96 protein-coding genes (2 of these 96 running past the window's edge) are annotated in these 115,343 nt (G+C 62.1%); 40 read left to right on the forward strand and 56 right to left on the reverse strand.

Translation table 11 applies throughout. The annotated features are described in order from the left end of the window. The 31 genes from RPF88_RS16145 to RPF88_RS16295 form a co-directional block, all read right to left on the reverse strand. Positions 1-1,345 carry the 5' portion of a glycerol-3-phosphate dehydrogenase gene (locus RPF88_RS16145; RefSeq protein WP_063167516.1) on the reverse strand. It extends 173 nt beyond the left edge of the window, so only the first 1,345 of its 1,518 coding nucleotides appear in the window; it begins with the start codon at positions 1,343-1,345; its stop codon lies beyond the left edge, outside the window. Beyond that, on the reverse strand, positions 1,342-2,901 hold the full coding sequence (locus RPF88_RS16150; protein WP_063167515.1) for an FGGY-family carbohydrate kinase: 1,560 nt from the start codon (positions 2,899-2,901) through the stop codon (positions 1,342-1,344). Before RPF88_RS16150 ends, RPF88_RS16145 begins: the two co-directional genes overlap by 4 nt. A 96-nt stretch (positions 2,902-2,997) precedes the next feature. Next, complete coding sequence (locus RPF88_RS16155; protein WP_013533072.1) at positions 2,998-3,939, reverse strand: D-ribose ABC transporter substrate-binding protein; 942 nt, start codon at positions 3,937-3,939, stop codon at positions 2,998-3,000. 38 nt (positions 3,940-3,977) lie between these two features. Then, a complete protein-coding gene (locus tag RPF88_RS16160; RefSeq protein ID WP_013533073.1) occupies positions 3,978-5,108 on the reverse strand; it encodes an ABC transporter permease in 1,131 nt (376 codons plus the stop codon). Positions 5,109-5,134: 26 nt separating this feature from the next. Continuing rightward, complete coding sequence (locus RPF88_RS16165; RefSeq protein WP_063167514.1) at positions 5,135-6,676, reverse strand: sugar ABC transporter ATP-binding protein; 1,542 nt, start codon at positions 6,674-6,676, stop codon at positions 5,135-5,137. Then, positions 6,673-7,329, reverse strand: a complete 657-nt coding sequence (locus RPF88_RS16170) for a DUF2291 domain-containing protein (RefSeq protein WP_063167513.1) — start codon at positions 7,327-7,329, stop codon at positions 6,673-6,675. The genes RPF88_RS16165 and RPF88_RS16170 overlap by 4 nt, the downstream gene beginning before the upstream one ends. A gap of 33 nt (positions 7,330-7,362) precedes the next feature. Next, positions 7,363-8,373, reverse strand: coding sequence for a sugar-binding transcriptional regulator (locus RPF88_RS16175; protein WP_027163951.1), 1,011 nt, complete (start codon positions 8,371-8,373; stop codon positions 7,363-7,365). Between the two features lie 423 nt (positions 8,374-8,796). Beyond that, positions 8,797-10,509: a glycerol-3-phosphate dehydrogenase/oxidase gene (locus tag RPF88_RS16180; protein WP_063167512.1), complete on the reverse strand. Its 1,713-nt coding sequence runs from the start codon at positions 10,507-10,509 to the stop codon at positions 8,797-8,799. Further along, a complete protein-coding gene (locus RPF88_RS16185) occupies positions 10,506-11,282 on the reverse strand; it encodes a DeoR/GlpR family DNA-binding transcription regulator (protein WP_063167511.1) in 777 nt (258 codons plus the stop codon). The genes RPF88_RS16180 and RPF88_RS16185 overlap by 4 nt, the downstream gene beginning before the upstream one ends. Next, positions 11,279-12,814, reverse strand: a complete 1,536-nt coding sequence (locus RPF88_RS16190) for an FGGY-family carbohydrate kinase (protein ID WP_063167510.1) — start codon at positions 12,812-12,814, stop codon at positions 11,279-11,281. Before RPF88_RS16190 ends, RPF88_RS16185 begins: the two co-directional genes overlap by 4 nt. Positions 12,815-13,174: 360 nt before the next feature. Next, positions 13,175-13,723 carry a flavin reductase family protein gene (locus RPF88_RS16195; RefSeq protein ID WP_013533080.1) on the reverse strand — a complete coding sequence of 183 codons (549 nt, stop codon included), beginning with the start codon at positions 13,721-13,723 and terminating at the stop codon, positions 13,175-13,177. A 61-nt stretch (positions 13,724-13,784) separates the two neighbouring features. Next, positions 13,785-15,005, reverse strand: coding sequence for an acyl-CoA dehydrogenase (locus tag RPF88_RS16200; RefSeq protein ID WP_063167509.1), 1,221 nt, complete (start codon positions 15,003-15,005; stop codon positions 13,785-13,787). A 29-nt stretch (positions 15,006-15,034) separates the two neighbouring features. Beyond that, a complete protein-coding gene (locus tag RPF88_RS16205) occupies positions 15,035-15,823 on the reverse strand; it encodes an alpha/beta fold hydrolase (RefSeq protein ID WP_063167508.1) in 789 nt (262 codons plus the stop codon). 12 nt (positions 15,824-15,835) lie between these two features. Beyond that, positions 15,836-16,852: a zinc-dependent alcohol dehydrogenase gene (locus tag RPF88_RS16210; protein ID WP_063167507.1), complete on the reverse strand. Its 1,017-nt coding sequence runs from the start codon at positions 16,850-16,852 to the stop codon at positions 15,836-15,838. Beyond that, a complete protein-coding gene (locus RPF88_RS16215; RefSeq protein WP_063167506.1) occupies positions 16,849-17,895 on the reverse strand; it encodes a branched-chain amino acid ABC transporter permease in 1,047 nt (348 codons plus the stop codon). The genes RPF88_RS16210 and RPF88_RS16215 overlap by 4 nt, the downstream gene beginning before the upstream one ends. Further along, positions 17,892-18,755, reverse strand: a complete 864-nt coding sequence (locus RPF88_RS16220) for a branched-chain amino acid ABC transporter permease (protein WP_013533085.1) — start codon at positions 18,753-18,755, stop codon at positions 17,892-17,894. Before RPF88_RS16220 ends, RPF88_RS16215 begins: the two co-directional genes overlap by 4 nt. After that, positions 18,742-19,470 (reverse strand): ABC transporter ATP-binding protein, encoded by a 729-nt coding sequence (locus tag RPF88_RS16225; protein ID WP_013533086.1) that lies wholly within the window; start codon positions 19,468-19,470, stop codon positions 18,742-18,744. The genes RPF88_RS16220 and RPF88_RS16225 overlap by 14 nt, the downstream gene beginning before the upstream one ends. Continuing rightward, positions 19,467-20,195 (reverse strand): ABC transporter ATP-binding protein, encoded by a 729-nt coding sequence (locus RPF88_RS16230; RefSeq protein WP_063167505.1) that lies wholly within the window; start codon positions 20,193-20,195, stop codon positions 19,467-19,469. The genes RPF88_RS16225 and RPF88_RS16230 overlap by 4 nt, the downstream gene beginning before the upstream one ends. Positions 20,196-20,220: 25 nt before the next feature. After that, positions 20,221-21,528 (reverse strand): ABC transporter substrate-binding protein, encoded by a 1,308-nt coding sequence (locus RPF88_RS16235; protein ID WP_063167504.1) that lies wholly within the window; start codon positions 21,526-21,528, stop codon positions 20,221-20,223. Between the two features lie 63 nt (positions 21,529-21,591). Further along, positions 21,592-22,410, reverse strand: a complete 819-nt coding sequence (locus RPF88_RS16240; RefSeq protein WP_013533089.1) for an SDR family NAD(P)-dependent oxidoreductase — start codon at positions 22,408-22,410, stop codon at positions 21,592-21,594. Continuing rightward, complete coding sequence (locus tag RPF88_RS16245; protein WP_063167503.1) at positions 22,410-23,300, reverse strand: intradiol ring-cleavage dioxygenase; 891 nt, start codon at positions 23,298-23,300, stop codon at positions 22,410-22,412. The genes RPF88_RS16240 and RPF88_RS16245 overlap by 1 nt, the downstream gene beginning before the upstream one ends. 10 nt (positions 23,301-23,310) lie before the next feature. Continuing rightward, positions 23,311-25,065, reverse strand: coding sequence for an FAD-dependent oxidoreductase (locus RPF88_RS16250; protein WP_063167502.1), 1,755 nt, complete (start codon positions 25,063-25,065; stop codon positions 23,311-23,313). Continuing rightward, positions 25,065-26,114 carry a branched-chain amino acid ABC transporter permease gene (locus RPF88_RS16255; RefSeq protein ID WP_063167501.1) on the reverse strand — a complete coding sequence of 350 codons (1,050 nt, stop codon included), beginning with the start codon at positions 26,112-26,114 and terminating at the stop codon, positions 25,065-25,067. Before RPF88_RS16255 ends, RPF88_RS16250 begins: the two co-directional genes overlap by 1 nt. An 8-nt stretch (positions 26,115-26,122) precedes the next feature. Then, positions 26,123-26,986, reverse strand: a complete 864-nt coding sequence (locus RPF88_RS16260; RefSeq protein WP_013533093.1) for a branched-chain amino acid ABC transporter permease — start codon at positions 26,984-26,986, stop codon at positions 26,123-26,125. Positions 26,987-27,053: 67 nt separating this feature from the next. Further along, positions 27,054-27,755, reverse strand: coding sequence for an ABC transporter ATP-binding protein (locus tag RPF88_RS16265; protein WP_063171519.1), 702 nt, complete (start codon positions 27,753-27,755; stop codon positions 27,054-27,056). After that, positions 27,755-28,471 carry an ABC transporter ATP-binding protein gene (locus tag RPF88_RS16270; RefSeq protein ID WP_063170177.1) on the reverse strand — a complete coding sequence of 239 codons (717 nt, stop codon included), beginning with the start codon at positions 28,469-28,471 and terminating at the stop codon, positions 27,755-27,757. The genes RPF88_RS16265 and RPF88_RS16270 overlap by 1 nt, the downstream gene beginning before the upstream one ends. Positions 28,472-28,526: 55 nt before the next feature. Beyond that, positions 28,527-29,801 (reverse strand): ABC transporter substrate-binding protein, encoded by a 1,275-nt coding sequence (locus tag RPF88_RS16275; protein ID WP_063167499.1) that lies wholly within the window; start codon positions 29,799-29,801, stop codon positions 28,527-28,529. 27 nt (positions 29,802-29,828) lie between these two features. Then, the gene (locus RPF88_RS16280) at positions 29,829-30,893 is read right to left on the reverse strand and encodes a maleylacetate reductase (protein WP_013533097.1); all 1,065 of its coding nucleotides are present in this window, start codon (positions 30,891-30,893) and stop codon (positions 29,829-29,831) included. Beyond that, a complete protein-coding gene (locus RPF88_RS16285; RefSeq protein WP_013533098.1) occupies positions 30,890-31,549 on the reverse strand; it encodes an alpha/beta hydrolase in 660 nt (219 codons plus the stop codon). The genes RPF88_RS16280 and RPF88_RS16285 overlap by 4 nt, the downstream gene beginning before the upstream one ends. Then, a complete protein-coding gene (locus RPF88_RS16290) occupies positions 31,546-32,505 on the reverse strand; it encodes a VOC family protein (protein ID WP_013533099.1) in 960 nt (319 codons plus the stop codon). The genes RPF88_RS16285 and RPF88_RS16290 overlap by 4 nt, the downstream gene beginning before the upstream one ends. A 3-nt stretch (positions 32,506-32,508) precedes the next feature. Further along, positions 32,509-33,414, reverse strand: coding sequence for a dioxygenase family protein (locus tag RPF88_RS16295; RefSeq protein WP_063167498.1), 906 nt, complete (start codon positions 33,412-33,414; stop codon positions 32,509-32,511). Between the two features lie 93 nt (positions 33,415-33,507). Between RPF88_RS16295 and RPF88_RS16300 the strand changes: the two genes are divergently transcribed. Further along, positions 33,508-34,458 (forward strand): LysR family transcriptional regulator, encoded by a 951-nt coding sequence (locus RPF88_RS16300; protein ID WP_013533101.1) that lies wholly within the window; start codon positions 33,508-33,510, stop codon positions 34,456-34,458. Between the two features lie 175 nt (positions 34,459-34,633). Here RPF88_RS16300 and RPF88_RS16305 read toward each other — a convergent pair whose 3' ends face one another. Both RPF88_RS16305 and RPF88_RS16310 read right to left on the reverse strand, forming a co-directional pair. After that, positions 34,634-36,010, reverse strand: coding sequence for an HlyD family type I secretion periplasmic adaptor subunit (locus RPF88_RS16305; RefSeq protein ID WP_013533102.1), 1,377 nt, complete (start codon positions 36,008-36,010; stop codon positions 34,634-34,636). Beyond that, positions 36,003-37,754, reverse strand: a complete 1,752-nt coding sequence (locus tag RPF88_RS16310; RefSeq protein ID WP_063167497.1) for a type I secretion system permease/ATPase — start codon at positions 37,752-37,754, stop codon at positions 36,003-36,005. Before RPF88_RS16310 ends, RPF88_RS16305 begins: the two co-directional genes overlap by 8 nt. Positions 37,755-38,467: 713 nt before the next feature. Here RPF88_RS16310 and RPF88_RS16315 point away from each other — a divergent pair. From RPF88_RS16315 to RPF88_RS16350, 8 genes are all read left to right on the forward strand, one after another. Next, positions 38,468-39,451, forward strand: a complete 984-nt coding sequence (locus tag RPF88_RS16315) for an ATP-grasp fold amidoligase family protein (RefSeq protein WP_164745800.1) — start codon at positions 38,468-38,470, stop codon at positions 39,449-39,451. 327 nt (positions 39,452-39,778) lie between these two features. After that, a complete protein-coding gene (locus tag RPF88_RS16320; RefSeq protein ID WP_063167496.1) occupies positions 39,779-41,548 on the forward strand; it encodes a calcium-binding protein in 1,770 nt (589 codons plus the stop codon). 416 nt (positions 41,549-41,964) lie between these two features. Then, positions 41,965-43,173 (forward strand): glycosyltransferase family 4 protein, encoded by a 1,209-nt coding sequence (locus RPF88_RS16325; RefSeq protein WP_063167495.1) that lies wholly within the window; start codon positions 41,965-41,967, stop codon positions 43,171-43,173. Continuing rightward, a complete protein-coding gene (locus RPF88_RS16330) occupies positions 43,170-44,429 on the forward strand; it encodes an O-antigen ligase family protein (protein ID WP_063167494.1) in 1,260 nt (419 codons plus the stop codon). The genes RPF88_RS16325 and RPF88_RS16330 overlap by 4 nt, the downstream gene beginning before the upstream one ends. Further along, positions 44,430-46,427, forward strand: a complete 1,998-nt coding sequence (gene asnB / locus RPF88_RS16335) for an asparagine synthase (glutamine-hydrolyzing) (protein ID WP_063167493.1) — start codon at positions 44,430-44,432, stop codon at positions 46,425-46,427. Continuing rightward, positions 46,402-48,660 carry a GumC family protein gene (locus RPF88_RS16340; RefSeq protein ID WP_244514268.1) on the forward strand — a complete coding sequence of 753 codons (2,259 nt, stop codon included), beginning with the start codon at positions 46,402-46,404 and terminating at the stop codon, positions 48,658-48,660. The genes asnB (RPF88_RS16335) and RPF88_RS16340 overlap by 26 nt, the downstream gene beginning before the upstream one ends. 184 nt (positions 48,661-48,844) lie before the next feature. Further along, on the forward strand, positions 48,845-50,212 hold the full coding sequence (locus RPF88_RS16345; protein ID WP_013533110.1) for an oligosaccharide flippase family protein: 1,368 nt from the start codon (positions 48,845-48,847) through the stop codon (positions 50,210-50,212). Further along, positions 50,209-51,249 carry a glycosyltransferase family 2 protein gene (locus RPF88_RS16350; RefSeq protein ID WP_337122678.1) on the forward strand — a complete coding sequence of 347 codons (1,041 nt, stop codon included), beginning with the start codon at positions 50,209-50,211 and terminating at the stop codon, positions 51,247-51,249. Before RPF88_RS16345 ends, RPF88_RS16350 begins: the two co-directional genes overlap by 4 nt. Before the next feature lie 81 nt (positions 51,250-51,330). Here RPF88_RS16350 and RPF88_RS16355 read toward each other — a convergent pair whose 3' ends face one another. Next, the gene (locus tag RPF88_RS16355; protein WP_024502429.1) at positions 51,331-52,038 is read right to left on the reverse strand and encodes a helix-turn-helix transcriptional regulator; all 708 of its coding nucleotides are present in this window, start codon (positions 52,036-52,038) and stop codon (positions 51,331-51,333) included. A 213-nt stretch (positions 52,039-52,251) separates the two neighbouring features. Here RPF88_RS16355 and RPF88_RS16360 point away from each other — a divergent pair, with 213 nt between their 5' ends. Beyond that, on the forward strand, positions 52,252-53,994 hold the full coding sequence (locus RPF88_RS16360) for a PAS domain-containing protein (RefSeq protein WP_063167491.1): 1,743 nt from the start codon (positions 52,252-52,254) through the stop codon (positions 53,992-53,994). On the opposite strand, the gene RPF88_RS16365 is transcribed toward RPF88_RS16360, so the two are convergent. Beyond that, the gene (locus RPF88_RS16365) at positions 53,987-54,661 is read right to left on the reverse strand and encodes a LuxR C-terminal-related transcriptional regulator (RefSeq protein WP_063170174.1); all 675 of its coding nucleotides are present in this window, start codon (positions 54,659-54,661) and stop codon (positions 53,987-53,989) included. The genes RPF88_RS16360 and RPF88_RS16365 overlap by 8 nt on opposite strands. Positions 54,662-55,141: 480 nt before the next feature. Between RPF88_RS16365 and RPF88_RS16370 the strand changes: the two genes are divergently transcribed. From RPF88_RS16370 to RPF88_RS16400, 7 genes are all read left to right on the forward strand, one after another. Beyond that, the gene (locus RPF88_RS16370; RefSeq protein ID WP_013533115.1) at positions 55,142-55,864 is read left to right on the forward strand and encodes a nucleotidyltransferase family protein; all 723 of its coding nucleotides are present in this window, start codon (positions 55,142-55,144) and stop codon (positions 55,862-55,864) included. A gap of 39 nt (positions 55,865-55,903) precedes the next feature. Next, a complete protein-coding gene (locus tag RPF88_RS16375; RefSeq protein WP_013533116.1) occupies positions 55,904-57,040 on the forward strand; it encodes a DegT/DnrJ/EryC1/StrS family aminotransferase in 1,137 nt (378 codons plus the stop codon). After that, the gene (locus tag RPF88_RS16380; protein ID WP_013533117.1) at positions 57,037-57,711 is read left to right on the forward strand and encodes a sugar transferase; all 675 of its coding nucleotides are present in this window, start codon (positions 57,037-57,039) and stop codon (positions 57,709-57,711) included. Before RPF88_RS16375 ends, RPF88_RS16380 begins: the two co-directional genes overlap by 4 nt. Positions 57,712-57,798: 87 nt before the next feature. Then, positions 57,799-58,803, forward strand: coding sequence for an SDR family NAD(P)-dependent oxidoreductase (locus tag RPF88_RS16385; RefSeq protein WP_063167490.1), 1,005 nt, complete (start codon positions 57,799-57,801; stop codon positions 58,801-58,803). Next, on the forward strand, positions 58,800-60,029 hold the full coding sequence (locus RPF88_RS16390) for a hypothetical protein (protein WP_027163967.1): 1,230 nt from the start codon (positions 58,800-58,802) through the stop codon (positions 60,027-60,029). The genes RPF88_RS16385 and RPF88_RS16390 overlap by 4 nt, the downstream gene beginning before the upstream one ends. A 16-nt stretch (positions 60,030-60,045) precedes the next feature. Next, entirely contained in the window at positions 60,046-61,308 is a 1,263-nt protein-coding gene (locus RPF88_RS16395) for a polysaccharide biosynthesis/export family protein (RefSeq protein WP_063167489.1), read from the forward strand. A 110-nt stretch (positions 61,309-61,418) separates the two neighbouring features. After that, entirely contained in the window at positions 61,419-62,111 is a 693-nt protein-coding gene (locus RPF88_RS16400) for a N5-glutamine methyltransferase family protein (RefSeq protein ID WP_164745784.1), read from the forward strand. 59 nt (positions 62,112-62,170) lie between these two features. On the opposite strand, the gene RPF88_RS16405 is transcribed toward RPF88_RS16400, so the two are convergent. The 10 genes from RPF88_RS16405 to RPF88_RS16450 form a co-directional block, all read right to left on the reverse strand. Further along, a complete protein-coding gene (locus RPF88_RS16405) occupies positions 62,171-62,437 on the reverse strand; it encodes an acyl carrier protein (RefSeq protein ID WP_013533122.1) in 267 nt (88 codons plus the stop codon). Between the two features lie 39 nt (positions 62,438-62,476). Beyond that, entirely contained in the window at positions 62,477-64,030 is a 1,554-nt protein-coding gene (locus RPF88_RS16410) for a class I adenylate-forming enzyme family protein (RefSeq protein ID WP_063167488.1), read from the reverse strand. Next, positions 64,027-66,048 carry an asparagine synthase (glutamine-hydrolyzing) gene (gene asnB / locus RPF88_RS16415; protein WP_063167487.1) on the reverse strand — a complete coding sequence of 674 codons (2,022 nt, stop codon included), beginning with the start codon at positions 66,046-66,048 and terminating at the stop codon, positions 64,027-64,029. Before asnB (RPF88_RS16415) ends, RPF88_RS16410 begins: the two co-directional genes overlap by 4 nt. Positions 66,049-66,051: 3 nt before the next feature. Next, positions 66,052-67,032 carry an NAD(+) synthase gene (gene nadE, locus RPF88_RS16420; protein ID WP_272482884.1) on the reverse strand — a complete coding sequence of 327 codons (981 nt, stop codon included), beginning with the start codon at positions 67,030-67,032 and terminating at the stop codon, positions 66,052-66,054. After that, a complete protein-coding gene (locus tag RPF88_RS16425; RefSeq protein ID WP_337122679.1) occupies positions 67,032-69,626 on the reverse strand; it encodes an AMP-binding protein in 2,595 nt (864 codons plus the stop codon). Before RPF88_RS16425 ends, nadE begins: the two co-directional genes overlap by 1 nt. 1,444 nt (positions 69,627-71,070) lie before the next feature. Further along, on the reverse strand, positions 71,071-71,664 hold the full coding sequence (locus tag RPF88_RS16430; protein ID WP_013533129.1) for a DJ-1/PfpI family protein: 594 nt from the start codon (positions 71,662-71,664) through the stop codon (positions 71,071-71,073). A gap of 72 nt (positions 71,665-71,736) precedes the next feature. Next, positions 71,737-72,687 (reverse strand): substrate-binding domain-containing protein, encoded by a 951-nt coding sequence (locus RPF88_RS16435; protein ID WP_063167484.1) that lies wholly within the window; start codon positions 72,685-72,687, stop codon positions 71,737-71,739. Positions 72,688-72,741: 54 nt separating this feature from the next. Beyond that, positions 72,742-73,740 (reverse strand): ABC transporter permease, encoded by a 999-nt coding sequence (locus tag RPF88_RS16440; protein ID WP_024502420.1) that lies wholly within the window; start codon positions 73,738-73,740, stop codon positions 72,742-72,744. Continuing rightward, positions 73,728-75,320 (reverse strand): sugar ABC transporter ATP-binding protein, encoded by a 1,593-nt coding sequence (locus RPF88_RS16445; protein ID WP_063167483.1) that lies wholly within the window; start codon positions 75,318-75,320, stop codon positions 73,728-73,730. The genes RPF88_RS16440 and RPF88_RS16445 overlap by 13 nt, the downstream gene beginning before the upstream one ends. 11 nt (positions 75,321-75,331) lie before the next feature. Further along, entirely contained in the window at positions 75,332-76,033 is a 702-nt protein-coding gene (locus RPF88_RS16450) for a GntR family transcriptional regulator (protein WP_013533133.1), read from the reverse strand. 176 nt (positions 76,034-76,209) lie between these two features. Here RPF88_RS16450 and RPF88_RS16455 point away from each other — a divergent pair, with 176 nt between their 5' ends. The 9 genes from RPF88_RS16455 to RPF88_RS16495 all read left to right on the forward strand — a co-directional run bounded on the left by RPF88_RS16455 (position 76,210) and on the right by RPF88_RS16495 (position 87,911). Next, entirely contained in the window at positions 76,210-77,436 is a 1,227-nt protein-coding gene (locus tag RPF88_RS16455; RefSeq protein ID WP_024502418.1) for an iron-containing alcohol dehydrogenase, read from the forward strand. Between the two features lie 16 nt (positions 77,437-77,452). Beyond that, the gene (locus RPF88_RS16460; protein ID WP_337122680.1) at positions 77,453-78,934 is read left to right on the forward strand and encodes an NAD-dependent succinate-semialdehyde dehydrogenase; all 1,482 of its coding nucleotides are present in this window, start codon (positions 77,453-77,455) and stop codon (positions 78,932-78,934) included. Between the two features lie 10 nt (positions 78,935-78,944). Next, complete coding sequence (locus RPF88_RS16465; protein ID WP_164753424.1) at positions 78,945-79,769, forward strand: alpha/beta hydrolase; 825 nt, start codon at positions 78,945-78,947, stop codon at positions 79,767-79,769. A gap of 393 nt (positions 79,770-80,162) precedes the next feature. Beyond that, the gene (locus RPF88_RS16470; protein WP_032809776.1) at positions 80,163-81,116 is read left to right on the forward strand and encodes an ABC transporter permease; all 954 of its coding nucleotides are present in this window, start codon (positions 80,163-80,165) and stop codon (positions 81,114-81,116) included. A gap of 33 nt (positions 81,117-81,149) precedes the next feature. Then, positions 81,150-82,166 (forward strand): sugar ABC transporter substrate-binding protein, encoded by a 1,017-nt coding sequence (locus tag RPF88_RS16475; RefSeq protein ID WP_063167480.1) that lies wholly within the window; start codon positions 81,150-81,152, stop codon positions 82,164-82,166. A 12-nt stretch (positions 82,167-82,178) separates the two neighbouring features. Continuing rightward, positions 82,179-84,296, forward strand: a complete 2,118-nt coding sequence (locus tag RPF88_RS16480) for an ABC transporter permease (protein ID WP_337122681.1) — start codon at positions 82,179-82,181, stop codon at positions 84,294-84,296. After that, positions 84,293-85,387: a hypothetical protein gene (locus tag RPF88_RS16485; RefSeq protein ID WP_063167478.1), complete on the forward strand. Its 1,095-nt coding sequence runs from the start codon at positions 84,293-84,295 to the stop codon at positions 85,385-85,387. Before RPF88_RS16480 ends, RPF88_RS16485 begins: the two co-directional genes overlap by 4 nt. A gap of 3 nt (positions 85,388-85,390) precedes the next feature. Further along, complete coding sequence (locus RPF88_RS16490; RefSeq protein WP_063167477.1) at positions 85,391-86,890, forward strand: sugar ABC transporter ATP-binding protein; 1,500 nt, start codon at positions 85,391-85,393, stop codon at positions 86,888-86,890. Between the two features lie 124 nt (positions 86,891-87,014). Continuing rightward, complete coding sequence (locus tag RPF88_RS16495) at positions 87,015-87,911, forward strand: LysR family transcriptional regulator (RefSeq protein WP_063167476.1); 897 nt, start codon at positions 87,015-87,017, stop codon at positions 87,909-87,911. Between the two features lie 100 nt (positions 87,912-88,011). Here RPF88_RS16495 and RPF88_RS16500 read toward each other — a convergent pair whose 3' ends face one another. After that, entirely contained in the window at positions 88,012-89,508 is a 1,497-nt protein-coding gene (locus RPF88_RS16500; RefSeq protein ID WP_064994993.1) for an aldehyde dehydrogenase family protein, read from the reverse strand. A gap of 141 nt (positions 89,509-89,649) precedes the next feature. Between RPF88_RS16500 and RPF88_RS16505 the strand changes: the two genes are divergently transcribed. The 3 genes from RPF88_RS16505 to RPF88_RS16515 all read left to right on the forward strand — a co-directional run bounded on the left by RPF88_RS16505 (position 89,650) and on the right by RPF88_RS16515 (position 92,763). Continuing rightward, positions 89,650-90,393 (forward strand): glucose 1-dehydrogenase, encoded by a 744-nt coding sequence (locus RPF88_RS16505; RefSeq protein WP_013533144.1) that lies wholly within the window; start codon positions 89,650-89,652, stop codon positions 90,391-90,393. Positions 90,394-90,418: 25 nt separating this feature from the next. After that, on the forward strand, positions 90,419-91,519 hold the full coding sequence (locus RPF88_RS16510; protein ID WP_063167474.1) for an isocitrate/isopropylmalate dehydrogenase family protein: 1,101 nt from the start codon (positions 90,419-90,421) through the stop codon (positions 91,517-91,519). Positions 91,520-91,623: 104 nt separating this feature from the next. Then, positions 91,624-92,763, forward strand: coding sequence for an alpha-hydroxy acid oxidase (locus RPF88_RS16515; RefSeq protein ID WP_063167473.1), 1,140 nt, complete (start codon positions 91,624-91,626; stop codon positions 92,761-92,763). 250 nt (positions 92,764-93,013) lie between these two features. Here RPF88_RS16515 and RPF88_RS16520 read toward each other — a convergent pair whose 3' ends face one another. Then, a complete protein-coding gene (locus RPF88_RS16520) occupies positions 93,014-93,613 on the reverse strand; it encodes a TetR/AcrR family transcriptional regulator (protein ID WP_063167472.1) in 600 nt (199 codons plus the stop codon). A gap of 357 nt (positions 93,614-93,970) precedes the next feature. On the opposite strand from RPF88_RS16520, the gene RPF88_RS16525 reads away from it, so the two are divergent. Beyond that, a complete protein-coding gene (locus tag RPF88_RS16525) occupies positions 93,971-94,123 on the forward strand; it encodes a hypothetical protein (RefSeq protein ID WP_244514267.1) in 153 nt (50 codons plus the stop codon). Between the two features lie 204 nt (positions 94,124-94,327). Here the strand turns inward: RPF88_RS16525 and RPF88_RS16530 are convergent, their stop codons facing one another. Beyond that, the gene (locus RPF88_RS16530) at positions 94,328-95,233 is read right to left on the reverse strand and encodes a LysR family transcriptional regulator (RefSeq protein ID WP_337122682.1); all 906 of its coding nucleotides are present in this window, start codon (positions 95,231-95,233) and stop codon (positions 94,328-94,330) included. A 135-nt stretch (positions 95,234-95,368) separates the two neighbouring features. Between RPF88_RS16530 and RPF88_RS16535 the strand changes: the two genes are divergently transcribed. From RPF88_RS16535 to RPF88_RS16580, 10 genes are all read left to right on the forward strand, one after another. After that, complete coding sequence (locus tag RPF88_RS16535; RefSeq protein WP_337123879.1) at positions 95,369-96,091, forward strand: LamB/YcsF family protein; 723 nt, start codon at positions 95,369-95,371, stop codon at positions 96,089-96,091. A gap of 66 nt (positions 96,092-96,157) precedes the next feature. Beyond that, positions 96,158-96,391, forward strand: a complete 234-nt coding sequence (locus RPF88_RS16540) for an acetyl-CoA carboxylase (RefSeq protein WP_013533152.1) — start codon at positions 96,158-96,160, stop codon at positions 96,389-96,391. Continuing rightward, positions 96,391-97,755, forward strand: coding sequence for an acetyl-CoA carboxylase biotin carboxylase subunit (locus tag RPF88_RS16545; RefSeq protein ID WP_013533153.1), 1,365 nt, complete (start codon positions 96,391-96,393; stop codon positions 97,753-97,755). The genes RPF88_RS16540 and RPF88_RS16545 overlap by 1 nt, the downstream gene beginning before the upstream one ends. 9 nt (positions 97,756-97,764) lie before the next feature. After that, on the forward strand, positions 97,765-98,640 hold the full coding sequence (locus RPF88_RS16550) for a 5-oxoprolinase subunit B family protein (protein ID WP_013533154.1): 876 nt from the start codon (positions 97,765-97,767) through the stop codon (positions 98,638-98,640). Further along, positions 98,630-99,601, forward strand: a complete 972-nt coding sequence (locus RPF88_RS16555; RefSeq protein ID WP_063167471.1) for a biotin-dependent carboxyltransferase family protein — start codon at positions 98,630-98,632, stop codon at positions 99,599-99,601. Before RPF88_RS16550 ends, RPF88_RS16555 begins: the two co-directional genes overlap by 11 nt. Then, positions 99,540-100,601: an ABC transporter ATP-binding protein gene (locus RPF88_RS16560; protein ID WP_244514266.1), complete on the forward strand. Its 1,062-nt coding sequence runs from the start codon at positions 99,540-99,542 to the stop codon at positions 100,599-100,601. Before RPF88_RS16555 ends, RPF88_RS16560 begins: the two co-directional genes overlap by 62 nt. Beyond that, positions 100,598-101,332, forward strand: a complete 735-nt coding sequence (locus RPF88_RS16565; protein ID WP_013533157.1) for an ABC transporter ATP-binding protein — start codon at positions 100,598-100,600, stop codon at positions 101,330-101,332. The genes RPF88_RS16560 and RPF88_RS16565 overlap by 4 nt, the downstream gene beginning before the upstream one ends. Before the next feature lies 1 nt (position 101,333). Further along, positions 101,334-102,239: a branched-chain amino acid ABC transporter permease gene (locus tag RPF88_RS16570; protein ID WP_013533158.1), complete on the forward strand. Its 906-nt coding sequence runs from the start codon at positions 101,334-101,336 to the stop codon at positions 102,237-102,239. Positions 102,240-102,243: 4 nt separating this feature from the next. Next, positions 102,244-103,335 (forward strand): branched-chain amino acid ABC transporter permease, encoded by a 1,092-nt coding sequence (locus tag RPF88_RS16575; RefSeq protein ID WP_063167470.1) that lies wholly within the window; start codon positions 102,244-102,246, stop codon positions 103,333-103,335. Between the two features lie 42 nt (positions 103,336-103,377). Beyond that, entirely contained in the window at positions 103,378-104,571 is a 1,194-nt protein-coding gene (locus tag RPF88_RS16580; RefSeq protein WP_013533160.1) for an ABC transporter substrate-binding protein, read from the forward strand. Between the two features lie 109 nt (positions 104,572-104,680). Here the strand turns inward: RPF88_RS16580 and RPF88_RS16585 are convergent, their stop codons facing one another. The 8 genes from RPF88_RS16585 to RPF88_RS16620 form a co-directional block, all read right to left on the reverse strand. Then, positions 104,681-105,349, reverse strand: a complete 669-nt coding sequence (locus RPF88_RS16585; RefSeq protein ID WP_063167469.1) for a nuclear transport factor 2 family protein — start codon at positions 105,347-105,349, stop codon at positions 104,681-104,683. Then, a complete protein-coding gene (locus RPF88_RS16590) occupies positions 105,346-106,728 on the reverse strand; it encodes an aspartate aminotransferase family protein (protein WP_063167468.1) in 1,383 nt (460 codons plus the stop codon). Before RPF88_RS16590 ends, RPF88_RS16585 begins: the two co-directional genes overlap by 4 nt. Before the next feature lie 96 nt (positions 106,729-106,824). Next, on the reverse strand, positions 106,825-107,556 hold the full coding sequence (locus RPF88_RS16595) for a LamB/YcsF family protein (protein WP_063167467.1): 732 nt from the start codon (positions 107,554-107,556) through the stop codon (positions 106,825-106,827). Positions 107,557-107,568: 12 nt separating this feature from the next. Further along, the gene (locus tag RPF88_RS16600; protein ID WP_063167466.1) at positions 107,569-109,917 is read right to left on the reverse strand and encodes a xanthine dehydrogenase family protein molybdopterin-binding subunit; all 2,349 of its coding nucleotides are present in this window, start codon (positions 109,915-109,917) and stop codon (positions 107,569-107,571) included. Then, positions 109,910-110,407, reverse strand: a complete 498-nt coding sequence (locus RPF88_RS16605; RefSeq protein ID WP_063167465.1) for a (2Fe-2S)-binding protein — start codon at positions 110,405-110,407, stop codon at positions 109,910-109,912. Before RPF88_RS16605 ends, RPF88_RS16600 begins: the two co-directional genes overlap by 8 nt. Continuing rightward, positions 110,398-111,255: an FAD binding domain-containing protein gene (locus RPF88_RS16610; RefSeq protein ID WP_063167464.1), complete on the reverse strand. Its 858-nt coding sequence runs from the start codon at positions 111,253-111,255 to the stop codon at positions 110,398-110,400. Before RPF88_RS16610 ends, RPF88_RS16605 begins: the two co-directional genes overlap by 10 nt. A gap of 161 nt (positions 111,256-111,416) precedes the next feature. Further along, a complete protein-coding gene (locus RPF88_RS16615; RefSeq protein WP_063167463.1) occupies positions 111,417-113,384 on the reverse strand; it encodes a hydantoinase B/oxoprolinase family protein in 1,968 nt (655 codons plus the stop codon). Positions 113,385-113,387: 3 nt separating this feature from the next. Continuing rightward, positions 113,388-115,343 carry the 3' portion of a hydantoinase/oxoprolinase family protein gene (locus tag RPF88_RS16620; protein WP_337122683.1) on the reverse strand. Its footprint extends 72 nt past the window's final position, so 1,956 of the gene's 2,028 nt are visible here — the last part of the coding sequence; its start codon lies beyond the right edge, outside the window; its stop codon occupies positions 113,388-113,390.

Below are 115,343 nucleotides of genomic sequence, written 5' to 3' on the forward strand. Positions count from 1 at the left end.
GTCGGCCGAGATCAGCCTCGCTTTGCGCGCCGGCGAGCAATTGCCTGGCGCGGGTGCCGTAGCTTCGAGCGTAGTGCTTCACCAACGACGGGCTGAGCCATGAAAATTCGACATGCAGATCGCTCAGAAACTGCTCGAAGTCCGCATTGGGCAGGTCGCCCCCCGGCAAGGGAATTTTGGCCGTCCAGGCTTTCTTCATCGTCGGAAAGAATGGCTGGATCTTTTCCAGCGCGTGTTCCGACAGCTTGCGGAAGGTGGTGATCTTGCCGCCGAACACCGAAAGCAGCGGTGCGTTGCCGTTGGAGGCGTCGAGTTCGAAAATATAGTCGCGCGTCACCGCGCTTGGATTGTCGGCATTGTCGTCATAGAGCGGACGCACACCGGAGAAGCTGTAGACCACGTCCTGTGGCGTCAGCTGCCGCTTGAAATAGCGATTGACCACCTTGATCAGGTAGTCGACTTCGCTGGCCTCGGCGACCACTTCCTCGGGCCTGCCTTCGTAGGGAATGTCGGTCGTGCCGATCAGCGCCAGATCGTTCTCGTACGGGTTGACGAAGATCACCCGCTTGTCGTTGTTCTGGATGAGATAGGCCTGCCGCCCCTCCCAGAATTTGGGCACGACGATATGGCTGCCTTTTACAAGCCGGACATTGCGCGTCGAATTCTGCCCGGCGACGCGGCTGACAATGTCGTTGACCCAGGGACCTGCTGCGTTGATCAGAGCGCGCGCGCGGACTTTCGTGACGGCGCCCGTGCGACCATCCTGCATGTCGATCGACCACAGTCCGCCTTCACGGCGCGCCGCGACACAGGCGGTGCGCGTGAGCACTCTGGCGCCTCGCTGCCTTGCATCGAGCGCATTGAGCAGCACCAGGCGCGCATCGTCGACCCAGCAGTCGGAATATTCGAAACCGCGCTTGAATTCGTCCTTGATCGGCGCGCCTTCAGGCGAGGTCCTCAGGTTCAGCGTTCTTGTCCCAGGCAGCCGTTTGCGGCCGCCAAGGTGGTCGTAGAGAAACAGCCCGAGCCGGACCAGCCATGCCGGCCTATCCTGCGGGCTGTGCGGTAGAACGAAGCGCATCGGCCAGATGATATGCGGCGCCGCCTCGAGCAGCACCTCGCGTTCGATCAGCGCTTCGCGAACCAGCCTGAATTCATAATATTCGAGGTAGCGCAGGCCGCCATGCACCAGCTTGCCGGAACGCGAACTGGTGCCTTGCGCGAGATCGTCTTTTTCGCACAGGATGACGGACAGGCCACGACCTGCAGCATCACGCGCTATGCCGGCTCCATTGACGCCGCCGCCGATCACGAAGAGATCGACGACATCTGTTGTATTGCTCAAGATCTTGCTCCTGTGCGGTGCGCCATGCCCTTCCACACCGGCCGAAGCGCCTGGCGCGCCGCAACGAAGGAAGGGAAGAGCGCATCGTATGTTTGCGAAAGCGCCTCGTCATAGGCATCGCAGTCGCCGAGAAGCGGCGTCACCCATTCGGCGGCGCAGTCTTCCATGGAGCCGTAGACGCCGAGCCCGACCGCGGCCATCATCGCGGCACCCGCCGCGCCGGCTTCCTGGCGGCTGCTGGTGCGCACCTGCGCCCTTGTCGCCGCCGCGATGATGCGACGTAGAGACGGACTGCGCGCTGCGCCGCCCGACAGGCGGATCTCACTCGGCACGGCGCCCATCGCCTGGTAGCAATCGCGAGCGGCGAAGGCCAACCCCTCGAGCACGCCGCGTGCCAGATCGCCAAAGCCATGCTTGACCGAAAGGCCGATGAAGCCGGCGCGTGCGTCAGGGTCGACGAACGGCCCTCTTTCGCCGGCTAGCGATATGTAAGGCTGGTAGATCAGCGATCCCGGCTCCGATGCTTCCATCCAAGCGTCGAGCGCCTTCAGCAACTCGTCATGAGAAGGTTTGCCGCCAGCCGTGGCGAGCACGTCGCGCGCAAGGCCAAGCACCCAGTCTATGTTGAGCGTCGCCGCCATGTTGGATTGCAATTGTGCAAAGGCGCCCGGAATAGGCATGGCGATCGTGTAGCCGGAGCCATCTGCGTTCAGCACGACATCGTCGGGAGTGGCTGCGAAGCGCGTGTGTATGCCGGTCGAGCCGATGACCGTGCAGCCGACATTGCCCGAGGGATCATAGAGGCCGGCTCCGAGCGCCGTCATGACCATGTCGACGTAGCCCAGCACCACCGGCGTGCCTTCGAGCAGGCCGGTCTCCGCCGCCGCCGATCGCGATAGCGGATGATGGTCGGTGGTGCCTTCGAGCATGGGAGGCAACAGGCGGCGATGCGTCGTCAGATCCAGGATGTCGAGGGCTTCGTCGGAATAGGTGCGCGACCGAAAATCGCCGAAGGTGAAGGTTCCCTCGGAGGGATCGGTGGCGCGTTCGCCCGTCATCTTGAAGTAGAGCCAATCCTTGCAATGCAGTGCGGTGGCCGCCCGCTCCAGCATGTCGGGATGGTTCTTTTTCATGAAGGCAAGCTGGGCGCCTTGCTGGCAGGAATTCAGCCCCGTGCCGGTCAGTTCGAACCGCCTGCGATCCCGGGGATCGGCGCGCATCTCGTCCACCAAACGTCCGGCGCGGGCATCGAGCCACAGCCAGGCGCGCGAGACAGGCATGCCGTCGCTATCGATCAGCCAGGTTCCGTCGCCTTGCCCGGTGATGGCCACCGCCGCGATTCGTTGCGCGAGGTCGGGAATCTTGGCCGCGAGATCGCGAACGGTCCGCGCCATGTCGCGCCAGGTCTGGTCGAGGTCCTGCTCGGCGCCGCCGCCTTCCAGCGTGACGAAGCTATTGGGCACCGACGTCATGGCGAGCTGCCGCCCGGACAGATCGAAAGCGATCGATTTGATCACCGACGTTCCCGCGTCGATGCCGATCAGCAGGTCTTTCATGCCGCAAATTCCGATTGGTTGCGAAGGCAGTTCACGAGGGCAGTCATTTCGTAGAAGAGACAGGGGGTGTCCGCAAGGACACCCCCTGTGCAGGTATTACTCAGACAGCACGAAGGGTGCGGTGTACTTGTCGACATTGTCCTTGGTGATGAGAAGGCAATCGAACAGCTGCTTCTCGGTCGCCGCACCGGTGGCACCCGTCTTGATAAACGAGTCCGCCTGCTGCACGGCCTTGGCCGAGAAGATGGCGACCGGCTGCAGCACGGTGTACTGCAGTTCACCGGACTTGATCGCCGCAACCGCGTCCGGGGAGCCGTCGAAGCCACCGACCTTGATGCCGGCGAGCTTGCCAGCTTCCTTCAGCGCCGCAACCGCGCCGAGAGCCATTTCGTCATTGCCGCTGATCACGGCGATGATGTCGGGATTGGCTTGCAGCATGCTCTGCATCTTGTCGTGGCCCTGGGTACGATCCCAGTTGGCGACCTGCGAAGCAGCCTTTTCGAGATCCGGGTACTGGCTCAGCACAGTCGCGTAACCGTTCGAGCGCGTGGCGGCATTGTTGTCCGACGGGGCGCCGAGCAGTTCGACATATTTGCCCTTTTCACCGACGGCCTGCACCCACTGCTGGGCACCGAGAGCAGCGCCCTGCGCGTTGTTGGAAACGAGCTGCCCCTTGGCGAGGCCTTCCTGGTTGATCTCGGCATTGACAAGGAACACCGGGATGTTGGCTGCAATCGCCTTCTTCACCGCACCGACAGAGCCGTCGGCGTTGGCCGGATCGAGAATGATCGCCACCGACTTGTTGGTGATGGCGGTGTCGATCAAATTGCTTTCGGTATTGGTATCGCCCTTGTGGGCGCCGACATTGGCCGTATAGCCAAGCTTCTCGGCCTCGGCCTTGGCGACGTTGCCCTCGGTCAGCCAGTAGGGATTGGCCGGATCGTTGACGATGATCGAGATCAGGCCCGCGGCTGACGCGGCGGCCGTGAACCCAACGACCATCGCGGCCGCGAGCAGACTTTTCAGCATGGTTTTCATGTACATTCCTCCAATTATTACGCGGTGTTGCTGCCAGTTCACCTGGCAGTCTTCCCTTGGGCAGGATTGGCCGGTTCGGCCTTCCCCCGTTTCTGAGAAGTCGGTTGGCCACCTGTCGCGCTTGGGAGCTTGCTGCGGCGGCGATACTGAACGGCATTGAGGAGCACGGCGAGCACGATGACCGCGCCGGTGAACACTGTCTGCCAGTAGGATGAGATGCCGATGATCACCAGACCGTCGGACAGGAAGCCGATGACGAAGGCCCCGAGCAGGGTTCCGCGGATGTTGCCGCGGCCGCCGGTCAGTGCCGCGCCGCCGATGACGACGGCCGCAATGGCCGTCAGTTCGTAGGTGGTGCCGGCGGTCGGTCCCGCCGATGTAAGCTGCGAGGACAGGATCAGGCCGGCAATGGCGGCGCAGATGCCCGACAGCACATAGACGGAAATCTGCACTGTCTTGACCGGAACGCCGGAGAGTTCGGCCGCGCGTTCATTGCCGCCCGAGGCGTAGAGCCAGCGCCCGAAAGCGGTGCGGTTCAGGACGATGCTGCCAATGAGCGCGATGACCACGAGAACCACGACGCCCGTCGGCACGCCGAACAAGCGGTTGAAGCCAAGCGCATCGAAGCCGGTGTTTCCGAGCTCCGGCTTGCCGCCGAGATTGTTGTAGGTCAGGCCGCTGGTCATCAGCAGCGCCAGGCCGCGCGCCATGTACATGACGCCGAGGGTGGCGACGAAAGCTGGAACCTTGAAGCGCGCGATGAGCACGCCGTTGATCAGCCCGACGACGGCGCCCAGCATGCAGGCCAGCACCGCGACCACCCACACCGGCGGATAGAGAACGACGCCCAGCCAACTCAGCGTCACCCCTTGCATCAGGAAGCCGGCAACGACGCCGGCCAAGCCCAGCGTCGACCCCACCGACAGATCGATGCCGCCATTGAGGATGACAAGCAGCATGCCGATCGCGAGGATTCCGAAGATGGCGACATGCGAGGCCATGGTCAGGAAATTCGCCACCGAGAGGTAGTAGGGCGACAGGATCGAAAAGACGACGATGATGACGATCAGGGCAAAGAAAGCGCGGCCCTCGAGCAGCAGCTTGGCGAGATCGAAGCCTTCGCTCGCGCTTGGACTGGACTGTTTTCTGGCCTGGCTGACATCGGTCATGGTGTGGGCTCCGAAATTCCTGGTGATCAGGCGACCACGGCTTCGCCCGAGGCGGCCATGATCTGCTCTTTGGTGGCATTGGCGCCGAATTCGGCTGAAATCCTGCCGCGGCGCATGACGACGATGCGGTGGGCAATGCTGAGGCATTCGTTGACCTCAGAGGTCGAGAAGACGACGGCAAGGCCCTGCGCAGCGCGTTCGCTCAGCAAGCGGAAGACTTCGGCCTTGGCGCCGACATCGATGCCGCGGCTCGGCTCGTCGAGAAGGATAACCTTGGGATTGGTCGTCAGCATCTTGCCGATGACGACCTTCTGCTGATTGCCGCCCGACAGCGATCCGATCATGGCGTTGCCGCCAGCGGTCTTGACGGTCACCTTGCGGATCGAGTCTTCGACCAGCTCTCGCTCTCTGGAACGAGACAGAAACAGGCCCCTGGCGAACGCTTCGATGCTGGCGAGCGAAAGATTACGACCGACGGTCATCGTCTGCACCAGCCCGTCGCGCTGCCGGTCCTCGGGGACCAGCACAAGCCCTCTGGAGATACGCTGGGCAATGCTCAGCCCCGAGACGTCCTCGCCTTCCAGCAGCGCCCGCCCGCCCGCCATCGGCACTCGTCCGGCGACGGCCTCCAGCAATTCCGTGCGCCCGGCACCCATCAGCCCGTAGATGCAGACGATCTCGCCTGCTCGCACGTCCAGCGACAGGTGATCGACGACGGAATAACCTGAGCCCGAAGTGTCGACGACGCTGACATCCTCGATCGATAGGGCGACTTCGCCGAATTCATGGCCGGTCGGCGGCGAGCCGAGATCGAAATTCTCGCCGACCATGTTGCGCACGATCCATTCGAGATCGATATCCCGGGCTTCGGCCGTCGCGGTAATCGCGCCATCGCGCAGGACAACGGCATAGTCGGTGATCTGCAGCGCCTCTTCGAGGTGATGCGATATGTAGACGATGGAGACGCCGCGGCTGGTCAGATCGCGGATCACCTTGAACAGAACTTCCACCTCGGTTGCGCTGAGCGCGGAGGTCGGCTCGTCCATGATGAGGATGCGCGAATCGACCGACAGTGCCCGGGCGATCTCGACGATCTGCTGTTGGCCGAGGCGCAGATCCTCGACCAGGGTCATCGGATCGATGTCCTCCTCGAGATCAGCCATCAGAGCGCGCGCCTGGCGTTGCTCCTCGGCGAAGTCGAGGCCGGTCCTGGTGCGCAGTTCGCGGCCCATGAAGATGTTGTCGCGAACGCTGAGGTTGGGCGCCAGGCTGAGTTCCTGGTGGATGATCGAGATGCCGCGATCGCGCGCGTCCGAGGACGAAGAAAAGCTGACGAGATTGCCGTCGAGCACGATGTCGCCGGATGTCGGCGTGACCACGCCGGAGAGGATCTTCATCAGCGTCGACTTGCCGGCGCCATTCTCTCCGAACAGCGTGGTGACCTTGCCGCGATGGATGTCGAAATTGACGCCCTTGAGCGCATGGACGCCGCCATACGACATGACGATGTTGCGCGCCGAAAGCACGGCGTCGCCAGTCGCGGGTCCGGTGTCGGCAGTCGGTTTCATTTGACGTCCAGCCTCACGGGGGTGACGAGCCAGCTCTTCGGGTTGACCAGCTTGAATGCGCCGACCACCGATATGGTCTTGCCGGTCAAGGTGCTCGTATCGACCTTGGCCAGGACTTCCTTCTTCATCTCATTGTTCAGCGCCGAACCGGCGTCCTGGTACTCAATCTGGTTGGTGAACTGGCCGAATGTGATCTTGCCCGTGGCGTCACGCAGTTCCGTCCCGTTGATTGCCGGTCCCGTCTGCACGCGGATCATCAACGTATCTGGCACGCCGTCGACGGCGACCTTGTAGATGCCAGATTTTCCTTCGCCGACGACGCCGGTGAACTTGACTGAAATGACCGGTCCGACGCCCGCAGGCACACCGTATTCCTTTTCCGCCGTTGCCCTGTCCTTGGCAATCGCCGTCGCCACCGTCACCGCGTCGGCGGCGCGTGCCTCGACATCGGCCTGCACCTTGGGAAATTCCGACTTGCCGTAGTCAGCGGCGGAAAACACGGCGCTGCGAACGTCGCCTGCCGACCCTATCCTGACCACGTTGGTATCGAGCGCCATGGCGCCGAGCAGGACGACAACCGCGGCGCTGGCAAGTGCCCGACGCAGGGCGGGCGAGGCAGGCCTGGTCGATGCAGTGGCGGCTTTCGCGCTCATGACGCAACCGCCAGCAAGGCTGATCCGCGCTTGTCACGCATTTGGCGATCCTCCGTTCATATGGCGCTTCGCGCCATTGGGTTTGTTCTGTTCGACAAGGGCACGAGCGGTGGATTCGTCGGTGATCAGGCCGCTCAGATAGCGGCTTTCGAGCACCGCTTTGATAGCGCGTATTTTCACTTTGCCGCCGGCGACGGCGACGATCCGGCGGCCCTTCAACTGGTCCCGCGGGAGTGCCAGGATTCTTTCCGACAGCGCCGTTTCCACTGGGCGTCCCTGGTCGTCGAAGAAGTGGGCGAGCAGCTCGCCGACGCCGCCATCGCGTTTGACCTCATCGATTTCGGAATGTTCGATCATGCCGGTGGCGACCAGCGAAGCTTCCCGCTCGGCGGTCCCTATGCCGACGAACATCAGGTCGGACCGGCTTGCGAGGTCGAAGACATCGCTGATGCCGCGCTGCCCAAGCAGCACCTCACGGTCCTCCGCGGTGTTGGCGACAAAAGGCACCGGCATCACATAGGCCTGCGCGCCGGTCCGCTCGGCCAGCCGATGCATGACGTCGTGCGGGTTGGCCGCGAACTTGCGCGTCACACCGCCAAGCAGCGAGACGAAACGGATATGGGCGGCGGCGGTGCGCGTCAGATACTCGACGCTTGCGGCAAGGGTACGGCCGTGGCCGACGCCGATCAGCATGTCCTCGCCGCGATCGATCTCCCGCTTCAGAAACTGAGCGCCGGCGATGCCAAGCGCCTTCAGCGGCAGCTCGTCCTGATCGAGATCCGGAACGACCTCGCAGTAATCGAGCCCGTAAGCATTGATCAGCTGCTGCTCGAGGTCGATGCATTCGCCGACGTCGCCGTCGATGATCACCCTGACCAGGCCATCCTGGGTGGCCCGCGTGATGAGCCGATGCGCCTTGAGGCTGGTCAGGCCGAGCCGCTTGGCCACCTGGGCCTGCGTCAGACCCCCGGCATAGTGAAGCCAGGCCGCGCGGGTGGCGAGGCTGGACTCATGATCGCGGTTAGCGGTTCCGCCGGATTTCAAGCCATCTCCTCCCTGAGATGATATTATTATCTTTGTGTGCAAAAATTTTCACATCCCTGCATCGCTGTCAATCCCCCGCCGGGTTGGGCGCATGCACATGCGGGCAATTCACAGGTCTCGCCCTTCCCGAAACGCCGGTCTGCCGGCATTCGGCGGGCAACATCGACCTATTAGGAGGTGAGCATGTTACTCGATCATACAGTTGTGTTAATTTAACGTCAATCTATGTTACCTCACGCCTAAGCCAGCAGAATTGCATGGCCATCGGCTATCCAGATTTTCTTCTAACTAGCTGTTTTTCAGGGATAATATCTAATATCGGCAAAATCCCAATCCGCCTGTGAGTTGGGCGATTTGCGGATGCGGCGCATCCATGGGCAAACCAACCGGATTGCCTTGTGAAGAGCATCGGTGACGGACTGATCAACCCAGCCGCATCAGGTTCCGGTCCTCGAGTTCCACAATTGCGGCCTCGACTTCCCTTGCAAGGCGCCCGGCGCTCCAGCCCAGCGCCTGTCCGGCAATCGCCGCAATCGCCTGCAGGTCGCGGCCTGTCAGGGAGCCTGATATCGCCAAGGTGCTGCGGCGCATGACGATGTCGGCCAGATGTTCGACGAACTCGTTGCGGACGATGTAGTCGATTTCCGATTTGCTGTAGCTTTCTGAATCCGGCAGCCGACCCTCATCGCCCGACCCATGCGTGGCGATCTGCGTGGCTCTGGTGCCGTATCGCGACAGCAGCGCATCGAGACGCCGTTCCTCAGCGCCCGTCTTCGAGCGAGCCAGAGCCAGCCAACTTGCTCGCGCTGCGGCATTGGTCGGGAAATCCCTGCCGCCGCCGATCGGCATGGCTTGCGTCGTCACCTTGCGGCTGTGCTGCAGGCGGCCGAGCACGGTGTCGGCGACTTCCTCGGCAAAGCCGCGAAAGGTCGTCCACTTGCCGCCGACCAGCGAGATGACCGCGAAAGGTCTGTTCCGATCCGGCTCGGCGACCGGCGCGGAGTGGTCACGGCTGATCAGCCCGGGCAGCGATGCATCGGAGGCCGGCAGCGGCCTGATGCCGCTATAGGCGTAGACGATCTGGTCGCGCTCGAACGCCATTCCCGGCAGCAGAGTCCGCACGCTGTCGAGCAGGTACTCGACTTCGTCGGGCTCGCAGCGCACCGCGTCGGGATTGTCGGCCTTGATGTCGGTGGAGCCGACCAGCGCCAGGCCGAGATAATCGTAGATGAGGCAGATGCGGCCGTCATCGGCTTCGAAATAGAGCATGCGCCCGGCCAGGCTTTTGACCAGTTCGTCATGCTTGAGCAGGACGTGCGAGCCCTTGGTGCCGCCGATCATCTTCGACGGCGCGCCAAGCAATTCGTTGACATCGTCGATCCACGGACCGGCGGCGTTGACCACCAGCTTCGGCCGCACCGAAAAGGCCGCGCCGTTTTCCGGCTGGAAGGTCAGTACCCCATCGGCGGACTTGACCAGCGCCGTATAGTTCGCGCTGGCCGAGGCCGCGTTTGCCTGCCGCCCATCGAGGATCAGTTCAAGCACGAGCCTTTCGGGGTGGCTTATCTTGGCGTCGTAGTAGGTGCCGGTGGCGACGATCGAAGGATTGAGCGCCGGCATCCCGCTGAGCGCCTGGCGCCGCCCGACCATGCGGTGGCGCGGCATGACCTGGTTTCGCGAGCCGTAGAAATCATAGATCATCAGGCCGATCTTGATCAGGATGGCGCCGCGGCTGCGCGGTGCGCTGGTCGAGCCGAACAGCGTCCGCAAGGCCGCCAACATGCCCTTGCTCCAGGAAAAGATCGGGATGACGGTCGGCAGCGGGCTGACATAGTGCGGCGCGTTCTTCAAAAGCAGATTGCGTTCAAGTGTCGACTGTGCGACCAGCCCGAACTCGCCGGTTTCGAGATATTTCAGGCCACCGTGAATGAGCCGCGACGGCGCGGCACTGGTGCCCGAGCCGAAATCCGCCTTGTCGACGATCAGACAGCTGACGCCTTGCGCGCACAGGTCGCGAAACAGCCCTGCCCCGTTAATGCCGGCGCCAAGAATGACGACGTCGACCTCGCCGGTTCCGGCCATGGCGGCCAAACGCCCGGCGGGATTTTCCGTAAATGTTGCTTCGCTTGAGCTCATGACGCTCTCGTCTTGACGATGCGCAGCTTCACGCCGGCCCGTTCGAGAGCTTGCGCCCGCGCATCGCCCAGGCCTTCGGTCGCCAGCACGACATCGAAGCTGGTCAGATCGTCGAAGACATGCAGCGCGATCCTGTCGAACTTGGCATGGTCGATCAGAAGGATACGCTTGGCCGATGCGGCCATCATCGCCTGCTTGACCCGCACGACATTGGGATCCTGGATGAAGGCCGTGGTTCCGGTGATGGCCGAAGCCGAACAGATCAGCACATTGGCGCGCAGCTGCGCCACGGCGTTCTCGCAGACGATACCGATATAGGCGTTGTAGGTGCCGTGGTACTGGCCGCCGAGACAGATGAAGTCGAGTTCGTCGACATTGATCAGCAGTGATGCCGTCGCTACGGAGTTGGTGATGACGGTCAGCGGCTTGACGTCGAGCAGCAGTGCCGCGACGGCGTTTGCCGTCGAGGAATCGTCCAGCATCACCACCTGGCCGGCTTCGACATAATCGAGTGCTGCCCGCGCCAGCGCATCCTTCTCGGCCCGGTTGACCGTCACACGGTAGCGGAAGGCGCTTTCGTAGAGGCCGGAAGGCTGAACCGTCACCGCACCGTGCAGCTTGCGCAGCACGCCCTGCTGCGCCAGCCGGTCGATATGCCGGTGGACGGTCATGCGCGACACGCCGAAATGCTCGACCAGATCGTCGATGCGCACCTGGCCGAGCTTGATCACATAGTCGGCGATCTCTTCGCGTCGTTCGTCGGCCTTGATCATGCGGTTCCCCCAGTGTCTGGCCGGCCCAGCTTCTCGATGTCGGGCCAATGCGGTTCGAGCGCACCGGCTATGCGGCCATAGAGGGAAAAGCGCTCGTTGAACACAGCACTCGAGGCTTGGTCAGGCTCGTATTGGCGCGCCGTCATCCCGACCTGCCTGGCGCCCTGTTGCGGCGTCGCGAAGATGCCAACCGCCGCCCCCGCGCAAAGGGCAGCGCCAAAGGCCGCGGCCTCGTCGGTCGAGGTGACGATGACCGGGGCGTTCAGCACGTCGGCAAACATCTGAACGAAGGCCGGATTGCGCGAACCGCCGCCGGTCAGGCGGATCTCGCTGATGGCAAAGCCGTCGCGCAAGGCTTCGACATGGGTGCGGTGATTGAAGGCAATGCCCTCCAGAACCGCCTTCAGCATATCGCCGCGATTGTGCCAGCCGTGCAGGCCGACAAAGCCGCCGCTGGCAACATCGCCATAAGGAGAGCCGAACAGATAGGGATGAAACAGGATGGTCGAGGGCTTCTTCAGCGCCGCGTCGATCTCTGCTGCCAGAAGCTCGTGGATCGAGTCGCCATCGATCGATGCCTTTTCCTGCTCCGAGCGGCAGAACGTGTCGAGAAACCAGTCGTAGTTCGCGGTCGAGGCCGGCGAGATCGCCATGTTGTTCCAGCGGCCTGCGTCGATGGCGTTGCGACAGAGCCAACGCGGGTCGACGCGTGGTTGCGAAGAGACGACTTCGTTGATGGAATAGGTTCCGGCGACGATGGCGAGCACGCCCTCCTCATGGCCGCCCATGCCAAGTGCGGAGGCAGTCACGTCATGCAGTCCGCACGCGACCGGTGTTCCCTTGGCAAGGCCGGTCATTTCGGCTGCCTCGGCGGTGACATGGCCGACGATCGCGGCGGAGTGCGCCATCGGCGGCAGCGCGTCGAAAACATCGTCCAATCCGAAGATTCGCAACGCTTCCGGCGCGAAGGCTTGCGTGCGGAAATCCGTGAATGAGGTGCTGGCCTCGGTACGGTCGGTGCCGATCTTGCCGGTCAGGCAAAAGCGCAGCCAGTCCTTGCAGGCCAGTATATGCCCGATACGCCCATAGCGGGCCGGTTCGTGCTCCCTGATCCAGGCGAGCAGCGCCGACGGCGCCGAGACGTGGGGCGCCTGGCCTGTTCGCGCTAGCGCCTCTTCGAAGACCCGGTCCGCCGACCATCGCTCGACAATCTTGCCGGCGCGGCTATCGAGCGACAGGATTCCAGGCCCCAGCGGCCGACGATCCTTGTCGAGCAAATAGAGACCGTCGCCATGCGCGGTTGCCGCCACCGCCCTGATGTCGTCCGCCGGGCGGCCACATAGCGCGATCGCCTCCTTGATTGCGTCGGCGGTCGCTTGCCAGAGGCCGGCCATGTCGCGCTCCACCCAGCGCGCATGGGGCATCGATTGCGGAACCCGCCGACGCGCCACCGACAACTGCGTGCCATCGGCATCGAAGATCACCGCCTTGGTGACCGTGAGACCGTTATCGATTCCGAGCAAACTGGGCATGGGCGCCGCCGTTTTCAGCAACTGGTGAAGGGCGCTGCAAGGCAATCCTGCAGGTTGGGATAAGGATGACGGACATGACGACAATCAACGAGCAACGGTGATACCAAAGCGCCGCATCCGATGCGGTAAACAGACCATAGTAGCCTGTTAAATTAACGTCAACATGTGATATATTTTGTAGAAATGTCTAACGTAAGCTGAGACATGCATCCGATGCGGGACGAAGCTCCGACCAGTGCCCAACTGGCTGGATGGCCCTCAACCCTGCACGGCGGGCCAGGGGGACGGTGCGACTGACGCTCGAACGCGTTTGACTGGCTTAGCGAATTCCGTGCGCAGCGGCCGGACAGCCGGCACCGTTCAAAGAAAACGCGACGACTCAAGAAGTTCAGCCACGCCGTCCAGTTCCTTGTGCAGGCGATGCCAGCGACGGTCGAGGTAGACCAGCGAATGCGCCTCAGGGGGGATCTCGTCCGGCTGCACCTCGCCGTCAAGGAGTTCGGCCGCCACCAGTGTCGCGCCCTCGATCGGCAGGACGCCGAGCCGGCGGGCGCGGAACCAGGTCGAGACGCCGGTATAGCGCGGTTCGCCCGTGGGCAGCCGAGCCCAGGCGCCTCCCGGCGGGAAGCGTTCCGCGCCGCTCGACGCGCAGAGCTGCGCCAGGTCGATATCGGTGTAGCGCAGCAGGTGGATCACCATGGTCTGCGCCCGCAGCAAGGGTTCGGACGAGGTCGATTTCATCGACAGCGAGAAGGCGACGACCGGTGGCGCAGCACTTACAGAGATCAGCGAGGACACGGTCATCGCCACCGGTCTGTCGCCGGGATCGGCCGTGATCACGGCAACACCGGCCGGATGGTGGCGAAAGGCTTCGCGGAAGGCGTTGGTCATCGGATGCGGGAAGCTCATCGACGTCTCTCTTCTGCAGCATGAAATGGGGCCGGATGGGTCCGCCGTCCGGCCCTTGCGACTACTTCTTCTCGATCAGATCGTAGAACTGCCAGGTGCGATCGCTCCACACCCCGCCGATGTCGCGGCCGGCCGAGGTGACGATCGATGGCGCGATCGTGAAATGGTTGGCCGCCACCATCATCTCGCGGAAGGTGCGCTGGATCACACCGGCGCGCAGCGACGCACCGCCGCCCGCGCGGTAGGCGAAGTTGCAGATGTCGACGCCAACCTCGTGAATCTCGGATTTGGCCAGATGGACAAGGCTGATCTGACGCGTCGACATGCTGTTGCCGGCTTCGACCGTCATCTCGATGTCGCGCCAGACTTCGAAGATGAAGGCGCGGGCAGCGCGATAGCGGGCTTCGGCGCGGCCATAGTCGTGCCAGAATTTCTCGCTCTCGCCGATCAACCCGGCGCGGCCTGACTTGCTGCGGGCGAACTTGGCGATCTCGTCCAGCATCCGCCGCCCGGTGCCGAGTGCCCAGCCGGTATGACCGATGGCGGCGAGGCCGACGACACCGAGACTGAAGAACTCCTTCTGGCGCAGCGGCGGTGCGGTCAGGATCGGGAAGACGAGATCGTCGGCGATGAAGACGTCCTCGGCCGCATAGTCGATGCTGCCGGTGCCTCCGAGGCCCAGAACGTCCCAATTGCCGAGCTGCTTGTGCTGGGAGATCGGCGCATGGGCGCACATGATGATCACATTGCCCCTATCGTCCTTGGCGGGCTTGCCGGTGCCGTCGTCGACGAAGGCGGCACTGTGGCTATAGGTGGCGTGGCTGAAGCCGCTGCCATAGCTCCACTTGCCGTTCAGCCGGTAGCCACCGTCGACCTTCTTCAGCATGCCGAGCGGCGCCCCCTGTCCCGAGAAACGGTTGTCGGAGCCCGGCGCGAACAGCCGCTCGACCGCGCTGTCCGGCAGAAAGGCAGCCGACATCGCGCCGATGCAGCAATGCACCATGGAAACCCAGCCGGCCGCCCCGGAATGCCAGGTGATCGCCGCCAGCAGTTCGAGACCCTCGGTGGGTCGCAACTGCGCACCGCCGAGGCTCTCCGCGGCAAAGATATGCGACATGCGCAGCGGCTTCAGCAGCTCGAACGTGGCCGCAGTCAGTTCGCCATTCTCCTCATCGGCGGTGGCGTTGGCTTCCAGGGCCGGTCCGATCTCCGCGATCTTCCTGAGCAAGTCGCGATAGTCGGTGGTCGTCCCCCACGAGCTGTGCTTGATGGGTTTGTTCATCGTGTTCTCCTCCTCCTTTTCAAATGCGATCAGCCGGCGAAGAAATCGCCGATCTTCCTGAGCGTTTCGGGTTTCTCCTGCATGACGAAATGGCCGGCGTCCTCGACGAGGATCAGGCGTGCGTCGGGCAGCGCCTCGACGAAGAGCGGAGCCTGTCCCGCCGGCAGCATACGGTCCCTGGTGCCCCAGACGACCAGTGTCGGATTGGCGATGCGCGCCAGAAAGCGCCGCAGGTTCGGATGACCCATGCCGAACGGCGCCAGCAGCCGGCCGAGCGTCTCGCCTTCGCGGGCGCGATCGGCGCCGAAGGCCTCGGCAAAGGCGGCGTCGGAACCATCCGGGAAGTAGCGCAGCGCCACCGAGACGTCTTGCGCCAGATAGGCCGGCAACTCCTGCGGCGCGACCGCGCCGAGATCAGTGGCCGGATATGCGGGGTCGTTGAGCCCTGCCGGCGCGATCAGCACCACCTTGTCGAAACGCTCGCGCGCAAGGCCAGCGAGTTCGGTCGCCATCCAGCCGCCCATGGAAAAGCCGATGAGATGAGGCTTCTCCGGCAGACGGAGAACATCGAGCAGATTCAGATAGTGTAAAACCATGTCGGACATCGTAGCGACATGCGGCGCCGGGCCAGAAAAGCCGAAGCCCGGATGGCTCGGGCAGAGCACGCGGAAACGGTCCGCGAGGCCCTCGGCAAAGTCGAAGCCTTCAAGCGTCGAGGCGCCGTGCAGGAACAGCACGGGCTTGCCTCTACCGATGGCCATCACCACCGTTTTCGTGCCATCGATATCGTATTCGAGCGTTTCGAATTGAACGGCCATTTTTCACTCTCCTCAAACAAGGTCCGGCTGGATCAGCACTTTGCATTGCGTGGTGCGGCGGCGAAGGCTCTCGAATATCTGCGGAACCGGCGAGAGGTCGATCCGGTCGGTGACCAGAGTTTGCGGTGCGAAAGGTCCGCCTCGAAGCGCATCGAGGGCGACGCCGAATTCGTTGCGCTGATGGAAGAAGACCGAAAACAGCAGGTTCACTTCCTTCGTCAGCGCAACGAACGGGTCCCACTGGTCTCCACCAATGCAGAGGCCGACCCCGACCACCGTGCCCTGCAGCCGGACCGCCTCGACCGCCGCGCCGATGAGGCCACGCTTGCCAACGCATTCGAAGACGATGTCGGGCGCTCCGCCGCAGAGATCGGTGAGGTTCTCGCTCAGCTTTTCGCCGGAAAGCGCGAAGCCGGTCGCGCCGAGAGCAAGCGCACGCTCGCGCTGATGGCCGTGGATGTCGGCCACCACGACACGCGATGCCCCCATGCGCCGCGCCCAGAAGGCGACGAGCAGTCCGATCGGCCCGGCACCCAGTATGGCGACCCGATCCCCCGGCTTCATGCCCGAACGGACGATGCAATGCAGGGCGACCGACAGTGGCTCGGCCAACGCACCATCCTCGAGTGCTACATCGTCGGACAGGATGTGACATTGGCGTGCGGCCACGGTCGCGTATTGCGCATAGCCGCCGCCGATCAGCTCCATCTCGTGACAGCGCGCCGGATCGCCGCGCTCGCAGGCCTCGCAGTGTCCGCAACCGCGCATCGGCACGACAGCGACCCGGTCACCGATCCGAAGGCCCTTTGCCTCCGATCCGACCGCGACGATGTCACCGGAGAATTCATGGCCGAGCACAAAGCCTGCCTCGATGCCGAAAGGCACCGGATCCTCGGTGATGTGCAGATCGCTGCCGCAGATGCCGCAAGCGGCGACACGCAAGACGACCTCGTCCGGGGCTGGCGTCGGGTCCGGCACCGTGCCGATCCGCAGTGGGACGCCGACCTTATCGAAGATGGCGGCTTTCATGAAATCCTCCTCGTCAGCGGTTCGGGGTCGACGAGCTTGCGTCGGATCGGGAACCATGGTGCATCCCACCGCTTCGAGATCAGGCCCCAGATGCCCGTCCGGGCGTAGAGCGCCACCAGAAGCGTCATCAGGCCGAGGACGACGAAATAGGTTGCGCCATATTCGCCGAACCAGCGGTCCGCGATGAAGAAGATCAGCGATCCGATCAGAACGCCCTCGATGGACCCGATCCCGCCGACCATGACGATGAAGATCGCGACGTTCGCCCACATCGGATCAAAGGCCGAACCCGGGGTGATGCGCAGCTGCGCCATGAAATAGATCGCGCCCGCGAGGCCGCAGCCGACCGCTGACGCGACATAGATCAGGAAGCGTAGCTTCACGACATTCACGCCCTGGCTGGCAGCCGCAACCGGATTGTCGCGTATGGCGATCAGCGCAAGGCCGAAGCGCGAGCGAAGCAGCCAATAGCTGCCGCCCAGCGTGACGAGCAGCATCCCCGCGCAGAGCAGCGACATAGCGACATTCCGCTCGAAGGCCGAATAGTCCTTCATCACGCGAAGCGACATGCCCGCGCCGGAATTGACGAGCGGCAGGTTCGAGGCGGTCAGCCGGAAGACCTCGGCCACCACCCATGTGCCGATCGAAAAATAGGGGCCATCCAGGCGATGCAGCAGCAGGTAGATCGGCACGGCCAGCGCGGCCGGCACCAGGAGCGACAGGAAGACCGCCACAAACGGATTGATGCCGTAGGTCTGCGCCAGCACGAAAAGCGCATAGCCGGCGGCGCCCATGAAGGCGTGCTGGCCTACGGAGACGAGGCCGGCATAGCCGGCGAGCAGGTTCCACATCTGCGCGACGGCGATATAGCAGCACAGCACCAGAACCGACCGGATCGTGCCGGTCGAAGCCCACCACGGCATGACAGCGACAGCGATCATGGCCAGCACCGCCAGCGTCATCGCGATGCGACCGGACCGGGTCTGGCGCTGGACCACGACCTCGGGCACCTCGGTTGTTGCCACATAGGGAATCGCACTCATGACAATGCCTTTCCGAACAGGCCCTGTGGGCGGGTCGCCAGCACGACCAGGAAGACGATATGTCCGGCAAGCACGCCGAAGCCCGGATCGATGCGGAAGCCGATGGCCTGCGAGATGCCGAGCACCATCGAGCCGACGAAGGCGCCCCATACCGTCCCCATGCCGCCGATGATCACCGCTTCGAACGCGTAGATCAGCTGGGCAGGTCCGTCGGCCGGAGCAACAGTCGACCGCAGCGCCTGGAAGACGGCTGCAAAACCGAGAATGCCGACCGCCGCCGCTGTCGCCATCGCATAGACGGCGCGCGGGTTGATGCCGGTCATCGCCGCCGCCTCGACATCGGCCGACGCGGCGCGGAGCGCGCGACCGAAGCGCGTGCGCTTCAGCGTCAGGTCGAGGCCTCCTGTCAGGCCCGTGGCAACGGCCAGCACGATCAGCGGCAGGAGACCGACATAGATGCCGCCGATCTCGATGGACTGGCTCTCGATCCCATGGCCGGGCAGCGATCGGCTGTTCGCGGACCATATCTGGAGCATCAGGTTCTGCAGCGCGATCGACAGTCCGAAGGTCGCGATCAGCGAGGGCAGCGGATCGCTGCCCACCACGCGGTTCAGCACGGCCTTCTGCAGCACCCAGCCCATCAGCACCGCGAGCGGCACCAGCACGATCAGCACCGGCAGCGGTCCCAGACCCCAAGCCGTGGCGATCGAGATGCCGATCAGCGACAAAAGGATCACCAGATCGCCATGGCTGATGTTGACGATCCGCATGACGCCGAACATCAGCGCCATGCCGAGTGCATACTGGGCATACATGCCGCCCAGCAGGACCCCCTGCACCAAGGCGTCAAACCACTCCATGGCCCGCTCCAAAATAGGCTTTGCCGATCTGCTCGCGCGTGATTTCGGCGGACCTGCCGGTCAGGGTCACGCGGCCCTCCAGCATGCAGTAGAGGCGGTCCGTGGCGGTCCGGGCGAGGCCGACATCCTGCTCGACCACGATCATCGCCGTTCCGGTGGCGCGGATTTCGGGCAAGGCGGCATAGATTTCGCGGATCACCTTGGGCGCGAGACCAAGGCTGATCTCATCGCAGAGCAGCACGCGCGGCTGGCAGAGCAGCGCGCGGCCGATCGCCACCATCTGCTGCTGCCCGCCCGAGAGGCTTTGCACCTGGGTGCGAGCCTTCTCCTTGAGGATCGGGAACAGCTGGTGCAGACGCGGCAGCGTCCATCCGCCCTTGGCGCCCATGCGCGCGGCCTGGTCGATGGCGACGCGCAGATTGTCCTCGACCGACATGCCGGTGAAGAGGCGGCGGCCCTCCGGCACGATGGCGACGCCCTTCTGCACCATGCGGTCGGTGGCGGTGCCGCCGACCGGCTCACCGTGCAGCAGCACCATCTCGCGCCCGACCGGAAGCAGGCCCATGATCGAACGCAGGAGGGTGGATTTTCCGGCCCCGTTGGCGCCGATCAAGGCCACGGCCTCACCCTGGTGCAGCTCGATGTCGACGCCGTAGAGCGCCTGGAAGTCGCCATAGCGGGCCAACAGCCCGTGGGTGGAAAGAACGGCCGTCATCCCTCGATCCCCATGTAGACGCGCTGGACCTCAGGCAGCGCGATCACGTCGGCGGGCACGCCTTCCGCGATCTTCTCGCCGAAATTCAGAACCAAGAGCCGGTCGGCTACCGCCAGCAATGCGTGCAGCACATGCTCGATCCACACGATGGTGATGCCGCGGTCGCGGATGCGGCGCACCAGCGCCACCAGCGCCTTCGATTCATCGTCGGTCAGCCCGCCCGCGATCTCGTCCAGCAGCAGCAGCTTCGGATCCGACGCCAGCGCGCGCGCCAGCTCCAGCCGCTTGCGGTCGAGCAGAGTGAGAGCGCCGGCCGAGACATTGGCCTTGTCGGAGAGTTCGCACTCGCGCAGGACCTGGGCGCAGAAAGCATAGCTCTGCTTCTCGGACCGGCCGCCGCCGAAAGCGGCGGCGACCAGCAGGTTTTCGAAGGTGGTCATGCCGGAATAGGGACGCGGGATCTGATAGGTCCGCCCGATCCCCATCTGGCAGCGCCGGAAGGGCGGCTCGCCGCGGAGTGCGGTGTCGCCGAGCTGGATCTCGCCGCCGGACGTCTTCAAGTCGCCGCTGATCATGTTGAACAGCGTCGTTTTGCCCGCCCCATTCGGGCCGAGGATGCCCAGCACCTCGCCCCGATGCACGTCGAAAGTCACGTCATGCAGGACGCGGACAGCGCCGAAGGACTTCGACACCCCGTGCGCTTTCAGCAGGATTTCCCTACCCATGACTCTGCCCGCGTCCCCGCTCATGTCACCAGGCGATCGGCTGAATAGCCTGTTGCGGCGCGAAGAGCTGATTGACCGTGTTGTCGACGATCTTCAGGTCATAAGGCCATTTCTCGCCCTTCACCCACTGGCCGCCGAAGATCGGCGTCTTGCAGATGTTCTTGTGGGGCGAGCCGTCGAACTTGATATGACCGACCAGCGTCTGCAGATCGGTAGCGACCAGGGCGTCTCGGTTGGCTGTGCGATCGAGCGGATTGGAAGAGCGCTTCAGGATGTCGAGCGCGACCTCGAGCAAGGCATGCGAATAGCCCAGCGGCTGCGTCCACTGCCGCTTCGAATCGACTTCCCATTGGCTGGCGATGTCGCTGCTGACCTGCCCGGTCAGCGACGACTTGAACGGGAACGCCGGTGTCCACCAGACCTCCGAGGACATGCCGTTGCCTAGAGGACCCATGGCCTCGACACCCCCCGGGAACAGGAGTGCCGCCGCCACCGTGACCGCCTTCGGCTTGAAGCCCTGCTGGTTGCACTGGGTGACGAAGGTCTTCAGATCGTCCGGATAGGTAATGCCGCCGATGATCTCGCAGCCCTGCTTCTTGAACTCGGCGATCTGTGCGGAAAAATCATTGGTGCGGGGCTGGAAATAGCCGGGCACCACGACCTCGTAGCCGGCCTTGCGGGTCGGCGCTGGCAAGCCATATTCGTCGTTGCCCCAGGTCTCGCCGTCGATGTTCTGCGGAAACAGCATGCCGACCTTCTTGTTGGTCTCCAGATGGCTCCAGAGTCCGACGAAGGTGTTCAGCGCCTCGTCGAGGCCCCAGAAGAAATGATAGGTCCAGCCGAAGGTCTGCTTGCCGCCGCCGCGCGGCATGATCACCGCTTGCCAGGGAGCACCGGAGGAAATGCAGGGGGTCTCATAAAGCTCGGCCTGCTCGGCCGCGGGCAGGATCGTGTCGGTGGTCGAGGCCGGTACGAGCAGATGCACCTCGTCGTTCAGGATGAGGTTGCCGGCGATTTCCGATGCCTTGTTCGGATTGGACTGGCTGTCGCGATCGAGGATCTCGATCTCGTAAGTATTGCCGTCGGCACATTGCAGCTGGCCGCCGAGCAGGGCGCGGATTTTCTGCAAGGTGTAGCCATCCGTTTCACCAAACAGGGCGAGCGGCCCGGTCGTGGGGCTGAGATAGCCGAGCTTGATCTTCCCCGCCGTCGCGGCGCGCAGATAGGTCGGCATGCCCAGCGTGCTGGCGGCAACGCCGGCTCCAATCCCCTTCAGGACGCTTCGGCGGCTGGGCCGCAAGCCCGATTTCACCAGTTTGTTGTAGTAGGTCATTGTCGGTTCCTCCCTGGGTTAAGTTTCTCCGGCCCACGGGACCGGTCTCAGTTCAAAGCTTGTTCAGGTCATCCTCAGCAGCGAGCCGCCATCGATGACGATCAGCGAGCCCGTCACGTAGGACGCGGCCGGCGACGCCAGATAGAGCGCCAGGCCCTTGATCTCTTCAGGGTCACCGATCCGGCCGATGAGCGACTGGGCCTCGAAGGCCTTGCGGTCCGCCGGATTGCGCAGCCGGCCGCCGGCGATGTTGGTGATGAACGGCCCGGGCAGGATTGCGTTGATGCGGATGTTGTAGGCGCCGAGCTCCATCGCCATGTGGCGAACGAGATGGTTCACCGCGGCCTTGGCGGGCATGTAGGGTGTACCCACGATGCTCTCGTTGATCAGCGAGGCGATGGACGACGTGACGATGATCTGGCCGCCGCCATTCGGCTTCATGTGCCGCACGGCATGCTTGATCGTGGTGTAGACCGAGGTCAGGTTTATCTCGATCACCTTGTCCCAGTGCTCGTCGGGCAGGTTCTCGATGGCGCCCTCGGGGTTCCTTTCGCCCGTCGGGGTGTTGAAGCCCGGCCCGGCGTCGATCCCGGCATTGGCGAACACGACGTCGATCGAGCCGGCCTTCTCGGCCACCTTGTCGAAGGCGGCCGCCATGGCCGCACGGTCGCCGACATCGACGACCTGGCCCCAGACATCGCCACCCGCCGCCCTGATCGCCGCCACGGTCTTCTCCAGCCCGGCAGGGTTCAGGTCGAAGATGCAGACCTTCGCCCCGTGCTCGGCCATGATCTCGGAATAGGCCTGCCCGATGCCGCTGGCGCCGCCGGTGACGATCACCGACTTGCCTCTGACATCGAACATCTTCTCAAGTGCGGCCATCAGTTTCCTCCCTTGCGCGACAGCACGAAATCGAACTCCACGTCGTAGAACGGCGCCGCGACCTCGACCCTGGCCGCGGCTTCGGCGTCCTCGACCTTGCGGAATTCGGCGAGCAGGCTTTTCTTCACGCCGAAGACGGCATCTGAATCGATGTACGGATCGTCCGGATCGAAGATGTGCGTGGTCAGCGCGTCGAAGCCCTCGGCCTCGACGATGTAGTGGAGATGCGCCGGACGATTGGGGTGGCGGCCTAGCGCGCCCAGCAGCCTGCCGACCGGACCGTCATCCGGGATCGGGTAGTATTTGGGCTTCACGCCGCGGAACCAGTAACGTCCGTCCGCACCGGTGCGGAACACCCCGCGCAGATTGAAGTCGGGCTGGATGCCCTTCTGCTGCACGTCGTAGAAACCCTCGTCATTGGCCTGCCAGACGTCGATCTTGGCGCCTGCGATCGGGTTACCCTCGGTATTGAGGATGCGGCCATGCACGAACATCGGCTCGCCCTTCTGGTCGAGGCAGATGTTCGATCCCATTGGCAATTCGGGCGCGTCGGCGACGTGGAAAGGCCCCAGCACCGTGGATTCCGAGGCACCCGACGGCTTGCGGTTGTTGATCGCATCGACCAGCATCGAGACGCCGAGAACATCCGACAGCAGGATGTACTCCTGCCGCCATTCGTTGCAGATCTGGCCCGTCTGCGTCAGGAACATGATCGCGCCGAACCATTCCTCCTGCGTCGGCTCGATCTCCTTCACCGCCTCGTGCAGCTTTCGGGTGATGACCTCCATCACCTCTTTGAGCCGCTCGTCTTTGGCGTTCCTGTTGCGCGCCACGACGACCTCGGCCGAGTTCGCCTCGGTGAAATAGCCGGATTCGTGTTCGTCAATCATGCGATCCTCCTCAGCGCGCCAGAACGGATTTGAAGACCCGGCGCAGTTCGGCCGCCGGATCGGCCGCGAGCGTTTCGGAACGCCAGGCGACGTGGTGGTCGGGACGGACGATCAGGCAGCCGGTGTCGCGGATCTCCCGCGCGCCGGCCCAGTCGCCGGCATGATCCTCGATCGTGCGGCGCGGGCCGATCACATGGCTGCGGATCGGCAGACCGAGCTCCGCGCCCACCGTCTCCGCCGCGGCGACCCACGCCTCGCCGCCAATACCGGTCAAAAGCGTGAACTCGCCATGCCCGCAAAGATCGAGCGTCGAGACCTTCCTGCCCGAGCGCTCGAACACCCAGACATGCGGCAAGCGCGCGCCCGGCCACGTCGTTGGCGCATAGTGCAGCTCGCGATCCTTCTCGAATGCCGGCTCGCGCTGGCCGTCGGTCACCACCGCGCCGGACGCATAGCGCTGGTTCATCTCGACGCCATGGGCGTCGAACTCGTACTTCTTGAAGGCGATAGCCTTGCGGAGCGCCTCGCGCTGCGCTTCGGCCGCGGGCGTCGCGTCGGCGCGGGCCTCCATGTTCCTCTGGATCTTGTCGTGATCGACGCCGCCATCCATGCCGAGCGCCTCGAAGATCGGTCCGAATTCGGCAATGGACTGGTTCGCCCGCGTCACGATCTGGCGCGCGATCGGTGCGCGCTCGGCAGAGTAGCTATCCAGAAGCCCGATGCCCGCCTGCCCCTTGACGACCTTGGCAAGCTTCCAGGCGAGATTGAACCCATCCTGGATCGATGTGTTCGAGCCGAGCCCGTTCGAGGGCGGATGCCGGTGCGCGGCGTCGCCCATGATGAACACCCGCCCCTTCTGCATGTGCGTGGCGAAGCAGTTGTTCACCGTCCAGGTGTTGGCGCCCAGGAGCTCGATCTCGAGCGCGGAATCTCCGACCAATTGACGCGCGACCTCGGTGGCCAGTTCCGGCGTTACCTCCGGCGGCGGCTGGTTGATGTCGTAGCCCCAGACGATCAGCCACTCATCCCACGGCCGCACCATGCGAACCAGACCCATGCCGATGCCGCCGACGTCGGCGCCGGGCTGCATGACCCAGTAGAGGACGCTCGGCCGGTGCGCGACGTATTTCGACAGATCGGCCCTGAACAGGATGTTCATCGAGCCGCCGACGCCCATCTTACCGTCGAGCGGCAGGCCCAGATGCTCGGCCACCAGCGAGTTGCCGCCGTCGGCGCCGACGAGGAACTTCGACCGCACGGTGAAATCCTTACCCGACAGCCGATCGCGGCAGGTCGTGGTCACGCCGTCCGCATCCTGGACATGGCTGACATATTCCGTGCTCATGCGTGCCTGCGTCCCGCGGGTGCAGGCCGACTTGAACAGGATCGGCTCCATGAAGGTCTGGGGCAAATCGTTCATGAAACAGGGAGACGACAGCAGATGTTCGGCCTTGGAGAGCGGCGCTGTACCCCAGCTCTTCATGCGGCCGATCTCCTCGCCGGCCAGGCTTTCGCAGAACACGTTCTCGCCCATCAGTTCCTGCGGCGAGGCGTGCATCATGGCCTCTGCCTCGACATCCGGACCGAGGTCGCGCAGCACTTCCATGGTGCGCTGGTTGGTGATGTGGGCACGCGGCGTGTTCGACAACCAGCGATAGCGATTGACGATCATGTTGGCCACGCCGTAGCTCGACAGCAGCGCGGCGGTGGCCGAGCCGGCCGGGCCAGTGCCGACGATCAGCACGTCGGTTTCGATATCCGCCATCAAATTCCTCCCTCGATCTTCGGACCGGTCAGCCTGCGGCGGACCGGAAACAGGTGCAGGCCATTGCGGGACGCGATCAGGCCCCAGAGCCCCTTTGGCGCAAAAAGCATCACGACAACGGCGATGAGGCCGAGCGTCATCAAGTACCAACTGCCGTAGTCGGCCAGCGCCGAGCGCAGCGCAAAGAAGACCAGCACACCGAGGATCGGCCCCTCGATGGTGCCGATGCCGCCGATGACGACAATAAAGATGACGTTGGCGGTCCAGTCGGTGACGGCAAAGGCCGCGCTCGGCGAGATGCGGGCCGTCTGCAGGAAAATCAGCGCGCCGGTCAGCCCGGTGGCAGCCGCGGCGATCAGAAAGACCGCCCATCTGAGCCGGGCGGTATCGACGCCCACCGATTGCGCCGCGTCGACATTGTCGCGCACGGCCGCCAGCGCCAGCCCGAGGCGGCTGCGCAGCAGCCAGTAGATGCCGCCCGTCACGGCCACGACCAGCGCCAAAGCCAGCCAGTAGGCCATGACATCGCGTGCCGCGGCCTCGCGGACGCCGAACAGCGCCCGGACCGCATCGGTGCCCAGGATGCTGCTCGTCGCCTCGCGCGGCAGCGACGTGCCGGTGCCGCCGCCAAGTGCCTTCCACTGCGCAACCAGCAGGCGCGTCACTTCGGCGATCACCCAGGTGCCGATGGCGAAATACGCGCCCTGCAAGCGGAACGCGAAAAAGGCCGTCGGAACCGCCAGCACCAGTGCCGCAAGGGCGCCCAGCGGGATCGCCAGGACCGGATTCCAGCCGAGCAGGATCACGCCGGCGAACATCGCGTAGGCGCCGATGCCGACGAAAGCCTGCTGGCCCACCGAGACCAGGCCGCCATAGCCCGCCAGCAGGTTCCAGATCTGCGCCAGCGTCAGCATGGTGAGGATGAAGAACAGATCCTGTATGACACCACGCGAGGCCACGGCAGGCAGCGCGAGCGCGGCGACGAGGAAGATCGGCACGATGATCGCGGTCACGGTTCCGGCGCGGGTGCGGGTTGTCAGTCGATACATGCCGGCCCTCAATCCACTGCGCGCGGAAAAAGCCCGCGCGGCCTGAGCAGCATCACGGCCAGGAAGGCGATGTGGCCGGCCAGGATCTGCCATTCCGGATTGAGCGCGGCGCCAAACGTTTGCGCCACCCCGATGATGATCCCGCCGGCAAGCGTCCCCCACAGGCTGCCGAGGCCGCCGATGATCACCGCCTCGAAGGCATAGATCAGCCGCGCCGGTCCGATCGAAGGATCGAAGTTCGCGCGCATGCCGAGATAGAGCGCCGCCAGCGTCACCACGACCATGGCGATCCCGGTGGCGATCGCGAAAATCCGCTTCGGCTCTATCCCCATCAGCCCCGCCGTCACGGCGTCGTCCGAGGTGGCGCGGAAGGCACGGCCGAGGGCGGTGTGGTAAAAGAGCGCGTTGAGCGCAATGATCGTCACGATCGCCGAGGCAAAGGTCATCAACGGCATGATCCCAACCGTGACCAGCCCTAGATCGAGCGATGCCCCTTCCAACGCGCCCACCGGAATGCGGCGGCTGTCGGCGGAGAAGGCCTCGAGCAGGCCGTTCTGCAAGGCGACCGACAGGCCGAACGTGACCAGAAGCGGCGGCAGGATGTCCTTGCCCAGCACGCGGTTCAGGACGGCGGCCTGCAGCAGCCAGCCGAGCCCGAACATCACGGGCATGGCAATCAGGGCAGCGATCCAGGGCGACAAGCCGAGCAGCGTGACGCCCATCAAAACCAGATAAGCGGCAAGAATGATGAGGTCGCCATGGGCTAGGTTCACCAGCCGCATGATGCCGAAGACGAGGCTCAACCCTGCTGCAAACAGGGCATAGAGCCCGCCCAGCAGAATCCCTTGCACGAGGGTGTCCAGCCAGATCATCGCCGCGCCACCTCGATCAGGCCACAAGGGTGCTGTGCGAGCAGACGACCGAGCCTTGGTTCCCGCGTCATGCCGCCACTCCGAAATAGGCAGAGTGGATATCTTCGCGCGTGACCTCGGCCGCCCTGGCGGCCAGCGTGACGCGACCCTCCATCATGCAGTAGACGCGGTCGGCCACTGCCAGCGCCTTGCCGATATCCTGCTCCACCAGCACGATCGCGGCGCCGCCTTGGCGGATCCTGGGAAGTGCTGCGTAGATATCGCGGATGACGACGGGCGCGAGGCCGAGGCTGATCTCGTCGCAAAGCAGCAATTCGGGGTTCGACATCAGCGCCCGGCCGATCGCCACCATCTGCTGCTGGCCACCCGAGAGCGCGGTACCGGGGCTCTTGCGCCGCTCGCCCAGGATCGGGAAAAGGTCATAGACCGCGTCGAGGCTCCACGGCCCCTGCACCTTACGCGCCTGCCCGCCGACCAGCAGATTTTCCTCGACGGTGAGCGAAGGGAACAGCCGGCGCCCCTCCGGCACCATGGCGATGCCGCGCTTCATGATCTCGGCCGAAGACAGCGCGCCGATCGGCTCGCCCCTGTGCAGCACCATGCCGGGCGCGTTGCCGATCACGCCGGTGATCGAGCGCATCAGCGTGGATTTGCCGGCGCCGTTGGCGCCGATGATCGCCACGCATTCGCCCGCGGCCACGGTGATATCCACACCGAACAGTGCCCGGAACTGGCCGTAATTCGCGGTGAGGCCGCGCGTTTCCAGCATCAGACCTCGAGCCCCAGATAGATTTCGCGAACCGCCTTCGAGGCCATGATCTCATCAGGCGCGCCGATCCCGATCACGCGCCCGAAATCCAGCACGAGGAGCCGCTCGACCACCGAATTCAGGGCATGCAGCACATGCTCGATCCAGATGATGGTGGTCCCCCTCGCGTGGATGGCTCTGATCGTCGCGACCAGGGCCTTGCATTCGCCCTCCGTCAGACCGCCCGCGATCTCGTCCAGAAGCAGAAGTTCGGGGCCTGTCGCCAAGGCGCGGGCGAGTTCCAGGCGCTTGCGGTCGAGAAGGCTCAACGAGCCGGCCACGAAATTGGCTTTCCTGAGGAGCTCCGTCGCCTCGAGGATACCAGCGCAATCCTCGACCATCTCGGCCTCGCGTCCGCCGCGGCCGAAGGCGGCGGCGGTCAAGAGATTCTCGAACACGGTCAGCCCCTCGAAAGGCTGCGGAATCTGGAAGCTGCGGCCGACGCCCATGCGCACCCGCTCCATGGCCGGAGCGCGGGTCACGTCGCGGCCGAGGAATTCGATGCGGCCCTCATTTGCAAACAAGTTTCCGGTGATCAGGTTGAAGAGCGTCGATTTTCCCGCGCCGTTCGGGCCTATAATGCCCAGCGCTTCGCCGCGCGGCACGCTGACGGTCACGGAATCCGCAACCTTCAGGGCGCCGAAGGACTTCGAAACGTTTTCCAGCCTGAGTATCATCACAGTCATCCTTGGGTCGCGCCGAACGAGGGCGGCGCAGCCGCCCCCGGCAGCGTCAGGCCAGGGCTTCCATCTTGCCAGCGGTGGGAATCTCGGTAGCGCCGGCGTTCTCGACGGTCACCAGATCGAAGCCGCCACCGGCCTTCTTCCGCCACTGGCCGCCAACGAGCGGCGTCTTGCAGACGTTCTTCGCGGCGAAAGGCGGCAGTCCCGCACCGCTCCATGCCACTTTCCCCACCACCGTCGTCATGTCGGTGGCGGCTATGGCCGCCGCGATCGCCTCGGCATTGGTCGGATCCGAAACGCGCCCCATGACATTGGCCGCCACCTCGAACAGCGAATGGACAAAACCGATCGGCTGCGTCCAGGGGCGCCCGGTCTTGGCGGTGAAATCCGCCGCGATTTCCGCCGAGCTCTCGCCCGTCACGGACGATTTGAACGGATGCGAGGCCGACCACCAGACCTCGGATGAGAGGTTGTGGCCAGCATCGCCCAGCGTCTCGACCGATTGCGGAAAGAGGATCGCTTTGGCCACCGTTATCGCCTTGGGCTTGAAGCCCTGCTGGCGGGCCTGGTTCCAGAAGGTGGTGAAGTCCGGCGGAATGACCACACCGGTGACGATCTCGGCATTGGCCGCCTTGAAGGCGTTGACCTGCGCGGTGAAATCGTCCGACAGGTTCTGATAGCGGCCGGGATCGGCAAGGCTGAAACCGGCGGCATCGAGGCCCGGCTTCAAGCCGTTCTTCGGATCACCCCAGGCATTGCCGTCGGCATCGTTGGGGAACAGCCCTCCCACCTTGCCGTTGGTGGAAAGCTGCTTCCACATGCCGGTGTAGACGGCGATGATGTCCTCGAGACCCCAGAAATAGTGATAGGCGAAGTTGAAAGGCTTCCACGAGGACGGATCGGCCGGATTGCCCTGCTGGCCGATGAACCAGGGCTGCCACGGCGCCATCGTCGAGATCACCGGCACGCCCTCCGCCTCGCAGGTGGTGGCCACCGGATTGGTGTTCTCGGGCGTCGAGCCGACGAGCATCAGGTTGATCTCGTCATCGACGATCAGGCTCTTGGCTACCTCGGCCGCGCGGTTGGGGTTCGACTGGCTGTCCTTGACGATGACCTCGAAGTTCTTGCCCGCCTCGGAAGCGAGGAAGGCCTTGATGTTGTAGGCGTCGCTTTCCGCGAAGCCGGCGAGCGGCCCCGTCTGCGGCGAAACATAGCCCAGGCGGATCTTGGCGCCTTGCGCGATGGCCGGCGTCGCCAGGCGCGAACCGGCGAGCGCCAGGCCTGTCGCCGCCGAGGCTTTCAGTAGGCTGCGTCTTGTGATCATGTTTGGTTCCTCCCTCTTGTTTTGTTCTCAGTCCCCCGGACGGCGTCCCTCCCACGCCGCCTGAAGGAGTTCCCTTATCGATCCCGGATCAATCGGCCTTGGATTCGCATAGGCATTCTTCACCGCGATTGCCGCCGCGCGGTCGAGATCGGCCTCCTCGATGCCGATCGCCTTCAGGCTCAGCGGAGAGCCGACCGACTGTGCGAAATCCCAGAGCCCGCCGCCCGCCGAACCACCACCGAATGCCTCAGCGATCGGGCGCAGCAGATCGGGCACCGCCGCTTCGTTGAAGGCGGTCGTGTAGGGCAGCAGGATGGCGTGGGTTTCGGCGTGCGGCGTGTCGAACGAGCCGCCGAAGACGTGCGCCAGCTTGTGATGCAGCGCCATCGAGACATAGCCGAGTGCGGTCGAGCAGCACCACGCCGCATAGAGCGCCTGCGTCCGCGCCGCGCGATCCTGCGGATTGCCGATCAACCTTGGAATGCCTTCCCGAAAGGCAACCATGGCATCCCTGCACATCAGCACGATGACCGGATTGCGATCGGGGGCATACAAGGCTTCCATCGCATGAGCGATCGCGTTCATCGCCGAGGTTACGGTGAGATTTACCGGCAAGCTCAGTGTCAGATCGACGTCGTAGATCACCGTCTCTGGGCGAATGTCCGGCGAGCGGCGGGTGGTCTTCTCGCCGGCTGCCGTCTCGCCGAGTATGTCGGTCATTTCCGAGCCGGCATAGGTGGTGGGAATGACCACCTGGTCGGCGCCCGTGCGCACGGCAATGGCCTTGCCGAGCCCAGTGGTCGAGCCGCCGCCGAGGCTGACGACCGCCGAAGCGCCACTGCCGCGGAAGGTATCGATGGCCTTTTCCGTGACCTCGACAGGGGTATGCATGACCGCGCCGGCAAAGATCCCGGCGGCGAGGCCACCAAGGCTTGCGGCCAGCCTTTCCGCATCGCCCTTCTGATGCGGCGTCGAAAGCACCATCACCTTTTCATGGCCGAGCCGCCGGACTTCCTCCTCGACGCGAGCCATGGTGCCGGCACCGAAGACCACCCGTGTCGTCAGGCCCGGAAAGGTGAAGCTGTCCATCATCGCGCCGCCTCCATGCGCGGGCCACGCCCGGCCGCGAGGTCGTCGAGGATAGTGCCCAGCATGGCAATCTCGGCGTCCGAGACCTCATGGCCGCGGCCCGGGAACAGATCGGCCCGCAGGCTCGCGCCAATCCGGCCCAGCGATTGCGCGGCATCGGCAAACGCCGAGACCGGTATCCACGGATCGGCATCACCACCGGAAAGATAAATCGGCATTCCGGCCGGCGCCGCCTCGGATCTTTCGTCCGCCGGAACGCCGACACGGCAGCCCGTGAAGGCCGCCAAAGCGTCCGGCGGCGGCAGCCCCGCACAGAGATATTCGATCGAGAGACACGCCCCTTGCGAGAAGCCCGCGAGAAGCAGCGGCAGTCCGGGCAGTTCGGCACGCGCCGCAACCATTGCGGCCGCAAGGTGGTCGAGCGCGTCAGAGAGCTGCGCGCGGGCGACCGACGTCAACGGGTCGACGGCACGCGCCTCCCACCACATGCCGTGCGGCGCGCGCGGCAGGATGAAGGCCACGGCCGACGCGGAAAGCCGCGACAGCACATGGGACTGCATCTCTTCGGGCGATTGGCCGCGGCCGTGGACGAAGACGCAAATCGCCTTAGCCTCCGGGCCTCTTGGCCCAAGCCGGAGCGGACCGCTGCCTGAACTCACGCGAAATCCGCCTGTTCCAGGCCGGCCTGCAATTCGCTCTCGCGGTCCTTGAACCAAGGCGGGAAGACCAGCGTCTTGCCGATCTGGCCCGGAGGCTCGTCCTTGGCCCAGCCTTCCGGCGTGGTCCAGGCAATTTCGAACAGCGCGCCGCCGGGCGAGCGGACATAACAGGACTTGAAGTAGTTGCGGTCCTTCTGCTCCGATATGTCCGTGAAGCCGAGGCCCTCGATATGAGCGCGCAGCTTCAACTGGTTCTCTTCGTCGCCGGTGTTGAGGGCGAGGTGGTGGATCGTGCCTCCCGCCAGAGTCCAGGTGCCCTGCGGGCTGTCGCGGTCGACAATGACCTCCACGCGCTGTGCGACGCCGGCCGCATCCGGCACGCGGAACACGAGCCCCTCGTGGTCGTCGGCCTCTTTCTCCATCGGCAATGCGATGGTCAGGAAGTCGTCCATGGCGGTGCGGTCCATCACCGCCACCACGGCGCCGTAGATTCCCTTGATGCCGTGGGCCTTGCCGATGCCCTGCGCCTCGTTGGTGATGGGCGCGCGGGGATCCCTGTCGCTTTCCACCAGCTCATGCGGGATGCCGCAGGGATGTGCGAAAGCCGCACGGTCGGCGCCAAAACGGGTGATCTTGATGGCCTCGATGCCGCGCGCATTCAACCGGTCGACCCAGAAATCCGCGGCGCCCCTGGGGATCGACTGCATGATGGTGCGCGACTGATTGGACCCGCGGCGGCCATAGACGCCCGGCTTGCGGAACGGGAAGGTGGTGATGATCGTCGACGCATCGCCATTGGGCGAGCCGTAATAGAGGTGGTAGACCGGGATGACGCCGTCGAACAAGACGGTGCGCTTCACCGAATGCAGGCCGAGCGCCTTGGTATAGAAATCAAAATCTTCCTGAGCGCTGTCGGTCGAGAGCGTCAAATGGTGGTAGCCGCTGATACGTGCCATCGGTCATCTCCTCCCAGAGGTTTCGGTATCGCTCCGCCGCTGCGGGCAGAGCACGAGGTTGAGGTCGAGCGCGTGCTTGCGTTTTCCTCCATTGGGCGGCAGCGCGCGGAACTCGGCCATGAGTTCGGGTTTGACCCCGAAGATGGCATCCCGGCCGATCGCAGGGTCCGACCGGTCGAAGATGTGGGTCGTCAGCGTCTCGAAGCCCTCCGCCGAGACGCGAAAATGGATATGGGCCGGCCGCTCGAGGCCAAGGCCCAGCGCTGACATCAATTGACCGACCGGTCCGTCCGACGGCAGCGTGTAGCCCTTCGGCTTCACCGTCGTGAAGCGGAACCGTCCCTGCGGATCGGTACGGAAGCGTCCGCGCAGATTGAATTCCGGCTGGCGGTCGGGTTCCTGGTTCTCGTAGAGACCCTCGGCATTGGCCTGCCAGATCTCGACCGTCGCATCGCCGACCCCCGCGCCGTCGAGCGCGACGATGCGGCCCGCGACCTCCAGCGGCTCGCCCTTGTGATCGCGCGAGATGTTCGCGCCGGGTGGCATCTCCGGCACGTCGGCCCGGTAGAAGGGCCCGGCCAGGGTGTTTGGTGTCGCTCCGGCGGGGCGCGGGCTGTTCTGATCCTCGATCAGCGAAGACACGCCCAGGACGTCGGCGAACAGCACCCATTCCTGGCGCCGCGCATCGGCGTAGTGGCCAACCTCGGTCAGAAAATCGATCGCCTGGCGGAATTCCTCGCCGGAGGGCCGCAACTCCACGATCAGCGCGTGCAAACCATCCACGGCTGCCTGCGCCGCCGCCGCCAGGCGGGACTGGCCCATTGCCGTCAGGCGCCGCGAGAATTCCTCGGCCTGCGTCGATATCGCCTTGGGGGACTCATCCCGCTTCGGGTCGTGCTGGCCGTGCATTCCGCCGGGGCCTCCCTTCCCCTTGCCAAGCGGGATAGCACGGCCCGACGCGATGCTTGATGAGATGTGACGTCCCTTGTATAGCGTTTTGCTATGAAGCTGAACGAGCGCCACCTCATGCAGCTCGCCGCGGTGCTGGATGCCGGCGGCGTGTCGGAAGGAGCCGCCATGCTGGGCTTGACCCAGCCGGCGGTCAGCCGATCACTGGCCATGCTGGAGGCGCGGGTGGGTGAGCCGCTGTTCCTCAAGGGCCGCCGGCCGCTGCAGGCGACGCCGCTCGGCTTCCAGCTGGCGGCGCAGGGCCGCACGATCATCACCGCGTCGCGCAAGGCGTCGGATGCGGTGCAGGGCTTCATGAAAGGCACCAAAGGTGTCGTCCGTGTCGGCGGCGTGCCGTTCTTCATGGACGCGATGATCAGCCGGATGATCGGAGAATTCCAGAAGCTCGAACCCGAGGTCACCGTTCAGCAGAGCTACATGAACCTGCCCGAGATGGTCGCGGCGCTGGACAGCAACCAGATCGACCTCGGCATCGTGCCGATCGGCGTGCTCGACCTTGGTCCCGGCTTCGAATTCACCGAAATCCTGCCCGGACGCAATGTCGTGGCTTGCCGGCCCGATCATCCCCTGCTGCGAAATCGCCGCCTCAGGGCGCATGACCTGACCAGCTTTCCCTGGGTGGCTCCCCTGCCCGGCTCTCCGCTGATGTCGGACCTGCAGATGATCCTGATGAGCATCGGCATGTCGGACCTGAACATCCGCTATTCGGGAGGCTCGCTGATGAGCGTGATCAACTTCCTTGCCGAAACCGATGCGTTGGCCGTGCTGCCATTCTCCGTAGTCTTCGCGCAGCGCAAGGAGAGCCGGGTTACGGTGCTGCCCTATGAAATCCCGCAGCCCAGCCGCTCACTCGGTATCCTTCGCCGGGTCAGCGGACCACGCTCACCGGCGGCAGAGCGCTTCGCCGGCCACGTCACGACCGCCTTCGAAAACCTGAAGCACATCATCAAACGGCATGAGAATGCCGTTGTCTGGGGACGGTAAACCAGCCTCGCTATTCGAATGATGCGGTAGCGTCACACAACGCGCATGTTTCCTCCAGCCGGAGGCGCTTCATCCCCGCGTCGCCGGTTAGGCTCGACGGCCGCCCGCCCCCAAAAGCCGTCGGGCCGCCAGAAATCCCGATATCCTATTGGTCACGCCCTCCTCCACCTCGCCATCACTGCGTAAACGCTTTGGACATCTGATCCGCAAAGGGTTTCAACAGATAAGACCAGACATTGCGTTCGTCGGTGCGGATATGAACCTCGGCGGGCATACCTGGCCTCAGCACCTTCGCTTCGGTCAGGCAGCTCGATTTGCTTTCAACCTTGATACGCGCCGAAAAATAGGAAAGCTGACGTTGCGGGTCTTTAATCAGATCTGCCGAGATGTGTTTCACTGACCCTTGGCAGACCGGAGTGGTTCCCACGTCGAACGCCGGAAAACGGATTGATACCGGCTGCCCAGGCCGGACATCGTCGACCCGCGACGGAGGGATCAGCGCGTCCACCACAAGATCGTCGGTATCAGGTACGATGGTCATAAGCATCTCGCCAGGCGCGATAACGCCGCCGACGGTATGGACAGCCGATTCCTGTATCGTTCCGGACTGTGGCGCGCGGATCGTTGTCTTGGTCAGTTCATCCTGCGCCACAATCCTCCGTTCGTTGAGTTCGGTCTGTTTGGCTTCGGTCTCGCGGAGTTCGGTCGTCACGTCGGTGCGCCTTTGGTCATCCAGCTGCAGCATCTGCAACCCCGTTTCGCTGATGCGCGCCTGGGCTTCAGCTACTGCTGCAGCGAGGCGACCCGATTCTCCCCTGGCCCGGGTGGCATCCAACTTGATGTTGCTTACCCTCTCCTTGGAGACGAGTTTTTTGGCGTAGAGGGAATCAACGTCGGCGAAATCCTTGCTCAGCAGGGCAACCGATTCATCCACCGCGCTCTGTTGCGCTTTAAGACCGTCGATCTGACGTTCAAGTTGCTGGGATTGGCTTCTCAGCTGTGCCTTCTGTCCAGCCAAAGCCGAAGAGCGCGTTTCAAAGAGAGCGCGTTCGCCGTTGACGAGCGCAGCCAGCTCCGGTTGGTTCATTCGCGCTTTCAGGCCGACCGGCAGCTGCATTTCCGCCAAGCCCGTGCGCTCGGCCTCCAGCCGGGCGAGGCGAACGGTCGCGCGATCGAGATCCTCGCTGATGATTTGCAGGTTCGCGCGTGTCAGCGTGTCATCCAGCCTGACCAGCACGTCGCCGGCTCGCACATGATCTCCGTCCTGCGCGAAGATCCCGCCCACTGTTCCTCCGGTTTGATGCTGGACCTTCTTGACGTTGCTTTCTACCACCACGGTGGCCGGTGCAACCACGGCGCCGGCGATCTTGGTCAATCCCAGCCACAGGCCGCCGCCGAGGACCAGCAGACCTGTAATCACCAAGCCGAATATCAGGTTGGCCCGTATACCGTCCGGCAGATCTGGCGAGCTCACGGCAGGTCCTTTGCTGCCACGAAGGGTCCGGGCATAGGACGAGAAGGTGACGAATGTTTCGAGCAGAGCCTCATGCATGCCCGGCAACCCCCGGTATCGGCGCCAAAGAAGATGGCCGAGGTGAAACAGGCGGTGAAGGTCGGAGCACGTTCGCCAAGACCTCCTCGCGCGAGCCAAAGGCATGAACCGTCCCGTTCGACATAACCAGCACCTGATCGATGTTGGCGAGTGCCGAGGGACGATGCGCAACGACAATGACGATGCCCCCGCGCTGACGCACTGCCCGTATGGCGCCGGCCAGGGCAGCGTCTCCATCCACGTCGAGGTTCGAGTTCGGTTCGTCGAGCACGACAAGGAACGGCTCGCCATAAAGGGCTCGGGCGAGACCCACGAGTTGCCTCTGCCCTGCCGACAGGGCTGCTCCCCCCTCCCCGATGCGGGTCTGAAATCCCTGAGGGAGTTGCATGATCATTTTCTCGACGCCGGCGGCTCTTGCCGCCGCAAGGACGCCTTTTGGATCCGTCTTGCCTCGGAACCTCGAAATGTTGTCTGCTACCGTGCCGTCAAACAACTCCACATCCTGCGGCATGTAGCCGATATGGGCGCCGAGATGTTCCGAGTTCCATTGATCGAGAGAGGCGCCGTCCAATCTCACCGAGCCATGGAGCGGCTTCCACACCCCGACCAACGAACGGGCCAGCGTCGTCTTGCCGGAGCCGCTCGGGCCGACGACGGCCATTCCAGCCCCCCTCGACAGGTGGAAACTTACATTTACAACGGTCGGTCTTGTCAGGCCGGGCGGCGCGACTGTCAGTTGCTCGACGGCAAATCGTGCCTGTGGACGAGGCAATTCCATCGGATCGTCCTGACTGCCAAATGCAGCCATGACAGCTGCCAGTTCGCTATAGCTGCGCCGGGTCGATAGAAAACCTCTCCAGTTTGCAATGGCCGCGTCAACTGGGGCCAAGGCCCGGCCGAGCAATATGGAAGATGCGATAATCACCCCAGGAGAAGCTTCACCGCCGATGACCAGGTAGGCACCGAGCCCCAGAACGCCGGATTGCAGACCCATGCGAAGCGCCTTCGAGAAGGAACTGGCGCCACCGACGACATCCGAGAGGCGCTCCTGCTGACCAAGATATGCGCGGCTGACGTCGCTCCAGCGTCGAGCCAGTCGACCAGAAAGCCCCATTGCATGAACAACCTCGGCGTTGCGCCGGGCGGAGTCGGCAAGCGCCCGTTGCGACGACAAGTCTTCGGAGGCGCGCGCGGCCGGACCACGGCTAAAGACTTCCGCAACCGCCGTCAGGAGGACCACGGCGATCGCGCCGACGGTTGCCAACAAGCCGAGCAAAGGATGGAGCAAATAAATGATCACCAGATAAAAAGGGATCCACGGAGCGTCGAAGATGACCGTCGGTCCCGTTCCGGAAAGAAAGCCGCGCAGTCGGTCAAGATCGTGCAAAGGCTGCAAGCGGCCCGCATCACGTCCTGCCTTGAGCGGCAAGGACAGGGAGATGGAGAACACCTTTTGCTGCAAATTTCTATAGAGAAGACTGCCGATGCGGACCAGCACGCGAAGCCGCACGAAATCCAGGAGCCCGTAGACCGCATACAAGCCCAGCATGCCGATCGTGAATCCCACCAGGGTGGGAACGCTCTGCGACGGCAGAACGCGATCGTAGATCTGCAACATATAGACCGAACCGGTCAGGGCGAGAATGTTTATCACTGCCGAAAACAGCGCCACGCCAAGCAGCCCAGGCATGCAGGCGAGAATGGCGGAACGCAGCTCGGGAGAACCGGCCCCCGATGTTTTCATGACCAGCGGTCGTTCGCGCGACACTGCCGCGCCGTTACTTCCGTAAATTGTGATGGCTCAAACCTTTCTTGGTGCGCATAGCAGCCGCTATCCGTCGCCCCCCTTATTACGCTCTGCTTACATACGTCGACTTTGAGGAAAATGCAGCGGATTCGTGGCGCAGGACCAACGAAACGCGACCCGCAGCGTGCACAGGCTGGGGATAACTCCCCCAAAAAACGGCAATTCACGCTAGTAACGCAGTCCAGAATGGAACACGCAAAAGGGGCTTATGTCCTTGCTTCCACACACTTTCAAAGACGCCACGGTCGTTGACACAAAATACCTGATGCGGAGCAACAACTTAGATCAATCAAACCTTTTGTCGTTCTGTATTCTGTATTTGATCTCGCCCCGATACACCAATCACCCGAGCAGACCATCAGTCTCCCAGACTTCCAGAGGCGGCAAATTGACGACCGTCAGGCCGGCACGCCGGATCGTCATTCAAACGGAGGAGGACGGTGATCGAGCCTGACGTATTGTGGTTTAACGCATGCGCAGGGATGGCGACTGGAGGGCTCGTTCACCTCGGGGCGCTGGCCGACGGGTTCGACCGGCCCCATCTGTGACGGCTGCCAACCTGCCCAAGGAGGCGGATCGCGCCTTCGCCATCGTCGTTATCAGAGCGGACGCCGCGTTAGCCGTGCGTTATCCGCGTAGTGGGGTGTTGCGTGGAAAAGAAGTATCGGAAATTAAGAAGAGCTGTCTGGGAAACGATATATAGGGTCAGCTTGATAACCCCGAATTTCTACGTTCTGAACTACCCCATAGCAGCAGCGGGATTCTTTAACGGGAACAACAGGTTCCCAAGACGGGTTTCCAGTCAATCGGCTACGATAAATGATTTTATATTTGACAGAATGATACGAAATAGATGGGGATACCTGGAGAAGATTTGCGTTGATAAGCATTATGCTAAGTACATAGCTAGTGGAATCGCAGGCCTTAAAATCCCAAAGACGATCTCTGTATTCAAGATAGATAGAAATACGACGGCAGATGACATTTTACTTTGGATCCAGCCTTTCCTCGGACGTCATTTCGTGATGAAGCCGACCCATTCCTCTGGAAAAATTATATTCCTCGACAAACCGCTCAATAGGAAAACTCTAGAGGAATTCTTAAATTTCTCTAAGAGGTCGTACTTTAATATCGGACGAGAGACACAATATTATAAAATGGAAAAGAAATTAATTGTCGAAGACAACATTTCTACTGGTGGTGAATTAAGTGACTACAAATTCTTTTGCGTTCGCGGCAAGGCAATTTATCTTCAGGTCGACGTCGGTAGATTTGTTGATCATAAAAGGGCTGTCTTTTCTCTTCCGGATTTTAAGCAGATTGATGTCATGTATGGTTATGACCTACCAGAAAACGTAGAAAGGCCGGAAAATCTCGAAAAAATGATCGAGATCGCGGAAACGATATCTAGGGATGTTGAGTTTGTCAGGGTCGATTTGTACAGCATTAACGGTGACATATATTTTGGAGAGATGACTTTTTCTCCATGCGCTGGGTCGGATCATATTTCAAACGAGAGTTGGGCCATCGATTTTTTAAATAGGATCAAAGCAGAAAGTGCTCCTAAAGCAGCGATAGGTGGCCGCTTCACGCCGCAAGCGGCACGATCTTTCGACCGTCAAGTTGGCGGGTGAGCCGCGAGGGCGTCAGCGCAAGCCTCGGTTCATGTGCCGAGGCACCCCAATTGGCTTTCCCCTAGTTGGGGATAACCCGGTCGGGAAAGGCGGATATTTCCCAATCACGCGGCTCAACAATGAGCCGGATGAGAGGGGCTTATGTTGTTGTTGCGGCACTGTTTTAAAAGACTTCGGTTGACCCGAAGCGGAACATCTCCTGCTGTGCAGCAATCCTGTCGGCGATCAAAGATTCTATCCAGCGGGTGTCGTATTTGATTTGGGCCTAATATGCGCCGTCAACTAAGCAGACGTGGGGCATAACCGAATCAACCAAAGGATTTTTGGATGACACTCCACTACGCGTCCGGTGGATCAGCCGCCGAGATCGCAACCGCCGGATTCAATCTGGCTGATGTTCAGTACGTTTCGCAAGTCAATGCCTTGCCGGATGGCATGAAAGGCTTGGTTTATCTCGGTGAGCACGACGGAGTAACTTCGTCTTTCATTGATAAAGTCACTCCCTTCATAGGTAATCCAAATGTGTTCGGGTTTTACCTTAGCGACGAGCCTGATCCGACAGGCAAGTGGGGCAGCTACGCAACCGCTGCAAATCTAAAGGCGGAATCCGACTGGATTCATTCTCATGTTCCCGGCGCCAAGACCTTCATCACGATGATGAACTTGGGCACGGATGGCTCCCCGAGCTACATGAACCCGAACGACCCGGCCCACGCCGCTTACAATCCGGCGAATACGGGCATCGATTTCTACGGTATCGGCTATTACCCCATCAACAACACTTCGGCTCCCGACTACACCCATATCGACAAGATGGTTGCGGCTGCCGGTGAAGCGGGCATCCCGATTGACAAGATCGTCCCGCTTTACCAGGCGTTCGGTGGTGGCAACTGGGAAACCAGCGCTGGCGGCAAGTTTGTCATGCCCACCGCTGCCCAGGAGCAGGCCATGATTGATCGTTGGGCCGCACTGGTTCCGTCGCCGGCCTTTGACTATACCTATAAATGGGGAACGCAGAATGGCGACACCGCGCTTGAAAGCGCCTCGGAACTGAAAGCCTTTTTCCTCCAGCACAATCTCGAGGGCACCCATGCCCCGGTCTCGCCCCCGGTTAGTGATCCTGTCACGCCCCCGGTCAGTGATCCGGTCGGCACACCGACCACACCTCCTACTCACGTCGGCACCCCTGCTCCCACCGGGCCGGCCCCGTCGGGCAGCGATCATGTCTTCCATGGCACGCGCGGCGCAGACGTTTTCCACGCAACCGGGGGCAATGACAAATATCTCGTCAACAATGCTCATGACAAGGTCATGGAAGCGCCAAACGGGGGCTTCGACAAGGTCGCGGCCTCGGTGAGTTACGCTCTTACGGCGGGATCACATGTCGAGCAGCTCTCCACCGCCAATTCCGGTGGCAGGGCGTCCATTAACCTGACCGGCAACGAATTCGGTCAAGCCATCTATGGAAATGGCGGTGCCAACAAGATCAATGGCGGCGGTGGCGCCGACAAGATGACCGGCTATGGCGGCAATGACACCTATTACGTCGACAATGCCCACGACAAGGTGGTGGAGCAGGGAGGAAGCGGCCTCGACAAGGTTCTTGCCTCGGTGAGCTTCGCTCTTTCGGCTGGCTCGCACATCGAGCAACTCGCAACCACCAAGACGTCCGGCAAGGCCGCCATCAATCTGACCGGCAACGAATTCGGACAGACCATTCAAGGCAATGCCGGTAACAACAAGATCGACGGTGGCGGCGGAGCCGATACGTTGACCGGGCACGGGGGCAGAGATGCCTTCGTGTTCAGTACCGCCCTTGGCGCTGGAAACGTCGACAGGATCACTGATTTCAACAAAGCCCAGGACAAGATCCACCTCGACCATTCCATCTTTGCCGGTCTCGATCAGGGGGGCCTCTCGTCGGACGCTTTCTTTGCCGGCAAAGCGGCGCATGACAGTTCCGATCACATTATCTACAACAGTTCGACCGGAGCTCTTTCTTTCGACAGCGACGGCGTCGGAGGCGCAAACCAGATCCATTTCGCGAGCCTCTCTCCGCATCTGTCGATTACCGCATCGTCTTTCCTGGTCACCTGACGCTCCAGCGACGAATGCCTTAAAGGTCGGCGAGGTCTTGGTGCCTCGCCGACAGTCGTTTGGGCCGAGCGTCCGAACTTCGCGCCCATCAGCGAGCCGCGGAGTTCAGGTCCGCCACGCCTTACTCCAGCCACTCATCGTACCCACTTCAGGCAATGCCGTGGGGGCGTCCCGGTGAGACTGCGTCGGCAAGACAGGAGGGACATTAGCGCTCCCCCACCGCGAGGGAATCTCGCCTCACTGGTCCTACCCCTTTCCAAACATCATGGTGTCATTCAAACGGACGAGGACAGGAACCCGGCCTCCCCATAGCGTGCACTCGGGCGGGATGCGCTCATAGGTGATGAAACCGGGCCGTGGCAGCATCGAGAGCGTCAGTTACTCGATTGCCCGCCGTGTGCGCTGGGGAGAGGCAGATGAACCCACATCTGGTCTGCGTGGGAGGCGAGGATCACGCCTTGAGAGTTCCCTTCCTCATCGCGCTGCGAGAGAAAGGCTTTCGCGTTACGGCGGTCTCGAGCGGTTCTCCCGTACCGTTTTTAAGGCATGACATTTCGCATCACAGGTTCTCCTTCGACCGGTTTGCATCTGGCGGCGGGGAATGGCGTGCTCTCGGAACGATGCGCCGATTGATGCGGGAGCTTCGGCCCGACATCATCCAGAGTTTCGACACCAAGCCAAATCTGTTGACGCCCCTTTCCATGCGGGGAACAGTTCCGGTTATTCGCACCATCAACGGGCTGGGCTGGACGTTCTCATCTCTGGCGCCTCGCGCTTTGGCCCTGCGTCCGGTCTATTGCGCGCTGCAATGGCTCGCGTCTTCGTGGACGGCGGCGACCGTTTTCCAAAATCGTGATGACCAACTGTTCTTCGAGCGCTTTCGGCTGACCGGTCGCGGAAGCTCGCGACTGATACGCAGTTCCGGAATCGATGTCGATGCGTTCGCAACGGTGCGCCATCTCGGGTCCTCGGCAACGAAGATGCGTAGGGAACTCGGCCTCCAGTCCGCCGAAGTGGTGATCTTTGTCGGCCGCTTGACCCGTCAGAAGGGTGTGGGAACCCTCCTCGAGGCGGTTCCTCGCGTCGTGGCCGAAAGACCAGCAGCACGATTTGTGCTTGTCGGCCCGCGAGAATCCGAAGGCTCATTCGCAATCGACAAGTCCGAGATCGACCGGCACGCATCTCATGTGCTGGCCTTGGGTCCACGACGCGATGTCGCTGATCTCCTCGGCATGGCCGATGTATTCGCCTTTCCCACCCAGTATCGCGAAGGAGTACCGCGTGTGTTGCTGGAAGCGGGGCTTTCGGGACTGCCAATCGTGGCTTCCAGGATGCCAGGCTGCAGAGACGTCGTCGAAGACGGGTGGAATGGCTACCTGGTTGCACCGCATGACGCCGATGCCCTTGCCTCGCGAACAATAGACTTGCTGTCCGACCGCGCTGGGGCAAAGGCAATGGGCGTCCGTTCCGCTGAACTTGTGCGGGAGCGATTTGCCCTGCCGTTGGTGGTCGATCAGTACTGCGACCTGTACGAAAACACACTCCGCGCGGGGCTTCCGCGACCGCTCCCTGCTGTCGCGCTTGAGGGCAGCCTCGCAGATCACCGGGGCGGAGCACGTCAATGATCCGGGACGCCTTGCTCGCCCTGGGAGTTGCGATGTCCTACGCGACGCAACTGGCCGTTCCGGGATTGCCGCTCGGCTATGGCGAATTGTTCATCGCGATCTGGATCGTTCTGGCGATTGGACGAATATTCGCCGGGGGTCGTCTCCAGGTCACACCCGCTTTTGTCCAACTGGCGAGCTTCTGGCTGATCTTGTCGCTGGCTTTGGGAATCGGCACGATCGTCGGCTACCTGACCACCGTCCTTTACTTGACCGGGCTGGTACATGACCTGATGGCCTACATGCTGCTGGCCGGCTTCACATGCCTGGCGGCCGCGGAGCCCGACGCCGATCGTCACCTTCGCCGCAGTGCCTGGTGGGTGATCGCCATCGCCAATGGAAGCTTCGTAATTCAGCTGGGATTGGCATTTGGGGTAGCCCACCAGCCCGGCGTCGACCCCTGGTTCTGGGACAGATTCCGGGGCTGGTCCGAGAACCCGAACCAACTTGCGCTCTATTGCGCGCTTTTTGGCCCCCTGGCTTTGCACCTTGCCACGACCACCCGCAACCCATGGCGCCGTTTGCTCGCATTCTCCAGCCTGATCCTGACCTTTTATGTCGGCCGGCTGACGAAGAGCGACACCTATCTCTACACCAGTATCCTGAGCTGCCTCGTCTTTCTCGGATTGCGGCTTCGTGCATGGATCGCAACAAGCGGTCGCGCCAGCCTGCCCCGCTTGGCAGCAATTGTGCTGTTGGCGGGTTCCTTGCCTTTAGCGCTGGCGATGACGCCCTACGCGCTCACCGAAGAGGCCAGCGTCGCCCATTTTGCCAAGAGCCTTACCAAGGACCAGGGTGGGGAAGCGACACTCGAAACGTTCGAACTCCGGCTCTATCTGTGGCAGGACGCGGTGGAAACGGGGTTGAAATCCGGGTCGCTGGGATTGGGCCCTGGGCCTCACCTCGAGCGCCCGCCCGTCGCCGACCGTCAATTTCTGCAGCGACCTTTCGAGGCCCATAATACCGTTCTTGACCTTTACCTGCAGGGCGGATTGCTTGCGGTGATGGCATTGGTCTGGATCGTGGGAGCCGCAATGTCGCTTGCCTGGCGAGCGGGATTCGACGCGCTGCTGGTGCTCGGTGCGTCGACGATAATCTTCAGCATGCCTCACCTGATCATCCGCCATCCGATCGTGTGGTTTTCGCTGGCTTTCTGCCTCGTTGCCGGAAATCCGACCGCACTTCGGCGGCAACTTGCCGAGCCCAGGGTGCCCTAAATGTGTGGGATCGCCGGAATTCTATTGGCTTCCGATGCCACAGACATAAAGCCGCTCCAAGCGATCGGGCGGATGACCGCATCGCTGCGTCACCGGGGCCCGGATGGCGAAGGGCTCTGGGCCGATCGCGAGGCTGGAATCGCATTGGGCCACAGGCGATTGGCAATTGTCGACCTGTCAGCCGCCGGGCACCAGCCGATGCATTCTGCCAGCGGCCGATACGTGATCACCTTCAACGGTGAGATATACAATTTTCGCGATTTACGTCGCGAACTTGAGGGTGCGGGCCAAACCTTTCAAGGCGCCAGCGACACCGAAGTGATGCTCAGCGCAATCGAGCATTGGGGGCTTGAAACCGCCCTCAAACGCTTTGCCGGAATGTTCGTGTTCGCATTGTGGGATCTGAAGACAAGAAGCCTTTATCTGGCCCGTGACAGGATGGGCAAAAAGCCCCTCTATGTTGCTTCGACCCGAGACGCATTGGTCTTCGCCTCTGAGCTGAAGGCGATCAACACCTTTCCGGGCTTCTCTCCCGACCTTGATCTTGATGCCGCGGCGGCAATGCTTTCAACGGGATGGGTGCCGGACCATCTCTGTATCTGGCGAGGCGTGTTCAAACTGCCGCCTGGTTCCGTCCTTTCCGTCACCGCGGCGAATTGTGCCGAAGACCGCAGCGCGGACCGTCTTTCGCAACGCGTTCACCGCTGGTGGTCACTGGCTGACGTTGCAGCCGATGGGCGACGGAACCCCGCTACCGGCACCGACGAAGATCTGGTTGACGAACTGGACAACCGGCTTCGGCTGGCCGTGCGGGAACGCATGATGGCCGACGTCCCTCTGGGTGGCTTCCTGTCGGGCGGGATCGACAGCTCAGCCGTGATCGCCCTGATGCAGGCTCAATCCTGCAAGCCGGTTCGCAGTTTCACGATCTCGTTCGCAGAGGGCGGCTTTGATGAAGCTCCATACGCAGCGGCCGTTGCCCGTCATCTGGGCACCGACCACTCCGAACTTCACCTCTCGCCCAGCGCCGCACGTGACGTCATTCCCGAGTTGCCGCAGGTCTGGGATGAACCCTTCGCCGATGAATCGCAGATACCGACCTTGCTCGTTGCCAGGCTCGCCCGTCAGCACGTCACCGTAGCGCTGTCGGGCGACGGCGGTGACGAATGCTTCGCAGGATACGGCCGCCACTTCATGGCGGAGCGGTTGAAACGACACCTGCGCCTGCCCCGACAACTGCGCCGAACCTTGGCGGCAGGGGCAGGTTTTTTCGCACGCGCCGGACGCGACGATGTCATCGGCAAACTGCCACTCTCTGCGAGCGCGAGGCATTTTATCCGGAGCGACCGGATGGAACGTCTCGCCCGGCTGCTCACGGCATCGAATGAAGACGAATTGTTTCAGCGGCTGGCGCGGCCACAGGCTGAAAACCTGGGACGTCAGCGGCCCACCGAACCAATCTACGGCCACGGCGGTCCGCCGCTTGACGACCTGCTCTCCCGTCTTCTGTGCGATGACATGGCGGGGTACTTGCCTGGCGATATCTTGGTGAAGCTGGACCGTGCCACTATGGCCAACAGCCTTGAGGGCCGGTGTCCTCTGCTTGACCACCGCGTTGTCGAATTCTCCTGGCGGCTGCCATCCAACATGAAAGTTCGTGATGGCGCCGGCAAATGGATCCTTCGTCAATTGCTACGCCGCTATCTCCCGCAGCACCTGATCGAGCGTCCGAAACAGGGCTTCGATGTTCCTATCGCAGCATGGCTGCGGGGTCCGCTGCGCAACTGGGCCAGCGATCTTCTCGCCGACATGCGAGCAGAAAGCAGTGACGTATTGGACGCTGCGAAGATCGACGCCTGCTGGCGCGATCACATTGATGGCCAGAACCGCTCGCGCGAATTGTGGTCCGCATTGATGTTCCAGGCCTGGCGGAGCCGAGCCAACCGGCAAGCACAGGAAACCGGCCCAATTCATGAACCCGATCTGGCAGGAGTATAAAATGGTAGGTTCCGCAATCAGCCCGATCCAGCTGCCACGGATCAATCAACCACCAGCACCGGTTCTCGAAGGCAGAGTGCACGTGCGGTCATTGCGCGAATATGTCGAGCCGGCCACCGCGTCGCACCAACTCTTCGTGATTCTGGCAAGGCGAAAATGGTCTATTGTTGCCTTCGCTGTGTTGGGCGGGCTGCTGGCGGGGTTGCTGGGAAGTCTTCGCCCGGTTCTCTACGAAGCAACTACTCAGCTTATCATCGACGCCCCATCGCGCGGTTCACTGCCCGTCGGCGCCCCGTCTTCGCAGGACCTCGTCGATTCAAGCATAGATGACCACATCACGATGCTATCGTCGCAAGACCATCTGCGCCGCGTCATGGCGGCACTGCGCAAGACAGGTGCGGCTGAAACCGGACAGGACAATTCCGCTAGCGGGAATTCCCGGCTTGAGCCGTCTGCCATCCCTCCCCCGAGGACACGCTCGCTTGCCGGTGGTCTACTGGACCGACTGTGGCCAGGAGCGGACAAAACAATCAGCGATTCACAGGCCGAGGATGCCTCTGAATTGAGAGCCTTGCGGCAAGGAATGCGGGTCGGGCAGGAGCTGCGATCGAGAGTAGTCTCCGTCGCTTTCGCCGATGACAGTCCCGCGCGGGCGGCGCTCGTGGCCAACACATTCGCTCAGGTCTATGTCGACAATCTGATAAGGAGAAGGCAGGCATCCGACCAGCAAGAACTCGATGCGATCACCACCAGCCTGCCCAGGCTGCAAAACGATCTGCAGGCAGCGGCCGACCGCCTTGAGAAATATCGGTTGAGCCACGGAGCCATCGACCAAGGCTCGGCGGACAATGCAGCCAGGGAACGGGCCGACCTCAGCCAGCAATTGTCGATGTCAAACGCAGATCTCGCCGCTGTGGAAACTCGGCTGCGACATGTTCAGGAGCTTCGAGCGCAGGGGGCTTCTTTCGTCTCCGTGGCCGAAGCCATTGGCGGGCCTGAACTTGCCGATCTTGCGGCTCGACAGGCTCGCGCGCCTGCGGACCAAGAACTCAGAAACCTGACCGAAAGCAAGGTCGAACAAGGCATCGACAAGATTGCTGCGGACGCAAACATTTTCCGTGCCCAGATCGCCACTCTTGAGAGCCGGAAGGCCATTTTGGATGCGGTCATGGCCGACACCGCCAGCCGGCTTTCCGGGTTGCGGGTTCTCGAGCCGCAGGTCAGTTTGCTGACCCAGCGATACAACGAACTTCTTGGCCGGCAACAGGATTTGACGCGGCGTATCGGAGTTCCCTCGGCTGGAATTTCCATCCTATCGGCGGCATGGCCGCCGACCATCCCGCAGACCTTGCCCGCCATCTTCCTTGTTCCGCCCGGGATGATTGTGTTCGCTATACTGGGCGCGATTTTCGTCACGATGCGCAATCACTTCGATCGGACTTTCCGCGGTGAGACCGAGGCGGAAGCGGTGCTCAAGGTTCCATGTATGGGGCAGATTCCCGAAGCAGGCAGGGTGCATGCCAAACGACTGCGAACCCTTGTCCTGGGCGAGCGCAGCTCCGCCTATAGCCGCGCCGTGACGTCGTTGCTGATTGCTGCGGCGCCCAATGCGCTGAGGGCTCGTTCGTCGTACACGGCGCTTGTCACCTCCAGCGTCCCGGAGGATGGGGGGACCGAGCTCGCATGGAGTCTGGCGCTGGCCGGCACGCGGATGGGCGGTCGTGTTCTCTTGATCGATCTTGAACGCAAGGGCGTTCAACTCACGCTCGAGTTCCTGCATCAGTTCAGCGAGCGCAAGAGCCGCCATTCCTTCGCTGATTATGTCTGCAATCGCAGCAACCTGGAAAACGCCGTGGCCAGTCTGCATGAAATCGGCATCGACGTGATGACCGCTGCTCCGTCGGACGATCTGCTGGCGGTGTTGTCCTGCGAGGATGGGGGCAAAGTGATGGCGGATCTGCACTTGACCTATCGCATCGTCATCATAAACCTGCCGTCGGCGCTCGGGCGGCCGGAAGCCAAATTTCTGGCTGGATGGGCTGATGCGGTGCTTTTTGCCGTCCGATGGAGGAAAACGCCACGTACCCTCGCTCGCGGGGTGCTGGAACTCCTTCAGGGCAACGGTTCTCTTGCGGTACCCGTCGGCAGCGTCCTCACGCAAGTGAACTTGAAAAAACATGCCGGATATCGGCTCGAGGATAGCGCCGACCTCTTGCGCGAGCAGATAGCATGACCAAGCATAGGCTCGTCCTTGGGCCGCGGACGATCCGGGGGCGGTTCATCCAGGGAGCGGCCCGGACGATTCAGGGTGCAGCCTGTCCGCAGAGCGCGTCATTCAGGTGAATGATGGCAACGTTCGGTGTGCATCGTAGGCTGCGGCAATCCCCGATATTTGCCTCCCTCGGAAGCGCGAACCGATGGCACTGAGCGACCTTCTGAGACCCAAGATGGTTCCCGCGGCCGACACAGCCATCATCGCTGTTCGGCCGAGCACGATCGGTTCGATCATTCGTGCAGCTGGTGAGGTGTCGGCGATGGCAATTGTCGGCCAACTCACCCTTCTTGCTGCGATTCCGGTCTTGGCGCGGCTCTATTCGCCTGCGGATTTCGGCATCTTTACGATTTATCTGTCGATTGTGAACATACTCGCCGGGGTCGCAGCATTGCGCTTCGAGGCGTCACTCTATGGGGTTAAGGGGAGCGCCCAGGCCTATGTGACGGTCAAGCTTATCCTTTTGGCTGTGTTCGTGACCACCGTCCTGGCCTTTTCGGCCGGACAGATGCTGTCGAACCTTGCTCCCAACCGCCTCGGCTCGCTTGCCTGGCTCATTCCGATCGGAATGGGAGGCGCAGGTCTGGTCGAAGCCATGAACTGCTGGAGCCTGCGTGCTGGGCTTTTGCGCGACTTTGCCCTTGGGCGGCTGATCCTGCCGGCGAGCATGGCTGCACTGCAATTGGTTTTCGGCATTGCCAACCTTGGCGGCGAAGCGATGATCCATGCCCATATTTTGAGCCAGTTCGTCTTTATCGGGTATATCGGTTATCGGGTGACGAGCTGGGAGGATTTGCGCGGCATCGCCCGGGCACCTTGGCGTGCGGTGTTCGAAAAGGCCCGGCGGGAATACAAATTTCCTCTGTTCGATATCCCCGCAACACTCGCGAGCATAGCGATCAACAATCTTCCGGCAGTTCTTGTCGGTGGGCTGTTCGGCACCGCATTTGCCGGATATTTGGGCGTGGCAACGCGCCTGGTTACCGGTCCAGTGACGCTGATCGCTTCACCGCTCAGCAATGTTTTTGTCGCCGAAGCAAACCAGAACAACAATCGTGGACACCTGCTTGGCGTGGCACGCGGGCTTCTCCTGCTGGCCGCCGGCTTTACCGCGGTGCCGATATTGCTGCTTGGACTCGCCGCGCCCTATGTGGTCGTTCCGCTCCTGGGCGAGCCTTGGATGCCCACCGCGGAAATCATGACCGCACTGGCGCTGATGGGCGCGGCACAAGCGTTGTCTACTCCGCTTAGCGACGTTCCCGCTCTGCTACGTCGGCAAGGAACAAGACTGGTCATCGACCTCGCACGAGCGGTTCTCGTGTTTGGCCCGCTGCTCGCCGGCGCCCAGGCGGGCTGGCAGCCAGTCACCGTCATCTATTTCATGGCCGCCGGCGGCGCGTCGGGTTTCGCTCTGAAAATGGCAGCATCGCTGTATTTGTTGACCCACGACCCCCAACCAGCAGGCGCTGCAACGTGCATCCAACATGAATGTCTCGAGGAAAAAACACCATGAATTCGTCGTCGGTTGACAATCTTCAAGCGGCAGTTGCGGTCACCCAGCATGACCGTGCCGATGTCTCATGGTCACGCCCTTTTATCTCTGTCGGGATACCAACCTTTCGCCGGCCCGATACGATCCGCAGGGCGATCGACAGCGTCCTGGGTCAGGATTACTCCGGTTGGGAGTTGGTCGTGAGCGACGACGAGGGACCGGAGGGCGAGACCTGGGCTATCGTGACCGACTATGCACGAAGCGAACCTCGCATCCGCATCATCGAGAACAGCCGAGGTCGCGGTCAGGTGGAGAACACCAACAACGCTATGCTGGCTTGCGCTGGACGGTGGATCAAGTTGCTGCACGACGATGACTGGCTTGCGCCAGGTGCACTCAGGACATTCGCCGAAGTTGCCAAACAGCACCCGTCGGTTGCCTTCATGACGTCAGCCGCAAACATAATCGAGGACAAGCGAGTGAGATTTCGCCAAGTCCCCAAGGAGCAGGAAGCGATCTCCCTTTATTCCAGCCAGCAGTGCCTGATGGACCTCTATCTGGTGCGCGCGACACGCTGCCTGGGGATCATTCCATCCACATTGTTGATCAACAGCGACGTCATTCGTGCCGGCTGCTTGATGCGCACGCACAAAGAGATTCCGGCCGGAGTGGATCAACTGTTCTTCGTCGATCTAGCCAGCCATGGGGACATGGTGGCGATAAGCGATCCGCTTACCTTTTATGATGCAACGAGCCATCCAAGCATTACCACGTCAAAGAGTTTCCGCGAGGTCGACGAAGTGACCCTCGCCGTCAAGCAGCTTAACTGGAATCTCATCAAAGACCGCAACCATCTCCCGCCTCCCGAGACATTGCTGCGGGCGCTGCGGGTTGCTCGTATTCCCATGCGGTTCCACCAGCAGTCCTGGTTGACCACGTTCCTGGATGGGATACAGATCTTCCGGCCTTCGGTCATGAAGGTGGCGGGCTGGCACGTGCTTAATCACGTGTTTGCAATCCGCCCAAGATTGGGCCGGGTGCGCACGCGACGGCGGTAAGGTGAGGCTGGCCGACAAGCACATCAGCGACAGATTGCGCGCACAAGCCTGTTGTGCGCGCGCATGGTAAAGGCGTTTGCCTCACGGCAAAACGCATATGCGCCCAAGAAGAGCTACCAGTTCCGCCTGTCGCCGTGTTTCGGTCTTGGCGAACAGCGACGCCAGCTGCGACCTTATCGTGGTCCGGCTCAAGCGCCGCTTGCGGGCTATTTCCAAAGGGGCATCGCCCTGCGCCAAGCGCAGTGCGAGCTGCGTTTCGGCACTCGTCAGACCAAACATTCTTTGCAGCGTCTGGGGATTTGGCCCGGACCTGTTTTCACGATCCAGCAGCGCCACGATGCTTGTCGCGTCAGGCGTTGCTATGCCCTTCTCGTTCAATATCAGGGGCCTGTCGCCCATGCCTCGGATCACCACCCATGAAAGCGTGCCAGGAGAAAAATTGCCCGGCACGTTTGCGATCAGCCGTCTCAGCGCAGCAAATACCTTGCTGGCCGTATCGGCTGCCTCGCCTTCGCGCTCCAAGGTGTTTTGAGCGGCTGAATTCCACTCCATGACCTTCCTGTCGCTGTTCAGGATCAGGTAGCCACAACCGATGCGATCAAGCATTCTCACAACAGATGCAAGGCTGCTCTGCCGTGGCTCGACAGCAACGCTGTCGAACCGTTGTGGTGCTTGATGCCAAGCGGAAGCATGGTCACCTTGCGTTCTCAAGGCGGAGACAGGCTTTCCCCCGAAACTTCCATATTGGCGACCAAGAATTCCATCATCTTGCCTACCAACCAGTGCCATTTTCTTACCTCCCGCAAAACGGCAACGCCTCCCAGTCAAAAGGAGGTGCCTTAAACATGTCAGTCAGGTCGCTTGGAGAGTAGCGGTCCGATCCGCCCCCGACATCGGACAAAATGCGCGCTACAATCCCGGGGAACAATCCTGCGGTCGGACTAGTCTGTACGCTTTTCGGTCTAATCTCGACGGACTAGTCAGAAGGTTATAGTCTGGCACATGCGTTTGCATTCGCTCAGTTTGCATCCGAACAGCTCAGGCAAGTTGCTGACCCGCCTTGCCTCGATGTCGCTCCTGATAGCGACACTTGCAGTCGAGACAGCGCTGCCGACCTCTGTGGCATACGACATCGGCTTTTTTGAGTTTGTTCCCGCCATTATTGCCATCTCATATTTCGAAGATCGCATGATCGCTCTTGCGGCAACATTTGTGATGGTTGCCGTCGGCTTGTTGACGCGGGATGTCCTGCACCATCCAATCGATGTCGGCCTTTGGGTTCAAGCCATTCTGCTGCTGGTTGCAGGGGGGATGATCGCCCTGACTTTCCACCGGCAGAGGCAGGACTACCGCACCCTTTTGCAGGTTGCGGAGGCTAGACTCGCGGCCTTGGAAGCAACCGAAAACAGGTATCGCTGGGCATTCGAACGTGCCGCCATTGGCTTTGCCAACATGAATGAGAACGGAGAGTTGCAACGGTCCAACAAGCGTCTTGGTGAGATGACAGGGTATGTCGAGGAGGAGCTTTCAAGTCTGCCGCTCAGCGCACTCGTCCACCCCGACGACAACCACACCTTGGCGGAAGCGTTGACTCGCCTGAAAGACACGACTTCGTTTGGCTCGGAGATCCGTCTCCTGAGAAGAGACGGCACGATTTTGTGGACAAGATTGGCCCTGTCTTTGGCCGTGCCAGCCGATGCTCTCCCTCAAAGCATTTTTGTAGTGGTGGACGACATATCGGGAGAGCGAACCGCCCGCGAGGCACTCCGGGCTCAGAAGGAATGGTTGGACCTGGCGCTATCGTCAAGCCGGTTGGGAACATGGCGCATAGATTTCGAGAGCGGGTCCGTGAAGGGCTCAGCCGCGTTCTGGGAAATGATGGGGCTGGCACCCGCGCCGAGCCGTCCATTGCAGGAATTGACTGCGGTCGTTCACCCGGCCGACTTGCCTAATCTGATGGCCCCGGGAGAGCTTGCATCAGGCGCCGACTATGACGCTGAGATCCGCATCAGGCGAACTGGCGGACATATCCGCTGGATTGCTCTTCGGGGACGGGACGAATTGCGCGACGGTCGTGCACAGCGAATAGGAGTCGCCGCGGATCTCACCGATCGGCGCATAACCATTCTGCTGCGGGCTGCGGCGAAGAAGCGAGAGCGGGCTATGCTTGAACAGCGCCATAGGCTCAACAATCTGTTTCCGGTGATCACGGCGCTTGTGAATATGGTTGGTGCCCCCGACAATGATATCGCCAGCTATAAGCAGACACTGATCGAAAAGATCGGCGCACTCCAGGCGACGCATCTGCTTCTTTCACGCGATGGCAGCCTGTCGGCTTCCCTGCGTGACCTCATCGTTCAGGAATTGCAGCCCTATATGGGGACGCATGACATTTCGATCAGTGGACCCGAAATAAAAATGGCTGAGGGTTCGGCTGAGAGCTTCGCAATGATCGTTCACGAGCTTACGACCAATTCCGTGAAGCATGGGGCTCTCGGCACTCCGGCAGGACGGATCGAGGTCGTGTGGCAATTCGTGGCCCAGGAGCCCGGCGCCGACATAGTGTTTGAATGGTCGGAATCGGGAGAGCGCCGGGTCTCCACCTCGGCTCGGCGTGGTTTTGGGTCGTTGATTATCGGAGCCGGCGGTGAGCCTATCGTGGGCCACTCTTCCAAGCTTGAGATGCTGGATCACGGACTGAAATATTCGGTCCGGCTGCCGCCAAAAGCAATCGGCGCTAGTTGATGTCCCTGGCGGCCCATGTCTTCAGCAAAACCGCGGCTTCCGTTCGATTTCGTGCCCCAAGTTCGCGCAGGACGGCAGCCGCATGAATCTTCGTCGTCGCTTCTGCAATTTCAAGAGAGCGGGCAATCTCTTTGTTCGAGTAACCTTCAGCCATCAACCTGAGGACTTCCTTCTGTCTGGACGTAAGCCTGCCCAGATTGTTGACGCTGATGGTCCTGTGGGGCATTTGCGTGGGAGCCTCGGATGGAAGGCGCACCGACGCCTTGGACCTTTGTGAAAGAAGTGCCGGAACGTAAATGCGGCCAGCCAGGATTTCGTTCACCGCCAGGACCACCTCCTCGTCCGTTTGGGACTTTACGATATAGCCATGAAGTCCAATCGAGAGGGCAGTTAGAATCTCGGCGCGTGAATCGGTCCCTGAGACAATTGCAAACCGTGTGTCGGGATGAGCCGGTAAGACGTCGCGAAGGTCGTCCTGACCGGACAGTCCCGGCATGTTCAGGTCGATGATGGCGAGATCAACAGGCGCCTGATCTTCAAGCAAGCTTATGACGGTATCAAAACACGCCGCTTCGAATATTTCCAAGTCTGGAATGCCGGCCATCAAAGCCAGTCGCAGCCCACGACGATACAAGCCGTGATCATCGGCGATGATAATACGATACATGAACCACCCACCTTTTGGCAGCCCGCATGTGTCCCTAGCTGCCGAAACCTCCCTTTGGATGGACTGTACGGTGACCCAACACAGATCAGCCGCCCGCTGATCCCCCGTATGTCGACGCTCGCCGCCGCCCATCGGCACATTTCAACCTTCTAATATAGCTTACAATCGCACACATTTCAGGGCCAGATGTTGAAGTGTTTTTTTCGTACGAACGGTAGCGATGCCCTTCCGAGCAGGTCGTTGCCGGCGCCGGACATGTGAACAGTTCCCAGCTCTGATCGCCCTGCCGCCCCCATGCCCTGCCAACTGGAATATTGAATCAAAAGGCCGGGAAAGTGCCATTCAAATGCACGACGACGCCTTCTTAAGCGCCACTTACCATCGCTGCACTCCGGAGAGGCAAAACCAACACTGGCGTACCTTCCGGCCGGGTGGGTTGGACCCATCACACCGCGACAGTCGTATCAATAGGAGGACGAGATGAAAGCGGTCATTCAGTGCGGTGGAATGGGAACACGCCTTCGGCCTTTCACTTCCATATTGCCCAAGCCTCTCATGCCGATCGGTGCTCGACCGGTTCTTGAATTGCTTTTGAAGTGGCTGCGGCGGAACGGCATTCAGGAAGTCTACGTCACGACCGGCTATCTGGGGCACTTGATCCGCACCGTATGCGGGGACGGATCCCAGTGGAATCTAAGGATACGCTACACCCAGGAACTGGAACCTCTCGGCACCATTGGCCCGCTCTCCCTGATCAGGGAGGAACTGGACGAGCCGTTCATTGTTCTCAATGGGGACGTACTTACCGATCTCAGTCTCAGCCGGTTTGTGGCATCACACCGCACACACACGGATCCAGTCACCATAGCCACCGCATCCCGCGTCATCAAGATGGACTTCGGCGTCATCGACGAGGTCGACAATACCGTTCAAGTATTTCGTGAAAAACCGACGCTATCCCATCTGGTAAGCATGGGAATATATTGCATGAATCCAGACGTTTTTCGTTTTATACCTGACGGCATCGCCTTCGGATTCGACGATCTCATGCTGCAGATGATGCAAAACGGCACGAATGTGCACGTCTACAAACATGACGGGCTTTGGCTGGATATCGGACGCGTTGAAGATTTTCAAAACGCACAAACCATTGCCTGGGAAGAGCAGTCCGCATCGATCGAGGTCTCGGCAGCGGCCGCTTGAGGGCTGAACGCTCGACCACGCCAACATGAGGAGGTCGTAATGCTCTTGGTCAGCGCTCCTATTCTTGGCTTTCCGGAAAAGGCGGCCTTGGCCAAAGTTGTCGACAGTGGGTGGCTGACGATGGGGGACCAGGTACGAGCCTTTGAAGAGGCCTTCGCGGCCGTGCATGATGCGGTCGATTGCGTTGCCGTCAGCTCTTGCACCGCCGCCCTGCATCTCATTCTCCATGCACTTGGAATCGGTCCCGGAGACGAAGTTCTGGTTCCCTCGCTGACCTTCGTGGCGACCGCGAATGCAGTGCTCTACGTAGGAGCAACACCGGTATTCGTCGACATAGAGTCGGCCGAAGTGCCACTGATGTCCCTAAGCGACGCGGAAGCCAAGTGCACCGGACGCACCAAGGCCGTCATTCTCGTCCACTTTGCCGGCTACCTCGCCGACCGGGAAGAATGGCAGAGATTTGCCCGTGTGCGAGGACTGCATATCGTCGAGGATGCCGCGCATGCTCCCGGCCTTAAGGAGGTGGGGACTTATGGTGCGGCCGCGGCCTTTAGCTTCTACGGCAACAAGAACATGACCACCGCGGAAGGTGGGGCCGTAATCGCCCGGGATGCACAGCTCCGTGAAGCGATCCGCCAGGCTCGCGGACATGGGATGACCAGCGGCACACATCAGCGGCTGAACAGCCGCACGCCGCAATACGATGTGACGATGCTCGGTTTCAATTATCGCATGGATGAATTGCGCGCCGCTATTGGCTTGGTCCAGCTTCAGAACCTGCAGGAATGGAATGAAATCCGGCGCATATTGGTCGTCCTCTATCGACGTCTGATCGCAGACTATTGCTCGGCTGTGACAGTTCCGTTCTGCAAACCGCGGACCTCGGCCTATCACATCATGCCTGTCCTCCTGCCACATGACGTCGACCGGCAAACGGTGATCGACCATCTGCGAACGAAGGGAATACAGACCACAATCCACTATACGCCCGTGCACCAGATGACGCTCTATCGCCAAATGTTCACTGAAATCCATCTGCCGAAGACCGAGGATTTCGCGCAGCGGGAGTTGACGATTCCACTACACCCGCAAATTACGGCAAGTGCGATCGAGTCGGTGGTTGTTGCGTTGGCCACCGCGATTGAAAGCAGCGGGCGCGCGGGAGCCGCGGCATGAACGCACTCGACGTGACGATGCATCGGCCCGCCGTAGCTGGCACCAGCCATGGAATTGCCAGGCGCGCGATGGATATCATCCTCGCCGCAGCAGCGGGAATGGCACTCGCTCCGCTGATGCTACTGATTGCTGTTGCACTCTTTGTCGAGGGTGGTTGGCCCGTGCTTTTCGCACAGACGCGCCTGGGTGCCGGCGCAAAACCATTTCGCATGTACAAGTTCCGCAAATTCAAGACAACAGCTGATCCTTTCGGCCTTGCGCTGACCATGAACGATGACAGCCGCATGACGCGGATAGGCCGTTTTCTCGCGGCAACGAAACTTGATGAGTTGCCGCAACTGTGGAACGTTTTTACGGGAGACATGGCAATTGTCGGCCCGCGGCCGGAAAGCCTTGCCTTCGCCGATTGTTTCCGCGGCGGCAATGAAGCCGTCCTGCAGTGGAAGCCCGGCCTGCTCGGCCCGACCCAGGTTCTCTTCCGTCACGAAGCCTGTTTTTACCCGCCATCCCTTGATCCGCTCCTGTTTTATCGAGAGGTCCTGTTCCCGGCCAAGGCAACGATCGACCTCGCCTACTATCCGCGGCGCACGATTGCATCGGACCTCGTCTGGATAATGCGAGGCTTCAGGGCGGTTTTCGGCGTGTCCCTGCCTCCCGCGGCAAGTGGATAGAGTTGGAAAGTGAGGAGAGTTTGGCATGAATGGATCGTTGTTCGTTCGCCAGTTTGTCAGCTCACACGATCAAAGGAGTGCGCAGTCGTGAGCTATCACGGCAGGAAGGTCCTGGTCACGGGTGCGGATGGATTTATCGGATCCCACCTCACGGAAGCGCTGGTGCACGAAGGCGCCGATGTCACGGCACTGGCCCTCTACAACTCGTTCGACAGCCATGGCTGGCTGGACGATTTACCCGACCACGTTCGAAGCCAGCTGCAATGCATTCGTGGGGATGTTCGTGACAGCGCGTTCATCAACCGGATCGTGCGCGGCCAGGCGGCGGTGTTTCATCTGGCTGCGCTGATTGCGATTCCCTACTCCTACGCGGCTGCCCAATCCTATGTGGAAACCAATGTGCTGGGCACCGTGAATGTCCTCGAAGCGGCACGCCACTGGGAAACCGAACGCATTGTGCATACGTCCACGAGCGAGGTTTATGGCACCGCTCTGACCATGCCGATCGACGAATCCCACCCACTGCAGGGACAGTCCCCCTACTCTGCATCCAAGATCGGCGCAGACATGATGGCGGCGTCCTATGCCAGGTCCTTCGATGTGCCGGTGGTCATCCTGCGACCGTTCAATACATACGGGCCGCGCCAGAGCGAGCGGGCCATCGTGCCGACCATCATAAGGCAGGCTCTGGACGAGAACTGTCCGGCGATCATGGTCGGCGACACCAGCCCTATCCGCGACCTTACCTTTGTGGAGGACACTGCTGCGGCATTTGTGGCGGCAGGGGCGGCCGAGCTTGAATTTGGCCATGCCTACAATGCAGGCAGCCAGCGCGCCGTCAGTGTCTCGGACGTTTTGGAGTTGGTGCTCGAGTTGAGTGGCACCAGGAAACCAGTTCGTCGAGATGAAAGCCGGATGCGGCCGCAAAACTCCGAGGTTCGCGCGTTGCTCGCCGATTCCTCGAACCTTGAAAGTAAAGTCGGATGGCGGGCACATACGAGCTTGCGTGATGGTCTGGAAAAGACCATCGAGTGGTGGCGCTCGCGCCTCAGCGAAGGCCGCGTCCGACGCGAAATGAGCTACATGACATGACCTTTCCGCGGCTCATACCAGCTTTGCTGTTGATGGCCGCTCTGCTGGCGCTGCACACAGCCGGAAACCGGCCGAGCGGTGCGGCAGGCACGGAGCCGGCAATGGATCTGCCCGCTTATCTGAAACCTGCAACTGATCCGGCGACAGGGATCCGCTTTACTCGGATCACTCAGCCCGGAGCGCTTGGCAGCGGAATTGTCTGCGGCAAAATATATTGCAGTCATCGCTACTCGAGCGCGCAAGCCTGGAATGCGGATCAGAGCCTCCTCGTCCTCATGAACGGCTGCAACGGCATGTGTTTCCTCGACGGGAAAACCTACCTCCCTTTGTTTCATCGCAACAAGTCGGGTGAGTGCGAATGGCGCCCTCGAAACGCGGAGATGATGATCTGTGTCGATGGTCAAAAGATATCGACCTGGGCGCCCCGCACCAATCGTGAGGACATAGTGTATGCCGCAACGAAATATCGGGATCTCGAATTCGGCCCGTCCAAGGGAAATCCTAGTCGTGACGGCAACCGCATTGCCGTACGCGCGACCCGCAATGATGGAGCTGCTGTCGTCTTCGCATACGACATCGACCGGCGTCTGAAATACCCGGACATCGATCTCGCCCAGGTTGCCGGAACGACCAGCTCCTGCACCATTTCTCCGCTCGGAGAGAACATCCTGTGTTTCCAAAATCTGGTCGACGGCACCGAACAGCGAGCCATTTTCGCAGTCGACGGGACCCTGCGCCAAACGTGGAAGGATCATCATCGGCCCGGCCATGGCGATTTGACTCTCGATGCGGATGGCAGCGAAATTTACGTCGGAACCAGCAAATCCGCTCCGGACAAATATCAGGTGATCAAGCGTCGGCTGTCCGATGGAAAGGTCACGTCGCTCACGAAGTACGGTGAGGCCGAGCATACGTCGCTGCGTGCTTTGGACAGGCCCGAATGGGCGTTTATAAGTTACGGGGGCAATCCCGATGAGGTTCGGAGCCACCCGGACTGGGCGCCATACACGCGCGAAGTGATCGCGCTGCGTGTCGACGGTCGTCAGGAGGTGCGACGCATCGTGCAGACGCGAAACGCTCCGTTCGACTATTGGAGCGAGACACATGCCTCACCCTCCCCTGATGGGTCGCAAGTGATCTGGTCGAGCAATTGGGGGGTGCCTGGTGGGCCGGTCTACGAATTCGTCGCCCATCTCGATTGGCCGCAGCAGCCGGGCCTGAATTAAAGGGAGATTGCCATCGATGGCCTTCGTTAGCCGAATTTTCTTTGCAGCCCTTGCCGGTTGCCTGGCCCTGGATATCGCAGCCGCGGCTGAAGCGCCGGTGGCCTATAAGCTGTCGCCCGGCGATACGGTGGAGATAGGAATAGCCTCCATAGCGGAGCGAACGCAACGCGCGATCGTGCAAATGGATGGCTCGATCGCGCTGCCCGAGTTCGGGATGATCCCGGTTGGCGGGCTGACGCCGGCAGAATTGCAGACGCGCATGGAGGCGGTGCTGCCAACCAAGATAGTCCATCAGCGCCTACCTGATGGACGGGAGCAAATGATCGTCATCAAGCCGAGCGACGTCACGGCCGTGATCGCGGAGTACCGTCCGATCTATGTGACTGGCGATGTGCTGACACCAGGGCAGCAGACTTACCGGCCACTCATGACTGTCCGACAGGCAATTGCCGTCGCCGGCGGTTTTAGTCTCCTGCGGTCTCGGGCAAGCCAAAGCGGACCTGATCCCGTTGATCTGCGACGCGACTACGAGTCGATCTGGGGGGACTACATCAGGGACTACTTTCATGGCGCGCGCATCCGCGCCGAACTTCAGAACCAGGCAGAATTTGACATGCAACCGCCGCAAGGCTCGCCCCTGTCGAATGCATTGATATCGGCGGTCGCGCAGGCGGAAGCGGAGGGCCTCAAGATTTCGCTGAACAATTTTCAGCAGGAGCAAAGCTATCTCGACAAGACCGCCAAGGATGCCGAGGCTCAGGTCGAGGTTCTGCTCAAGCGCGAGCAGACGGAAGCGGCCGCGGTGAAACAGGATGAGGACGATCTTGCGCGGGTCACCAAATCGTTCGAATCGGGCAACCTGACCAACAGCAGGCTCGCCGACGTCAGGCGTGCCGTGCTGATGTCGTCGAGCCGGGCGCTCGAGACCTCAGTCGAACTGATGAGAACGCGGCGCCAGCAGGAAGACTCCGTCAGGCAGCAGGAACGCAATGAAAATCAAAGAAGGATCGGCCTTCTGAACGAATTGAGGGACACCGACCTTCGCCTCGCCGAGACCACTGCAAGGCTCCACGCAGCCAGCCAGAAGCTTCAGCCATCAGGGGCGTCCGCGCTTCCACTGCCCGTCGCCGGCGAAACCTTTCAGGCGCGGATCACAATAACCGGCGGGGCCGGCGACGCGTCAAGAGGTCGACCGGTCGACCAGGACACCGAGGTTGCGCCTGGAGACACCATCGAGGTGAGGTTCAGCAGCGAACTGCAGAGCGCGGCGATCCAGTAGTTGCGCGGACGTGAACCGAGCCGGGAACGACGTTGCTGATGGCTCGCCCATGGCATGAAGACCGGGCGCCTGAGAAATCAACATTGGGAAATCAAGAAAGCGGGTTTGCCGTGATTGGTGAAATAGATGTCGCCAGCGCCTACAGCACCGGCCGCACCGACTTCATGGGGCTGAAGTTGGTTGTCGCGCCCGGCGTGCTCGTCCCTCGCCCGGAGACGGAACTGCTCGGCAGCACCGCCCTCAATGTGCTTCGTGAACTTAACAGGCCGGTACCGCGTGTCGTGGACATGTGCTGCGGGGCGGGCAATCTCGCCTGCGCCATTGGATACAAGGTCCCCACCGCGCGCGTCTGGGCGAGCGATCTTACTGACAGCTGCGTCGAAACCACCTGCCGGAACGTTGCCCATCTTGGCCTGGCCGGACGTATTTCGGTGCTACAGGGCGACCTCTTCAATTCCTTCTCGGGTCTGGAGCTCGAAGGTACGATCGATCTGGTCGTCTGCAACCCGCCTTACATCTCGGAGAAGCGGCTCGAAAACGACCGCGCGCATCTGATGGAACTTGAACCCCGTGAGGCGTTCGCTGCCGGGCCTTACGGCCTGAGCATTCATATGCGGGTGATCAAGGAGGCGCAGCATTATCTGCGGCAAGGTGGCATGCTGCTTTTCGAGGTCGGGCTTGGCCAGGACCGGCAGGTCATGAGTTTGGTTGAGCGTTCCAAAGCCTATGAGAGCATTCGCACGGTTGCGAACAAAGCCGGTGAAGCCAGGGTGGTTTGTGCACGGGCCAAAGCGCCAGCGTGAGCCGCGCCATGGGTTTGCGCGCCCGGTTGGGACGACGCCCTCAAGCCGTAGCCCGGCGATCAGTTTTCCTTGCTGACCACGTAACGTGCAATTCCCTGGATGGAATCGAAATTCTCCGGCAGAAGTTCACTGTCCTCGACAGTGATGCCGAATGTCTCCTCGACGAATCCGATAACTTCAAGCACTCCAGTCGAGTCTATGATGCCCTGATCGAGCAACGACGTTTCAACTTCCAGCGCACGCGGGTCGGCTACGTAGAAGTTTGACGCCAGAAAGGCGCGGATTTGATCGCTGTAGGTGTCAATTCTGTTGTTCGTGCTCAGCATTGAATTGGCCTCCGATCCAAATAATTTCCGTAAATTGCTTTATGACAGCGCCATTTTCTTGAGCTTGCCCGTGTCCGTCATCGGCAGACTGGACACAATTTGGATGGACTTCGGAATCATGAAGTTTTCCAATCGCTTCTGACATTCCATCCGCAGCTGCTTTTCGCCCATGATCGTTCCTTGCTCCATGACGACAAACGCTTTCACTGCTTGCCCCAGCAGGTCATCAGGTACTCCGACAACCGCGGCTTCCCGTACTCCCGGGATTTCCATCAGCACGTTTTCGACTTCCCTAGGCGCCACCTTTTCTCCCCGCGATTTTATGATCTCATCGCTGCGGCCGACAAAATAGAGGTAGCCTTCCTCGTCCATTCGGCAGTAGTCGCCGGTGTACAGAACCTGCTCGCCGGGCAAAGGACCTGGCTTGAGCTTCTTCGCGGTAGCCTCCGGCTTACCCCAGTAGCCCTTCATGACCGTTGCCCCGCGGATGACCAACTGGCCGACGACATTGGGACCAACCCTTCGGTCATCCTCATCGACAATCCACATTTCGGTGTTCGGGATGGCGATCCCCACGCTCAACGGTTTTCGGGCAAGATCGTCCGGCGGAAGATAGGTGCAGCGTTTGCATTCGGTCAGGCCGTACATCGAATAGATGCGGGCGGCGGCAAACAGTTCCTGGAGCAGGCGAATGTGCTTAAGCGGCAGGGCTGCCGCCGTATTCGTGACATACCTTATGCTTGCAAAATCATTTGCCTTCAGCGTCCTGAGATCCGACAGCGCGGCAAAGATGGTCGGCACGCCGGGAAAGCCTGTAACTCTCTCCCTTTCGATGATCGCAAGTATCTGTGCGGGGAAGGCAAACGAGCGCTCGAGGACCAACCGCGCCCCGGTACGGAATGCCATTATCATCTGATAGAGGCCGTAGTCGAAGGCCAGGGGCAAGACATTGAGGATCACGTCGTCTTCGCCAAGCTCAAGGTACGAGGCGATAGACGTGCAGGCTGTCATCATGTTCCTGTGTGTCAGCATCACGCCTTTGGGTTCGCCGGTCGAGCCCGACGTGTAGATGATGGCTGCGAGATCGATATCGATGCGGCGGCGGGGCGGCGCTTTGCCGTGGCCGGCAGCCGCCTCATCCCAGCGCACGGCATGCGGCAATCCCCGGAGCTCGGCGTCGTCCACCTGACCGGAGACGATGAGCCGCCGCAGCGACGGACAGTTACGCGCCGGCTCAGCAAAGACCGGCTGCAAATGTTTGTCGGTGATCAATGCTGCCGGAAGGCAATCGTTGAGCAAATACCCCAGCTTGTCGCTCTTGGTGAGCGGATTGACGACGCACACAACGGCGCTCGCCTTGAGAACCGCCCAGAAGCTGACCACGGTCTCGACGGTGTTGTCGGCGAAGATCATAACGCGGTCACCGGGGGCGACCCCGGACGTGACGAGATGACGGGCGACCGCGCTGGAGCGTGTCTCAAGCTCGTCATAGGTGAGCCGGTGCTCGCCGCACACCAGCGCTATCTTGTCGCCGAGCCGTTCGGCCGAATGGCTGAGGTAATCGTCCAGCAGAGGTACGGCGCCATGCATCATACCAGCACCTCTTCCCTGTGCAGGTGATCGACGTCTATCCTGAGGTCGACCGCATGCGCGCTCGATGGGCGGCTAGCGACAAACTGCTGATGGAGGAGCTGCGTCGACAGCACGCCGACCAACGCCATGTTGTCCGAGTTGGACAGATCCCCATCGCCGGTCTTGGCAGCGCATTTGTCCAGCAGGCGCGCGACCGAGTTCGGATCAAAGACATTCGCCGCGCGCAGGGCAGTCTCGGAGAGTGCTTCGCGGACATAGGCGGGTGCGCCATCGCCCGTGAAGCAAAGTGCGTTGGGCGCCCGGTAGGGTTGCTTCTTGCGGGCCACGACTTCCGCGGGCACGATCGATTTCGCCACACGCTTCAGCACGTGTTTCTCATCCAGAATGCGCAGCTTGTAGTCGGGCGGGAGCGAATTCGCCAACGCCACGAGCCTGTCGTCCAGGAACGGGAAGCGCCCCTCGACAGAATGGGCCATCAGCATCCTGTCACCCTGCGAGGAGAGCAGGTAGCCCGACATCAGCGTCCTGATCTCAAGATACTGGTCCTGCGCGAGAGGACCCCATCGTGGAAACTCTTCGGGCAGGTGGCCAAGCAGGTCCGCCACCACGTCGTGACGCGCCGCTTCGGCATGCATGTCGGCCGAGAACAGCCGTTTGATGGCGCTGGTGGTGCGCCAGCGGGTGTCATGCGCGAAGCCGGGCGCGCCAAATGCATGGATACCGTGTCCGAAGAACTGGCGCGCCATCGCCTGCTGCTTGACGGGCGACCGGCTCAGATAGGGGTAGAGCCGTTCCAGCAGTCGCGCGCGTCGGGCGGATGCGGGCTGCCGCCCCCAGAAACGGCGGACCTTGCCTTCACGGAACAGGTCGTAGCCGGCAAACATCTCGTCGGCGCCCTCGCCGGTCAGGACGACCTTGATGCCATGTTCGCGCACCAGCCTCGAGAGAAGGAACAACGGCGCCGGCGCGGTCCTGAGAATCGGACACTCGGCGTGACGGATCACATCTGGGAAAACCTCGGCAATATCACCGCGCGAAACCATCACCTCGTGGTGCTCGCCGCCGCTCGCACTTGCAACCAGCCGCTGGTAACGGGTTTCATCATATTCGGCGTCAGCAAAACGCAACGAGAAGGTCTGGAATGGCGCGCCGGCGAAGCGCCTACCGAGCATGGCGACAAGTGAGCTGTCGAGCCCGCCGGAAAGGTAGCAGCCAACCGGCACATCCGCCTTGACCATTCTAAGCGCCGTCGCGGCCTGCAAGGCGCTACGCACTTCGTCCACCGCATCGTCCAGTGAGCCGGTGAAGGTGCCATGGGCCTGGTCCGCGATCTCGGGATAGCAAGGTTTCCAGAAAGCGTGCTCACGAACGCTGCCATTGTCGTAGATGCGTACATGGCCGGGGGTAAGTTCCTTCACTCCCTGAAATACGCCTTGCGGCGGTACGACCGTCCACAGCGTGAAAGTCTGGTCTATCCCCGCCGGATCGAAGGCCCGCGGTATCGCCGGGTCGGCTGCGAAAATGGCCTTCACTTCGCTGGCGAAGTGAAGGCGGCCAGCATGTTCGCACAAATGCAGCGGGCAGATGCCGAACCGGTCGCGCGACAGGACGAGGCGGCCTGTCAGCGAATCCCAGATGGCGAGTGCCCACTGCCCGTTTAGCCTCTCGAACGCGGCCACGCCCCAGGCGCGGTAGGCGTGCACGATGACCTCGGTATCGCTGCGGGTGCGGAAACGATGCCCCAGCGCCGTGAGTTGTTCACGCAGCTCGATGTAGTTGAAGATCTCGCCGTTGAACACGATCCAGGTGGTATCGCCGGTGTCGGCGAGGGGCTGCTGTCCGGTCGAGAGATCGATGACCGACAGACGGGTATGCGCCAGCCCCGCCCGCCTGTCGCGGTAAACGCCGCTCTCGTCCGGGCCTCGATGGGAGAGCGCGGCTGCCATTCGTAGAAGCGCGGCTCGTGAAGGAGGCTCCGCAGCCGCGTTCAGCGCCACAATTCCGGCGATGCCGCACATGGGTCAATCCCTGTCCATCGCAGCGGACAGCTGCGGCCGTGCGTGAAGGTAGCGGGCGGCGCGGCGTTTGCTGACGATATCCTTATAGACCTTCTCGACCTGCTCGGCCGTCAGGCCGGCGGCGGCGGCAACCACGCCGGCCGAAATTCCGTGATTCATGCCGTAGAGGCACAAATCCATCAGCTGATAGGGCAAGGCGAAGTAGAACTCCTCCTGGGTTTGCGCCATGGAAAACGTGTCCGTGGTCGGCGGCCTCATTCGGACCTCCTCGTCAATCCCGAGATATTCCGCCAGCTGATAAACCTGGGTCTTGTAGAGATGGACGATCGGCATCACGTCGGCGACGCCGTCGCCCTGCTTGACGAAGAAGCCTTGGTCATATTCGAGCCGGTTTGGCGTGCCTGCCACTGCATAGTTGAGGCGGTCCGCATGATAGTATTCAGTCATCTTGCGAACCCGCTGCTTGTAGTTGGTTGCAGCGACGATCTGCAGGTAAGCCGCCGGCGAAAGACGCACGGTGTCGATCTTTCCGTCCGGATCCTCGACGGTGAGGCGCGTGATATTAAGGCCGCTGCTCTCCAGCACCGATGCCATGACCAGCTTGCATTTCCAGCCTTCGCCATATCCAGGGACGGCAGTTCGGATGGCCTCCATCTGTCGGGCGTAGGCACCGATGCCCTCGAGCGCCGGCTGGATATCTTCAAGGATTGTGTCGATGCCAAGCTGCCCGGCGACGCTGCGGCCAAGCCTCAGCGAGTCGCCGGATGAATCGCGCTCCGGCATGAACAGGCCCAGTACCTTGTCCCTGCCGAACGCGCGTGCGCAGACCGTTGCGACGACCGAACTGTCGATGCCTCCGGAGAGCCCGACAACCACTCCGCGGCGCCGTTGTGTGCCGAGAACCTGTTCGCGCAAGGTCTCGACGATGCGATCGATCTCCAGCCGGGCATCGAGCGCCAGCACACCGCTGCTGAATTCCCCGATCAGGTCGATGACACTGCCTCCCGTTTCTGTGACTCGATTGAAGAGTAGGTCTCAGTCACAGCGTTTTCGATGAGCGGGCGATTGATGGTCAGATGAGGCTCCACGACCATGTCGATGTGAGTGCCGGCGATCGGAATGACGTCCAGATGGACGAATGCCCGATCCCACCCAAGTGCAAGCGGCATTCCGGGCCGCGCGCAACGGAACAAGGTGCCGGTGATCGGCAGTATCGGCCTGGGTTCTGTGAGCCACTGGAAGAAGGCGCGCGCGCGCAGAACTTCCTGCAGTTCCAGTTTGGTTCTGAAGCTCGTCGGGTTGAACTGACCCTCGGCATAGCGATCGAGGAAGCTGGCAAGCCGGGATTCGCAGTGCATTTTGACCGCGACCTTGGCAAGCGCGCGGCATGCCACTCGACTAGCCGATATACGATTGGTTCGGATCCGGTGAAATGTCCGGGTAATCGTCTCCCAACGCTTGCTGCGTTCGCCAACCAGGCTGGTATCCAGAATGCCCGTGAACGCTACCGCTCGCCCTTGATCAAGCAGACGCGCGGCAACCTCAAAAGCAACCGCTCCTCCGAGCGAGTGACCAAGCAGGCGAACACAGCCGGTCGGCTGTACGCGGTTGATATGATCGATTGCAGCTTCGACCATTGCGGCGACGGTGTTCTGACCTTGCAGGATCATGCCCAGGGCCGGATATCTGATGGGAGACACCCTGGCGACCTTGCTTATTGCCGATGCGAACGAAGCAAGGCTCGGACCATAGCCGACCGACCCGGGGAAAAGGAAAAGCAGCGGAGGCTCGTGTTTCCAAGCGGGCGCGTGCTCGCCGCCTCCTTGAGCAGAAATGACCGCTGCAACCATCTCATCGAAGCTCATTCCAACCGTGAAGGCTTCCAATCCGAGCTCCTGCCCGATCGCGCTTTCGATTTCCATGACGCAGTGCAGCAGCTTCAGCGAATCTCCCCCCGCTTCATCCCAACAGCCCAGGGCGACCCGCGTCTTGAGGACCTTGGTCCAGGCACGCCGTACGATCTGATGAGCAGGAACTTCATGTCCCGCATGGGGTATTTGCGGTGGGGGCGTGGTTTCCCGAACCGAAAGGTCAATTGCAGCCAGCGTTGTCATATCGATCTTTCCGCTGGGCAGTCGCGGTATCTCGGCGCTTGCATGGAGTCGCAACGGGCAAAGCGCCGGCGGCAATTTTGTCCTGGCAAGTTGGCGCAGCTCGTCGCAAAAACTGGCTCCCGCTCCGCTGTGCGGTACGGCGAATGCAACCAGTTCATTCGCCGGGGTGACGATAACCACGGCATCCTTCACCGACGGCGCGCCACGCAGCACCCGTTCGAGTTCGGCCGGCTCAACGCGCCGCCCATTGACCTTTATCTGGCGCCCTTTGCGGCCTATGATCCGCAGCAGGCCGTCACTCCCGATTTGCACAAGATCGCCCGTCGCAAAGATGCGAAGCGTCTGGTCGTCGGGGTCTACTTCAAACGGAACAACGGCCCCGTTTTCCCAATGTCCAAGCGCGACATACGGGCTTCTGATCAACAGTTCTCCGATCTTGCCGGGCTGAACCGGGTAACCCTCTTCATCGACCACTGCGAAGCTGATTCCCGGAAGCAGCCAGCCGACGGGAGCCGAAGAATCGAATTCCGGCCAATCGTGCGGCAAGAACCACTGCGATCCCGTCGTTTCCGTCGATGAATAGCCGATCTGCACCAGGCAATTTGGCGGGACAGCCTTGCGCACGAGGCGGATGTCGGCCGAAGATACCTTCTCGCCTCCAATTCGGGCAACTCTGAGCGAACCAAAGGCGTCCGCGGGTTCATCCGCCAAGAGAGCGCGAAGCAATGCCGGCACCAGATAGGTGATCGTCACGCCTTCGGATTGCATGCGGCCGCGAACCGCGCGCAGGCCGACGGCTTCAACCTCCACAAGCTGCAACGTGGCACCCGTGAGCAGAGCGGCAAGAATTTCCCGACAGCCGGCGATGGTTGCCGGGCCGGTCAGAGGCAGGAATACATCCTGTGCATTGATGTGGCACGCATCGACATATTGCTGCACTCGGCACAGCAAGTTCCGCTGGCTGTTGACAATCCCCTTGGGGCGGCCCGTGCTGCCGGAGGTATAAAGCACGATTGCCGGTGCATCGACAGAAACCACACGGTGTGCGGCTGGATGGGGCGTTGCCTGCAATGATTGCGCCATATCGATCCAGGCAACGTGCTGGGTCAGATCAAGGCCGTGGAGGCCTTTGTCGCCAATTATGGCGGAGAGCCTCGCGTCGGCGACGATTTCGTTGATGCGCGAGTCCGGATCTCGCACGTTAAGCGGCACTGACGGCCGACCGGATGCCATGCTGGCCAGCATCGCAACGGTGTACCAGACCGAGTTGGCCTGAAGTATTCCAACCGCATTTCCGTCGGGAACGACGGCTTCAATCCAGCCGGCCAATGCCTCGACCGCCCGAAAAAGCTCGGAATAGGTCAGTCGATTGGTGCCGTCGCTGGCGGCTAATTTTTCGGAATAACGCCCGGCGATCTCCCTCAGGTGATCAAAGACAGGAACGTCGGCGAAGCCAGTTCCCATCCGTTGATGCAGACGTAGAACAGGCCCGCCATGGTCAAGAGCATGATCGGGAGCTTTTAGCCATCGGCAAGGGACCACCGCTTGGTAGTCAGCCTGCACCGTTTGAATCGCCCTCGAAGATTCTAAATGCGCCAGAGACATAAGGGCCCCACGCTAGGATTGTTGCCGCTTATCGCTCCGCGGCATGATCTTTTCATCAATCATTCGGATGATGCGTGAGACGGTCTTAATCGCTTGAATTATTCGAAGATGAAGAGGCCAGCCTGCGCCCGCCCGGGCTGCGGGACTACCTTACCTTACAGAGGTGTCGGGCTGCGCGCTGCTATCCGCTTTGCCAGTACTTGAAACGAAGCAGTATGCGAACACTTCCCCTCCAAGCTCATCCGTTACACGAACCCAATTGTTTTCCCAAGTCCGCAGGGTAACCTGGCGTCCCGTTGACATAGTCGCCGCCGTGAACGGGCTGGACGCATTGACGTTACTCGCCGCGACCACGTCATCCCCCTCCATTTGTTCCACCAGGTATGTTTGCATCACTGCTCCTGACTGTGGGGCAAGGCCGGTTCAATCGCGTGTAGCTGGACAACTCCAACCGCAGGGAACGGATTTCGTTCCATGCTACAGGCAACCCTACCGCCGGAAGTCAGCCTTCAGATCGCCTGCCCTCCTGGCAGGACCGTGGCCTAGCCGCTGAACGACTGGTCAGGACTGAGCTATGCTTTGGGGGAGATGGACCTCGCCCTGCGAATCCGCATACTTCTGGAAAAGTGCAATCTTGTCGGGATACGTAATCCGGATTTCGCTGTGACAGCCCTCGCAGCGATATTTGGACGCAACCTGGAACCAGCGCCCGGGTTTCAGCAAAGCCAATCCGCAGCGAGGACATTTGAACGTCATTTCAAGAGGGCATAGATTCTGACACAGCGGCATTTCGCAAAGTCCATAAGGGATACCTAATGTTAGGCAACGACAGCCGGCCGAAATCGTTCCTGGACGCCGTGACGCCGTTCTTTTCGTCAGGCCGATGACCAGCCCCGGACGCCGGGAGATTATTGGATTATCCGCGATGCCAGATTTACTGACGCGGGCCTGAACTCAAGCGCACCCCGATTTCCGGTGGCGTAGCGCCGTTGCAGGCGTTGACTGATGTCAGCAGCTTGCAATCCGAATGAGCAAGCCCGGAGCGAGGTGGCCTCGGGGGGACGACGGGGCCGCACGGTCGACGACACGGCCTATCCGGATGCTGAAACAACGCCGCGCGCCGACCCTGTCGAACAGCACCAGTGGAACAGGCAGGACGAAAAGCGGCGCAACAGGCGGCAATACTTAAGTGTCTCGCCTATATCGTAGCTCGGAAGCCGCGATCCCGACCGAGTTGATGGATATGGAAGCGCTGTTGAAGGGAACCGACGCATCCCTTGGCGAATGCGTCGGTTCCAGAAGTTTATGCGTGGCGGATTTCCGTTCCCAGCACCTTCAGACATTCGCGGATGAACGCAGCAAGCGCCGTCCAACCTTTGGCCGAAACCATTGTCCCGTCCACATAGGCCTCGGTCGGCGACAGGTCGATATAGGTGCCACCCGCCAGTGTCACCTCCGGCTCGCAGGCGCCGAGTGCCGCGACCTTCTTGCCGCGCACCACGCCGTCGACAGCGATCAGGATCTGCACGCCGTGGCAGATGGTGAAGATTGGCTTCTTGGCCTCGTGGAAATGGCGCACGATCGCCTGCACGCGCTTGTCGGTGCGGATGTATTCCGGGCCGCGGCCGCCCGCGCAGTAGACGGCATGATACTGATCGAGCTGCCTCTCGGCTTCCGAGAAAGTCTTGTTGATCAGCGCATAATGGCCGAGCTTTTCGGTGTAGGTCTGGTCGCCCTCGAAGTCGTGCAGCGAGGTCTTGATCAGATCTCCGGCGTTCTTGTCCGGGCATACCACGTGGATGGTGTGACCGACGGCTTCCATCGCTTGCTGATAGACAAAGATTTCGTATTCTTCGGTGAACTCACCGGTCAGCATCAGTATCTTTTTGCCTGGCATGGTTCTTCCTCTCAGTGTTTTGAGCTAGGCAAGGCGCAGACTGCGCCTGCCTTTCTGTGAAATCGGATAGGGTCAGAATGGCGAATCCGGAAAGTAATATTCCTTGGCGTTGGCCTGGGTGATCAACGGCGCGTCGAGCTTGACGGTGCCACGGACGGGTGCCTGGCCGATCAGGTTGGCGACTGTCATGTAGATCGCGGTCTTGATCATCGACGGCGGGTATGGCGTCTCGACCGGCGTCATGGCGTCGCCGTCGATCACTTTCTTGACGATGTCCTTCATGCCGTTGCCACCGAGCGCAAGCTTGATGTCGGTCCGCCCCGACTGCTTGACCGCCTCGAGCACGCCAAGCAGCATGTCGTCGTCATTGGCCCACACCGCATCGATATGCGGGTACTTGGCCAGATAGTCCTGCATCAGCTTGAAGGCTTCGTCGCTGTTCCAATGCGCGTACTGGATGTCGAGGACTTTCAGATCAGTGCCTTTGATCGTGTCCTGGAAGCCCTTGATGCGCTCGTCGTCGATGACGGTCGGAATGCCGCGCAACACAACGACGTCGCCCTTGCCGCCAAGCTTGTCGATCATGAACTTGGCGGTGTTGGTGCCAACCGCGATATTGTCGCCGGCGAGGTAGAGATCCTGGACGGAGGCGTCAGTCAGACCCCGATCGACGACGGTGATGAACGTGCCCATGTCCTTGATAGCGTTGACCGGCTGGGTCAGCTCTTCCGAGCTGTAAGGCAGGATCACCAGAGCATCCAGCTTGCGGCTGGCCGACAGGTCCTCAAGCGCGCTGACCTGCTCCGCCGCGGACGGCGACGTCTTCACGACCACTTCGACGTTCGGGAACGCGGCGTTGATTTCCTTGGCCGCCGCTTGTGCGTGGTAGACGATGCCCGCTGTCCAACCGTGGTCAGCGGCCGGTATCGACACCGCGATGACCTTCTTGTCTTGCGCCATGGCCTGGCCGGCCAGCAGCAGCGCGCCAAGTGTCGCTGCCGCAATCCATTTTCTACTGAACATTGTCTTCTCCCTTGGACCTACAAGAACGTTAATCCGCGTGGTCCGGACGCGGCGCTATTTCGAATTCGAAAACCGCTGGATGAGCATGGCGATGATGATGATGACGCCTTGAACAGCGGCAACGAGGTATTCGGAGACGAAGTCCGAGAGCACCATGAGATTGGCGATGAGTTCCAGGATGACGGCGCCGGCGACTGTCCCCCACACATGGCCCTTGCCGCCGCGCAATGCGGTGCCGCCAATCACCACGGCGGTGATGACCTGCAGTTCCCAAAGCTGTCCGGTTGTCGGCGTTGCGGCGCCCAGGCGCGGCACGTAGCAGATCGCGGCAATCGCCACACAGACACCCTGGACGATATAGGCCACGGTCCGTGTCCTGATCACCGAGATGCCGGAATAACGGGCGACATCCTCATTGGCGCCGACCGCCGCACATTTGCGCCCATATTTCATCTTGTAAAGGATGAAGGATGCGACCGCGGCGACTGCGACGGATATGAGGATTGGAACCGGGATCCCGCCGACCGTGCCGAAATAGACAGGCCGGTAGGCCTCGCGCAACGACCTGTCGATCGGTATCGTGCCGCCATCGGTCAGATAGGTTATCAGCGCCCGGAAAATCCCCATCGTGCCCAGCGTGGCGATAAACGGTTCGATCCTGCCGACCGTGACGATGAGCCCGTTGGCAAGCCCGCACAGGAGGCCGACCAGGATCGCAACCGCCATACCGGCGGGAATAGCCCAGATGCCGGCATGCGGCGCCACCGCGTTCATGAACATGATGGTGATGCCGGTGATGAAGGCGGCCATCGAGCCGACGGAAAGATCGAGCCCCCCCGACGAGATCACAAATGTCGCGCCGACCGCGATAATGGCGATGAAGGCGCTGCGGGTGATGACGTTGGCGAGGTTGGTGGCGGACAGGAAATCGGGGTTGATGAGGTAACCGGCCACCAGCAGAGCTGCCAGCGCAAGAAAAGGCCCGATATCGGTCCAACTGATGTTGAGATCGAGGGGGCGACGCCTGGGTGCGGATTCGCTCATGACAGCCATTTTGTGCCTCCCTTGGCTTTTGGCCCTGGCTTGGGGCCACTGGTCGCCAGTACCGCCACATTGCTTTCGGTCATTTCGGCGCCACTGACCTCGCCGGTGATGCGGCCTTCGCGCATCACCAGGATGCGGTCGCAGATGCCGATCAATTCCTGCATCTCCGAAGAGATGACGATGCAGGCCTTGCCCTTGGCCACAAGCTCCTGGATGAAGGCATAGATCTGCGCCTTGTTGGCGATGTCGATGCCACGCGTGGGCTCGTCGATAATGACCACCGAAGGATCGGTCAGCAGCACCTTCGCCAGCAGCAGCTTCTGCTGATTGCCCCCGGAAAGCTGGGCCGCTTTGGCGCCGAGGCTCTTCAGCCTGATGTCATATGTCTCCACGGCCTGTTCCAGGGCTTGCGCTTCGCGGCGCCGACCCATCGAGAGGCCGGGATGGAACACATCGAGCGCCGACAGCGTCAGGTTAGGCGCCAAGTGCTCTTGCAGCAGCAGTCCCTTGCCCTTGCGATCCTCGGTCAGGTAACCGACGCCGGCGTCGATCGCCGCGCGCGGCGATTGGAAATGGACCGACTTGCCCTCAAGTTCGATCTTGGCAACTGCCGGGCGCAAGCCGATAATGCCCTCGAAGAGTTCGGTTCGGCCTGCGCCGACCATACCGGCGAACCCCAGGATCTCGCCCTTGTGGACCGTGAACGACACGTCCTCCACATAGCCGGGAACGGAGGCGTTCCTCACGCTCAGCATCGGTACATCCGAAGGCGCTGCGGTTCTCTCAGGATAGAGCGCTGCCAGTTCGCGCCCGACCATCAGCCGCGCCATGTCCATCTGGCTCAGCGTCTTGCCGGGATAGGTGCCGACCATCTTGCCGTCGCGCAGAACGGTCACTTTGTCTGCGACCCGCTGCACCTCATCCAACCGGTGGCTGATATAGAGCACGGCGGTGCCGTGAGCCTTGAGTTGCAGGACGATCTCCAGCAGGCGCTCGACCTCGCCACCGGTCAGAACGGCGGTCGGCTCGTCGAAGATAACCACCTTGTGGTCGTCAAGCAGGGCGCGAGCGATCTGCACCATCTGCCGGTCTGCCAGCGAAACGTCGCGCACCAGTGCCCTTGGCGAGACCGCGCAGCCGATCTGCGCCAGTTTCTCGGTTGCCAGCCGGCGCATGGTGCGGTCATCCACGACATGGCCACGCGAAAGCTCTCGCCCAAGAAACAGATTGTCGGTGACCGTGAGCCCCTCGGCGAGCAGGATCTCCTGATGAACCAAAGCGATACCGGCATCCTGTGCTTGGGCAGGCTTGGCAAATTTCACCGCGTGTCCGTTCATCGACAACGTGCCGTGGCTTGGCTCGACATAGCCGGACAGCAGCCGCATCAACGTCGACTTGCCGGCACCGTTCTCGCCAATGATGGCATGGATCTCTCCCGGCAGGACGTCCAGGGTGACGTCCGACAGCACCGTCACTGGGCCGTATTGCTTGGACAATTCCTGGGCGCGCAGCACCGGTTCAAGCGAACCAGGCGCTTCGCTGGACAACGTGCTCCCGCCCTCCCCGGCGATATTCGCGGCAATGGACATCCGTTCCGACCTCAATCGAATGCCGGGAGCAGGCGATCGCGCGAGTGCTCGATATGGATGCGCATCGCCTTTTCGGCGGCATCGGGATCGGCCGAGCCGAACGCGGCAAGGATCGCCTCGTGTTCGTCAAGCGCCTCCTCGGTCACGCGTGCATGGAACATCAGGCGGAAGATGTGGAAGTGCGTGTGCTGGTGGCTCAACGTCTCACGGATGAGTTCGTTTTGAGAAAACTCCATGATCTTGTCGTGGAAGATCGCATCCTGTCTGGCGAAATTCGAATAGCGCACGCGATCATCCTTGCCTTCGCGGCGTGACATCACGCCGGCAGCTTCGAGCAACAGATCGAGCTTGGCGTCGTCCATCGTTGCGGCGGCCTTTGCGGCGCCATGCGGCTCGAGCAGCAGACGCATCTCGTATAATTCGTCGAAACGGCGCCGGGTGATCTGGGGCGCGGCACGATAACCGATCAGATGCGTCTTGAGCACCAGGCCTTCGCCTTCGAGCCGTCCGAGGGCTTCCCGGATCGGCGTGTGCGAGACGTTGAATTCCTTGACCAAGCTGTCGACTGTGATGCGCGAGCCGGGGGGGATCTTCAGCGCCATCAACTGCGCGAAGATGGCTTCATAGACATCTTCGACGAGACTGTTGGCGCGCTGGATGCGACCAGCTCCAATGCTGGCGTCGCTTGGGTCGGGTAAGTTTGCGGTCTGCATATTTTGCCTCTTGACAGTGAGGACTGCTAACACGATGGTTCCGCGGATGCAATCCTATATCCTATACGATTTTAAAGCGGATATCTTTTAAGTGCGAGAGACACACTCTTAAACCGTCCGATCCAGACCGAGTTCAATGCCTCCGTTTCCAGTCAGCAGCCGTCAAAGGAACAATCATGACCCTCTTCGCCGCCCTGCGGTTGCCGCGTGAAATCCTGTTCGGGAAGGGGCAACGCCATGTGCTGCCGACGGTCGCCGCCCGGTTCGGCCGACGCGCGCTGGTCTGCACCGACGAGCGTTTCGCGGGCACAACGGTATTCGCCGACATTATCAAGTCCCTTCAGTCAGCCTCGATCGAGGTCCTGGTGCATGATCGTGTTCTGCCCGACGTGCCACGCGATACGGTCGGCATCTGCGTCGAGGAAGCGAAGGGGTTCGGGCCGGATATGGTGATCGGCATCGGCGGCGGCAGCTGTCTCGATTTCGCCAAATGCGCCACCCTGCTGCTCAGCCATGGCGGCAAGCTCCAGGACTATTACGGGGAGTTCAAGGTGCCGGGTCAGACACTGCCGCTGATCGCCGTACCCACCACGGCCGGCACCGGCTCCGAGGTGACGCCGGTCGCGGTGATTTCCGACCCGGACCGGACGCTCAAGGTCGGCATATCGAGCCCTCACCTTATCGCCGCGGTCGCTCTGTGCGATCCCGAGCTGACAATGACCTGTCCGCCTGGCCTGACCGCGATCGCCGGCGCCGACGCTTTGACCCATGCGATTGAGGCCTTCACCGCCATGCGGCGCGGTGAAGATCCCAATCTGCCGCAACAGCATGTCTTCATCGGCAAGACTGCGCTGACAGACCATTTCGCGTTGCTCGCGATAAAGCTGCTTGGCCGGAGTCTGGAGAAAGCCTGCAGCGACGGCACGGATGCCGACGCGCGTGCCGATGTCATGATGGGCGCTCTGGCGGCGGGCTGCGCGTTCGGCACCGCCGGCACGGCGGCGGCGCATGCCGTGCAATACCCGGCAGGCGCCCTCACCCACACCGCCCATGGTTTGGGCGTGGCCACAATGATGCCTTACGTGATGACCTATAACAGCCGCGTCGCCGCTCACGAGATGGCAGAGATCGGCGCGGCACTTGGCTTGGAGGCCAAGGCGCGAACCGCCGACGAGATGGCAGCCGCCACGATCGAGGAGATCAGGCGATTGTTCGCGGCGATCGGTATTACGCCGACACTGGCGGATCTGGGCCTCCCTGCCGATAAGCTTGACTGGACCGCCGAGCAAGCGCTCGGCATCGACCGCCTGATCAAGAACAATCCGCGTGCGTTCGATCTCGGCACGATGCGACGTCTCGTCCAGGCCGCCCATGACGGCGACCTCGCCGCCTGCGTTATGTGAGAAACGGAACAAAGCGATGAATTTGAACACTCAGCAACTCGACCAGGATGGCTATGACGTGCGCGGTTTTTCGCACGGACTCTACATCGACGGCACTTGGCGGTCGTCCTCCGACGGTCGGCTCATCGATGTCGTCGATCCCTCCTCCGGGGCGGTGATCGCGGCGGTTCCCGATGCGACGGTCGAGGACGCCACCGCCGCCGTCGAGGCGGCGGCCAAAGCAGCTAGGAGATGGCGGGAAACTGCGCCGCGCAAACGCTCGGAAATCCTCAGGCGCTGTTTCGAACTGATGGTCGAACGCTCCGAAACGCTCGCCATGCTGATCTCGCTGGAGAACGGCAAGGCGCTGCGCGACGCGCGCGGCGAAGTGGCTTATGCCGCCGAGTTCTTCCGCTGGAATGCCGAAGAGGCGGTCCGGATCACCGGTGAATTCGGCACCGCGCCATCCGGCACCAACCGGATCGTGGTCGATTATGAGCCGATCGGAATTTGCGTGCTGATCACACCGTGGAATTTTCCGGCCGCGATGGCGACCCGCAAGATCGCGCCGGCGCTGGCGGCAGGCTGCACTGTCGTCCTGAAGCCGGCCAGCGAAACACCACTGACGGCCTATGCGCTGGCGGCACTCTACAGCGAAGCCGGCGTGCCTGCCGGCGTCGTCAACGTGCTGACCACGACCAGTCCCGGGTCGCTGACTTCGGCCATGCTTGCCGATCCGCGGGTCAGGAAGCTGTCCTTCACGGGGTCGACGGGTGTCGGCCGAACCTTGCTCGGCGAGGCTTCAAAGCATGTCATTTCGTGTTCTATGGAACTCGGCGGCAATGCCCCGTTTGTCGTCTTCGACGATGCCGATCTCGACGCCGCCCTCGATGGCGCGATGATCGCCAAGATGCGCAACGCCGGCGAAGCCTGCACCGCCGCCAATCGCCTCTATGTGCAATCGGGAATCTATGATGCTTTTGCCGACGGGCTCCGCAAGCGCATGGCGGCACTTAAGGTGGGGGCGGGCCCGAATGCCGACACCGAGTGCGGGCCGATGATCACCAGAAAGGCTGTCGACAAGATCGATCGCCTGGTCAAGGACGCGGTGGGCCGGGGAGCCAAGGTGCTTTGCGGCGGGGCGATTTCGGAGGAAGAAGGATTCTTCTATCCGCCAACAGTGCTGTCCGAGGTGCCGCCGGATGCGGAGATGGCGCACGAGGAGATTTTCGGCCCGGTGGCACCTATCACACGCTTCGACACCGAGGCCGAGGCCATCGCCCATGCTAACAACACGGAATATGGCCTGGCCGCTTATATATACACACGCGATGTTGGGCGCGGCATGCGGGTGGCGTCGGGGATCGAGGCCGGCATGATCGGCCTCAACCGGGGACTGATGTCGGATCCGGCCGCACCATTCGGAGGCGTCAAGCAGAGCGGCCTTGGCCGCGAAGGCGGCCAGCACCACGGCATCGCCGAGTTCATGGAGGCTAAATATATTGCCGTCACCTTCTGAACCGGCAGTCATGTCAAAGGACCCTTTCCGCACGCGCGACCATGTGGCCGATTTTGATGATATCGTGACCGACATAGTGACTCGCAGCGCCGAAACCCGGGCGACCCTGCCGATGTCGGCGGGTATCGCCTATGGCGAGGGCGAGGCCGAAAGGCTGGACCTGTTCTTTCCGCCCGGTGTGCGCAGGGATCTTCCCGTGCACATCTTCATCCATGGTGGCTACTGGCGCATGTTCTCCAGGAGCGACTATTCTTATGTAGCGAACACAGTCACCAAAGCTGGGGCGGTCGCGGTCATCGTCGACTATGCGCTGATGCCCGAATTCAGGATGGCGGCAATCGTCGACCAGATCCGGCGTGCCAAACAATGGGTGCTGGACAATATAGCCGCCCATGGCGGCGACCCTGCCCGGCTAAGCGTAAGTGGTCATTCGGCGGGTGCGCACCTGGCCACATTCCTGTTCGAAAAGGCGCCCATGCCGTCGCGCATACGTGCGGCGCTGCTGCTAGGCGGCCTTTACGACCTCAAGCCCCTTCAGACCTCCTTCCTCCAGCCGTTAATCGGCATCACCGATGAGGAGGCAGCTGCTTTCACCCCAATGACGCGGTGGCATGACCCGGAGACGGCAGCGACCATTCTCGTCGGAGATCAGGAAACGTCACCTTTTCACCAGCAGGCCGCCGACTTCGGAAAGCGCTTGCGCGCGCAGGGGCACCCTGTCAGCGACCTCCGCCTGAATGACCGAAACCACATGAACAGCGTGCGTGATCTGGGCATCAGCGGCACACAAGCTGGCGATTGCCTGATGGCGATGATCGATGGAAACGGCCTGTAGGACGGAAACCCAGGGAGAGCAGGGCCCGCTTGTGCCTTACTTGACATTCCCGTCACTCAGGAAAGTACCGTCACGGGGATCGCGGCACGCTGCCGGCATCGGGCTGAGCTTTGCGACAGGTGAAATCCGGCAGAGCACACAACCGACGATTCCTCATCCTCTTTTTCCACACTGACGAACTGCACAGCGCATCAGAAAATCGAAATTGCCCCTGCCGCCCTGAGCCGCGATGGTCTTTACGCAAGCAGCCGGCTTAGGGCTGTGGAGGAACGTCGTCGCGGCAAAGCCCTGGGGCAAGGCCGCTTTGGCACGCCGCTGGTTCAAACCGGCAGCGAGGGAGGAATTGACTTGGCTGGTTCGGGCAAATCCGACACCGCGCGCTTGGGCATCAAAATGTCCCAGGAACTCGTCGTCGGCGCGATCTCGGCCGTCCTCTTCCTGGTGTTCTCGGCGACGCTCAACAATTTCCTGAGCCAAGGCAACATCCTTGCCATTCTCAAGAATGTCTCGATCCTGGGCACGCTGGCCGTCGGCATGGGGCTCATCGTCGTTGGGCGCGGCATCGACCTGACCATGGTGGCGGTGATGGTCGTCGGCGTCGCCTTCAGTATTTGGATCTCCACCTGGGGCGTCGACTTCACGCTGGCCGTCGTCTTCGGGGCCATCCTGGTCGCGGCCATCGGCCTGTTCACCGGCGTCATGGTGGCGGTGGCCGAAATTCCGCCGATCTTCGCCACCCTTGCCATCGCGTCCTCGGTCTACGGCTCTGGCCGCATCGTCTTTGCGTCCGACGTGCTCTATGCCCCCTCCGATATCGGCTGGCTGAAATTCGTCGGCAACGGAACCATCCTCGGCATCCCGATGTCGGTGATCATCTTCGCGGCGGTGGCCGCGCTCATGGGCTTTTTCCTGAGGAAGACCCGCTTCGGCCGGCTGGTCTATGCTACTGGCGACAACCCGAACGCGGCCCGCACGACCGGGCTGCCGACGCGCCCGATCATCGTGACGCAATATGTCATCAGCGCCCTCATTGCCTATATCGCCGGCATCATCATGCTGGGGCTGGTCACCGGCATCGACACGCGCCTCTACAATTCCAGCCTGATCTATGACGTGCTGCTGGTGGTCGTGCTGGGCGGCATCGGCCTCTCCGGTGGCCAGGGCGGCGTACGCAACGTCATCGTCGGCACCATCCTGGTCGGCATCCTGACCAACGGCATGACGATCCTGAACTTCAGCTACACCAGCCAGAACCTGATCAAGAGCGTGATCCTGCTGGGCGCGCTGGCGATCGACGCCATCATCAATCCGCGCGACGAGCAGACCTCGCAAAGCGGCGACATCTGAACAAGAACCGAGACATAAATCTGGGAGGATACCATGAAGTTGTTCAAGAACTGCCTGCTCGCGGGCATGACAGCGCTGGCGCTGCTGGGCGCGGCGAAAATCGCCACGGCGCAGGAAACCGATCAGGTCGGCCGCTCTACCTATCTCGAGGCGCTCAAGGGCAAGAAGGTCATCTTCGTGCCAATCTCGCAGGGCATGGACCTCAACCAGGCCTGGGTGGTGGTGTGGCAGCGTCACGCCGCTCGCTACGGCTTCAGCCTCGAAGTGCGCGATCCCTCCGGCGACACCAATGCCGGCATTCGCGCCATGCAGGGCGCCATCGCCGAGAAGCCGGACCTGATCATCGTGCAGAACCCCGACGTCCAGACCTACGCACGCCTGTTGAAACAGGCGCAGGCGGCCGGCATCAAGGTGCTGCAAGTCAACATGCAGTCGGCCACCCAGACGGACAGTTATGTCGGCAACGACTGGATCGAAATGGGCCGTCTCGAAATGGGCGAACTGGCCAAGCACTGCACCGGGCCCAATGCCGTCTCGCACAAGGTGGTCTGGCTCGCCGGCGTCCAGACGGGTGCCGCCAACATCTACATGCGCACCGGCATCGACGAGGTGCTGAAGGCCAATCCCGAGCTGCAGCTCGTCTCCGACCAGCCGGCCGATTACATGAGCGAAGAGGCCCGCCAGATCACCGAGACGGTCCTCCAGCAGCATCCGGACCTGTGCGGCATCATGGGCATCTGGGATAATGCTGAGGTCGGCGCCGGTGCCGCCGTCGTGGCCGCCGGCAAGCAGGACCAGGTGACGATCGTCACCAATGGCGCGGGCAGCGCCACGGGCTGCGAGAGCATCAAGAACGGGCTGCTCGACGTGATCTTCAACTTTAATGCCCCGATCCAGGCCGAGATCGCAGCACAACAGATTTCCGAGCTGCTGCAGCAGCCCGGCCGGCAGGCGGGCAGCGAGAAGACCATCTTCTTCGGCCCGATCACCCGCGTCGACAAGGCCAATGCGACCGGCAGGAATTGCTGGAAGCTGGACGAGCTCAAGTAACGGACTTCCTTGATGAGCATGGCTGAAAGCCTTGTGCGCTGGCGCTACCGCCTGCTCCCCGACCACGTGGTCGGGGAGATCCTGACCAAGAAGTGGATCGACAGCGTCATCCCCTTCACGGCGCTGGTGATTTTGTGCGCGATCTTCGGCTCGATCGTGCCGGGCTTCTTCGATCTGGCGACGCTGACCAATCTCAGCGGCCAGACCGCCGAGCTTGGCCTTGTGGTGCTCGGCATGACCATCGTCATGGTGTCAGGCGGCATCGATCTGTCTGTCGGGTCGACCTTCGCGCTCGCCGTGCTGGTCACGCTCTATGGGATGAATGTCGAGCAGTGGAGCTTTGGTACCGGCCTGTTGGCGTGCCTGGGCCTCGGCGTCGTCTGCGGCGCCATCAACGGCTTCCTGGTTGGCTTTCTGCGCATGCGGGCGTTTCTCACCACGCTGGTGACGCTCATCATCTACCGCTCGACCTTCGACATCGTCTTTCCCCAGGTCTCGACCCGGATCGTCACCAGCGGTCCGGACTCGCCAGCCTATGATTTTCTTGGTTTCGGTACGATCTGGGGCGTGCCGACGTCCTTTGTGGTGTTCGTCGTCATCGCGCTGATCATCCATCTCGTGCTGTCGCGCGCCCGCTATGGCTGGCGGCTGTTCGCGGTCGGCGGCGCGCGCCGCTCTGCCTACAATGCCGGCATCAAAGTGCGCTTCATCTTGTTCAGCGCCTATGTCTTGTGCTCGGTACTGGTGGCGCTCTCCGGCTTCTTCTTCTCGGCCCGCATCGGCAGTGCCGCTTCCGACATCGGCACCGGTCTCGAACTGCAGGTGTTGACCGCGACCGTGCTCGGCGGCATCTCGCTAGGCGGCGGGCGCGGCTCGGTCGCCAAGGCGCTGATGGGCACCGTCTTCGTGCTTGTCCTGTCGAACAGTCTGCTTGCGCTGGCCGTGCCCGGCCCGGTCAATTTCCTGATCCTCGGCATCGTGCTGCTTTTGTCGGTGCTTCTCGACGTTCGCTGGGTGAAGAACCGCCACAAGATCCTGCGCAGCGTCTACATCTCGCCAACCTTCGCCAAGATGCCGCAGGCGATCTCGACCGCGCCCGGCGCGCCAATGGCGGTGAATGACCGGTTGAAGGACGTCGGCGTCATCGGCCTCGGCGTTCTCGATGGCGCGGAGGATGTGATCTTCGACCGGCAGGACCGTCTCTACACCGGCAGCCGCCAGGGCGAGATCCTGCGCTTCCAGCCGCCCCATTACACCGATAGCGAAGTGTTCGCACATATTGGCGGCTCGCCGCTCGGCATGGCTTTCGACCGCGACGACAACCTCGTCATCTGCGTCGCTGGCATGGGCCTCTATCAGGTCTCGCCGGCCGGCGACGTAAAGCTGCTGACCGCCGAAACCAACCGCTCACTGACCTCGGTGGTCGACGACTCGACCATGAAGCTCGCCGACGACTGCGACATCCTGCCGGACGGCCGTATCGTCTTCTCGGAAGCGACAGTGCGCTTCGAAATGCATGACTGGTATGCCGACGCGCTGGAAAGCCGCGGCAACGGACGCATCATCGTCCATGATCCCAAATCCGGTTCGACACGCACACTGCTGTCGAACCTCGTCTTCCCCAATGGCATCTGCACGGCCTTCGACGGCCAGTCGGTGCTGTTCGCCGAAAGCTGGGCCTGCCGCATCAGCCGCTACTATTTCGATGGCCCGAAGAAAGGCCAGGTCGAGCGCGTCATCGAGGGCTTGCCCGGCTATCCCGACAACATCAACCGCGCCTCCGACGGTACCTACTGGCTGGCCCTGATGGGCATGCGCACGCCGGCCTTGGATCTCTCGCTTGAAATGCCGAGCTTCCGCCGTCGCATGGCGCGGCGCGTATCGGAAGACGCGTGGCTGATGCCCAATCTCAACACCGGCTGCGTGCTGCGCTTCGACGAGAACGGCCAGATCCTCGAAAGCCTGTGGGACCAGGCCGGCGAGAAGCATCCGATGATCACCTCGATGCGCGAGCACAAGGGCATCCTCTATCTCTGCGGCATCTTCAACAACCGCATGGGCACCTTGCCCTTGAAAGGCGTCGATCCCGACTGGTTCAGCTCGGATTCCTACTGGGGCAAAAAGCCATGAGCGGTTTGAGCCAGCTTCTTGACCGCTTTCTCGGCCGTGGCGAGTGGGCAGTGACCGTGCCGACGCTCGACGGGCCGTTGCTGCCCAACCAAGGACTGGAGGAAGCCGAGCCGTTCGCCGGCCTCGCCGAGGCCGACAATCTCGTACGCACCGAAAAGGGCATTCTGGCAAGCAGCGCCAACCGGCTGATGCGCTTTAGCGCCGACGGCCATGCCGAAACCTTGCAGGAATTTCCGGGCGAGATCACCGCACTCGCCCATGCCCGCGGCATGACCGCGATGGCCATCGACGGCAAGGGCGTCGTCGTCCACGGCGGCCTGCATGACGGGCGCGAGGCGACGGGTGAGGAGGCTCGGCGCCTCTCCTGCATCACCGCTCTCACCTTCCTCGACAGCAACACCTTGCTGGTGGCCAACGGTTCGGCCTCAGTGCCGGCGAGCAGTTGGCGTCGCGACCTGATGCAGAAGAGCGTGTCCGGTTCGGTCTGGCGGCTCGATCTAAAAAACGGCCGGCTGGAGCTTGTCAGGGACGGCTTGGCCTGGCCGGCCGGCATCGCCACCACCGGCTCCAACCGCATCTACGTTTCGGAGGCCTGGCGCCACCGCGTGCTGGCGATCGACCTTGCCACCACGGCGACGCTGCCCGTGCTGGAGCATCTGCCGGCCTACCCCGCCCGCATCGCCCCGGCCTTCAACGCCGGCTATTGGCTGACCTTCTATTCCGTGCGCAACCAACTGGTGGAGTTCATCCTGCGCGAGGAGACCTACCGCACCCGCATGCTGGCGGAAGTCCCGGAGGCCTACTGGATGGCGCCGTCGCTCGGCTCATGGCGCGACTATCGCGAGCCCATGCAAGGCAGCCAGTTGAAGCAGATGAACGTGCTGAAGCCATACGCGGTGACAAGGTCCTACGGGCTGGTGGTTCTTTGCGACGAGAACATGAAGCCGCTGTCGAGTTTCCATTCGCGCGCAGACGGCAAGGTGCACGGGACGCTGAGCGCCTGCGAGCTGGGCGATGATCTGCTGGTCGCCTCGCGCGGCGGATCGAGGATCGTGCGCGTGGCGAGCGCCGCCAGCGGCAAGCGAGGCTAAGCGATGTCGGACGCCAACATCATTGAACTCAGGAATGCCGCCAAGGCATTCGCGCGCATTCCGGCCTTCAAGAATGTCAATTTCGACCTGCGCAAAGGAGAAATCCACGCGCTGCTCGGCGAAAACGGCGCCGGCAAGTCGACGCTGACCAAGGTCATGGCCGGTGTCTTCAAGCTGACCGAGGGCAAGATGACCTTCGACGGCAAGGATGTGTCCTTCGCCACGCCCGCCGAAGCGCTGCGCGCCGGCATCGCCATGGTGTTCCAGGAAACCAACCTGGTGCCGGCCATGACCGTGGCGCAGAATCTCTATCTCGGCGAAGAGAAGATGTTCAACCGGTTGCGCGGCCTCTACATTCAGGCGCGGCAGTTCCTCGCCGGCATGGGCTTCCAGGTCGACCCGTCCGCGCAGGTCAGCACGCTGGGCGCGGCGCACAAGCAGATGGTGGAGATCGCGCGCGCCGTCCACCACAAGGCCCGCGTCATCATCTTCGACGAGCCGACCGCGACGCTGACGCCTGAAGAGAAGAGCCACTTCTTCAAACTTTTGCAGCGGCTGGTGAAGGAGGGCATCGCCGTCATCTTCATCACCCATGCGCTGGAAGAGGCGCTTGCCGTCGCCAACCGCATCACGGTCATGCGCGATGGCGAGATCGTCGCGTCCGGCGAGGCCAAGGGCTTCACCCGCGCCTCGATCGTGCAGGCCATGGTCGGCCGCACGCTCACCGAAACGCTGCATGGCGAGGTCAAGCGCACGGCGCGCCCCTATGGCGACAAGGTGCTTTCGGTCGAGAATCTGTCCTGCGCCGGCCTGGTGCGCAACTCTTCCTTCTCGGTGTTTTCAGGCCAGGTCACCGGCATGTTCGGCCTTGTCGGCGCCGGCCGCACCGAAATGGCCAAGGTCGTCGCCGGACTGTTGAAGCGCAACATCTTCCACGGCGGCGAGATCCGCCTGCTCGGCAAGTCGGTGCGCTATCGGGTGCCCAGGCCTGCGGTGCGCGACGGCATCGTCTATGTCACCGAGGATCGCAAGGTCGACGGTTTCTTCGAAACCATGACCGCGGGCGAGAACCTGCAAATGGGTGAACTGACCGAGGGCGCCAATCCCGTCTCCATGGTGTCGCTGGCGCGAGCCAGGCAACTTGCCCGCGAATGGGGCGAACGTCTGAGCCTGCGGCAGACCAGCGACCGAGCCCGGATGATCGAGCTCTCCGGCGGTAACCAGCAAAAGGTCGTGATCGCCAAATCGCTGATTCAGAAGCCGAGGCTGGTGATCTTCGACGAGCCGACACGCGGGGTCGACGTCGGCGCCATCGTCGAGATCCACCAGCTCATCAGCGATCTCGCTGAGCAAGGCATGGCCGTCGTTGTCATCTCGTCCTACCTGCCTGAAATTCTCGCCGTTTCGGATCGCATTCTGGTGGTCAAGCGCGGCCGCGTGGTCGAGGAGATGATGCTTTCGGAGGCCACCGAGGAACGCGTCATGTTCGCCGCGGTTCATTGAGCGGCTCGACAAGAGAGACACTTTTGCCGGCCAAGCCAGGACCAATGTCTGGCCTGCCCTATTGCCTTGCAATCGGTTCCGCGTCTGAATAGGTCAGGGGTCAGATCACCCTGCCCGAGCGGATATGCCCAGCGTCAACCTCAAACTTCTGCAGACGTTCTTGCTTGCCGCCGAAAACGGCAGCTTCCGACGTGCTGCCGAGGAGAGCAACCGTTCGCCATCGGCGGTCTCGATGCAGATTCGCGACCTTGAGGAGCAGATCGGCATCTCGCTGTTCATCCGCACCGCACAGCGTGCCAGCCTGACGCCGGAAGGCCAGATCCTGTTCGAGGAGATCGCCAACGTGATGTCACAGGTGCAGACCAGCCTCGACCGCCTGACGGAGGTCGCCGCTCGTCGCAAGGGCAAAGTGCAGATCGCCTGCGCCCCGACGCTCGCGGCAAGCCGGCTGGGCGATATCCTGGCGACATTCAAGTTGCGCTATCCACGCAGCATCGTCGAGGTCATCGAGAGTCCGCCGCAGGCCGCGCTTGGCCTTTTGCAACAGCAGGAGGTCGAGTTCTACATCGGCCCGGAACTGCCAAACCTGACGGACTTCCAGTTCGAGTCCATCCTCGACGATCCGCTGATGGCCTGCATCCCCACGGAAATATACGGCGGCGAAAAGAAGCTGCTGCTCTCCGACCTGCTGCGCTATCCGCTCATCCTGCTCAACCGCAAGACCGCCGTGCGCGGCCTTGTCGATCGGCTGACGGCGGCGGAAGGCATCGAGTTCAAGCCGCAATACGAGGTCGAAAGCGCACAGACGGCGGTGGCACTGGTGTGTTCGGGACTTGGCGTCTGCGTGGTGCCCGGCATCGCCATTTCGCGCAATGACGAGCGTATGCGGGTGGTGCCGATCGACCATCGCGACGCCCACCGCTCGGTCGGCATCATCACCGCGCGGGGCTATGTGCACCACTCCTTCTCCGAACAGCTGATGAACCTCATCCGCACCAATTTGCGCGAACTTGCAAACTGAGCGTCGCGCCTTCGGACAGGCACCTTGCACGAGCGCCGAGAATGGTGCGCTGGGAATGCCGCCATTGGCAGCCCGGCCTCACCTGAATATCAGCGCACCCTCAGTCGGTCTGGATCCAGATCGACTTGGTCTCCAGATATTCATGCAGATGTTCGATGCCGCCCTCGCGGCCGTAGCCGGACATCTTCATGCCGCCGAACGGCACCGCCGGGTCGATGGCGTGGTACATGTTGACCCATACCGAGCCGGCCTTGATGCGGCGGGCGAGCTTGTGGGCGGTGCCAAGATGACTGGTGAAAATGCCGGCCGCCAGGCCATAGGGCGTCGCATTGGCCCGCGCCACGGCTTCGTCGAGCGTGTCGAACGGCATCGCCGAAATCACCGGACCAAAGATCTCTTCACGCGCGATGGTCATCTTGTCCGACACCGCACCGAAGACAGTCGGCGCGATGAAATTGCCGCCGTCGTAGGGCCCGCCGGTCAGTCGCGAGCCGCCCGCCATCAGTTCCGCGCCTTCGTCGCGGCCGGCCTTGATATAGCCCACCACCTTGCCGGCCTGCCTGGCATTGATGAGCGGGCCGATTTCGGTTTCCGCCTCGATGCCATGGCCGATGCGAAGCCTGCCGGTAAACTCGGCGACCCGGCGCACGAATTCGTCATGGATTTCGCGGGCCACGAAAAGCCGCGAACCGGCGATGCAGATCTGGCCCGAATGCACGAACACAGCCATCGCGGCGACAGGAACCGCCTTGTCGATGTCGGCATCGCGGCAGACGATGATCGGCGATTTGCCGCCGAGCTCCAGGGAAACGCGCTTGAGGTTGGTCACGCCCGCCCGCGCGATGGCCTGGCCGGTCAGCGTCGAGCCGGTGAAGACGATCTTGTTGACGTCGGGATGTTCAGCGAGCCGCGCCCCGGCCTCTGTCCCGGTGCCGGTGACGACGTTGACGACGCCGTCGGGAACGCCGGCCTCCTGCATCAGCCTGGCGATCAGCAGCGGCGTCAACGAAGCATCCTCCGAGGGCTTCAGCACGATGGTGCAGCCGGTGGCGAGCGCCGGCGCGATCTTCCAGATCGACGCCGCGGTCGGAGCGTTCCAGGGGATGATCGCGCCGACAACGCCTACCGGCTCGCGCCTTGTGAACGAGACGATCTCGCCGGGGATCGAATTGTCTATGGATTCGCCATGCAGCGCGGTCGCCATGCCCGCATAGAAGCGCAGCATGCCGATGACGCGCCGCCGGTTGGCGAGCGTGCGCGTGATCGGCAGTCCCATGTCGAGAGTGTCGGAAACGCTGAGTTCTTCCCAATGGGTCTCGAAGAGATCGGCGATGCGCAGAAGCACGCACTGCCGCTCGTAGGGCGAGAATTTTGACCACGGCCCTTCGAAGGCCGTGCGCGCAGCGTCCACCGCCGCATCGATGTCGGCCGCCGAGCCACGCGGCACGGTGGCCAGCACTTCGCCAGTCGCCGGGTTGAGCGCCTGCATCTCCTGGCCGGATTGTGCCGGAACCCACTTGCCGCCGACGAACATCGGCCGGAATTCGCCATGGTAGAGCGCCGTGGCCTTCGCCCGCGGGTCGAAATTCAGCGTCATCTCTTCCTCCTCACAATTCCGTGGCGACTATGACTCCCACGCCGGTCGACCTCAAACAAGGAAAGCTAAAAGGGCGTTCAGATAATCGGACTGTGCAATGCACGCGACTTCCCCGATGGTGCCGGCAACGGAGGAACAGATATGAGACTTGCTGGCAAGGTCGCTATCGTCACGGGCGGCGGTTCGGGATTTGGCGAAGGCATCGTCAGGAAATTCGTCACCGAAGGTGCGCTGGTCGTGTTGATGGACCGTGATGAGGCCGCCGCGGCTCGCGTTGCTGCCGAAGCCGGCGAAAATGTGCGGCCAATCACTGGCGACGTCTCGACACTCGGAAGCTTCGAAGCGGCGGCAGACCTGGCCCGCTCGGCCTTTGGCGGTCTCGACATACTGGTCAACAATGCCGGCGTGGCCCAGCCGCCCTTGGCGCTCGAGACGATGGACGAAGAGATGTTCGACCGGATCGCCAACGTCAACATGCGATCCATCTACAATGGCGCCCGTGCGGTCGTCGCGCATTTCAAATCCATCAAATCAGGCGCCATCCTCAACGTCGCCTCCACCGGCGGCGTCTCGCCGCGCCCGAATTTGACGTGGTACAATGCTTCCAAAGGCTGGGCGATTGCCGCCACCCGGGCCATGGCCGTGGAACTCGCCCCCTTCGGCATCCGCGTCAACGCCATCAATCCGGTTGCCGGCGACACGCCACTTCTGTCCACTTTCATCGGCTCCGGCGAAGAGAACCGCGCCCGCGTCGTCGCCACCATTCCGATCGGCAGGCTGTCTACGCCGGCGGACATGGGCAACGCCGCGGCATTCCTGTGCTCCGACGAGGCCAGCATGATCACCGGCGTCGACCTCAACGTCGATGGCGGCAAGTGCATCTGAGCGTTAGACCATTTGGGAGTTGGCGATGAAGCCTGTCTACGAAATCGCCGTGGTGCATGGCGACGGCATCGGCCCGGAAGTCTGCGCCGCAGCGGTTCAAGTGGTGAAAGCAGCGCTCGGTCCCGGCAGCCCCTTGCACTTCAGCGAATACCCGGCCGGAGCCGAGCATTTCCTGAAGACCGGCCAGAGCTTTCCCGAGCCGACCTTCCAGGCCTGCCGCGAGGCGGACGCCATCCTGCATGGTGCGGGCGGCTTGCCGGGCGTCATCCATCCCGATGGGACCGAAGCAGGCCTGGATTTCACGCTGAGGCTGCGCTTCGAACTCGATCTCTATGCCAACATCCGCCCCGTCAGGCTTTTCGAGGGCGTGCCGAGCCCGTTGAGCGGAGTGAAGGCCGGCGGTATCGACTACATCATCTTGCGCGAGAACAGCGAAGGGCTTTACGCCGCGCGGGGATCGGGCGCGCTGTTGCGCGGCGAAGTGGCGGTCGACACGCTGGTGCAGACCCGCTCCGGCATCGAGCGCATCGCACGCAAGGCCTTCGAACTGGCGCGCCAGTCGGGCGGCGCGCCCCGTGACGGCGTGCGCCGGGTGACCTGCTGCGACAAGGCCAACGTGCTGCGCAGCTATGCCTTCTTTCGCTCCGTCTTCGACGAAGTGGCGAAGGACTATCCCGATATCGCGACCGAGCACGCGCTGGTCGACGCCATGGCGATGCATCTCGTGGTGAAACCGGGCCATTTCAACGTCATCGTCAGCGAGAACATGTTCGGCGACATCCTGTCCGACCTCGCCGCCGCGACGGTGGGCGGGATGGGCATGGCGCCTTCAGCCGAGATCGGCGCGGCCAACGGCTTCTTCCAGGCCGCGCACGGCTCGGCGCCCGACATTGCCGGCCAGGGTATCGCCAATCCGTATGGGACGATCCTGTCGGCAGCCTCGATGCTCGACTGGCTCGGCCACAAGCATGGCGACGAGAGACTCAACCAGGCCGCAGCGCGCATCCGTCGCGTGACCGAGGACTGCCTGGCCAACGGGCTTCTGAGCGCCGATCTGAAAGGCAGGGCGTCGACCAGCGAGATAACCCGTTCGGTCTGCGACCGGCTCGCTGCCGGGCGCGACTGATATGACCAAGCCAAGGATAAATCTTGTTGGACCTGGCAAGGTCGGCCAGACGCTCATGCGCCGGATATTCTTCATCGCCGGCCGGCACAGGGTCCAGACCTGAGATGGGCGCTCTCGATCGCCAGGTTTCGGTCGAGGACTTTCGCACGCTTGCCCGTCGTCGTCTGCCGAAATCCGTCTTCGAATTCATCGATGGCGGGGCGGGGCAAGAACTCACCCTCAAAGCCAATCGAAGCGATTTCGAAAAGATCAGAATTTTGCCGCGCGTGCTTACCGATGTTTCGCATCCGAACGTTTCCACGACGCTCTGGTCCGAGACCTTGCCAACACCGCTGGTGATCAGCCCGATGGGCTCCTGCGCGCTGGTCAGGCCCGGAGCCGACATTGCCATCGCGAGGGCGGCAACCGCTCGCAGCATCCCCTACACGCTCTCCACCATGGCCACGGCCAGCATCGAAGGCATGGCGCGAGCCGTACAGGGGCCGCTGTGGTTCCAGCTTTATGTGCTCAAGGATTTCGACTTCAATCGCCAGTTGGTGAGGCGAGCGGAAGAATTTGGCTATTCGACGCTGGTGGTGACCGTTGATCTGCAAGCCGGTGGCAAGCGCGAAAAGGATCTTAGGAACGGCATATCTATCCCACTGCGGCCTTCGGCCCGGCATCTCTGGGAAGGCATGCTTCATCCTGGCTGGTCGCTGCGCCTGCTGCGCGGCGGTCTGCCCCAGTTCGAGAACGTCCGCGGCTATCTCGGTGACAACAGCGCCGGCCTGACGATCGCCGCGCGTGTTGGCGGCAGCCTCCATGCAGGTTTCGACTGGGACGATTTCCGCCAGATCCGCGACTGGTGGAAAGGCCGGCTGCTGGTCAAGGGCGTCCTGCACCCGGGCGATGCGTCGCGACTGGTGGCGGCTGGTGCCGATGGCATCTGGGTGTCCAACCATGGAGGCCGCCAGCTCGACGGTGCTGTATCGAGCATCGATGCCCTGCCCGCTATCCGTCAGGCACTTGGCGCCCAAATCCCGATCCTCATCGATTCCGGTATCCGCACGGGCACGGACATCGTCAAGGCCAAGGCACGCGGCGCCACCGTCGCGGCGATCGGCCGGGCCGCCCTGTTCGGCGCCGTGGCTGGCGAGCCCGGCGTGGCCAAGGCACTGGATATCATCCTGGACGAAGTGGTGACTTGCCTCAGGCTCTGCGGGATCCCCCGTTTTCAGGAAGCGGGATCAGAAATGATAGCATAGCGCCAAGACGAGTGCTCACGCTTGGTCAAGAGGTACAGAAAACCCCCGCTCGTCCAATATTCTTCCTCATCATGCCAAGGTTTTGCTATCGCGGTTGTGCAAGCGGCTGCGGGCGGCCGACCAATTGCCGCCCTCACACGCCGCTCCTTCCCAAGCCCAGCGGCCGCCTGTCAGAGAGCACTTGTTTGATGCACACCCGCTAGCGGCGGTCGTGATTAAATTCGAGAGGCTGCACAGTCGGATAGGCAGACTAAGGTCGGCCGCCCGGTGCTGTTTTCGGTTCCATCCACCCGTTCTTCAGAATGTCGCGAAGCACGTTGCGGATGTCTTCGCCCGCTGCCGTTGCGCCGCTCGCCCAAGCGATCGCCAGTGCCCCGAAAAAGATGTCGCGCCCGGTCATCGTCCGTCGTGCAAGCCCTTCGTCCTGTGCAGCCTTCAGGATTCGCTCCGTCGTCGCGATGACAGCATGGCAGGTCGGCGTCAGCGGGGATTCTACTCGGCAAGCCGCCCGTAACGGTTCAGGCAAGCCCTCATAAGCCAGCATCCAGTCGCCGAGAGCTTCAACCCAGAGTTCGAGTGCGCGGCCTGCATCGCTCTCCCCGGCTTCGATTTCAACGCGACGATGGTCGAGGCCTTCATAATGAAGAACTAACAGCGCAGCCAGCAGGGCGTCTTTGTTTGGAAAATGGCGGTAGAGCGTCCCTGCTCCCACGCCCGCCAGCTTCGCAATAGAATCCATCGAAACGTCAACACTGTCGTTGCCGAACGCTTGTCGCGCCACCTCGAGAATGTGCGCCCGATTATGCTGCGCGTCCCTGCGCAGGGCTGACGCGACCGAAAATTGCGACATTACTGACCTTGAACCCTTGAATACCGGAGACACTCTCCGTATCTAAAAGCCGAATCGGAGAGAGTCTCCATATAGCCCCCGGTCGATTATTCTAACAGGTCGGCATTAGCGAGCGAAACGAGGACACGATGATCAGGCAGATGATACCGGCATGCATCCGGACAACGGGCACCGCAACCTGCCTGGCGCCTGGCGCGCGCCGTCAGTAGATGCCGCGAGCTATACGAGTTTCGAGGCGGACTGCTCCGTCGGCAGCACCGCCCTGCGCGACCCTCTGGATGTCCGCTCAATACGGAATAGATCCGCGCACCATGCGCTGAGCAACCGGGCACGCCCGCCTACTGCACGGAACTGACGTTGCCTGATCTTCAGGATGCGCTGTCCACGGCGGAAAAGGCGCGCGCACCCGGAATTCGCGACGCGCTGATCAAGGGCTTCATCGAGGCGACGCCTCCCCTCCGCCACGAGCAGATCGTAGCCCGCAACCGTGAAGTCACCGCCCGCCGATGAGAAACTTCTCCGGTTCCGGTCCGAGGTGGACCAATAAGACTGTCCAAGAATTCCTTCTGTTTGTCGGGAGCAACCTGAGGGACGACGATGACGAGGTAATTTGCGACAAAGGTGAAATCCCCCTTGATGATGCGAGGCATCAGCTCCTGCGCGCGGCATGCTCCGCTGCTCAACCAGCCATAGCGCCTGACTGGCGGCAGGAGGTTAGCCGCCGCCGCCCATGGTTACGGACATAAAGGCCCGGAAGGCCGCAGCCGCCGGTTCGATTGATCTGTCACGCGACCAGGCAAGGCCAACGTCCATAGTGGGGATGGGCTCGACAAGCCCGCGCACTTCGATGCGCTGCCCCTCCAAGGACCAGGGGCGGTAAACCATGTCGGACAGGACAGTGACCCCCATGCCGGCAGCCACGAGCGACCGCACGGCCTCGACCGAACTGGTGGTAAGGACGGCGCGGAGCGAAAGGCCCGCGGCATCCCAGTAACGGGCGGCCGTCGTGCGTGCCTCGTCAACCGTCAGCATGACATAATCTTCCGCCGCCACATCGGCGAGGCTGATCTCCTGCCGCGCGAGGAGGTGATGATCAGCCGAAAGCCAGAGCCGGCGGTTCGACCGCATCAAGACCTCCTGCGCCAACTCCTTGGTGTGCTCCAGGTTCGACACCAGCATCACGGCCATGTCGATGTCCCCGCACATCAACCCGCTTTCGAGAGCGTCTCGGGGCAGTTCCAGCACCTCGACCTCGATCTCGGGATAGGTCTTTCGAAAGCGCGCGTAGTGGCGCGACATGTAGTAGCCGACGACCGTGTAGGTCATGCCCAGCCGCAGCTTGCCCGCCAGGCCTTTCCTATCGCGCAACGGGCTTCGGACGGCGGCAGCGACGGCCCCGGTGATAACACGCGCATGTTCAAGAAACCGCGCGCCCTCCATCGTCAGTCTTACGCCAGCGTGGTTACGCTCCAAAAGCCGTACGCCCAGGTCAGCCTCAAGCGTCTTTATCGCCGCAGTGACCGCCGATTGCGAGATGTTGAGTTCCACCGCGGCATGACTGACCTGTCCGCTCTCGGCGGTCGCGATAAAATAATCCAGCTGTTTCAAGGTGATGGACATGGTGCGCCCTGGCCCAGAACCATTATCTGTTTTTTTGATATGACAATCAATAAACTACTATTTCACAAATGCCCTCGCATGCGCAAAAAATGCTGCAACGCCGCAAAGACGGCAGCTTCGAGGGGTAACAATGTGATGGCGGTGACGCTAAACTGCGACATGGGCGAAAGCTTTGGCCTCTACAAGGTTGGCGATGATATGGGCATGATGCCCATCATCGACGTTGCCAATGTCGCCTGTGGTTTTCACGCTTCCGATCCGGATCACATGCACACCGCCGTCCGCAGCGCCAAGGCGAGTGGCGTAAAGATCGGCGCCCATCCAGGCTTGCCCGACATTCAGGGTTTCGGCCGGCGCGAGATGCGGATGACCCGCGAAGAAGTCAGAAACACCATCATTTACCAGGTGGGAGCGCTTGCCGGCTTCCTCAAGGCCGAGGGTGTGGAACTCCACCACATCAAGCCGCATGGCAGCCTCTACTTCATGGCCATGCAGCAGGAGGCAATAGCCCATGGCGTGTGCGACGCGGCAGAGATTTTCGGCGTACCCCTCTTCGGCATGACGGGCACCCTGCATGAGAAGATCTATCAAGAGCGCGGTATCCCATTTGTCGCTGAGTTCTATGCCGATCTCGACTACGATGCCTCCGGCAAGCTGATCTTGACACGCGTTCATGACGCCAAGGACCCCGCAGAGATGGCCGAGCGGTGCGTACGCGCCATCAGGGAGGGCGAGGGCACGGCAGAGGACGGCAGTTTCTTCCCTGTACGCTGCGAAACCATCTGCGTGCATTCCGATACGCCGAACGCCGTCGAAATAGCCCGGGCCGTGCGCACCGCAATCGCCCCCTGGCACTGAACTCGACCGAACCCGCCCGCGCGGGCGGTTCCAGATTAGTCTGTCCGCAGTTTTCCGGAGCTTTTTATGGCCCAGATTCTTTCACCTCTTCCCGGCACTTTTTATCGCAGCGCTTCGCCAGACCAGCCGCCATACAAGGCGGATGGCGACGCGGTGTCCGCCGGAGACGTAATCGGTCTCATCGAAGTGATGAAGTCGTTCCACGAAGTGAGGGCCGAGACGGCCGGTACGAACATCCGCTTCATTGCCGACAATGAGGATCCCATCATGGCCGGCGCACCTATTGCGGATCTCGACTGATGCTGAAAAAGCTTCTGGTTGCCAACCGGGGCGAGATAGCGGTCAGGATCATCCGGGCCGCGCAAGATCTGGGGATCGCCACCGTGGCGGTGTATTCGGCCGCAGACGCCGAGTCGCTCCACGTCCAGCTTGCGGACGAAGCGGTCAACATCGGCCCACCAGCTGCAAAGAAGTCCTATCTCAATGTCGAAGCAATTCTGAAGGCTGCCCGCGACACCGGTTGCGACAGTGTTCATCCAGGCTATGGGTTCCTTGCCGAGAATGCCGCGTTTTCCGACGCGGTCACAGGCGCTGCATTGGTCTTCGTCGGCCCGTCGGGAGATGCGATCCGGATGATGGGAGACAAGGTCTCGGCGCGATCGGCCGCTGCCGCTGCAGGTGTCCCCGTCGTGCCAGGCTCGGCTGGCCGGGTCGAGGGCCTCGAGGCTGGCCACGAGGTGCTGACCGCAACCGGTTTTCCGGTGATGATCAAGGCGGCGGCAGGCGGCGGCGGGCGGGGCATCCGCATCGCGAACTCGCTTGCCGAGTTCGAACAAGCCTTTCCTCAGGCCGAAGCAGAAGCCCTCGCCGCCTTTGGCGATGGTGGTCTCTACATGGAAAAGGTGATCGGCAAGGCCCGCCATATCGAGGTGCAGGTGCTGGCAGACGGAAGCGATGCCATCCACTGCTACGAGCGGGAGTGCTCGCTGCAGCGGCGACGCCAGAAGGTTTGGGAGGAGGCGCCGTCGCGCGCACTTTCAGACAGGCTGCGCGAAGAGCTCTGCGCTTCAGCGGTCGCCTTGGCCAAGGCGGTCAAATACTCTGGTGCCGGCACGGTAGAGTATCTTTACGACGATGAAGCAGACCGCTTTTACTTCATCGAGATGAACACCCGTATCCAGGTCGAGCACCCGGTCACCGAAGCGATCACCGGCATCGACCTCGTTGCGGAGATGCTTCGCATCGCCGGCGGCGAGAAGCTGCGGATCCGGCAAAGCGATGTCTCCGTCAAAGGGCATGCGATCGAAGTCCGGCTCAATGCCGAAGACCCGGCGAAGGAGTTCGCTCCATTCCCCGGGCAGGTGGCCGAGCTTCGCATTCCCGGCGGTCCGGGCGTACGCTTCGATTCGATGCTCTATCAAGGCTATCAGGTGCCGCCCTTTTATGACTCGCTGCTTGCCAAGCTGATCGTGCATGCAGAGACGCGCGAGGCGGCGATAGTGCGCCTGATCCGCGCGCTCAACGAGTTGAAGATCGGCGGGCTCAAGACCACCAAGCCGCTGTTTCTTGCGCTGGCCGCCGATCCGGCGATGCGGGCGGGAGACGTGCATACCCGCTGGCTGGAAGGCTGGCTCATCGAAAACGCCGCAGCATTGGCGGGTTAAGGAGGACCGATGTCGATACGATTCAACTTCGGCGGTGACGAACATATCTTCGGCGAGGTGTCCGAAGAAATGTCGCTCACCTCCTTCTTTACCGGCCTTTCGATGACCAATGCGGTGCGTACGGCAGGCATCCGAGGCGTCACCGAGATCTGCCCAGCCAACGCCAGCTTCCAGATTCGCTTCAACCCCGACATCGTCAAGCCGCAGGATTTGCTCAGCGAACTGAAGTCGATGGAAGAGGCCGCCTCGAAGTCGGACCCGGTGCTGAAGACCCGGATCATCGAACTGCCGGTTTATTTCCAGGATCCATGGACGCGTGAAACCTGCCTGCGCTTCCGCGAGCGCCATCAGGACCCCTCCTCCACCGATCTTGAATATTCGGCACGCATCAACGGCTACGCCACGGTGGAAGAGTTTATCGAGGCCTATTCCGGCCAGCCCTGGTTCGTATCGATGGTCGGCTTCGTCGCCGGACTGCCCTTCCTGTACCAGATGGTTGAGCGCAAGAAACAGATTCAGGCGCCGAAATACTTGCGTCCACGCACCGACACTCCCAAGCTCACCATTGGCCATGGCGGCTGCTTTGCAGCGATCTATTCGGTACGCGGCGCTGGCGGCTACCAGATGTATGGCATAACCCCGGCCCCGATCTACGACCCGACCAGGAAGGTGCGCTACCTCGCCGATGACATGTGCCTGTTCAAGCCAGGCGATATCGTCAAGTTCAAGGCCATTGGCCGCGATGACTACGACGCCACGCTTGAGGAAATCGAAGCCAATCGGTGGCAGCCGACGGTTCGCGAGTGCACCTTCAGCCTGAAGGATTTCAACAGCGACATTTACGGCACCAATGCAAAGCTGATGGAGCTTATCAATGGCCGTTAAGGTAATCTCTCCCGGCCTCTCCACTTCCGTGCAGGACCTTGGCCGACCCGGCCACTATCATGTCGGCATTCCAGAAGGCGGCGGCATGGACCGCTTTGCGACACGCATCGCAAACCTGCTTGTCGGCAACGATCCGGGTGCCGCGGTGCTCGAAGCCACTTTCATGGGTCCCGAACTCGAATTCACCCAATCCGCGGTCGTCGCCGTCACAGGTGGAGAGCTCCCACCCAAACTCAATGGCGAGGAACGGTCGACGTGGGAAAGTTTTCCGGTGAAGGCCGGTGACCGACTTTCTTTCGGCTTCCTCAAGGGCGGCGCGCGCGCTTATCTGGCCGTCTCCGGCGGCATCGACGTACCCGTGGTTCTCGGTTCGCGCTCGACTTACATTCTGGGCGCGCTTGGCGGCCATCAGGGCCGCACGCTGAAAGCGGGCGATGAGCTTCCCCTCGGCGAAGGTTCCGGCAAAGCCGGTCTTTCACTGCCTGCAAATCTGCGCCGCGCGCGCAATAGTCCGGCGGAACTCAGAATGCTTCCCGGCATATACTGGCATCGGATCACTGAGGCTGCCGGCAATCGGTTCTTTGAGGAAACCTGGAAGGTCGCGCCCGAAGCCGACCGTATCGGCTATCGCTTCCGCGGCGGAACGCCGCTGGAATTCGTCGAGCGCGAGCAGCCTTTCGGTGCGGGCTCCGACCCCTCGAACATCGTCGATGCCTGCTATCCTTACGGATCCGTCCAGGTGCCGAGTGGCACGGAGCCGATCGTTCTTCACCGGGACGCGGTTTCGGGTGGCGGGTATATGATGCTGGGCGTGGTGATATCGGCCGACATGGACCTTATCGCCCAGCTCCAGCCGCACACCCCGGCGCGCTTCGTCCCGGTGACGCTGGAAGACGCGCTTGCCGCGCGAACCGAACAGCGCGCCGCGCTGGCGCGTGCTGAAGGGCATCTGGCCGGCTGACGTCAGCCGGGAATGCCGGCGGAGGAGCCGGAGGCGAGGAGATCGGCCGGCCAAAACCGACCGCGCGTGGCGGAAGACAAAATCCGGTGCGCGAAACGACAAGACGACGCCGGGCAACGGCGTGAATTTGGCACCCGAGCAGTCCGCTAGAGACCGCCGGAACCGACAGGGGAAGACATTTGCAACGTGGCTGGCCGCAAGGCCGGATGCTTCGCGCCTTTCCGTCGGTAGAAAGAAGGAAAGGGTCATGAGTCATCTGAGCGCGGAGAACGTCTCGGTATCGTTTGCGGGGCTGAAGGCCCTGTCATCGGTAGACCTCCAAATTACGCCCGGCCGCATCAGTGGCCTCATCGGCCCGAATGGCGCTGGCAAGACCACGCTCGTCAACGTGCTGACCGGCTTCCAGGCACCGACGGAAGGCACCATCAAGCTCGACGGGGAAGCACTCACGGGTCTCAAGCCGCATCAGGTCCGGCGGCGCGGCATTGCCCGCACCTTTCAGGGTGGGCGGCTCTTCCGCGACCTGCCTGTGTTGGACAATTTGGAAGTGACCGGCGTTGGCCTGGGAATGAGCCGGCGCGCTGCCATCGCCGAAGCGGAAGCGATGCTCGACTGGATAGGCATCGGTGCGCTGGGTACCCGCATCGCCGGAACGTTGCCATACACGGACGAGCGCCGCGTCGCCATTGGCCGCGCCCTGATGGGACGGCCCGCATACATCCTGCTCGACGAGCCCGCGGCTGGCATGAGCGCACTGGAGGCGCGGGAGCTTTCCGCCCTGATAAGACACATCGCCAGCGATCTCGGCTGTGGTGTCCTGCTCATCGAGCACAATGTCGGGCTGGTGCTCGGCCTTTGCCAGCATATCGTCGTGCTCGATTCCGGAGCGATTATCGAGGAAGGACCGCCTGCCGCGATCCGCGACAGCGAGAAGGTGCGCCACGCCTATATGGGCACGGCCGCGAACACCGACCTGCCTGTGCTGGAGGCGATGGAATGAGCCTGCTCGCCCTTTCCGACATCACCATCCGCTACAGCCGTCTCACGGCGGTCCGCAATGTCTCCTTCTCCATGGACGAGGGAGAAATCCTGTTCATCACCGGCCCGAACGGAGCCGGGAAGTCTTCGCTGCTGCGCGCGATCGCCGGTGTTACGCCGGTGGCGGGCGGCCGGATCGACCTTGCAGGTCATGAGATCACCGGCCAGGCGCCGGAGAACATCGCCCGGCTCGGATTCTCCATGGTGCCGGAGGGGCGCGATGTCTTCGGCTCGCTGACGACCGAAGAGAACCTTCTGGTCGGAACCGGCATGCACGCCCGCGAACGCGGCTGGCGCAGCCGAGCGGCCGACGAACTCGAAGCCGTCTACGCAACCTTCCCGATGCTGAAAGAGAGGCGGCACGGGCAGGCGGGATTGCTGTCCGGCGGGCAGCAGCAAATGCTGGTCATCGGCCGCGCGCTGATGACCAATCCGCGGCTTGTAGCCATCGACGAGCCTTCACTGGGCCTCGCCCCCAACATCAACGACCAGGTCTACGAGCGGCTGATCGCGCTGCGTGCGCAGCGCCAGCTCACGCTCCTGATCGTTGAGCAGAGCTCGGCCCGGGCGATGATGGTGGGCGGGCGGATGATCCTGATGCGTGGCGGACAGATCGTGCTCGATGGCGACGCGCGGACGCTCGGCAATGGCGAGGCGATCCAGGCTGCCTATTTCGGCTACGAGGACAATTGAGATGCTTCAGATCCTGTTCGACGCACTCTCGCTTGGTTCGCTCTACGCGCTCGGGGCGCTCGGCATTGCCCTCATCTTCGGCGTCATGCGGCTCGTGAACTTCGCGCATGGCGACGTCATCGCCTTCTGCGTCTTCGCCCTGTTATGGCCGTCTACGGACGCAATGGCCATCGTCTTCGCCGGCCAATTGCCGTGGTACCTGCTGTTGCCATTCGTGCTCCTCTGCGGGGCCGGGCTGTCGGTGCTGTGCGAAATCGTCGTCTTCAGGCGGTTCCGTCAGGCAAATCCGGCAACCATGATGATCGCCTCCTTCGCGCTCGGTTTCGTCATTCGCTACTTCCTGCTCATGCTTTTCTCCAGTCGGCCGAAATCGATCTCGCTGCTGCCCGAACTGTCCCAGCCGGTGGAGATCCTTGGTGCCAGGCTTCCCCTCCTCCAGCTCATAACGATCGTGGCCACGATGGTCATCCTGATCGGCCTGACACTGTTCCTGCGTCAAACCCGCTTCGGCCTGGAGATGCGGGCGGCGGCCGAGAACTTCTCGATGGCCCGAATGCTGGGTGTGCGTGCGAACCGGGTTATCATGGGCGCGTTCGCCCTCTCCGGCGCGTTGGCCGCCGCCATTGCACTGATCTTTGGCGCCCAGACAGGCACGCTGGACATCCAGATGGGCGCCTCGATCATGTTGATGGCCTTCATCGCCACCGTCATTGGCGGCCTCGGCAGCCTCGGGGGAGCCGTGCTCGCCGGCTTCCTGCTGGGTGCCGCCTCGGTGATCATGCAAGTCATGCTGCCCATCGACGCCCGGCCATTCCGCGATGCCTTTGTCTATGGAGCGGTCATCCTCGTCCTCCTCTTCCGCCCACAGGGGCTTATTGCCGCGCGCGGCACCAAGGAAAGGATCTGATTTCATGGGTGTCGTCGCCTCCCTCACCAACTCTACCGCTGCCGGTGCCCCGGCTGCCGAGCGAAAGCCCGCCCGCTTCGCGCTTGCCCGCCGCACAATCCTGACACCGGTCCTGCTTTCTCTGCTGCTGCTGGCCATCGCGCTGATCACGGTGATGACCGGATCGCGGCCCTTCAACCAGACGGTGATCGACGTGTTCGTCCGTGTCATCCTCGTCGTGGGCCTATACATCTTTATCGGGAATTCGGGCGTTCTCAGCTTCGGGCATATCGGCTTCACCTGCCTTGGCGCCTACGCGGCCGCGTGGCTCACCATCAATCCGATGATGAAACGCGGTTCGCTGCCGGGACTGCCCGAATGGCTGCTGGCGACCCGATTGCCGTACTGGCAATCGGCTATGCTGGCAGCATTGTTCGCCGCCCTCGCCGCTCTCATCTTCGGGCGGGTGCTGATGCGATTATCGGGCATCGCGGCTTCGATCGCGACCTTCGCGATGCTCGCCATGATCAACACAATTTATTCCAACTGGGAGAGCGTGACCGGAGCGACCTCATCGGTCGTCGGCATTCCGATCGTACGCGTGATCTGGCCGTATCTCATCGGCGCCGTGGTCGCGATCTTCATCGCCTGGGCGCACGCGATCTCCCGGTCCGGCCTGGCCCTTCGTGCTGCCCGCGACGAGCCCACCGCCGCCGCGGCTTCCGGTATCGACATTCCCAGGGAAAGATTGGTGGCATTCGTCATATCAGGCGCGGTGATGGGGCTGGGCGGTGCGCTCATGGCTCATTCCATCGGCGTGGTCACACCCGACACATTCTATCTCGGTCTCACCTTCATCACCCTTTCCATGCTCGTCGTCGGCGGCATGGGCAGCCTGTCGGGGGGTGTGGTGGGTGTCGTCCTGCTGTCCGCCCTTATCCAGGCGCTGCGCTGGCTGGAGGCAGGCGTATCGCTCGGCGAGTCCACTTTCGCCCTCCCGAAAGGGGTTCAGGAAATAGCCCTCGGCGTCATCATGATCGTGATCCTCGCGCTTCGCCCATCCGGACTCATGGGCAACCGCGAGATCACCTTACCCCGCAGCAGTCGCAACAAGTGACCGGCGGCACAAGCCCGACCGGAAAACAAAAAGGAGACGTGCATGACATACAAAATGAGAATTGTCGCAACCGCTCTGGCCTCGATGTCCATCGCATACCCGGCCCTGGCCGATGACAAGACCATCGTCATCGGCTTCGCCACTGCGGAGTCGGGCTTCATGGAAGCCTATGACAAGCCTGCGCAGGAGGCGGCCTTGATCCGCATCGACGAGATCAATGCGGCTGGCGGTCTGCTTGGAAAGCAGATCAAGGTCGTCAAGGCCGACACCAAGTCCGACCGGGCCGAAGGCGCCAAGGCGGGCCTCTCCGTGCTCGACCAGGGCGCGGATCTCGTGGTCGTCTCGTGCGACTACGACTTCGGATCGCCGGCTGCGCTCGCGGCCGAGGACGCGGGCCGTATCTCCTTCTTCCTGTGCGCGGAATCGGTCAAGGCCGGTATCCAGGGTGTCGGCCCGCACAGCTTCTCCGCGTCGGTGCTGGCGCCCGTGCAGGGCGCGACCATGGCCGAGTGGGCATTCAAGGAAAAAGGCGCAAAGGACTTCTACCGTCTGCTCGATACCTGGACGGCCTACAACAAGGGCATCTGCGACGGCTTCGACTGGATGATGCCGAAGCTCGAAGCCCAGGGCGCGAAGCTTGTCGGTGAAGACACCTTCAAGAACGAGGACGCCTCCATCGCCGCGCAGATCACCCGCATCAAGTCTCTGCCGAAGGAGCCGGATGCGATCATGCTTTGCACAATGATGCCGGGCGCTGTTTCGGCCATCAAGCAGCTTCGTGCCGCGGGCATCAACTCCATGATCCTGAATGGCTCGGGCGTCGACGGTAGCTATTGGCTATCCGCTGTGCCCGATCTGACGAACTTCTACGTCCCCGTTCAGGGATCGATCTATGGCGACGATCCCAATCCGGAAGTGCTGAAGTTCAATGCCACCTACAAGGCGAAGACAGGCGCCGATCCCTCGAGCCAGTATGTCTTTCCGGGTTACGTCATGGTCGACGTCTGGGCCAAGGCGGTGGAGCGTGCAGGCACGACCGATGCCGACGCCGTCGTCGCGGAACTGGAGAAGATGAAGAACGAGCCGACGCTGTTCGGGCCTCGTACCTTCACGCCGGAACTGCATCACCAGAACCAGACGCGGTACCTGATCGTCGAGACCAAGGCCGGCAAGCCGGGTGTTGTAGGCAACTGGACGATTTCCGAGCCGGTACCGATGGAAGCCTTGCTCAAGTAAGAAGATGGGCCGGGTAAGCCCGGCCCTTTCGTAGGATCTTGCCTTTGGACAAAAAACGAGGGCGGCCCGCTTGGACCGCCCTTCGTCGCCCGATGAATTCAGATTTTCGCTACCCTCGCGCTTTGCGGTAGGAATCCTTGAGCGCTATGAGCTCCCCCGAGAAAGCGAAGATATCGCAGCCGTCGACTTCGATTTGCTGCCCCGCTGCCGTGGTGCCGACGAAGCGCCATGATGAAAGCCCGGTGTCGCCCGTCACGACGTGCCGTCCCCTGGTCCACGCGGCCTTCGGGAAAGCATCGAACAGCGCTGCATAGGCGGCGCGCACGGCGTCACGCCCCATATGCTTGCGCCCTTCGGCATCGGGTCCGGCCGAGCCGTGGAAAGCGCAATTCTCAGCCATGCAGTCCATCAGCGCGCCCACATCGCGAGCGTTCCAGGCAGCGAGGAACCGGTCAAGCACGGCGAGCCGCCTGGCTGCGAGATCGCCGGCCTCAACGACCTCGACCTCCAGGAAGGCCAGCGGCGCATCGCCGGCATTGATGATGTTGTGGGCCACACCCGTCCGCCGCGAATAGGGCACCCCTTGAGTGAGGGCGGCTTGCGACTGCGCGCCGTCCGGGCCTTCGAGACCGAGCTTGCCGTCCGTAAGCGGCACGATGACGTAGTCATGGCCATGGATGTGCCAGCCGGTCTCGGCCCCGGCGGCAAAGCGCCATTCGGTGACCCGAAAGCGTTCGTCGTCGATATGGACGACCGGTTCGGCTTTCATGCGGGTCATTCAAGTCCCTCCTTGGCAACCGCACCGGTCAGGCGCTCAAGCGTCCGGCCCATGCGCGTCATGATTTCTTTCACATCGTCTTCTGTCGAGATCATCGGCGGGCAGAGCGCGAGCTGATCGCCGATGGCGCGGAAGATGAGGCCTTCCTCGTGGCCGAAGCCTGCTGCGATACCCCCTGCGCGCCCAACCTTGACGAAGGGGCGTTTCGTCGCCTTGTCTGCCACCAGCTCAACGGCGCCGATAAGACCGGTGCCCCGCGCTTCGCCGACAAGCGGGTGATCGGCAAATGAGCGGATGCCGGCCTGGAACGACGTCTCGAGGCGGGCCGCGTTTCCGATCAGGTCCCGCTCCTCGAAGATGGCCAGGTTTTCGAGACCCACTGCCGTCGCGACCGGATGACCTGACGCCGTGAAGCCGTGGCCGAAATTGCCGATCGTGGCGGTGTTGTCGGCGATCGCCTGATAGATCGCATCGGAGAAAATGACGGCGGCAAGCGGCATATAAGACGACGTGATTTGCTTGGAGACCGTCATGATATCAGGCGTGAAGCCGTATTTCTGAGCGCCGAAGGGCGTACCAAGCCGCCCGAAACCACAGATCACCTCGTCCGCTATCAGAATGATATCATTTGCCCGGCAGATTTTCTCCACGCCTTCCCAGTACCCGACCGGCGGTGGCAGAACGCCGCCGGCTGCCATGAGCGGCTCTCCTATGAAGGCTGCGATGGTGTCAGCCCCTTCTTCGGCGATCACCGCTTCCAGCTCGGCGAGCAGGCGCGCCGTGAAGGCGGCTTCGTCTTCGCCTGCCATGCCGAAGCGATAGAAGTGCGGGCAGGTCAGGTGGCGAACGGGAATGGCCGGCAGATCGAAGTCGCGATGGTTGACCGGCAAGCCTGTCAGGCTGCCGGAGGCGACGGTGATGCCGTGATAGCCCTTGGTCCGTGCCAGGAATTTCTTCTTTTTTGGCCGGCCCAGCGCGTTGTTCATGAACCACATCATCTTGACGATGGTGTCGTTGGCTTCCGAGCCCGACGACGTGAAGAAGACACGCGTCAGGTTTTCCGGCGTCATCTCCACGAGTTTCTCCGCGAGCCGGATGGATGGCTCATGCGCCTTGGAGGAGAAGGTGTGGTAGTAGGGCAGCTTCAGCATTTGCTGATAGGCAGCGTCGGCCAACCGCTTTTCCGAAAAGCCGACGCCCACCGACCAGAGCCCGGCCAGCCCTTCGATGTATTCCTTGCCGCGTTCGTCATACACACGGATGCCGTCGCCGCGGCTGATGATCAGCGGCCCGGTTTCTTCGTGCTGACGCAGGTTGGTGTAGGGGTGCATGGTGGTGGCGATGTCGGCGGCGGCGAGAGAGTTGGAAAGCGCATCCATGGAAGTCCTCAGCGGCTTGGAGAAATGGTTCGGGCAGTGAGTTCGAGATAGTCCTCGAGTCCCTTGCGTGGAGCTTTCACGATTCGGGAGAATGAATCATGGCAGGCCGTTGGAATGAGTGTCGATGATCCGCCGCATCAGCGCGGCGACGTCGCGCGCATTCGGCGGATCGGAGTGGATGCAGACGGTGTCGAAGTCGACCGGGCGGATCGTGCCGTCTGTCGTGACGAGTTCGCCTCGAGTAAGCGCCCCCATCATGCGGTGCTCGGCAAGCGTCAGGTCGATGGCCGACTGGACGCGCGGGATGATCAGGCTGCCGCCGGGAGCGTAGGCAAGATCGGGAAAGAACTCGCCCACGAAGGCAACGCCGAGTTCGGCTGCCGCCGTCTCGTGACAGGTTCCCGCCATGCCGAAGAGAGGGACGCCGAACGGCTTGACCGCCGCGGCAATTGCCCGGGCAGTGTCGACGTCGTGCGCGGCCATGCCGTAAATGATGCCATGCGGCTTGACATGGCTGAGTTGCCCGCCCTCGGCGGCCAGCATCCCTGTCAGAGCACCGATTTGATAGAGGAAGGCAGCTGTCAGTTCCTCCGGCTGAAGTCTCATTTCGCGCCGGCCGAACCCCTCACGATCGGGAAGGGAGGGATGCGCGCCGACCCGCTTGCCATGCGAAAGGGCGAGCCGCACGGTCTTCAGCATCGTCCATGGATCGGAGGCGTGGAAGCCGCAGGCGATGTTGGCGCAATCGATATGAGGCATGATGCCGGCATCGTCACCGAAGCGCCAGTTGCCGTAGCTTTCGCCCATGTCGCAGTTCAGGGTGACCATGGTTTACTTGCCTCAGCCCAGAGTGTTCAACGCCCAGCCGGGGGCGATGTGCGGGAATTCCGGCGGTGGTTCGCGCTCATGCAGCAGTCGAAGCACGCGCGGCGGCGTCAGTGGCAGCTGCCGCACCGGCTTGCCGATGGCGCGTGCCACAGCGCAGCCGATCGCCGCGCCCACCGCCAGGATCGGGACCTCGCCCGCACCCTTGGTGCCTAGAGGCCCCATCGACGGCGCGCCCTCGTAAAGGTCGGCGGCGACCGGAACCACATCCTGCGCCAGCGGCAGGCGATAAGTCTCGAAATCGTCCTGCGCGATGCATCCGTCGGCGGTGAGCGTCACCTCCTCGTGCAACGCATAGCCGAGCCCCTGTACCACGCCGCCCTGTATCTGGCCCAGGATGGCGCGCGGGTTGAGCGCGCGGCCGACATCTTGAACTACGCGATAGGCCAGCACCTCGACATGGCCGGTGTCCGGATCAACCGCCACCTCGGCCTCGTGAACGACGAAGACGGGAATGTCGAGCGCATCGATGAAATGCCCCATCGCGCAGCCGGACATTGCCGGAGTGTTCCTGGCGGCAAAGGCCCCGCTTCCGGTGATCGGGCCAGTGGTTGCCTGTGCATGGGCGACGACAGCGGGGATCGACATGCCGGAACCGGGACGTCCCGTGATCTCGACACGACCGTCCCGCAGCACCAGGTCTTCCGGTCGGGTCTGGAGCATCTCGCCGGCGGTCCGAAGCAGCTTCTCCCGCACTTCCGCGCAGGCGGCGATGCTCGCGGCACCAATGGACACGGTGGTGCGCCCACCGCCAACGCCGACATCGAGACCGGCGGCATCCGTATCGGCTTCGCGCACGATCACCTGGTCGGGAGCAAGCCCGAGCTGCCCAGCCACGATCTGCGGCAGGGATTGCACCATCGTGCCGGATCCGATCTCCACACCCGAGGTGACCAGCGTTGCGCTGCCGTCGGCGTTCAAATTCACCGTCGCCGCCGAAGGCCCGACGAAAACGAACCATGTGCCGACCGTGGTCGCAATTCCATAGAGCCTGCCGTCGGCCTCGGCCTCTGATGTACCGGTGCTGGCGCGCAGTGTCTCCATGCGATCGAGCATCGGACCCAGCACGTCGGCCTCGAAAACCTGCCCCGTGGCACCGAGATCGCCATCTCCCAGGACATTTTTCTTCCGGAACTCCATTGGGTCGAAGCCTAGCGCATCGCAGATTTCGTCGGTGTGTCGCTCCAACGCGAAGGTGTTGTAGACGCCGTTGCAAGCTCGGAAAGCGCCGTTGGGTGGTGTGTTGGTGTATACGGCGCGGCTGACGAGCCGCGTTGCGCCAACCCTGTAATTGCCGCCCAGCGTGTGCGCCGTCATCGTTGTCAGGAAAACCTGTTCGCCGCCATACGCGCCGCAGTCCATCAGCACGACCGCCTCGCGTCCGGCGATGTATCCTTCGGCGGTGACAGCGGAGCGAATGCGGATTTCCGCATTCTCGCGGCAGAGGCAGGTTGCCATCTCTTCCTGCCGGGTGTTTTCCAGGACCACCGTGCGCCCGGTCATCCGCGCCAGAAGTGCCGTGATCGGCTCGATGGACGCATCGAATTTCAGGCCGAACCCGCCTCCGACAGGCGGCACGGTGACCCGCACACGCCCGGGCGCAAGCTGCATGACCCTTCCGGTGACGTTGCGAACTGTCCAAGGCACCTGCGTCGAGGTCTGGATGTGAGCACGGCCGTCCTCCCAGGAGCCGATGGCAACGCGCGGTTCGAAAGGCACATGGCTCTGCCGGCCGACGGTGAAGCTGCTCTCGACAATGCGTATGTCGGGACGGGCGAAGGCCGCATCGACGTCGCCGCGGCTGGATTTTGCCTCCCATGCGATGTTGCCGGCACGTGCGCCGCCCTCGGTGATCACCTCATAGCCGCGCCAGCCCTCGTGGACGAGACGGGCGGCGGGCTGGAGTGCCTCGGCCATGGTGGACACCGGTACCAGCGGCTCGACCTCAAGCATGATGGCGGCAAGCGCCGCCCGCGCCTGCTTCTCCGTTTCGGCGGCAACGACGGCGATCGGCTCGCCGTGATAGCGGATGGTGTCGATGGCCAGGAGCGGATGGTCGGCAATGCCGATGCCGTAGAGGCCTGGCGCGTCGGCGCCGGTCGCCACCGCGCGCACGCCAGGACAGCGAAGTGCCGCCGAAAGGTCGAGCTTGCGGATACGCCCCGCGGAAACGGTCGACCGCAGCAGCACGGCATGCAACATGTCGGGGCGAACCCGGTCGTTGGTGTATTTCGTCCGCCCGCGCAGCTTGTCCTGCGCATCGCGGCGGGGAAGATTCATCACGGTGGCGGACAGCTCAGACATGGAGGCCTCCCACCGACTGGCCAGCCTTCCGCGCTTGGTCAAGGCAGTCGGCCACGGTGTCGACGATCCGCTCATATCCGGTGCAGCGGCAGATGTTGCCGACCATCGCGGCCTTGATGTCGGGACGGCTCGCATGCGGATTGTCACGCACGAACGCCGAAAGGCTCATAACCATTCCTGGAAAACACATGCCGCATTGCACGGCATCGGCGGCCTCTAGATTGGCCTGGAGCGGATGCAGCGCCTGGTTTCCGGAGCTCAATCCCTCGATGGTCGTGACCGCGCACCCCTGGACCAGGCCAATCGGCTTCAGGCAGGACGGCACCGCTTCGTCGTCGACATGCACCGTGCAGGCGCCGCAGAAGCCTTCGCGGCACACGGCTTTGGTCCCCGTCAGGAATCGTTCCCGCCGCAAGATGTCGACGAGCGGCGTCATCGGATCGCCGTGAAAGCTGCAGTCCTCGCCATTCAGCTGGAATGTCACAACCATGCCAGGCCCTCGGTCTTGAGAAGTGCGGCAACACCGCGCTTGACCAGCGGCGGAAGAACCTGGCGCCGGTACCAACCCTCCGCTTCCCTGCCGTCGCGGCCCTGAAAATCATTGTGCTCTAGTGCAAGCCCGGCAGCGCGCTCCGGATCGAGCGCGGAGGCCTGGCTTGCCCTCATCGCCTGTTCGAGCGCCGTCCAGCGCCGCGCTACCGGCTCCACCGAGCCGACGGCGATGCGACATCGTTTGTCCTTGTCCACCGCAAGCGAGACGACGGCGACCGGATAGTCGCCAGCCTTCCGAAGCGGCAGGCGGATATGCGCGCTTGCGACAAGGTCGCGGCGCAGATGAATTCTCGTCACAATCGCCTCTGCCAGCAGCGCATGCCTGTCTTTGAGGAAATCCGAAATACCGATGAGTTTTGGGCCTTCGAACGTCTCCAGCTCCACCGTCGCCTCACAGACGAGAAGCGCAGGGGCGAGATCGGCGGCGGCAAAGTCGAGGGCACAAAGGTTACCGCCCACGGTGGCGACCCTTCGGATACCGGGATTGGCCGCGTTCTCCGCCGCGTCAACCAGACCTTCGAAGCCCGCTGCCCCATGCAATGCGCGGCCAAGGACTGCGTGGGTAACAGCTGCGCCGATCACGACATGGTCCGAGTCGATTTCGACCTTGGACAAGGCCGGTATTCGGTCGAGTGCGACCACCGCGTCGGGAAGGTCGACCCCGCGTTGGGGATCACGCATCATCCAGGTGCCGCCTGCAAGCACCACCGCGCCCTGCCGGCGTGCTGCCATTGCCTCTTCAAGTGTGCTGGCCGCGGTGAACGATCGTCCCACGCCTGGTGCCATCTGTCATACCCCTCGGAGCAGCCAACCTTCGCGGCGCTGCGACATTGTTGCTCCAGCTTTAGGTTCCTGTGAAATAGTAATTCTTTGAATATGGTATCGAAAAAACAGATAACTCTGGCATCCCGCGAGCGCCCGCAAGATTGCGGCGCGCTCGCTGGCGCTCAGACCCAGTGGGTGACGGTCCGTTTCTCAAAACTCTCCCGGAACTGGGCGGTGGTTTTGGGAAGTAGTTCGCCGGTCTCCCAGTCGAGGATCACGGCATAGTGCCGAACCGCATCGAGCGTATCGATCTCGCCGGAGCGGTATTTGCGCGCGACCTCCTCGGGATCCATGCGTGCCCAGCCCTTCCGTTTCGCCCGGATGTCGGTACGGCAGGCTTCGGTCGCCGTCTCGTCGATTTCGTACTGGCACAGGTCGCGGTCGATTTCGCGGATCACCACACCGTAGTCAGTCCTGGCACGCTCCAGGGAAACGTAGTCGTCGATCACGTCCTCCATCACCTTGCGGGGCTCGCGCTGCAGTGGATCGCCGAAACCACCGCCGCCGGCCGTCGGACGAGCGAACTGGTCGCCTGTGTGGACGGAGTAATCGGAGAATACGGAGCCGAGCCAGATCTCGGTCTCTTCTCCGGCGCGCTTCATGGTCAAGCCGTGGGGCATCGACGGCAGGCCTCCTTCGACACCCCAGACGACAGCACGCTCGCGGTCGCAAATATAGGACATGACGGCATTTTCAGCCTCAAGCAGCAATGAGGTCTTCTGCACGCCGACGCCGCCCCGCCACTTGCCGGGCCCGGCTGAATCCTGCTTGATCTGGAACTCGAGCGTCCGAGTGGGATTGACCCGCTCGTTGCCTTCGTTCGGCTGCGACATCAGCCCGGTTCCGAAGCAGGCGGTGGTGACATCGGCACCATCCTTGCCGTTGCGCCCGCCCCAGCCGCCAGGCAGCCATTCGTAGAACATGAAGATCGGCTTTTCGGGTTTGCGCGCATCCCGTCCCCCGGCCAGCAGATATTCGAGGTTGAAGGCGCAGGCGATAGCGCGTTCGGGCATGATCTTCGACCACATCTCGAAGATCGCGTTCATGATCTTTTCAAACGGCATCAGGAACCCGGTCACCGCCACCGGCCATTCCGCGCTGACGATGCTGTTCTTCGGCGCGGTCACCTCGATCATCCGGTAAAACCCGCTGTTGAGCGGGAGGTCCGGAAAGAAGGTTTTCATGCCGGCGACCACGGCCGAGAAGGTCGCGCCCGGTGCGGAATTATACATCGAGGCAATGGTCGAGTGGCTTCCCGTAAAATCGTAGTGGATCGTGTCGCCCTTGATCGTCATCTTGATGCGGATCGGGATCATGCCCTCGCCGGCACCGAGATCCCGGTCGATGTAGTCGACCGTCTCCCAGGTGCCGTCGGGCAGCTCCGCCAGACGCTTTCGCACGGCACGTTCGACGTAGTCCTGAACCTCCTCCATACCGCGCATGACCTGGCCGCGCCCGTACTTCTTGACCAGCCGCAGCAGTTCGCGCTCGGCCGCCTGCGTCGCTTGCGCCTGGGAATGGATGTCGCCAATGATCGATGCGGGATCGCGCGTGTTGGCCGCGATCATGTTGGCAACATCGGAGCAGAAGCGGCCGCGCTGGAAAAGGCGCAGCGGCGTTATCCGCAGCCCTTCGCGGAACATGTCGCGGGCGGTGACGTCGAAGGAGCCCGGCACCGAGCCGCCGAGATCCGACCAGTGTCCGTTCGACTGGGAGAAGCCGATCAGTTTGTCTTCATCGAAGATCGGCCGGACGAGCCGAACGTCGCTGAAATGCGTACCGCCGGCATAAGGATCGTTGATTGCGTAGACATCGCCGGGTGCCATATCGCCTTCGAAGACCCGGATCACTTCCTTACACGTGTTGTGCAGTGTGCCGACATGGACCGCGATGTCGTAGTTGCCCTGGGCGACGGAGTTGCCATCGGCGTCGTGCAGGGCGTTCGAAAAGTCTCGGTTGTAGATGACGAAGGAATAGCAGGTGCGAAGCATCTGTTCGGCCATCTGGTCGACGGTGGTGATGAAGGAGTTCTTCAGCACCTCGAACGTTACCGGATCGAGGCCAGGGCCCGTTTCAATCAGCTTTGTCATGTCTCAGCCTTTCGTCACGATGAGAATGTTCAGGAAGCCATCGACGGTCGCGCTCATTCCCGGCGGAACCACGGTGGTGGAATCGAACTGTTCGACGATGGCGGGTCCCGCAAAGGCAGCGCCGGCGCTGAGTTGGTCGCGTTCATAGACAGCCGCATCATGAGATACGCCGTCGAACCAGACGCCGCGGCGGCCGAGCGGCTCGGGCACATGAGGCAAGACTTCGTGTCGCGGTATCTCGGCTTTCGGGACGATGCCGATCGCCTTGACCGCGATGCGGAAGATCGACACCGGCGCCTCTTCGCGGCGGTAGTTGAACTCGCGTTCGTGTTCGTTGTGGAATGCCTCGATCAGCGGGCAGATGCTCTCGATCCGCGCCGGGGCTGACACCGCGAGCGAGCGCCATTGGCCCTGGTACATCATCTCGACCGTGCGCTGCAGCGCCATGTCTTCCTGCGCCACGCCCTCATGGCCCAGACGCTCAACCGCCTGTTTTTCCATCAGAACAAAGGCTGCCTGCATCTCGGCGGGCGAGACAGTCGAAGCATCGGCCATGAAGCTTTCGGAGAAATCGTGCTGCACGTCGACGAGAAGGCAACCGAGCGCGGAGGTAACGCCGGGATTGGGCGGTACGATCACGGTTGGAATCGAAAGCTCCTTGGCCACCGCCGCTCCGTGCAAAGCGCCAGCACCGCCGAATGCGACCAGCGCAAAGTCGCGCGGGTCGTAGCCTCGGCTGATGGAGAGAAGCCGGACGGCATTGCCCATATTGGCGTTGGCGACGGCGATGATCGCCTCGGCCGCCTGGTGGAGTTCCATGCCGAAGGGTTCCGCTACCGTCTCCTGAACCGCCTCGGCGGCCAGAGCGGGGTCGAGCGTGATCTTGCCGCCCGCAAGGCTGGTGCCGAGACGGCCGAGCACCACATTGGCATCGGTGTTGGTGGCAATGAGGTTGCCATTCTTGTAGCAGGCCGGACCTGGAAAGGCGCCAGCGGACTGCGGCCCGTTGCGCAAGCTGCCGCCCTCGTCCTGCCATGCCAACGACCCGCCGCCCGCACCGATGGTCAATACCTCGATGGAGGGGAAGCGGATCGGATATCCGAATTCGATGTACCAGTCCTTTGTGATGCGCGACTCCCCGTTCAAGGCCAGCGAGACGTCGGTGCTGGTGCCGCCCATGTCGAAGCCGATCGAGTTCGGGTAGCCACAGAGATTTCCGATGAAGCGGCTTGCGATGGCGCCGGCGGCGATGCCGGATCCCGCGAGCCGGGCTGAGAAATCCTTGACGCTCGCGGGCGTCATGACCCCGCCACCGCTGTGCAGCAACAGGAGATCTCGCTTGTATCCGGCGTCGGCAAGCTTTTCTCCGAGACGCGACACGTAGTCGACGACGACCGGGGCGCAGACGGCGTTCGCCATGGTGGTGGAAAAACGTTCGTGCTCGAAGATTTCCGGCATCACCTCCGAGGAGATCGAGACCGGCAGATCCGGCATTGCCTCCTTCAGGATCTCACGCATGCGGCGCTCGTTGGCGCCGTTCACATAGGAGTTCATGAAGCAGACGGCGATGGACTTGACCTGCCGTTTCTTGAGAATCTCCGCGACACGGCGCGCGGCCTCTTCGTCCAACGCTTCCAGGATCGTGCCCTCGGCACTGACCCGTTCCCGGACGGTCAGCCGGTCGCGGCGCGGGATATAGGGCTTGGCGACATCTTTGTAGGTGTCCCAGAGATCTTCCTTGTTGGCGCGACGGATCTCTACAACGTCACGAAAACCCTCGCTGCAGACCATTGCGGTGCGCGGCAGACGGCGGGTGATCAGCGCATTGGTGGCGACCGTCGTACCATGAGAGAACATCGTTACCTCCGAAAGATCGATGCGCCCCTGCTCCACGCCATTCATGATGGCCTGCATGGGATCGTCAGGCGTGGAGGCGGTTTTTTCGATGCGGATCGCTCC

Origin of the sequence: Mesorhizobium sp. ISC11, from assembly GCF_037162595.1 — a bacterium.
In the GTDB taxonomy this organism is placed as follows: domain Bacteria; phylum Pseudomonadota; class Alphaproteobacteria; order Rhizobiales; family Rhizobiaceae; genus Mesorhizobium; species Mesorhizobium ciceri.

Bases quoted from the DNA above. Each gene is read 5' to 3' on its own strand.
- RPF88_RS16570 (WP_013533158.1), top strand. From the start codon at position 101,334: ATGCTTCAGATCCTGTTCGACGCACTCTCGCTTGGTTCGCTCTACGCG.
- RPF88_RS16545 (WP_013533153.1), top strand. From the start codon at position 96,391: ATGCTGAAAAAGCTTCTGGTTGCCAACCGGGGCGAGATAGCGGTCAGG.
- RPF88_RS16190 (WP_063167510.1), bottom strand. From the start codon at position 12,814: ATGCCCAGTTTGCTCGGAATCGATAACGGTCTCACGGTCACCAAGGCG.
- RPF88_RS16300 (WP_013533101.1), top strand. From the start codon at position 33,508: ATGAAGCTGAACGAGCGCCACCTCATGCAGCTCGCCGCGGTGCTGGAT.
- RPF88_RS16270 (WP_063170177.1), bottom strand. From the start codon at position 28,471: ATGATACTCAGGCTGGAAAACGTTTCGAAGTCCTTCGGCGCCCTGAAG.
- RPF88_RS16165 (WP_063167514.1), bottom strand. From the start codon at position 6,676: ATGAAACCGACTGCCGACACCGGACCCGCGACTGGCGACGCCGTGCTT.
- RPF88_RS16520 (WP_063167472.1), bottom strand. From the start codon at position 93,613: ATGTCGCAATTTTCGGTCGCGTCAGCCCTGCGCAGGGACGCGCAGCAT.
- RPF88_RS16250 (WP_063167502.1), bottom strand. From the start codon at position 25,065: ATGGCGGATATCGAAACCGACGTGCTGATCGTCGGCACTGGCCCGGCC.
- RPF88_RS16585 (WP_063167469.1), bottom strand. From the start codon at position 105,349: ATGACCCGCATGAAAGCCGAACCGGTCGTCCATATCGACGACGAACGC.
- RPF88_RS16240 (WP_013533089.1), bottom strand. From the start codon at position 22,410: ATGGCCGCACTTGAGAAGATGTTCGATGTCAGAGGCAAGTCGGTGATC.
- RPF88_RS16150 (WP_063167515.1), bottom strand. From the start codon at position 2,901: ATGAAAGACCTGCTGATCGGCATCGACGCGGGAACGTCGGTGATCAAA.
- RPF88_RS16170 (WP_063167513.1), bottom strand. From the start codon at position 7,329: ATGAGCGCGAAAGCCGCCACTGCATCGACCAGGCCTGCCTCGCCCGCC.
- RPF88_RS16550 (WP_013533154.1), top strand. From the start codon at position 97,765: ATGTCGATACGATTCAACTTCGGCGGTGACGAACATATCTTCGGCGAG.
- RPF88_RS16595 (WP_063167467.1), bottom strand. From the start codon at position 107,556: ATGGTCACCCTGAACTGCGACATGGGCGAAAGCTACGGCAACTGGCGC.
- RPF88_RS16305 (WP_013533102.1), bottom strand. From the start codon at position 36,010: ATGCATGAGGCTCTGCTCGAAACATTCGTCACCTTCTCGTCCTATGCC.
- RPF88_RS16215 (WP_063167506.1), bottom strand. From the start codon at position 17,895: ATGAGTGCGATTCCCTATGTGGCAACAACCGAGGTGCCCGAGGTCGTG.
- RPF88_RS16350 (WP_337122678.1), top strand. From the start codon at position 50,209: ATGAATTCGTCGTCGGTTGACAATCTTCAAGCGGCAGTTGCGGTCACC.
- RPF88_RS16535 (WP_337123879.1), top strand. From the start codon at position 95,369: ATGGCGGTGACGCTAAACTGCGACATGGGCGAAAGCTTTGGCCTCTAC.
- RPF88_RS16515 (WP_063167473.1), top strand. From the start codon at position 91,624: ATGGGCGCTCTCGATCGCCAGGTTTCGGTCGAGGACTTTCGCACGCTT.
- RPF88_RS16575 (WP_063167470.1), top strand. From the start codon at position 102,244: ATGGGTGTCGTCGCCTCCCTCACCAACTCTACCGCTGCCGGTGCCCCG.
- RPF88_RS16530 (WP_337122682.1), bottom strand. From the start codon at position 95,233: ATGTCCATCACCTTGAAACAGCTGGATTATTTTATCGCGACCGCCGAG.
- RPF88_RS16245 (WP_063167503.1), bottom strand. From the start codon at position 23,300: ATGATTGACGAACACGAATCCGGCTATTTCACCGAGGCGAACTCGGCC.
- RPF88_RS16365 (WP_063170174.1), bottom strand. From the start codon at position 54,661: ATGTATCGTATTATCATCGCCGATGATCACGGCTTGTATCGTCGTGGG.
- RPF88_RS16370 (WP_013533115.1), top strand. From the start codon at position 55,142: ATGAAAGCGGTCATTCAGTGCGGTGGAATGGGAACACGCCTTCGGCCT.
- RPF88_RS16430 (WP_013533129.1), bottom strand. From the start codon at position 71,664: ATGCCAGGCAAAAAGATACTGATGCTGACCGGTGAGTTCACCGAAGAA.
- RPF88_RS16485 (WP_063167478.1), top strand. From the start codon at position 84,293: ATGAGCGGTTTGAGCCAGCTTCTTGACCGCTTTCTCGGCCGTGGCGAG.
- RPF88_RS16610 (WP_063167464.1), bottom strand. From the start codon at position 111,255: ATGGCACCAGGCGTGGGACGATCGTTCACCGCGGCCAGCACACTTGAA.
- RPF88_RS16395 (WP_063167489.1), top strand. From the start codon at position 60,046: ATGGCCTTCGTTAGCCGAATTTTCTTTGCAGCCCTTGCCGGTTGCCTG.
- RPF88_RS16340 (WP_244514268.1), top strand. From the start codon at position 46,402: ATGAACCCGATCTGGCAGGAGTATAAAATGGTAGGTTCCGCAATCAGC.
- RPF88_RS16555 (WP_063167471.1), top strand. From the start codon at position 98,630: ATGGCCGTTAAGGTAATCTCTCCCGGCCTCTCCACTTCCGTGCAGGAC.
- RPF88_RS16220 (WP_013533085.1), bottom strand. From the start codon at position 18,755: ATGGAGTGGTTTGACGCCTTGGTGCAGGGGGTCCTGCTGGGCGGCATG.
- RPF88_RS16605 (WP_063167465.1), bottom strand. From the start codon at position 110,407: ATGGTTGTGACATTCCAGCTGAATGGCGAGGACTGCAGCTTTCACGGC.
- RPF88_RS16410 (WP_063167488.1), bottom strand. From the start codon at position 64,030: ATGATGCATGGCGCCGTACCTCTGCTGGACGATTACCTCAGCCATTCG.
- RPF88_RS16225 (WP_013533086.1), bottom strand. From the start codon at position 19,470: ATGACGGCCGTTCTTTCCACCCACGGGCTGTTGGCCCGCTATGGCGAC.
- RPF88_RS16450 (WP_013533133.1), bottom strand. From the start codon at position 76,033: ATGCAGACCGCAAACTTACCCGACCCAAGCGACGCCAGCATTGGAGCT.
- RPF88_RS16205 (WP_063167508.1), bottom strand. From the start codon at position 15,823: ATGGCCGTTCAATTCGAAACGCTCGAATACGATATCGATGGCACGAAA.
- RPF88_RS16310 (WP_063167497.1), bottom strand. From the start codon at position 37,754: ATGAAAACATCGGGGGCCGGTTCTCCCGAGCTGCGTTCCGCCATTCTC.
- RPF88_RS16470 (WP_032809776.1), top strand. From the start codon at position 80,163: ATGTCCCAGGAACTCGTCGTCGGCGCGATCTCGGCCGTCCTCTTCCTG.
- RPF88_RS16465 (WP_164753424.1), top strand. From the start codon at position 78,945: ATGTCAAAGGACCCTTTCCGCACGCGCGACCATGTGGCCGATTTTGAT.
- RPF88_RS16495 (WP_063167476.1), top strand. From the start codon at position 87,015: ATGCCCAGCGTCAACCTCAAACTTCTGCAGACGTTCTTGCTTGCCGCC.
- RPF88_RS16180 (WP_063167512.1), bottom strand. From the start codon at position 10,509: ATGAGCTCAAGCGAAGCAACATTTACGGAAAATCCCGCCGGGCGTTTG.
- RPF88_RS16565 (WP_013533157.1), top strand. From the start codon at position 100,598: ATGAGCCTGCTCGCCCTTTCCGACATCACCATCCGCTACAGCCGTCTC.
- RPF88_RS16375 (WP_013533116.1), top strand. From the start codon at position 55,904: ATGCTCTTGGTCAGCGCTCCTATTCTTGGCTTTCCGGAAAAGGCGGCC.
- RPF88_RS16360 (WP_063167491.1), top strand. From the start codon at position 52,252: ATGCGTTTGCATTCGCTCAGTTTGCATCCGAACAGCTCAGGCAAGTTG.
- RPF88_RS16235 (WP_063167504.1), bottom strand. From the start codon at position 21,528: ATGACCTACTACAACAAACTGGTGAAATCGGGCTTGCGGCCCAGCCGC.
- RPF88_RS16325 (WP_063167495.1), top strand. From the start codon at position 41,965: ATGAACCCACATCTGGTCTGCGTGGGAGGCGAGGATCACGCCTTGAGA.
- RPF88_RS16480 (WP_337122681.1), top strand. From the start codon at position 82,179: ATGAGCATGGCTGAAAGCCTTGTGCGCTGGCGCTACCGCCTGCTCCCC.
- RPF88_RS16200 (WP_063167509.1), bottom strand. From the start codon at position 15,005: ATGAACAAACCCATCAAGCACAGCTCGTGGGGGACGACCACCGACTAT.
- RPF88_RS16355 (WP_024502429.1), bottom strand. From the start codon at position 52,038: ATGGCACTGGTTGGTAGGCAAGATGATGGAATTCTTGGTCGCCAATAT.
- RPF88_RS16510 (WP_063167474.1), top strand. From the start codon at position 90,419: ATGAAGCCTGTCTACGAAATCGCCGTGGTGCATGGCGACGGCATCGGC.
- RPF88_RS16155 (WP_013533072.1), bottom strand. From the start codon at position 3,939: ATGAAAACCATGCTGAAAAGTCTGCTCGCGGCCGCGATGGTCGTTGGG.
- RPF88_RS16490 (WP_063167477.1), top strand. From the start codon at position 85,391: ATGTCGGACGCCAACATCATTGAACTCAGGAATGCCGCCAAGGCATTC.
- RPF88_RS16260 (WP_013533093.1), bottom strand. From the start codon at position 26,986: ATGATCTGGCTGGACACCCTCGTGCAAGGGATTCTGCTGGGCGGGCTC.
- RPF88_RS16290 (WP_013533099.1), bottom strand. From the start codon at position 32,505: ATGGCACGTATCAGCGGCTACCACCATTTGACGCTCTCGACCGACAGC.
- RPF88_RS16600 (WP_063167466.1), bottom strand. From the start codon at position 109,917: ATGTCTGAGCTGTCCGCCACCGTGATGAATCTTCCCCGCCGCGATGCG.
- RPF88_RS16460 (WP_337122680.1), top strand. From the start codon at position 77,453: ATGAATTTGAACACTCAGCAACTCGACCAGGATGGCTATGACGTGCGC.
- RPF88_RS16295 (WP_063167498.1), bottom strand. From the start codon at position 33,414: ATGCACGGCCAGCACGACCCGAAGCGGGATGAGTCCCCCAAGGCGATA.
- RPF88_RS16160 (WP_013533073.1), bottom strand. From the start codon at position 5,108: ATGACCGATGTCAGCCAGGCCAGAAAACAGTCCAGTCCAAGCGCGAGC.
- RPF88_RS16505 (WP_013533144.1), top strand. From the start codon at position 89,650: ATGAGACTTGCTGGCAAGGTCGCTATCGTCACGGGCGGCGGTTCGGGA.
- RPF88_RS16255 (WP_063167501.1), bottom strand. From the start codon at position 26,114: ATGTATCGACTGACAACCCGCACCCGCGCCGGAACCGTGACCGCGATC.
- RPF88_RS16380 (WP_013533117.1), top strand. From the start codon at position 57,037: ATGAACGCACTCGACGTGACGATGCATCGGCCCGCCGTAGCTGGCACC.
- RPF88_RS16455 (WP_024502418.1), top strand. From the start codon at position 76,210: ATGACCCTCTTCGCCGCCCTGCGGTTGCCGCGTGAAATCCTGTTCGGG.
- RPF88_RS16540 (WP_013533152.1), top strand. From the start codon at position 96,158: ATGGCCCAGATTCTTTCACCTCTTCCCGGCACTTTTTATCGCAGCGCT.
- RPF88_RS16435 (WP_063167484.1), bottom strand. From the start codon at position 72,687: ATGTTCAGTAGAAAATGGATTGCGGCAGCGACACTTGGCGCGCTGCTG.
- RPF88_RS16345 (WP_013533110.1), top strand. From the start codon at position 48,845: ATGGCACTGAGCGACCTTCTGAGACCCAAGATGGTTCCCGCGGCCGAC.
- RPF88_RS16405 (WP_013533122.1), bottom strand. From the start codon at position 62,437: ATGCTGAGCACGAACAACAGAATTGACACCTACAGCGATCAAATCCGC.
- RPF88_RS16320 (WP_063167496.1), top strand. From the start codon at position 39,779: ATGACACTCCACTACGCGTCCGGTGGATCAGCCGCCGAGATCGCAACC.
- RPF88_RS16445 (WP_063167483.1), bottom strand. From the start codon at position 75,320: ATGTCCATTGCCGCGAATATCGCCGGGGAGGGCGGGAGCACGTTGTCC.
- RPF88_RS16280 (WP_013533097.1), bottom strand. From the start codon at position 30,893: ATGATGGACAGCTTCACCTTTCCGGGCCTGACGACACGGGTGGTCTTC.
- RPF88_RS16390 (WP_027163967.1), top strand. From the start codon at position 58,800: ATGACCTTTCCGCGGCTCATACCAGCTTTGCTGTTGATGGCCGCTCTG.
- RPF88_RS16615 (WP_063167463.1), bottom strand. From the start codon at position 113,384: ATGACAAAGCTGATTGAAACGGGCCCTGGCCTCGATCCGGTAACGTTC.
- RPF88_RS16580 (WP_013533160.1), top strand. From the start codon at position 103,378: ATGACATACAAAATGAGAATTGTCGCAACCGCTCTGGCCTCGATGTCC.
- asnB (WP_063167487.1), bottom strand. From the start codon at position 66,048: ATGTGCGGCATCGCCGGAATTGTGGCGCTGAACGCGGCTGCGGAGCCT.
- RPF88_RS16185 (WP_063167511.1), bottom strand. From the start codon at position 11,282: ATGATCAAGGCCGACGAACGACGCGAAGAGATCGCCGACTATGTGATC.
- RPF88_RS16230 (WP_063167505.1), bottom strand. From the start codon at position 20,195: ATGGGTAGGGAAATCCTGCTGAAAGCGCACGGGGTGTCGAAGTCCTTC.
- RPF88_RS16590 (WP_063167468.1), bottom strand. From the start codon at position 106,728: ATGGATGCGCTTTCCAACTCTCTCGCCGCCGCCGACATCGCCACCACC.
- RPF88_RS16330 (WP_063167494.1), top strand. From the start codon at position 43,170: ATGATCCGGGACGCCTTGCTCGCCCTGGGAGTTGCGATGTCCTACGCG.
- RPF88_RS16275 (WP_063167499.1), bottom strand. From the start codon at position 29,801: ATGATCACAAGACGCAGCCTACTGAAAGCCTCGGCGGCGACAGGCCTG.
- RPF88_RS16440 (WP_024502420.1), bottom strand. From the start codon at position 73,740: ATGGCTGTCATGAGCGAATCCGCACCCAGGCGTCGCCCCCTCGATCTC.
- RPF88_RS16500 (WP_064994993.1), bottom strand. From the start codon at position 89,508: ATGACGCTGAATTTCGACCCGCGGGCGAAGGCCACGGCGCTCTACCAT.
- RPF88_RS16210 (WP_063167507.1), bottom strand. From the start codon at position 16,852: ATGAAAGCCGCCATCTTCGATAAGGTCGGCGTCCCACTGCGGATCGGC.
- RPF88_RS16195 (WP_013533080.1), bottom strand. From the start codon at position 13,723: ATGAGCTTCCCGCATCCGATGACCAACGCCTTCCGCGAAGCCTTTCGC.
- asnB (WP_063167493.1), top strand. From the start codon at position 44,430: ATGTGTGGGATCGCCGGAATTCTATTGGCTTCCGATGCCACAGACATA.
- RPF88_RS16425 (WP_337122679.1), bottom strand. From the start codon at position 69,626: ATGGGAACTGGCTTCGCCGACGTTCCTGTCTTTGATCACCTGAGGGAG.
- RPF88_RS16265 (WP_063171519.1), bottom strand. From the start codon at position 27,755: ATGCTGGAAACGCGCGGCCTCACCGCGAATTACGGCCAGTTCCGGGCA.
- RPF88_RS16475 (WP_063167480.1), top strand. From the start codon at position 81,150: ATGAAGTTGTTCAAGAACTGCCTGCTCGCGGGCATGACAGCGCTGGCG.